Origin of the sequence: Pseudomonas sp. YNh, from assembly GCF_037993085.1 — a bacterium.
Lineage (GTDB): Bacteria > Pseudomonadota > Gammaproteobacteria > Pseudomonadales > Pseudomonadaceae > Aquipseudomonas > Aquipseudomonas putida.
In genome coordinates, this window is the sequence record NZ_JBBMRJ010000004.1 from 1 (window position 1) to 115,343 (window position 115,343).

General features: G+C 63.4%; 94 protein-coding genes, 1 tRNA gene, 1 pseudogene and 1 riboswitch (1 of these 97 running past the window's edge). Of the genes and pseudogenes, 47 read left to right on the forward strand and 49 right to left on the reverse strand.

What is annotated here, in order from left to right; genetic code table 11:
* The 14 genes from WF331_RS04795 to WF331_RS04860 all read left to right on the forward strand — a co-directional run.
* Positions 1–14,587 (forward strand): BapA/Bap/LapF family large adhesin (locus WF331_RS04795; protein ID WP_340622690.1); only part of this gene is annotated, 14,587 nt, incomplete at its 5' end.
* Between the two features lie 63 nt (positions 14,588–14,650).
* On the forward strand, positions 14,651–16,087 hold the full coding sequence (locus WF331_RS04800; protein ID WP_016501435.1) for a TolC family outer membrane protein: 1,437 nt from the start codon (positions 14,651–14,653) through the stop codon (positions 16,085–16,087).
* Complete coding sequence (locus WF331_RS04805; protein ID WP_016501436.1) at positions 16,084–18,252, forward strand: type I secretion system permease/ATPase; 2,169 nt, start codon at positions 16,084–16,086, stop codon at positions 18,250–18,252. Before WF331_RS04800 ends, WF331_RS04805 begins: the two co-directional genes overlap by 4 nt.
* On the forward strand, positions 18,249–19,433 hold the full coding sequence (locus WF331_RS04810; protein ID WP_016501437.1) for an HlyD family type I secretion periplasmic adaptor subunit: 1,185 nt from the start codon (positions 18,249–18,251) through the stop codon (positions 19,431–19,433). The genes WF331_RS04805 and WF331_RS04810 overlap by 4 nt, the downstream gene beginning before the upstream one ends.
* Before the next feature lie 204 nt (positions 19,434–19,637).
* Positions 19,638–20,537 carry a chemotaxis protein gene (locus WF331_RS04815; protein ID WP_016501438.1) on the forward strand — a complete coding sequence of 300 codons (900 nt, stop codon included), beginning with the start codon at positions 19,638–19,640 and terminating at the stop codon, positions 20,535–20,537.
* Positions 20,538–20,625: 88 nt separating this feature from the next.
* Positions 20,626–20,937: a hypothetical protein gene (locus tag WF331_RS04820; protein WP_016501439.1), complete on the forward strand. Its 312-nt coding sequence runs from the start codon at positions 20,626–20,628 to the stop codon at positions 20,935–20,937.
* The gene (locus WF331_RS04825) at positions 20,934–21,668 is read left to right on the forward strand and encodes a YkgJ family cysteine cluster protein (protein ID WP_284395727.1); all 735 of its coding nucleotides are present in this window, start codon (positions 20,934–20,936) and stop codon (positions 21,666–21,668) included. Before WF331_RS04820 ends, WF331_RS04825 begins: the two co-directional genes overlap by 4 nt.
* 255 nt (positions 21,669–21,923) lie before the next feature.
* A complete protein-coding gene (locus WF331_RS04830; RefSeq protein ID WP_284395729.1) occupies positions 21,924–23,087 on the forward strand; it encodes an efflux RND transporter periplasmic adaptor subunit in 1,164 nt (387 codons plus the stop codon).
* The gene (locus WF331_RS04835) at positions 23,084–26,176 is read left to right on the forward strand and encodes a multidrug efflux RND transporter permease subunit (protein WP_049277260.1); all 3,093 of its coding nucleotides are present in this window, start codon (positions 23,084–23,086) and stop codon (positions 26,174–26,176) included. Before WF331_RS04830 ends, WF331_RS04835 begins: the two co-directional genes overlap by 4 nt.
* A 9-nt stretch (positions 26,177–26,185) precedes the next feature.
* Positions 26,186–26,860 carry a heavy metal response regulator transcription factor gene (locus WF331_RS04840; RefSeq protein WP_012270545.1) on the forward strand — a complete coding sequence of 225 codons (675 nt, stop codon included), beginning with the start codon at positions 26,186–26,188 and terminating at the stop codon, positions 26,858–26,860.
* Positions 26,835–28,238: a heavy metal sensor histidine kinase gene (locus tag WF331_RS04845; protein ID WP_284395732.1), complete on the forward strand. Its 1,404-nt coding sequence runs from the start codon at positions 26,835–26,837 to the stop codon at positions 28,236–28,238. The genes WF331_RS04840 and WF331_RS04845 overlap by 26 nt, the downstream gene beginning before the upstream one ends.
* Before the next feature lie 287 nt (positions 28,239–28,525).
* A complete protein-coding gene (locus WF331_RS04850; RefSeq protein ID WP_016501444.1) occupies positions 28,526–28,750 on the forward strand; it encodes a hypothetical protein in 225 nt (74 codons plus the stop codon).
* A 205-nt stretch (positions 28,751–28,955) separates the two neighbouring features.
* On the forward strand, positions 28,956–30,290 hold the full coding sequence (locus WF331_RS04855; RefSeq protein ID WP_016501445.1) for an OprD family porin: 1,335 nt from the start codon (positions 28,956–28,958) through the stop codon (positions 30,288–30,290).
* Positions 30,291–30,513: 223 nt separating this feature from the next.
* The gene (locus tag WF331_RS04860; protein WP_016501446.1) at positions 30,514–32,004 is read left to right on the forward strand and encodes a sensor domain-containing diguanylate cyclase; all 1,491 of its coding nucleotides are present in this window, start codon (positions 30,514–30,516) and stop codon (positions 32,002–32,004) included.
* Here WF331_RS04860 and WF331_RS04865 read toward each other — a convergent pair.
* A complete protein-coding gene (locus tag WF331_RS04865) occupies positions 32,001–32,477 on the reverse strand; it encodes a ferritin-like domain-containing protein (RefSeq protein ID WP_016501447.1) in 477 nt (158 codons plus the stop codon). The two genes, WF331_RS04860 and WF331_RS04865, sit on opposite strands and share 4 nt — an antisense overlap.
* Before the next feature lie 200 nt (positions 32,478–32,677).
* Here WF331_RS04865 and WF331_RS04870 point away from each other — a divergent pair, with 200 nt between their 5' ends.
* The gene (locus tag WF331_RS04870) at positions 32,678–32,899 is read left to right on the forward strand and encodes a DUF3820 family protein (RefSeq protein ID WP_174370526.1); all 222 of its coding nucleotides are present in this window, start codon (positions 32,678–32,680) and stop codon (positions 32,897–32,899) included.
* 121 nt (positions 32,900–33,020) lie between these two features.
* On the opposite strand, the gene WF331_RS04875 is transcribed toward WF331_RS04870, so the two are convergent.
* From WF331_RS04875 to ptsP, 3 genes are read right to left on the reverse strand one after another with little or no spacing between them, the layout of a single operon-like run.
* Positions 33,021–34,760, reverse strand: coding sequence for a PTS fructose-like transporter subunit IIB (locus WF331_RS04875; protein WP_016501449.1), 1,740 nt, complete (start codon positions 34,758–34,760; stop codon positions 33,021–33,023).
* Complete coding sequence (gene pfkB, locus WF331_RS04880) at positions 34,757–35,704, reverse strand: 1-phosphofructokinase (protein ID WP_284395735.1); 948 nt, start codon at positions 35,702–35,704, stop codon at positions 34,757–34,759. The genes WF331_RS04875 and pfkB overlap by 4 nt, the downstream gene beginning before the upstream one ends.
* Positions 35,705–38,557 carry a phosphoenolpyruvate--protein phosphotransferase gene (gene ptsP, locus WF331_RS04885; RefSeq protein ID WP_284395738.1) on the reverse strand — a complete coding sequence of 951 codons (2,853 nt, stop codon included), beginning with the start codon at positions 38,555–38,557 and terminating at the stop codon, positions 35,705–35,707.
* A gap of 284 nt (positions 38,558–38,841) precedes the next feature.
* Between ptsP and cra the strand changes: the two genes are divergently transcribed.
* Positions 38,842–39,837 carry a catabolite repressor/activator gene (gene cra, locus WF331_RS04890; RefSeq protein ID WP_016501452.1) on the forward strand — a complete coding sequence of 332 codons (996 nt, stop codon included), beginning with the start codon at positions 38,842–38,844 and terminating at the stop codon, positions 39,835–39,837.
* A 2-nt stretch (positions 39,838–39,839) separates the two neighbouring features.
* Entirely contained in the window at positions 39,840–40,616 is a 777-nt protein-coding gene (locus tag WF331_RS04895; protein WP_340622691.1) for a TatD family hydrolase, read from the forward strand.
* Between the two features lie 107 nt (positions 40,617–40,723).
* Here the strand turns inward: WF331_RS04895 and ampE are convergent, their stop codons facing one another.
* The 3 genes from ampE to WF331_RS04910 all read right to left on the reverse strand — a co-directional run bounded on the left by ampE (position 40,724) and on the right by WF331_RS04910 (position 44,368).
* Positions 40,724–41,554 (reverse strand): regulatory signaling modulator protein AmpE, encoded by an 831-nt coding sequence (ampE, locus tag WF331_RS04900; RefSeq protein WP_016501454.1) that lies wholly within the window; start codon positions 41,552–41,554, stop codon positions 40,724–40,726.
* Positions 41,551–42,123: a 1,6-anhydro-N-acetylmuramyl-L-alanine amidase AmpD gene (gene ampD / locus WF331_RS04905; RefSeq protein ID WP_016501455.1), complete on the reverse strand. Its 573-nt coding sequence runs from the start codon at positions 42,121–42,123 to the stop codon at positions 41,551–41,553. Before ampD ends, ampE begins: the two co-directional genes overlap by 4 nt.
* A gap of 88 nt (positions 42,124–42,211) precedes the next feature.
* A complete protein-coding gene (locus tag WF331_RS04910) occupies positions 42,212–44,368 on the reverse strand; it encodes a DUF1631 domain-containing protein (protein ID WP_016501456.1) in 2,157 nt (718 codons plus the stop codon).
* A 242-nt stretch (positions 44,369–44,610) separates the two neighbouring features.
* On the opposite strand from WF331_RS04910, the gene nadC reads away from it, so the two are divergent.
* The gene (nadC, locus tag WF331_RS04915) at positions 44,611–45,459 is read left to right on the forward strand and encodes a carboxylating nicotinate-nucleotide diphosphorylase (protein WP_197863890.1); all 849 of its coding nucleotides are present in this window, start codon (positions 44,611–44,613) and stop codon (positions 45,457–45,459) included.
* A gap of 244 nt (positions 45,460–45,703) precedes the next feature.
* Here nadC and trxB read toward each other — a convergent pair whose 3' ends face one another.
* Entirely contained in the window at positions 45,704–46,666 is a 963-nt protein-coding gene (gene trxB / locus WF331_RS04920; protein WP_003247318.1) for a thioredoxin-disulfide reductase, read from the reverse strand.
* 330 nt (positions 46,667–46,996) lie between these two features.
* Here trxB and cysZ point away from each other — a divergent pair, with 330 nt between their 5' ends.
* Entirely contained in the window at positions 46,997–47,725 is a 729-nt protein-coding gene (gene cysZ, locus WF331_RS04925) for a sulfate transporter CysZ (RefSeq protein ID WP_284395749.1), read from the forward strand.
* 178 nt (positions 47,726–47,903) lie between these two features.
* Here cysZ and WF331_RS29235 read toward each other — a convergent pair whose 3' ends face one another.
* Both WF331_RS29235 and WF331_RS29240 read right to left on the reverse strand, forming a co-directional pair.
* Entirely contained in the window at positions 47,904–48,335 is a 432-nt protein-coding gene (locus WF331_RS29235; RefSeq protein ID WP_371321157.1) for a methyl-accepting chemotaxis protein, read from the reverse strand.
* Between the two features lie 156 nt (positions 48,336–48,491).
* A pseudogene (locus WF331_RS29240) lies at positions 48,492–49,241 on the reverse strand (PAS domain-containing protein); the annotation flags it as partial.
* Between the two features lie 157 nt (positions 49,242–49,398).
* On the opposite strand from WF331_RS29240, the gene WF331_RS04935 reads away from it, so the two are divergent.
* Entirely contained in the window at positions 49,399–50,571 is a 1,173-nt protein-coding gene (locus WF331_RS04935) for a glycosyltransferase family 4 protein (protein ID WP_340622692.1), read from the forward strand.
* On the opposite strand, the gene WF331_RS04940 is transcribed toward WF331_RS04935, so the two are convergent.
* From WF331_RS04940 to WF331_RS04950, 3 genes are all read right to left on the reverse strand, one after another.
* Positions 50,568–51,377, reverse strand: a complete 810-nt coding sequence (locus WF331_RS04940) for an RHS repeat-associated core domain-containing protein (RefSeq protein ID WP_284364522.1) — start codon at positions 51,375–51,377, stop codon at positions 50,568–50,570. The genes WF331_RS04935 and WF331_RS04940 overlap by 4 nt on opposite strands.
* 127 nt (positions 51,378–51,504) lie before the next feature.
* The gene (locus WF331_RS04945; protein ID WP_016501462.1) at positions 51,505–51,987 is read right to left on the reverse strand and encodes a glutathione peroxidase; all 483 of its coding nucleotides are present in this window, start codon (positions 51,985–51,987) and stop codon (positions 51,505–51,507) included.
* Between the two features lie 145 nt (positions 51,988–52,132).
* Positions 52,133–52,618 (reverse strand): FKBP-type peptidyl-prolyl cis-trans isomerase, encoded by a 486-nt coding sequence (locus WF331_RS04950; protein WP_016501463.1) that lies wholly within the window; start codon positions 52,616–52,618, stop codon positions 52,133–52,135.
* Here WF331_RS04950 and WF331_RS04955 point away from each other — a divergent pair.
* Together WF331_RS04955 and pta are read left to right on the forward strand one after the other, a co-directional pair.
* Positions 52,617–52,919: a DUF3565 domain-containing protein gene (locus WF331_RS04955; RefSeq protein ID WP_049277234.1), complete on the forward strand. Its 303-nt coding sequence runs from the start codon at positions 52,617–52,619 to the stop codon at positions 52,917–52,919. The two genes, WF331_RS04950 and WF331_RS04955, sit on opposite strands and share 2 nt — an antisense overlap.
* A gap of 32 nt (positions 52,920–52,951) precedes the next feature.
* Positions 52,952–55,039, forward strand: coding sequence for a phosphate acetyltransferase (pta, locus tag WF331_RS04960; RefSeq protein ID WP_016501465.1), 2,088 nt, complete (start codon positions 52,952–52,954; stop codon positions 55,037–55,039).
* A 117-nt stretch (positions 55,040–55,156) separates the two neighbouring features.
* On the opposite strand, the gene WF331_RS04965 is transcribed toward pta, so the two are convergent.
* The 10 genes from WF331_RS04965 to WF331_RS05010 all read right to left on the reverse strand — a co-directional run bounded on the left by WF331_RS04965 (position 55,157) and on the right by WF331_RS05010 (position 68,328).
* On the reverse strand, positions 55,157–55,879 hold the full coding sequence (locus WF331_RS04965; protein WP_016501466.1) for an OmpA family protein: 723 nt from the start codon (positions 55,877–55,879) through the stop codon (positions 55,157–55,159).
* 109 nt (positions 55,880–55,988) lie between these two features.
* A complete protein-coding gene (locus WF331_RS04970; protein ID WP_340622693.1) occupies positions 55,989–56,633 on the reverse strand; it encodes an MBL fold metallo-hydrolase in 645 nt (214 codons plus the stop codon).
* Positions 56,634–56,651: 18 nt separating this feature from the next.
* Positions 56,652–56,999, reverse strand: a complete 348-nt coding sequence (locus tag WF331_RS04975; RefSeq protein ID WP_019472461.1) for a type II toxin-antitoxin system ChpB family toxin — start codon at positions 56,997–56,999, stop codon at positions 56,652–56,654.
* On the reverse strand, positions 56,996–57,274 hold the full coding sequence (locus tag WF331_RS04980) for an AbrB/MazE/SpoVT family DNA-binding domain-containing protein (RefSeq protein ID WP_019472462.1): 279 nt from the start codon (positions 57,272–57,274) through the stop codon (positions 56,996–56,998). The genes WF331_RS04975 and WF331_RS04980 overlap by 4 nt, the downstream gene beginning before the upstream one ends.
* 169 nt (positions 57,275–57,443) lie before the next feature.
* Entirely contained in the window at positions 57,444–58,136 is a 693-nt protein-coding gene (locus WF331_RS04985; protein WP_016501468.1) for a sensor histidine kinase, read from the reverse strand.
* Positions 58,133–59,740: a tetratricopeptide repeat-containing response regulator gene (locus WF331_RS04990; RefSeq protein ID WP_016501469.1), complete on the reverse strand. Its 1,608-nt coding sequence runs from the start codon at positions 59,738–59,740 to the stop codon at positions 58,133–58,135. The genes WF331_RS04985 and WF331_RS04990 overlap by 4 nt, the downstream gene beginning before the upstream one ends.
* Positions 59,741–59,899: 159 nt before the next feature.
* Positions 59,900–62,617: a LuxR C-terminal-related transcriptional regulator gene (locus tag WF331_RS04995; protein ID WP_016501470.1), complete on the reverse strand. Its 2,718-nt coding sequence runs from the start codon at positions 62,615–62,617 to the stop codon at positions 59,900–59,902.
* Positions 62,618–63,036: 419 nt separating this feature from the next.
* Positions 63,037–64,401, reverse strand: coding sequence for a DUF1329 domain-containing protein (locus WF331_RS05000; RefSeq protein ID WP_016501472.1), 1,365 nt, complete (start codon positions 64,399–64,401; stop codon positions 63,037–63,039).
* 25 nt (positions 64,402–64,426) lie between these two features.
* Positions 64,427–66,313 carry a DUF1302 domain-containing protein gene (locus WF331_RS05005; protein ID WP_016501473.1) on the reverse strand — a complete coding sequence of 629 codons (1,887 nt, stop codon included), beginning with the start codon at positions 66,311–66,313 and terminating at the stop codon, positions 64,427–64,429.
* A 332-nt stretch (positions 66,314–66,645) separates the two neighbouring features.
* Positions 66,646–68,328, reverse strand: coding sequence for a fatty acid--CoA ligase (locus tag WF331_RS05010; RefSeq protein WP_340622694.1), 1,683 nt, complete (start codon positions 68,326–68,328; stop codon positions 66,646–66,648).
* Positions 68,329–68,489: 161 nt separating this feature from the next.
* On the opposite strand from WF331_RS05010, the gene WF331_RS05015 reads away from it, so the two are divergent.
* The 3 genes from WF331_RS05015 to WF331_RS05025 all read left to right on the forward strand — a co-directional run bounded on the left by WF331_RS05015 (position 68,490) and on the right by WF331_RS05025 (position 71,360).
* Entirely contained in the window at positions 68,490–69,455 is a 966-nt protein-coding gene (locus tag WF331_RS05015; protein WP_340622695.1) for a 2-hydroxyacid dehydrogenase, read from the forward strand.
* A 54-nt stretch (positions 69,456–69,509) separates the two neighbouring features.
* The gene (locus tag WF331_RS05020) at positions 69,510–70,508 is read left to right on the forward strand and encodes a class I SAM-dependent methyltransferase (RefSeq protein ID WP_340622696.1); all 999 of its coding nucleotides are present in this window, start codon (positions 69,510–69,512) and stop codon (positions 70,506–70,508) included.
* 39 nt (positions 70,509–70,547) lie between these two features.
* Positions 70,548–70,688: riboswitch (yybP-ykoY riboswitch) on the forward strand.
* Positions 70,689–70,778: 90 nt separating this feature from the next.
* Positions 70,779–71,360: a TMEM165/GDT1 family protein gene (locus WF331_RS05025; RefSeq protein ID WP_241800055.1), complete on the forward strand. Its 582-nt coding sequence runs from the start codon at positions 70,779–70,781 to the stop codon at positions 71,358–71,360.
* 137 nt (positions 71,361–71,497) lie between these two features.
* On the opposite strand, the gene WF331_RS05030 is transcribed toward WF331_RS05025, so the two are convergent.
* The 4 genes from WF331_RS05030 to WF331_RS05045 form a co-directional block, all read right to left on the reverse strand.
* The gene (locus tag WF331_RS05030; RefSeq protein ID WP_016501478.1) at positions 71,498–72,313 is read right to left on the reverse strand and encodes a M48 family metallopeptidase; all 816 of its coding nucleotides are present in this window, start codon (positions 72,311–72,313) and stop codon (positions 71,498–71,500) included.
* A gap of 198 nt (positions 72,314–72,511) precedes the next feature.
* On the reverse strand, positions 72,512–73,132 hold the full coding sequence (locus tag WF331_RS05035; RefSeq protein WP_016501479.1) for an SOS response-associated peptidase: 621 nt from the start codon (positions 73,130–73,132) through the stop codon (positions 72,512–72,514).
* A gap of 15 nt (positions 73,133–73,147) precedes the next feature.
* Positions 73,148–73,408 (reverse strand): putative signal transducing protein, encoded by a 261-nt coding sequence (locus WF331_RS05040; protein ID WP_016501480.1) that lies wholly within the window; start codon positions 73,406–73,408, stop codon positions 73,148–73,150.
* A complete protein-coding gene (locus WF331_RS05045) occupies positions 73,408–73,590 on the reverse strand; it encodes a CPXCG motif-containing cysteine-rich protein (RefSeq protein ID WP_016501481.1) in 183 nt (60 codons plus the stop codon). The genes WF331_RS05040 and WF331_RS05045 overlap by 1 nt, the downstream gene beginning before the upstream one ends.
* Positions 73,591–73,715: 125 nt before the next feature.
* Here WF331_RS05045 and WF331_RS05050 point away from each other — a divergent pair, with 125 nt between their 5' ends.
* Positions 73,716–74,882 carry a 1-acyl-sn-glycerol-3-phosphate acyltransferase gene (locus tag WF331_RS05050; RefSeq protein ID WP_016501482.1) on the forward strand — a complete coding sequence of 389 codons (1,167 nt, stop codon included), beginning with the start codon at positions 73,716–73,718 and terminating at the stop codon, positions 74,880–74,882.
* A gap of 121 nt (positions 74,883–75,003) precedes the next feature.
* On the opposite strand, the gene WF331_RS05055 is transcribed toward WF331_RS05050, so the two are convergent.
* The gene (locus WF331_RS05055) at positions 75,004–75,264 is read right to left on the reverse strand and encodes a hypothetical protein (RefSeq protein WP_016484887.1); all 261 of its coding nucleotides are present in this window, start codon (positions 75,262–75,264) and stop codon (positions 75,004–75,006) included.
* A gap of 159 nt (positions 75,265–75,423) precedes the next feature.
* Here WF331_RS05055 and WF331_RS05060 point away from each other — a divergent pair, with 159 nt between their 5' ends.
* On the forward strand, positions 75,424–75,630 hold the full coding sequence (locus WF331_RS05060) for a hypothetical protein (RefSeq protein WP_340622697.1): 207 nt from the start codon (positions 75,424–75,426) through the stop codon (positions 75,628–75,630).
* A gap of 167 nt (positions 75,631–75,797) precedes the next feature.
* Here WF331_RS05060 and WF331_RS05065 read toward each other — a convergent pair whose 3' ends face one another.
* On the reverse strand, positions 75,798–76,382 hold the full coding sequence (locus WF331_RS05065; protein WP_016484885.1) for a YajG family lipoprotein: 585 nt from the start codon (positions 76,380–76,382) through the stop codon (positions 75,798–75,800).
* Between the two features lie 145 nt (positions 76,383–76,527).
* Between WF331_RS05065 and WF331_RS05070 the strand changes: the two genes are divergently transcribed.
* Positions 76,528–76,761 (forward strand): hypothetical protein, encoded by a 234-nt coding sequence (locus tag WF331_RS05070; protein WP_016501485.1) that lies wholly within the window; start codon positions 76,528–76,530, stop codon positions 76,759–76,761.
* Between the two features lie 600 nt (positions 76,762–77,361).
* Positions 77,362–78,870 (forward strand): malate dehydrogenase (quinone), encoded by a 1,509-nt coding sequence (gene mqo / locus WF331_RS05075; protein ID WP_016501486.1) that lies wholly within the window; start codon positions 77,362–77,364, stop codon positions 78,868–78,870.
* 177 nt (positions 78,871–79,047) lie between these two features.
* Here mqo and WF331_RS05080 read toward each other — a convergent pair whose 3' ends face one another.
* From WF331_RS05080 to WF331_RS05095, 4 genes are all read right to left on the reverse strand, one after another.
* Positions 79,048–79,338, reverse strand: coding sequence for a PA4642 family protein (locus WF331_RS05080; protein WP_016501487.1), 291 nt, complete (start codon positions 79,336–79,338; stop codon positions 79,048–79,050).
* Positions 79,339–79,406: 68 nt separating this feature from the next.
* Entirely contained in the window at positions 79,407–79,877 is a 471-nt protein-coding gene (locus tag WF331_RS05085) for a hypothetical protein (RefSeq protein WP_016501488.1), read from the reverse strand.
* Positions 79,878–79,928: 51 nt separating this feature from the next.
* Positions 79,929–80,402, reverse strand: a complete 474-nt coding sequence (locus WF331_RS05090; protein ID WP_016501489.1) for a WbuC family cupin fold metalloprotein — start codon at positions 80,400–80,402, stop codon at positions 79,929–79,931.
* 2 nt (positions 80,403–80,404) lie between these two features.
* Complete coding sequence (locus WF331_RS05095) at positions 80,405–80,962, reverse strand: hypoxanthine-guanine phosphoribosyltransferase (protein ID WP_016501490.1); 558 nt, start codon at positions 80,960–80,962, stop codon at positions 80,405–80,407.
* A gap of 161 nt (positions 80,963–81,123) precedes the next feature.
* Between WF331_RS05095 and upp the strand changes: the two genes are divergently transcribed.
* Both upp and WF331_RS05105 read left to right on the forward strand, forming a co-directional pair.
* The gene (gene upp / locus WF331_RS05100) at positions 81,124–81,762 is read left to right on the forward strand and encodes a uracil phosphoribosyltransferase (protein ID WP_016501492.1); all 639 of its coding nucleotides are present in this window, start codon (positions 81,124–81,126) and stop codon (positions 81,760–81,762) included.
* A 2-nt stretch (positions 81,763–81,764) separates the two neighbouring features.
* Positions 81,765–83,039 (forward strand): uracil-xanthine permease family protein, encoded by a 1,275-nt coding sequence (locus tag WF331_RS05105; RefSeq protein ID WP_016501493.1) that lies wholly within the window; start codon positions 81,765–81,767, stop codon positions 83,037–83,039.
* Between the two features lie 132 nt (positions 83,040–83,171).
* Here the strand turns inward: WF331_RS05105 and hemH are convergent, their stop codons facing one another.
* Both hemH and WF331_RS05115 read right to left on the reverse strand, forming a co-directional pair.
* Entirely contained in the window at positions 83,172–84,188 is a 1,017-nt protein-coding gene (gene hemH, locus WF331_RS05110) for a ferrochelatase (RefSeq protein WP_049277214.1), read from the reverse strand.
* 13 nt (positions 84,189–84,201) lie between these two features.
* The gene (locus WF331_RS05115; RefSeq protein WP_016501495.1) at positions 84,202–85,107 is read right to left on the reverse strand and encodes a TIGR01777 family oxidoreductase; all 906 of its coding nucleotides are present in this window, start codon (positions 85,105–85,107) and stop codon (positions 84,202–84,204) included.
* Positions 85,108–85,294: 187 nt separating this feature from the next.
* Between WF331_RS05115 and WF331_RS05120 the strand changes: the two genes are divergently transcribed.
* From WF331_RS05120 to WF331_RS05140, 5 genes are all read left to right on the forward strand, one after another.
* Complete coding sequence (locus WF331_RS05120; RefSeq protein WP_016501496.1) at positions 85,295–86,281, forward strand: NAD(P)/FAD-dependent oxidoreductase; 987 nt, start codon at positions 85,295–85,297, stop codon at positions 86,279–86,281.
* 100 nt (positions 86,282–86,381) lie between these two features.
* Positions 86,382–87,350: a YbgA family protein gene (locus WF331_RS05125; RefSeq protein ID WP_016501497.1), complete on the forward strand. Its 969-nt coding sequence runs from the start codon at positions 86,382–86,384 to the stop codon at positions 87,348–87,350.
* Positions 87,340–88,239 (forward strand): MerR family transcriptional regulator, encoded by a 900-nt coding sequence (locus WF331_RS05130; protein ID WP_016501498.1) that lies wholly within the window; start codon positions 87,340–87,342, stop codon positions 88,237–88,239. The genes WF331_RS05125 and WF331_RS05130 overlap by 11 nt, the downstream gene beginning before the upstream one ends.
* A complete protein-coding gene (gene phrB / locus WF331_RS05135; RefSeq protein WP_016501499.1) occupies positions 88,230–89,672 on the forward strand; it encodes a deoxyribodipyrimidine photo-lyase in 1,443 nt (480 codons plus the stop codon). Before WF331_RS05130 ends, phrB begins: the two co-directional genes overlap by 10 nt.
* A gap of 14 nt (positions 89,673–89,686) precedes the next feature.
* Positions 89,687–90,367: an SDR family NAD(P)-dependent oxidoreductase gene (locus WF331_RS05140; RefSeq protein ID WP_445324373.1), complete on the forward strand. Its 681-nt coding sequence runs from the start codon at positions 89,687–89,689 to the stop codon at positions 90,365–90,367.
* Positions 90,368–90,505: 138 nt separating this feature from the next.
* Here WF331_RS05140 and WF331_RS05145 read toward each other — a convergent pair whose 3' ends face one another.
* The 6 genes from WF331_RS05145 to hemA all read right to left on the reverse strand — a co-directional run bounded on the left by WF331_RS05145 (position 90,506) and on the right by hemA (position 95,856).
* Positions 90,506–91,024 (reverse strand): acyloxyacyl hydrolase, encoded by a 519-nt coding sequence (locus tag WF331_RS05145; protein ID WP_016501501.1) that lies wholly within the window; start codon positions 91,022–91,024, stop codon positions 90,506–90,508.
* A 106-nt stretch (positions 91,025–91,130) separates the two neighbouring features.
* The gene (murI, locus tag WF331_RS05150; RefSeq protein ID WP_340622699.1) at positions 91,131–91,928 is read right to left on the reverse strand and encodes a glutamate racemase; all 798 of its coding nucleotides are present in this window, start codon (positions 91,926–91,928) and stop codon (positions 91,131–91,133) included.
* Positions 91,921–92,676: a molybdopterin-synthase adenylyltransferase MoeB gene (locus WF331_RS05155; protein WP_049277203.1), complete on the reverse strand. Its 756-nt coding sequence runs from the start codon at positions 92,674–92,676 to the stop codon at positions 91,921–91,923. Before WF331_RS05155 ends, murI begins: the two co-directional genes overlap by 8 nt.
* On the reverse strand, positions 92,670–93,500 hold the full coding sequence (prmC, locus tag WF331_RS05160) for a peptide chain release factor N(5)-glutamine methyltransferase (RefSeq protein ID WP_016501504.1): 831 nt from the start codon (positions 93,498–93,500) through the stop codon (positions 92,670–92,672). Before prmC ends, WF331_RS05155 begins: the two co-directional genes overlap by 7 nt.
* Positions 93,500–94,582, reverse strand: coding sequence for a peptide chain release factor 1 (gene prfA, locus WF331_RS05165; RefSeq protein WP_016501505.1), 1,083 nt, complete (start codon positions 94,580–94,582; stop codon positions 93,500–93,502). The genes prmC and prfA overlap by 1 nt, the downstream gene beginning before the upstream one ends.
* Positions 94,579–95,856, reverse strand: coding sequence for a glutamyl-tRNA reductase (hemA, locus tag WF331_RS05170; RefSeq protein WP_016501506.1), 1,278 nt, complete (start codon positions 95,854–95,856; stop codon positions 94,579–94,581). The genes prfA and hemA overlap by 4 nt, the downstream gene beginning before the upstream one ends.
* Positions 95,857–96,831: 975 nt before the next feature.
* Between hemA and WF331_RS05175 the strand changes: the two genes are divergently transcribed.
* The 10 genes from WF331_RS05175 (at position 96,832) to WF331_RS05220 (ending at position 105,902) form a co-directional block, all read left to right on the forward strand.
* Positions 96,832–98,553, forward strand: coding sequence for a tetratricopeptide repeat protein (locus tag WF331_RS05175; protein WP_063423721.1), 1,722 nt, complete (start codon positions 96,832–96,834; stop codon positions 98,551–98,553).
* Positions 98,554–98,557: 4 nt separating this feature from the next.
* Positions 98,558–99,175 (forward strand): lipoprotein insertase outer membrane protein LolB, encoded by a 618-nt coding sequence (gene lolB / locus WF331_RS05180; RefSeq protein ID WP_016501508.1) that lies wholly within the window; start codon positions 98,558–98,560, stop codon positions 99,173–99,175.
* 4 nt (positions 99,176–99,179) lie between these two features.
* Entirely contained in the window at positions 99,180–100,040 is an 861-nt protein-coding gene (gene ispE / locus WF331_RS05185) for a 4-(cytidine 5'-diphospho)-2-C-methyl-D-erythritol kinase (protein WP_016501509.1), read from the forward strand.
* A 20-nt stretch (positions 100,041–100,060) separates the two neighbouring features.
* Positions 100,061–100,135 (forward strand) — tRNA-Gln (locus WF331_RS05190).
* 48 nt (positions 100,136–100,183) lie between these two features.
* Positions 100,184–101,125, forward strand: a complete 942-nt coding sequence (locus WF331_RS05195) for a ribose-phosphate pyrophosphokinase (RefSeq protein WP_003247410.1) — start codon at positions 100,184–100,186, stop codon at positions 101,123–101,125.
* A 118-nt stretch (positions 101,126–101,243) separates the two neighbouring features.
* Positions 101,244–101,837: a 50S ribosomal protein L25/general stress protein Ctc gene (locus tag WF331_RS05200; protein ID WP_041167868.1), complete on the forward strand. Its 594-nt coding sequence runs from the start codon at positions 101,244–101,246 to the stop codon at positions 101,835–101,837.
* A 79-nt stretch (positions 101,838–101,916) separates the two neighbouring features.
* Positions 101,917–102,501, forward strand: coding sequence for an aminoacyl-tRNA hydrolase (gene pth / locus WF331_RS05205; protein WP_016501511.1), 585 nt, complete (start codon positions 101,917–101,919; stop codon positions 102,499–102,501).
* Positions 102,502–102,525: 24 nt separating this feature from the next.
* Entirely contained in the window at positions 102,526–103,626 is a 1,101-nt protein-coding gene (ychF, locus tag WF331_RS05210) for a redox-regulated ATPase YchF (RefSeq protein WP_043204081.1), read from the forward strand.
* Between the two features lie 115 nt (positions 103,627–103,741).
* Positions 103,742–105,349, forward strand: a complete 1,608-nt coding sequence (locus tag WF331_RS05215) for an anti-phage dCTP deaminase (RefSeq protein ID WP_340622700.1) — start codon at positions 103,742–103,744, stop codon at positions 105,347–105,349.
* Position 105,350: 1 nt separating this feature from the next.
* On the forward strand, positions 105,351–105,902 hold the full coding sequence (locus WF331_RS05220; protein WP_340622701.1) for a hypothetical protein: 552 nt from the start codon (positions 105,351–105,353) through the stop codon (positions 105,900–105,902).
* Between the two features lie 98 nt (positions 105,903–106,000).
* On the opposite strand, the gene WF331_RS05225 is transcribed toward WF331_RS05220, so the two are convergent.
* Positions 106,001–106,276, reverse strand: a complete 276-nt coding sequence (locus WF331_RS05225; RefSeq protein WP_340622702.1) for a hypothetical protein — start codon at positions 106,274–106,276, stop codon at positions 106,001–106,003.
* A gap of 367 nt (positions 106,277–106,643) precedes the next feature.
* Between WF331_RS05225 and WF331_RS05230 the strand changes: the two genes are divergently transcribed.
* Positions 106,644–108,356, forward strand: a complete 1,713-nt coding sequence (locus WF331_RS05230; protein WP_340622703.1) for a SulP family inorganic anion transporter — start codon at positions 106,644–106,646, stop codon at positions 108,354–108,356.
* Between the two features lie 27 nt (positions 108,357–108,383).
* Here the strand turns inward: WF331_RS05230 and WF331_RS05235 are convergent, their stop codons facing one another.
* The 7 genes from WF331_RS05235 to ycaC all read right to left on the reverse strand — a co-directional run.
* Positions 108,384–109,406: a DUF2955 domain-containing protein gene (locus WF331_RS05235; protein WP_016501514.1), complete on the reverse strand. Its 1,023-nt coding sequence runs from the start codon at positions 109,404–109,406 to the stop codon at positions 108,384–108,386.
* Positions 109,396–110,484: an HlyD family secretion protein gene (locus tag WF331_RS05240; protein WP_059396036.1), complete on the reverse strand. Its 1,089-nt coding sequence runs from the start codon at positions 110,482–110,484 to the stop codon at positions 109,396–109,398. Before WF331_RS05240 ends, WF331_RS05235 begins: the two co-directional genes overlap by 11 nt.
* On the reverse strand, positions 110,481–111,995 hold the full coding sequence (locus WF331_RS05245) for an efflux transporter outer membrane subunit (protein WP_284363263.1): 1,515 nt from the start codon (positions 111,993–111,995) through the stop codon (positions 110,481–110,483). Before WF331_RS05245 ends, WF331_RS05240 begins: the two co-directional genes overlap by 4 nt.
* Positions 111,996–111,998: 3 nt before the next feature.
* A complete protein-coding gene (locus WF331_RS05250) occupies positions 111,999–113,096 on the reverse strand; it encodes an AI-2E family transporter (protein ID WP_016501517.1) in 1,098 nt (365 codons plus the stop codon).
* Positions 113,097–113,135: 39 nt separating this feature from the next.
* A complete protein-coding gene (locus WF331_RS05255; RefSeq protein ID WP_340622704.1) occupies positions 113,136–114,332 on the reverse strand; it encodes a monovalent cation:proton antiporter-2 (CPA2) family protein in 1,197 nt (398 codons plus the stop codon).
* Between the two features lie 36 nt (positions 114,333–114,368).
* Positions 114,369–115,187, reverse strand: coding sequence for a polyphosphate kinase 2 (gene ppk2, locus WF331_RS05260; protein WP_284363246.1), 819 nt, complete (start codon positions 115,185–115,187; stop codon positions 114,369–114,371).
* A gap of 105 nt (positions 115,188–115,292) precedes the next feature.
* Positions 115,293–115,343, reverse strand: the final stretch of a protein-coding gene (gene ycaC / locus WF331_RS05265; protein WP_340622705.1) for an isochorismate family cysteine hydrolase YcaC. The gene runs 570 nt beyond the window's last position; only the last 51 of its 621 coding nucleotides appear in the window; the start codon falls outside the window, past its right edge; the stop codon is at positions 115,293–115,295.

The following is a 115,343-nucleotide window of genomic DNA, read 5'->3' on the forward strand; positions in this document are numbered from 1 at the left end:
GACCGAACTGGCCGTCAGCGCTGACGGCAGCGTCCTGACTGGCCGCGCCGAACCGGGCAGCACCGTGCGTATTCTGGCCGCCGACGGCACCGAACTGGGCACGGCCGTGGTCAGCCCGACCGGCGTGTTCAGCATCAACCTTGCTCCGCCACAGGTAGACGGTGAAGTCTTGCAGGCCACTGCGACGGATGCCGCTGGCAACACATCACCCACCAGCGCGGTGACCGCGCCGGACATTGACGGCGTCGACACCACGCCACCGGCAGCCCCGACCAACCTGGTAATCGGCCTGGCCGGCAGCCAACTGAGCGGGCGCGGCGAACCCGGCACCACCGTACAGGTACGCGATGCAGCAGGTACTGTGCTGGCCACCGGCACTGTCGCTGCCGATGGCAGCTTCGCAATTACCCTTACCCCTGCGGTTACCGACGGCAGCGCGCTGCAAGTCACCCTGACCGACGCCGCTGGCAACGTCTCGCAACCCGGCTCGGTCACCTCGCCGGACCTGCAGGCCCCTGCCCAGCCCACCGAGCTGACCCTGGCTGACGGCGTGACCTTCACCGGTCGCGGCGAACCCGGTGCCACCGTGCAAGTCCGTAATGCCGCCGGCACCGTCGTCGGCACCGGCATCGTCGGTGCCGATGGCCTGTTCAGCATTACCCTTGCGCCCGCCCAGGCCAATGGCGAAGCCCTGGATGTACGCCTGGTGGATACCGCCGGCAACAGCTCTGCCCCGCTGCAGTTCGATGCACCGGACATCACCCCGCCGGCTGCGGTCAGCAACATCGTGGTCGGCAACGACGGCCTGGCCCTGAGTGGTCGCGGCGAAGCCGGCGCCACCGTCGAAGTGCGTGATGCCAACGGCGCCGTGATCGGCACCGGTGTGGTCGCCGCTAACGGCACCTTCCTTATCAACCTCGACCCAGCGGTGCAGCCAGGTGAGCAACTGAGCCTGGTGCAGACCGACCCGAGCGGCAACGCTTCCACAGCGCTGCAGTTCGAAGTGCCGCTGACCACCGCCCCGGCAAGCCCCAGCGACCTGGTGTTCGCCGAAGACGGCAGCAGCATCAGCGGCACGGCACCTGCCGGCACTCGCGTGGAAGTACATGATGCCAACGGCACGCTGATTGGCAGCATCGTGGCTGGCCCTGACGGCAGCTTCACCGTGGTCCTCGACCCGGCCCAGGCCAATGGCGAACTGCTGGACGTGGTGGCCATCGACGATGCTGGCGTGTCCTCCCTGCCAACACAGATCACCGCACCGGACATCACCGCACCTGCCGCCCCGAGCGAACTGGCCGTCAACGCTGACGGTACGGTAGTCACCGGCCGTGCCGAACCGGGCAGCACAGTGCGTGTGCTGGCCGCCGATGGCACCACCGTGCTGGGTAGCGTGGTGGTGGGCGCCACGGGCAGCTTCAGCATCACCCTGGACCCGGCACAGGTCGACGGCGAAGTGCTGCAAGTCACCGCCACCGATGCGGCAGGCAACACCTCGACCGCTGGCTCGGTTACCGCGCCAGACATCGACGGGGGCGATACCACGCCACCTGACGCACCGACCAACTTGGTGATCGGCCTCGCCGGCAGCCAGTTGAGCGGGCGTGGCGAGGCCGGGACCACCGTGCAGGTGCGCGATGCCGCAGGCACTGTACTGGCAACCGGGACCGTCGGCCCGGATGGAACCTTCGCGGTAACCTTGTCCCCTGCCGTGAACGACGGCAGCACATTGCAAGTCACCCTCACCGATACCGCTGGCAACGTCTCGCAACCGGGCTCGGTCGCCTCGCCAGACCTGCAAGCCCCGACACAGCCGACCGAACTGGCCTTGGCCGATGGCGTCACCTTCACTGGCCGCGGCGAACCTGGCGCCACGGTGCAAGTGCGCAATAGCGCCGGTAACGTGATTGGTACCGGCCTGGTCAACGCAGACGGCACCTTCAGCGTCACCCTGTTCCCGGCCCAGGCCAATGGCGAGGCGCTGGACGTGCGGTTGGTGGATACCGCTGGCAACAGCTCTGCACCGCTGCAGTTCGATGCACCGGACATCACCCCGCCTGCTGCTGTCAGCAATGTCGTGGTCGGTACCGGTGGCCTGGCGCTCAGCGGTCGCGGCGAAGCCGGTGCCACCGTCGAAGTGCGTGATGCCCTCGGCACTGTCATCGGCACCGCCACGGTCGGCGCCAACGGCACCTTCGTGGTCAATCTCGACCCGGCGGCCCAACCGGGCGCCGCACTGAGCCTGGTACAGACTGACCCGAGCGGCAATGCGTCCGAAGCCTTGCAGTTCGAGGTGCCCCTGACCCCTGCCCCGGCCAGTCCAAGCGACCTGGTAGTGGCCGCGAATGGCACCAGCATCACGGGTGCTGCACCGGCCGGCAGCCGCGTGGAAGTACGCGATGCCAACGGCAACCTGGTCGGCAGCGTGGTGGTGGGCGCCGAAGGCACCTTCACCGTCATCCTCAACCCGGCCCAGGCCAACGGCGAGCTGCTGGATGTGGTCGCCATCGACGGCACCGGGGCATCGTCCCTGCCGGTGCAGATCAGTGCGCCGGATATCACCGCCCCGACCGCCCCGAGCGAACTCGCGATCAATGCCAACGGGACCGTCGTCACCGGCCGTGCCGAAGCGGGCAGCACCGTGCGTGTGCTGGCCGCCGATGGCACTACCGTGCTGGGCACGGCGGTAGTGGGCGCCACGGGCAGCTTCAGCATCACCCTCAGCCCCGCACAGGTGGACGGTGAAGTGCTGCAAGTCACCGCCACCGACGCCGCCGGCAATGCTTCCAGCGCCGGTAGTGTCACGGCCCCAGACATCGACGGTGTCGATACCACCCCACCCCAGGCCCCGACCAACCTGGTTGTCGGCCTCGCCGGTGGCCAGTTGAGCGGCCGTGGCGAAGCGGGCGCCAGCGTGCAAGTACGCGATGCCCAGGGCAACGTGCTGGCCAACGGTACGGTCAACCCGGATGGCACCTTCCAGATCACCCTGGCCCCGCCGGTGAACGATGGCAGTACCCTGCAAGTGGTGCTGACCGATGCCGCCGGCAATGCCTCCACCCCTGGCACGGTGGCCACCCCAGACCTGCAGGCCCCCGCCCAGCCGACCGGCCTGGACCTGGCCGGCGGCGTTACCTTGACCGGTAGCGGTGAAGCTGGCGCTACCGTGCAGGTGCGCGACGCCTCGGGCAACGTGATCGGCACTGGCGTGGTCAACCCGAACGGCAGCTTCAGCGTGACCCTGTCCCCTGCCCAGGCCAATGGCGAAGTCCTCGACATCCGCCTGGTGGACGCCGCGGGTAATATCTCGACCCCATTGCAGTTCGATGCGCCTGATACCACGCCGCCCGCCGCAGTCAGCAACATCGTGGTCGGTGCAGACGGCCTGACCCTGAGCGGTCGCGGCGAAGCCGGGGCCACCGTCGAAGTACGCGACGTCAATGGCACCGTGATCGGCACTGGCACGGTGACCGCCAACGGCACCTTCCTGCTCGACCTGGACCCGGCCGCGTTGCCGGGCGAGCGCCTGAGCCTGGTGCAGACCGACGCCAGCGGCAATGCCTCCGGGGCCTTGACCTTCGACGTACCGCTGGTGGCCACACCGGCCAGCCCGAGCGACCTGGTAGTCGCTGCGGATGGCACCAGCGTCAGCGGGTCCGCGCCGGTCGGCAGCCGCGTGGAAGTGCATGATGCCAACGGCGCCGTGGTCGGCAGCATCGTGGTGGGTGCCGAGGGCACCTTCACCGTGGTGCTCAACCCGGCCCAGGCCAACGGCCAGTTGCTGGACGTGGTCGCCATCGACAACAACGGGGCTTCGTCACTGCCGGTACAAGTGACCGCGCCGGATATCACCGCACCTGCCGCACCAAGCGAACTCGCTGTCAGCGCCAATGGCAGCGTGGTGACCGGGCGTGCAGAAGCCGGCAGCACCGTGCGCGTGCTGGCAGCCGACGGCACTACCGTGCTGGGCAGCGTCGTGGTGGGTGCCGGCGGTACGTTCAGCATCGGCCTCACCCCGCCACAAGTGGCGGGCGAGCAGTTGCAGGTGACCGCCACCGATACCACAGGCAACGCCTCCACAGCCGGCACCGTCACTGCACCGATCATTGATAACGGCGGTGATACCACGCCACCGGCGCCAGCCTCCCAACTGGCCATCAGCGATGATGGCCGCACGGTCTCCGGCCGTGGTGAAGCAGGCACCACCGTGGAAGTGCGCAACGATCAGGGCCAGGTGCTGGTAAGCGGCACCGTGCAACCGGATGGCACCTTCAATGTGCAACTGCCAACCCCGGTGGTGGATGGCTCGTCGCTGCAAGTGACCCTGACCGATGCTGCCGGCAACGTCTCTACACCTAGCCCACTGACGGCGCCGGATCAGGTAGCACCGCTGCAACCAGCCGACCTGGTGCTGAGCAATGGCGACAGCCTGGTCGGCACTGCAGAAGGGGGCGCCCGGGTGGAGGTGAAAGATGCCTCGGGCAACCTGATCGGCAGCGCCATTGTAGGGCCAGATGGCAGCTTCAGCCTGACCCTCGACCCGCCACAGGCCAATGGCGAAACCCTGTCCATCACTGTGACCGATGCGGCAGGCAACACCTCGGTGCCGCTGAGCTATGTGGCGCCGGACATCACCGCACCGGCGATCGTCACCGACGTGGTGGCAGGCGATGGCAGCCTGGCCGTGTCTGGCCGCGGTGAGCCCGGTGCCACGGTGGAAGTGCGCGATACCCAAGGTGTCGTGCTTGGTTCTGGCATCGTGGCGCCCAATGGCACCTTCGTGGTTGACCTGGAAGCACCGCTGACCGCAGGTGAGAACATCGTGCTGGTGCAGACCGATGCCGCCGGCAATACCTCGGCAGGGGTCAGTGTGACCGTTGCCGATACCCCGCTGCCCGAAAGCCCGAGCGGCGTGGTGGTTGCCGGCGACGGTTCCAGCGTTTCCGGTACGGCACCGGCCGGTACGCAGGTGCAAGTGCGTGACGCACAGGGCAATGTCCTGGGCAGCGTTGAAGCCGGCCAGGACGGCAGCTTCACCATCGGCCTGAGCCCGGCCCAGGCCAATGGCGAGACCCTGGATGTGGTGGCGGTTGATGGCGCTGGCAACAGCTCGCTGCCGACCCAGATCACCGCCCCCGATATCACCCCGCCCAATGAAGCCAGCGAACTGCAACTGAGTGCCGATGGTGGCCTGCTCACCGGCCGCGGCGAACCGGGCACCACCGTGCAGGTCATCAGCGCCGACGGCACTGTGCTGGGCAACGCCCAGGTCGGTAACGACGGTGTGATCAGCGTGGTCCTGAACCCACCGCAGACCGACGGTCAGGAACTGGACGTGGTGCTGCGCGACGCAGCCGGCAATACTTCGAGCGCCACTATCATGGCGCCCGACACAGACGGCCCACTGCAACCCTCGGGGCTGGCCATCGATACCGCTGGCATTCACCTCACCGGCCAAGGCCAGAACGGTTCCATCGTCACCGTGCGCGACGCCGATGGCAACGTGCTGGGCATCGCCACCGTAGGCGCCGACGGCCGCTTCGATGTCACCCTCAACGCACCGCAGCGCAATGGTGAAAGCCTCACAGTCGAAGCCACTGACAACCTGGGCAACAGCGCAGGGCCCGTAGACTTCACTGCACCCGACTCCACCCCTCCGCAAGTGGTCACCACCCCGGCCATCGATGGCACCGGCACCACGGTCACCGGCAACGGCGAACCGGGCGCCACCGTTACCGTGCGCGGACCGGACGGCAGCGTGCTGGGCAGCACCGTGGTCGGCACTGGCGGCGCATTCGAAATCACCCTCGATACGCCGCAGACCAACGGCCAGGCACTGACCGTGGAGCAACGCGACCCGGCTGGCAACCTGTCAGCGGCGGTCGACTTGCCAGCACCGGATACCCAGGCACCCGATATACCCACCGGCCTGATTCTGGCTGGCGACGGCAGCAGCCTGAGCGGCAGCGGCGAGCCTGGTGCGCAGGTGACCGTGACCGGCACGGGTGGCGCAGTACTGGGTACCGCAACGGTCCAGCCTGACGGTACCTTCCAGGTGACAATCGACCCGCCACAGCTCAATGGCCAGACGCTGTCTGTCACCCAGGCCGACAATACTGGCAACGACTCGCTCGCTGGCACCGTCACTGCACCTGACCTCGAGGCACCGCTGCCGGCACAAGGCCTGGGCCTTGACCCTACCGGCACAGTGCTCAGCGGGCAGGGTGAGGCTGGCAGCACCGTAGAGGTACGCAACGCTGCAGGCGACCTGCTGGGCACCATACCGGTGAATCCGGACGGCACGTTCGAAGTGACACTTGCCCCCGCCCAGACCAACGGTGAAGTGTTGTCGGTGGTGCTGATCGATGGCGGCGGCAATGCCTCGCCGTCGGCCACCTTCACCGCTGATGACAGCACTGCGCCCACTGCGCCTGCGGGCCTTTCCATTACCCCGGGCGGCAGCGCCATCCAGGGTACCGGTGAGGCAGGTTCCACGGTAGAAGTGCGGCTTGCCGACGGCACGTTGATAGGCACCATCGTCGTATCGGCAGGTGGCAACTTCACAGTGCCACTGTCGCCCGCCCAACTGGACGGCCAGGCCCTCGATGTGACGCTGATCGACGCCGCCGGCAATACCTCGGAACCCGGCCAGATCTTCGCTCCGGACATCACGCCACCGGCACTGCCCACCGACGTGGTCGTCAATGGCGATGGCACTGCTGTGACTGGTAACGCACCTGGCGCCAGTTCGGTGACCGTGAGCGATGGGGCCGGCAATGTGATCACTGTGCCGGTCAACCCGGACGGCAGTTTCAGCGTGCCGCTGGATACCCCGCAGAACAACGGCCAGACCGTGACCGTGGTGGTGACCGACGCCGCCGGTAACGACTCGGCGCCGGTCTCTGTCACCGCCCCGGACACCACCGACCCACTGCCGGCCACCGGCATTAGCGTGAGCCCGGACGGCGGCACTGTCGGCGGCACTGCCGAACCTGGCAGCACTGTAGAAATCCGCAACCCCGATGACACCGTGCGCGGCACAGTGACCGTAGGGCCGGACGGTACCTTCGTGGTGCCGGTCGACCCGCCGCTCACAACTGGCGAGACCGTGGCTGTGGTGGTGATCGACCCTGCCGGCAATGAGTCACCCGAGGTGCCAGTAGCTGGCCCTACAGGCACGGAAGTGGCCACACCGTCGGCCCTTGCCATCAGCGCCGACGGCTTCCTGCTGACCGGCCAAGGTACGGTCGGCTCGCTGATTACCGTGACTTCCGGGGGCACCACCCTGGGTACCGCCACAGTTGGCAGCGACGGCACCTTCCGTGTGTTCTTCCAGAATGCCCAGCTCAACGCCCAGACCTTGCAGGTCAGTGCCAAGGCTACCGTCGATGGCGAGCCTTCGGTGCCGGCCATCGTCGTGGCCAATGACACCACGGCACCGAACGCGCCGGCCCAGGTCACCCTCAACGCCACCGGCAGCACGCTGACCGGCCAGGGCGAAGTGGGCGCAACCGTGCGCGTGACAGACGCCCAAGGCACGTTGCTGGGGACTGCCACCGTCGGCAGCAATGGCCTGTTCAGCGTCAGCTTCACCCCGGCCGTGGCCAATGGGCAGAACCTGATCGTGACCCAGGCAGACGCTGCCGGTAACGTTTCGCTCGCGGCCACCCTGCAGGCGCCCGACCTGCAAGCACCGCTGGCGGCCAGCAACCTCAGCCTGAACAGCGCGGCTACCGTGCTCAGCGGCCAGGGCGAAGCCGGCGCCACAGTGACCATTCGCGATGCCAGTGGCGCCATCCTGGCCACCGGCACCGTCAACCAGAGCGGCCAGTTCCAGGTCACCCTGCCCAACGCGCAAGTCACCGGCAGCCCGCTGCAGGTCACTCTCAGCGATGCTGCCGGCAACGTCTCCGGGCCGGCCAACCTCGCCACGCCAGACCGCACGCCACCCGCCGCCATCACCAACCCGGCCTTGAGCCAGGACGGCCGGCAGCTGTCCGGCAGCGGTGAAGTGGGCGCTACGGTGCAAGTGCGCAACGCCGCCGGCAGCGTGCTAGGCACCGCCACGGTGGGCGCCGACGGTCGTTTCACGGTGACCTTCGACACCCCGCAAGCCAACGGCCAGGCTATCGGCGTCACGCAAGTGGATGCCGCCGGCAACACGTCGCCAGCAGTCAATGTGACGACCCCGGACCTGACCCCACCCGCGCCGCTGACCAACGTGGCGTTGAACAACAACGGCCTGACCCTGACCGGCCTGGGCGAAGCCGGCGCCACAGTCACCGTACGCGGCCCGGATGGCACCATCATCGGCACCGGCCTGGTGGCGGCCAATGGCAGCTTTACCCTCACACTCAACAGTGCCCAGCTCAACGCCCAGCACCTGAGCGTTACGCAAACCGACGCGGGCAACAACACCTCCCCCGCCGTGGCAGTTACCGCGCCGGACTTCACCCCGCCTGCGGTACCCACCGCACTCGCCCTGTCCGGTACCGGGCTGCAACTGACTGGTAACGCCGAAGCCGGCAGCACCGTGACCGTACGCGATGCCAGCGGCAACGTGCTGGGCACGGCGGTAGCCGGCAGCAACGGCACCTTCCAGGTCGCCCTGAACAGTGCCCAGACCAATGGCCAGCCCCTGCAGGTGACCGCCACCGATGCAGCCGGCAACGTGTCGCCGACCGCGCCTTACACCGCAGCCGACACCACGCCGCCAGCCGCCGTGACCAACCTGGCGGTTTCCGCCAGTGGCGCCACCCTGACAGGTAATGGCGAAGCAGGCGCAACCGTGACCGTGCGGGCACCTGACGGTACCGTGCTGGGCACCGCCACAGTGGCAGCCGACGGCCACTTCAGCGTGCCCCTGTCGCCGGCGGCGATCACGGGTGAAAGCCTGAACGTGGTCCAGGCCGATGCCGCACAGAACGTCTCCCCTGGGCAAAGCGTCACTGCGCCGGGTGTTCTGGCACCGGCTACACCGGACAACCTGGTACTGGCCGCCGACGGCCTATCGGTGACCGGCACGGCCGACGCGGGCAGCACAGTCAAGGTGTATGGCCCCAACGGCGTATTGCTGGGCAGCAGCCCGGTCGCCAACGACGGTACCTTCACTGTCAACCTGGGCAGTGCACAGGCCAATGGTGAAGTGCTGCAGGTCAGCGCAACGGGCACCGATGGCACCATATCGCTGCCTGCCACCTTGCAGGCACCGGACACCACGGCACCGCAACCACTGACCAACCTGGTGCTGTCCAACGACGGCCTTGTCCTCAGTGGCCGCGGCGAGGCAGGTGCCACCGTTACCGTGCTTGGCGAAGGCGGTATCGAGCTGGGTACTGCCGTGGTCGATGCCAGCGGCAACTTCAGCGTCAACCTGGGCGCCGCACAGATCAACGGCGAACAGCTCAGCGCCAGCCAGTCCGATGTGGCCGGCAACGAGTCCAACAGCGTCAGCCTGATCGCCCCTGACCGCGTCGCCCCGGATGCTGCCGGCAACCTGGCCTTCACCGGGGGTGGCAGCCTGCTCGACGGTACCGGCGAAGCAGGTGCCGCCGTGCGGGTGCTCGCCGCCGATGGTTCGGTGCTGGGCAGTGCAACGGTGCGCGCCGACGGCACCTTCCAGGTCAACCTCGCATCGCCTCAGGCCAACGGCCAGCAAGTGCAAGTGGTACTGACCGACGCGGCTGGCAACCAGTCTGCCGCCAGCGCCATCACCGCACCCGACACCACGCCGCCAACGGCACCTGCCGAACTGGCCGTTTCCGGGGATGGCGTCACCCTCACCGGCCGTGGCGAAGCAGGCGCGCTGGTGACCGTGACCAACCCGGCCGGCGACGAAATCGGCAGCGCCATCGTCGATGCCAGCGGCCACTTCACCATCACCCTGAACCCGGCACTGGGCAACGCCGAGCTGCTCAGCTTCACCCAGGCCGATGCGGCCGGCAACGTGTCGGCAGTGGCAACCCTGCAAACCCCGGACTTCACCCCGCCAGCACCGCTCACCCAGGTGGTGATCAACGCCGACGGCAGTGTGGTCAGCGGCCAAGGCGAAGCCGGCGCGACGGTAATCGTGAGCAACGGCGCCGGTACCGTACTGGGCACAGGTACCGTGCTTGCCGACGGTAGCTTCCGCGTCGAACTGTCACCCGCGCAAATCAACAACCAGTTGCTGTCGGTGCTGCAGGCCGACCCACCCGGCAACGTCAGCCTGCCGGTCAGCGTACTGGCGCCGGACCACACGCCACCTGCGGCGGCAACCGAGCTGCGGCTCAATGCGGCTGGCGACGAGCTGGGCGGGGTCGGCGAAGTGGGCGCCACCGTGCGCGTCTTCGTCGGTACCACGCAGATCGGTACCGGCACAGTGGGCGCCGACGGCACCTTCATCGTCGAGCTTGATGGCGCGCAGCTCAACGGCCAGGTGCTGCAGGTAACCCTGACCGATGCAGCCGGCAACATCTCGCCAATCAGTTCGGTCACGGCGGTTGACACCACGCCACCGGCCACCGTGATCGCCACCATCAACGACAGCGGTACCCAGGTGATCGGTACTGCCGAAGCCGGCACGCGTGTCACCGTGGTCAACAACAACGGCGACCTGCTGGGCCAGGTGACGGTCGACCCGGACGGCACTTTTGTCCTCAACCTGAACAACCCGCAGATCAACGGCGAAGTCCTCACCGTCATCGCCCAGGACACCACCGGCAACCCGTCGGCGCCCCTGCAGGTGAACGCGCCAGACCTCACGGCGCCAGTGCAACCCGATAACCTGTTGCTCAACCCGGCAGGCACGTCGATGACCGGTACGGCAGAAGCCGGCACCACCATCACGGTGCGTGACCCGAACAACAACGTCGTAGGCACCGTGGAAGTGGGTGCAAACGGCCAGTTCACCGTGCCGATCAACCCGCCGCAGAACAACGGCCAGTTACTCACGGTGGTGTCCACGGACGATGCGGGCAACGCCTCGGTGGTTGTGCCCTATCAGACCAACGACACTTCACCGCCTGGGCTGGTCACCGACATGGCCATCAACAACACGTTCGATGTGCTGACCGGCAAGGGCGAGCCTAATGCCACCGTCACCATCAGCCGCGGCGGATCGGTGATCGGCACTGGCACGGTAGATGCCGCGGGTAACTTCCAGATAACGCTGGTGCCGGCGGCGGGCTCGCTCGCAACCTTGGCAGTGACGCAATCCGACGGCATCAATACCTCTGCGGTCGCCACGTACATCACACCACTGATCGCGCCGCCAGTGCCCCCCACCAACGTGACGCTGGGCAGCGACGGGCTGACCTTGGCCGGTAATGCGCCTAGCGGCGTGGGCATCCGCGTCTACGATGCCGCAGGCAACCTGATCGGCACAGGCGGCGCTACCCTGAACGGCACCTTTACCCTGACGCTGAACACAGCGCAGCTCAACGGCCAGCATATTTCGGTGACTGCTGTAGCACTGGTGGGCGGCGAATCGCAGCCGACCTTCCTGCAAGCCGCCGACATCACGCCACCGGCCAACCCACTGGTGACCGGGCTGTCTCTGAACGGCCTGGTGCTGACCGGCACCGGTGAAGCAGGGGCGACGGTGACCGTGCGCGACGCCAGCAACAACGTGCTCGGCACGGCGGTGGTAAATGGCGGTGGCGTGTTCACCGTCAACCTGAACGCCGCACAGCTCAACGGCCAGGTACTGGGCGTGAGCCAGGCCGATGCTGCGGGCAATGTGTCGGGCAGTACCAGCTACACCGCCACAGACGTGCAACCGCCTGCAACACCGACCAACGTCACCATCAACGGCGCGGGCACGGTGCTCACCGGTAACGGTGAAGCGGGCGCCACCGTTACGGTCCAAGGCCCCAACGGCCAGGTCGGTACCGGTGTGGTGCAAGCCAATGGCACCTTCACCATCACACTGACCTCGCCACAGAACGACGGGCAACTGCTGGTGGTGCGCCAGGCCGATGCTGCGGGCAACTTGTCCGGTAGCACCAGCGTGACCGCACCGGATACCACCCCGCCAGCCGCCCCGCTGGCCACCATCAACGCCAACGGCACCTCGGTCAGCGGTTCTGGCCAGATCGGCAGCACGGTCACCGTGCGCAACAGCGCCGGCACCGTGCTGGGGACTGCAACGGTGGGCAGCAACGGCCTGTTCGTGGTCAGCCTGACTGCGGCGCAGATCGACAACCAGGCGCTCAGCGTCACCCTCACCGACAGCGCCGGCAACATCTCCACCGGCACTGGGCTGACCGCACCAGACCTGACCCCGCCTGCGGCTGCCGGCAACCTGCTGATAAGTGCCGACGGCGGTACCCTGACCGGTACTGGCGAAGTGGGTGCCACCGTAACCGTACGCAGCGCCAGCGGTACCGTACTGCAAACCACGACGGTGCAGCCGAACGGCACCTTTACCGTGACCCTGAGCCCGCCTCAGGACAACGGCCAGATCCTCTCGGTGACCCTCAGTGACCCGCGCGGCAACGTGTCGGGCAACGTCAACGTCACCGCGCCGGATGTGGATGCCAACGCGCCAGTCATCGCCAGCGACAACCTGGCCACGGCCACGGTCAACCTGGCAGCGGTCAGTGCCACCAAGACCTACACCGACAGCTTCACCACGCTGCTATCGGGCTTCTCCAAGACCTACACCTGGACGGTGGCGGCAGGCACCACGGCCGACCCGACCCTCACACTGACCACCAACAGCGTGCTGGCGCTGCTCAACAACACCAGCTTCACCCTGCAGGTAAAAGACGCCAGCGGCGCCTGGGTGACCATCGCCACCGGCAACACGCAGGGCCTACTGGACCTGATCGTGCTGCCGATCGGCTTGCAGGTGGACATTGGCGTGCTGCAAGCCGGTGACTACCGGCTGACCGTGGGCAGTGGCGGCATCGGCCTGGTGACCAACGTGAGCACCTCGCTGGACATCACCTCCACCAGCCTGACCCAGTTCACCGGCACCGGCACGGCCACCTCGGGCAACGTCATCACCGACGTGGGCACCGATGGCGCGGTGGATGCCCGTGGCCCGGACAGCGCCGCCGTGCTGCAAGTGCTGAAAAACGGCAGCTATGTCTCGGCCGGTACTTCGACCACGGTCCAGGGCCAGTACGGCACCCTGGTGATCAGTGCCGATGGCAGTTACACCTACACGCCTAACGGCAGCCCGAACAGTGTCGGCAAGGTGGACGTGTTCAGCTACCAGCTGGTGCACCCGAACGGCTTGTCCGATACCGCCAACCTGTACGTGCGCATCGACAGCCCGCAAGCCACGGAGGTCTGGAGCAACACCAACTACGCTGCACCGGCCACGGTGGTCGACGCAGTCAACGATGTCGGTACCAGCCACGTCACCCTGGCCAACCGCGTGGACACCAGCAGCAGCACCCTGGGCTCGCTGAGCCTGCCGGTGATCGGTACCCGCCAGGCCACCTACACCACCACGGTTGCCGCCGATACCACGGCCAACCTGCAGGTGGTGGTCAACTCCACCAACCTGTTGAGCCTGCTCAACGGCACCACCATCGAGCTGCTCAAGCTCAACCCGGCCACCGGCCAGTATGTGCTGGTGCAGTCGGTCCCGGGGGGTTCGCTGATCAGCCTGCTGGGTGGCGGCGCGGGGTATACCTTCCAGAACCAGGGGGCTGGCACCTACCACGTGCGTGTCACCGCCGGCGGCATCGGCCTGCTCAGTTCCATCACCACCAGCCTCAACGCCACCACCACGCACCTGACCGAGTTCGTGGTCAGCGGCGCGACGGCAGCCACCGGCAACCTGCTGAGTGACGACAACGTCGGTTCGGCACTGACCGTGCTGAGCGTGCTGACAGCGGCCAACACCTACACCATCCCGGGCTACAACGGGGTGAGCGTGGCCGGCACCTACGGCACGCTGCTGGTGCATGCCGACGGCAGCTACACCTACACCCTCAACCCGGGGCTTACCTCGGCGGTGGTCGGCCAGCACGACACCTTCACCTACGAGCTGACCCACCCGAACGGCACCACCGACACGGCAACGCTGACCGTCAACCTGGACAATGCTGCCGGCCTCACCACCTTCACTTCGCTGCAGGCCGACACCGGTGACGAGGCAGTAGCGCTGGCCAGCCTGGCAGCCGCCACCGATGTGATCGCCGGTACCGACGGCAACGACCACCTCGATGGCAGCCAGGGTGGCCACATCACCCTGCAGGGTGGTGCAGGTAACGACACGCTGGTGGTGGTCGACCAGAACTTCGCCAGCGTCGAGGGCGGCACCGGTACCGACACCCTGCTGTGGGGCGGCGGCGATGCCAGCATCGACCTGGGCAACCTGGCCGGGCGCGTGCACGACATCGAAGTCATCGACCTCAACGACACCAGTTCGGTGGCGCTGACGCTCAACCTGGCGGACGTGGTGGCAATCACCGAAACCGGCACCGACACACTCATCATCAAAGGGGACGACAAAGACTCGGTTCACATGACGGACAACTGGACGCTGGTCGGGAACCAAACTGCCGACGGTATCGACTATAACCAATACACGGCCCAGGAGGATCCAAGCCATCACCTGTGGGTGCAGAACGGTATCCATGTGGTCTGAGGCCGCTGCAAACCCGCCGGGCAAATGCCCGGCGGCAAGGACGACCAGCAGTAAGGGAACTATGTGAAGCGAAGCAGTCCGCTGTCACCGCTGTTGCTGGGAGCCTTCGGGCTCCTGGCTCTGAACTTCCACCCGGTTGCCCAGGCAGCCGATGACATAGACCCCCAACTGCGCCAGATCGGGCCATCGCTGTTACGCGATGCGCCCGAAGCGGTGCCCGCACGCCCCGCCACCGGCATGGCCCCGGTCGCCAGTGGCGAGCGGCTGGGGCTGACCGACGCGGTGCTGCAGGCCGCTCAATGGCACCCCAGCATTGCCGAGGCCATCGGCAACCTCTATAAGCAGGGCGAAGGCATCAACGTCGCCCGCGCCGGGTATTACCCGCAGATTTCCGGCGGTATCCGCACCGGTTATGACACCGGTTATGGCGGCGACCGCAACAGCCAGGCGCTGAACCTGTCGCTCAAGCAGATGCTCTACGACTTCGGCAAGGTCGACAGCGCCGTCAGCGCGGCCCAGGCTGCCGCCGCGCGCGCCCAGGCCAATATCCTGCTGGTGGTCGACGACCTGGCCCGCGACACCGCTTATGCCTGGATCGAAACCCGCCGATATGAACAACTGATGACCATTGCCCGCGACCAGATTCGCGGGGTCGGTGACATTGCCGGCATGGCCCGCCAGCGCAGCGACATGGGCGCCAGCACGCGCTCCGACGTGGTGCAGGCCGAGTCCCGTGTGGAGAGCGCCCGCGCCACGCTGGAGGAATACCAGTCGCAGTACGAGCGCTGGCGTTCGACCCTGGCGGCACTGATGGGGCGCATCACCCCACCGGCGCTGGCCGAGGATTCGCCAGCAGCGCTGAACCAGGCCTGCAAGCGGCCCTCGCAAGGCGATGACCGCCTGCCTGCCGTGCTCATGGCCCTGGCCCAGCGCGCCCAGGGCCAGGCCGAGCTGGCCCAGGCCAAGGCCGAGGCCTACCCGACCTTGTCGTTGCAACCGCAGGTCAACCACTACCTGGACAACGACTACAACCGCGACAACTCACGCATGGACCGCACCCAGGCAGGCATCTACCTGAACGTCGAGGTGCCTATCTATCAAGGGGGTGCCATCAGCGCCCGCAGCCGCGCAGCCGGCCACGCCCTGACCGCCGCCGACTCCGCCGAAGACGCGGCCCGCCTGCAAGCCCGTCGCGGCCTGGCCGAGGCCATGGCACAAACCTCCGGGCTAGGCCGCCGGCTGACTTCGCTGGAAGCGCGCCAGGTCAGCATCCAGGAAGCGCGCATGCTCTACGGCCGCCAGTACCTGGACCTGGGCACGCGGCCCCTGCTCGACCTGCTCAACGCCGAGCAGGAGATCTACCAGTCACGCTTCGAACTCGCCGGCACCCGCTCCGACCTGCTGCGCCTGGATGTCGACTGCCTGTACAACACCGGCGCCCTGCGCACGGCCTTTGGCCTTGAGGGGCGCAACCTGCAAGGGGTGGAGATCCAGCCATGACCGATTCGATCAATGTGACCCTGCCTGAACAGCCCACGGCCCCCGCGGCCGAAGCGCCTCATCGACCGGACCTTGGGCCGTGGCTGGAAGTGATGCTGCAGGTGGCGCACCACTACCGCCTGGACGTGTCGCCCCAGCGTATTCGCCTGGCCGCCGTCGAGGATGCCCGGCCGCTGGATGAAATCCTTCGCCACATGGCGCGCCAGGCCGGCCTGGCCCTGCGCTTCGTGCGCTTCGACGCCAAGGGCTTGAGACAGTGGCGTACACCGCTGGTACTGGAACTGGACGATGGCCAGCTGGCGGTGGTGGAATCGGTCACCGAAGAGGACGACCTGGCGGTGGTGTTTGCCGGTGACCAGGGCCTGACCTCTCGCCTGCCCCGCGACAGCCTCAAGGGCCGCATCAACCGCGTTGCGCTGCTGCGCCCGGCGCGGCCGCTGCGCGATGTGCGCACCGATGACTACACCGCACCCTACGACCGCCACTGGTTTGCCCGCATCGTGCTGCGCGACCTGCGCCCCTATGGGCAGGTGATGGTCGCCTCGCTGGTAGCCAACGTATTGGCCCTCGCGGGGGTGCTGTTCTCGATGCAGGTGTACGACCGGGTGATCCCGGCCGAGTCGCTGCCAACCCTGTACGTGCTGTTCGGGGGTGTAGTGCTGGCGCTGGTGTTCGACTTCAGCATGCGCCTGCTGCGGCTGAAGGTGACCGACCTGCTCGGCAAACGCGCCGACCTGCGGGTGAGCGACCTGGTCTACGGGCATGCCTTGCGCCTGCGCAACTCGGTGCGGCCGAAGTCCACCGGTTCGTTCATCTCGCAACTGCGCGAGCTGGAATCGATCCGCGACCTGATCACTTCCAGCACCGCCACGGCGCTGGCCGACCTGCCGTTCTTCCTGTTGTTCCTGTTCGTGTTCTGGCTGATCGGCGGCGTGCTGGTGTTCATCCCGCTAGCCGCGCTGCTGGCCATGGTGGTGCCTGGGGTACTGGCCCAACGGCGCCTGGCGCGGCTGGCCAATGCCTCCATGCGCGAGTCGGCGCTGCGCAACGCCATGCTGGTAGAAAGCATCCAGGGCCTGGACGAGATCAAGGCACTGCAGGCCGAAGCACGCTTCGAACGGCAGTGGAACCAGTACAACGCCGCCTGCGCCCACACCAACCTACGCCTGCGCACCCTCACCAACGGCCTGGTGACCTGGACCCAGAACGTGCAGGGCGCGGTTTTTGCCGTGGTCATCGTGGTCGGCGCGCCGATGGTCATCGCCGGCGACCTTACTACCGGTAGCCTGGTGGCGGCGTCGATGCTGTCGTCACGGATGATGGCGCCACTGGCGCAACTGACCCATGTACTGACCCGCTGGCAGCAGGCCAAGGTGGCCCTGCAAGGGCTGGACAAGCTGATGCAGTCACCGGTCGACCACCCCGAAGGCGAAGCCCGCGTACACCTGCCGGCGATTCGTGGCGAGTACCGCCTGCGCCAGGCCAACTTCCGCTACAGCGAGGAGTCCCCGCCAGTGCTGAACATCGGCCAGCTGGATATCCAGCCGGGCGAGCGCATTGCCGTTCTCGGGCGCAACGGCGCCGGCAAGTCGACCCTGCTGCAAGCCCTGGGAGGGGCCATGGACCTGGTGCAAGGCGAGGTCAGCCTGGACGGCATCGCCATGGGCCACCTCGACCCGGCCGACCTGCGCCGTGACGTGGGCCTGCTGCCACAGTACGCGCGCTTGTTCCACGGCACCCTGCGGGAAAACCTCACCCTCGGCGCCGGCCAGGCCAGTGACCAGGAGCTGGTGGCCGCGCTGGCTGCCACGGGCGCGCTGGACTTCGTCCGCCGCCTGCCCAAGGGCATGGACCACCTGATCCTGGAAGGCGGCCTGGGCTTGTCCGGCGGCCAGCGCCAGGCCCTGGTGCTGTCGCGCCTGCTGGTGCGCCAGCCGCAAGTGTTGCTGCTGGACGAGCCGACTGCGTCGCTGGACGACATGACCGAGCGCAAACTGCTGGATAACCTCGAACGCTTCTGCCAGGGCCGCACCCTGGTGATCGCCACCCACCGCCTGAGCGTGCTGCAACGGGTCGACCGCATCCTGGTGCTGGACGGCGGGCGCATCGTCATCGATGACACCCGCGATGCCGCGCTGGCCAAACTGCAAGGAGCCCAGGCATGAGCAACCATGAACTCCCGGCCTCCTACCTGGATGGGCAGGACGACCAGGCGGTGTTCCGCGCCGGCCGCATCATCACCATCTGTGCCTTGATGCTGGCCGCATTCCTGGGCTGGGCCGCCTGGTTCGAGGTGACCGAAGTGTCCACCGGCACCGGCAAGGTGATCCCCAGTTCGCGGGAGCAGGTGATCCAGTCGTTCGAGGGCGGCATCGTCGCGCAGATGAGCGTTGCCGAAGGCGACCTGGTCGAGCGCGGCCAGGTGCTGGCCCAGCTCGACCCGACCAAGACCGCCTCCAGTGTCGGCGAGAGCGAAGCCAAGTACCGCGCTGCCAAGGCCAGCCAGGCACGCCTGCAGGCAGAGGTCACGGGCAAGCCGCTGACCTTCCCGGAAAGCCTGCGCGACTCGCCCGACCTGATCGACGCGGAAACCGCGCTGTACCAGACCCGCCGCCGCGGGCTGGAGCAGACCCTGGCTGGCATCCAGGACTCGCTGCAACTGGTGCGCAGCGAGCTGAAGATTACCGAGAACCTTGCAAAGATGGGCGCCTCCAGCCGGGTCGAAGTGATTCGCCTGAACCGCCAGCGTTCGGAGCTGGAGCTCAAGGCCAACGAAGCCCGCTCCGACTACCTTGTGCGTGCCCGGGAAGAGCTGGCCAAAGCCAGCGCCGAGGCCGACAGCCTGTCGGAAGTGGTCCGCGGGCGCAGTGACTCGCTTACCCGCCTGACCTTGCGCTCACCGGTGCGCGGCATCGTCAAGGACATCGAGGTCAATACCCTGGGCGGCGTGGTGCAGCCCGGTGGCCAGGTGATGAAGATCGTGCCGATGGACGAACGCCTGCTGATCGAAACCCGCATCGCCCCACGCGATATCGCCTTCATCCACCCGGATCAGGCGGCCAAGGTCAAGATCAGTGCCTATGACTATTCGGTGTATGGCGGGCTGGATGGCAAGGTGGTAGGGATCTCGCCGGACACCCTGCAGGATGAGGTGAAACCGGAAATCTACTACTACCGGGTGTTCATCCGCACCGAGCAGGACAGCTTGCAGAACAAGGCCGGCAAGCATTTTGCGATCGTGCCGGGGATGATTGCCACGGTGGATATCCGCACCGGCGAGAAGACCATCCTCGATTACCTGATCAAGCCGCTGAACCGGGCCAAGGAGGCCCTGCGCGAACGCTGATCCAGGCGTTTACACACATCACCTGTGGGAGCGGGCATGCCCGCGAACACCGGCGAAGCCGGTGCCATGTACCGCGTCGCACGCTTCGCGGGCATGCCCGCTCCCACAGGGTCCCAAGCATCCCCGGGTTCTGTGCAAAATGCCTAAAGCCCGACCAAAACAGGCCGATAACCGGTTATCCCCTGTTCCCCACCGAAGGTCACCATGGCCACGCAAAATGCCCGCGCGGACTCGTTGTCCCTGCTGCTGTTCACCCTGCGCAGCGGCAAGTTGATGGCAATCAACCTGCTCAAGGTCAGCGAAATCATCCCCTGCCCGCCGCTGACCAAGCTGCCGGAATCGCACCCCAACGTGAAAGGTGTGGCGACCCTGCGTGGCCATTCGCTGTCGGTCATCGACCTGTCACGCGCCATCGGCGAGCGGCCCCTGGAAGACCCGCAAGGCGGCTGCCTGATCGTCACTGAAATCAGCCGCTCGCGCCAAGGCCTGCATGTGCAGGCGGTCAGCCGCATCGTGCATTGCCTGAGCACCGACATCAAACCGCCGCCCTTTGCTTCGGGCAACCGCTCGTACATCACCGGCGTGACGCGGGTCGACAACACCCTGGTGCAGGTGCTGGACATCGAAAAAGTCATCCACTCCATCGCCCCACCGCAGGCCGAACCAGCTCACGGCACCCTGAGCGAAGAAGACGCCAGCCTGCTGGCCGCCGCCAACATCCTGGTGGTGGACGACAGCCAGGTGGCCCTGCAGCAGTCGGTGCACACCCTGCGCAACCTGGGCATCGAATGCCACACCGCACGCAGCGCCAAAGATGCCATCAACGTGTTGCTGGAGCTGCAAGGCACCGCCCAAGAGATCAACATCATCGTCTCCGACATCGAAATGAGCGAGATGGATGGCTACGCCTTCACCCGCACCCTGCGCGAAACCCCTGACTTCCAGCACCTGTACGTGCTGCTGCACACCTCGCTGGACAGTGCCATGAGCAGCGAGAAGGCAACCCAGGCCGGGGCCAACGCCATCCTCACCAAGTTCTCCTCGCCAGAGCTGACCGATTGTCTGGTGGTGGCCGCGCGTACCGTGGTGTTTGCCGAGCACTGATATATTAAGCGACAAACTCCCCGGCTTGCCGCCGGGGGTGAGTCGGGCATAATTCGCGCCCCTCGCAAGCAAATTGCCGGAATCACGTATGAAGTTTTTCAGCTCTATCCTGATCACCTGCGCCCTCTTCAGCGGTATCGCCCAGGCCTCCAGCAGCCAGGCCTGGAACGAGCAGCGCCAACAGATGCTCAAGGCCTGCCTGGCCGCCAGCCAGTTCAAGGATGCCCACGCCCGCGGCAAGCCCGCCGAGTTCGATGACCAGGTCGGCATGAGCGCCCTGCTGGTCGAAGGCGTCTACCCGCAGAAGCACATGCAGCAACGCACCGGCACCGAGCTGTGCCTGTACGACCGCCAGCACCAGCGTGCCTTCATCAGCGAGTGGAGCCCGGAAGCCAAGTGACCGACAGCTTGCGATTCGGTTGTACCGGCTGCGGCAAGTGCTGCACCGGGCACCACGTGCCCCTGACGCTGGCCGAGGCCCGCCGCTGGGCAGATGATGCCGGCCAGGTGATAGTGCTTATCGAGGCCTTCGTGACTGATGGCCCCGGTATGCCGCCTGAGCAGCGCGAACATGCGCTGCGCCGCTCGTACCCAGTGGCTTGCGGCCACGGCGAGGCACGCGTGTCGGTGACCTTCGCCGCGTTCAACCCTGGCCGATGCCGCAACCTCGACGACAACGACCTGTGCACCATCTACGACCAGCGCCCGTTGGTCTGTCGCATCTACCCGGTGGAAATCAACCCGCACATTCCGCTGCGCCCGGCCAGCAAGGACTGCCCGCCCGAGGCCTGGCAGCAGGGGCCGGAACTGATACACGGCACCCAACTGGTGGATGCGGAACTGGAAGCGCTGGTGCAAGCCTCGCGGCAGGCCGACCGCGATGACATTGCCGCCAAGGTGGCGGTGTGCCAGGCGCTGGGCATGACCACCAGTGCGCTCAAGGGCAATGGCTTTACCGCCTACCTGCCGGACATGGGCGCGTTTGCCACGGCGCTGGCGCGCGAGCAGTGGGATGACGATGGGCATTGGACCTTGCATGTGCAGGATGAGGCGCTGGTCGCGAGCTTGCAGGGGCTTGGTTTGCGCACTACCAGTGAAACCCCGGTGTACTACGCCTTCATCGGCTTCTAGCCGGAGCGACTTCAGAAAGCCCTCCACGGTAACTGTGGGAGCGGGCGTGCCCGCGAACACCGGCGCAGCCGGTGCCATCCACCGCGTTGTATTCTTCGCGGGCACGCCCGCTCCCACAGTCGTCCCCAGTCGCATGCCAGCAGGTGAAACTGACACGGCTGTCAGCCAGCCGTCACGCTGCCGACCCGGTTCGGGGGCTATAAGATTGAGTACAGACAACCGTTTCCCTCCCTTCTGGCCAAGGTGCCCGCACCGATGCGACGTCCGTCCCGCTCTGCCTTCCTCGCCGCCCTGGCGCTCCTGGCCCTGGTGGTAGCAGGCATCTGGTTCAGCCAGCGCCAACCCGCACCGGCTACTCGCGCGCAAACCGCCGTGCCGGTACGCGTGGTCAGCGTTGCCCAGCAGGACGTGCCGCGCTATGCCAGCGCCATCGGCTCGGTGCTGTCGCTGCACAGCGTCGAGGTCCGGCCACAAGTAGAGGGGATACTCACCCAAGTGCTGGTCAAGGAAGGCCAATGGGTCAAGCAAGGCGACCTGCTCGCCACCCTCGACGATCGCAGCATCCGCGCCAGCCTCGACCAGGCCCGTGCACAACTCGGCCAGAGCCAGGCACAGATCCAGGTGGCCGGCGTCGACCTCAAGCGCTACCGCCTGCTCAGCAGCGATGATGGCGTGTCCAAGCAAACCCTCGACCAGCAACAGGCGTTGGTCAACCAGCTGCAAGCCACGGTCAAGGGCAACCAGGCGGCCATCGCCAATGCCGAGGTGCAACTCTCCTACACCCAGATACGCTCGCCGGTAACCGGGCGCGTCGGCATCCGCAATATCGACCCCGGCAACCTGGTGCGCACCAGCGACACCCAGGGGCTGTTCAGCGTGACCCAGATCGACCCGATCGCTGTGGAGTTCTCGCTGCCGCAACAGATGCTGTCGACCCTCCAAGGCCTGCTCAAGGCGCAAACGCCTGCGCTGGTCGAGGCCTACATGGATGCCGATGGCGAGCGCAACCTGCTGGGCGCAGGCCACCTTGCGCTGATCGACAACCAGATTTCGGCCAACACCGGCACGGTGCGGGTCAAAGCCGAGTTCGACAACAAGGACGGCCTGCTGTGGCCGGGGCAACTGGTCACCGTACGGTTGCGCACGGCGATGGACGAAGACGCCCTGGTGGTGCCGCCGCCCGTGGTGCAACGCAGCATCGATGGCCACTTCGTCTACCGCGTCGACGGCGACAAGGTCACCAGCGTGCCGGTCAAGGTGCTGTACCAGGACAGCACACTGAACATCGTCGCCGGGGTAAAGGCCGGTGACCAGCTGGTGCTCGATGGCCAGTCGCGCCTCAAACCCGGCTCCAGGGTCGAGATCACCCCTGATGCCCCGGCGCCTGCCGAGATGGCCGACCGCAGGAGCCAGCCATGAACACCCGCAATGGCGTCTCGGCCTGGTGCATCGATCACCCTATCGCAACCCTGCTGCTGACCTTCGCCCTGGTGCTGCTGGGCGCCATCGCCTTCCCGCGGTTGCCCGTGGCGCCGCTGCCCGAGGCCGATTTCCCGACCATCCAGGTCACTGCCCAGCTGCCCGGTGCCAGCCCGGAAACCATGGCCTCGTCGGTGGCCACGCCGCTGGAGGTGCAGTTCAGCGCCATCCCCGGCATGACCCAGATGACCAGCAGCAGCGCGCTGGGCTCGACTACGCTGATCCTGCAGTTCACCCTCGACAAGAACATCGACACCGCCGCCCAGGAAGTGCAGGCGGCGATCAACACCGCCACCGCCCGCCTGCCCCAGGACCTGCCCAGCCCGCCCACCTGGCGCAAGGTCAACCCGGCCGACAGCCCGGTGGTAATCCTCACCGTCAGCTCTGCACAGATGCCCGGCAACGAGCTCAGCGACTACGCCGAAACCCTCCTGGCCCGCCAGCTCAGCCAGATCGACGGGGTCGGCCTGATCAACATCACCGGCCAGCTGCGCCCAGCCATACGGGTGCAGGCACAACCCGAGAAACTGGCAGCCATCGGCCTGACCCTGGCCGACGTGCGCCTGGCCATCCAGCAGACCAGCCTGAACCTGGCCAAAGGCGCGCTGTACGGCGAGCACAGCGTGTCGACCATTGCCGCCAACGACCAGCTGTTTCACCCCGAAGACTATGCCCAGCTGATCGTCAGCTACCGCAACGGCGCCCCGGTGCACCTGAAGGATGTGGCCAAGGTGATCAACGGTGCCGAGAACGCGTATGTAAGGGCCTGGTCGGGCAATCAGCCGGGGCTTAACCTGGTGATCTTCCGCCAGCCCGGCGCCAATATCGTCGACACCGTGGACCGGGTGCTCGACGCCTTGCCGCGCTTGCAGGAAATGCTGCCGGCCTCGGTTGAAGTGTCGGTGCTGCAGGACCGCACCCAGACCATCCGCAGCTCGCTGCACGAAGTCGAGCTGACCCTGATGATCGCGGTGGCGCTGGTGATCGGGGTAATGGCGCTGTTCCTGCGTCAGTGGTCGGCCACCTTCATTGTCTCCAGCGTGCTCGGCGTCTCGCTGATCGCCACGTGCGCACTGATGTACGTGTTCGGTTTCAGCCTCAACAACCTGACCCTGGTGGCCATCGTCATTGCCGTCGGCTTCGTGGTCGATGACGCGATCGTCGTGGTGGAAAACATCCATCGCCACCTGGAAGCCGGCGACGATAGCCGCACCGCAGCGCTCAAAGGCGCCGGCGAGATCGGTTTCACCGTGGTGTCGATCAGTTTCTCGCTGATCGCCGCCTTCATTCCACTGCTGTTCATGGGCGGTGTGGTGGGCCGGCTGTTCAAGGAGTTCGCCCTGACCGCCACGGCGACCATCCTGATTTCGGTGGTGGTCTCGCTGACCCTGGCTCCCACCCTTTCGGCGCTGTTCATGCGCCGCCCACCTGGCGACCACCAAGGCGGTTTCGGCCAGCGCCTGCTGGGTTGGTACGAAAAAGGCCTGGACCGCGCACTGGCCCACCGGCGGATCACGCTGGGGGTGTTCGGCATTACCCTGGCGCTGGCCGTGGCCGGCTACGTGGGCATCCCCAAAGGCTTCTTCCCGCTGCAGGACACCGGCTTCATCCTTGGCACAACCGAGGCAGCGGCGGATGTGTCCTACCCGTCGATGATCGAGAAGCACCTGGCGCTGGCGAAGATCATCGGTGACGACCCGGCAGTGCGCGCCTATTCGCACTCGGTCGGGGTGACCGGCAGCAACCAGACCATCGCCAACGGCCGTTTCTGGATCTCGCTAAAGCCCCGCGGCGAGCGCGACGTCTCGGCCAGCGAATGGATCGACCGGATCCGCCCGAAGCTGGCCCAGGTGCCGGGCATCGTCCTGTACATGCGCGCCGGCCAGGACATCAACCTCAGCTCCGGCCCGTCACGCACCCAGTACCAGTACGTGCTCAAGAGCAACGACGGGGTCGCGCTCAACCTGTGGACCCAGCGCCTGACCGACCGCCTGCGGGAAAACCCGGCGCTGCGCGACCTGTCCAACGACCTGCAACTGGGCGCCAGCGTCACCCGCATCGATATCGACCGCCAGGCCGCAGCGCGTTTCGGCCTGACCACCACCGACGTCGACCAGGCCTTGTACGATGCCTTCGGCCAGCGCCAGATCAGCGAATTCCAGACCGAGACCAACCAGTACAAGGTCATCCTCGAACTGGACGCGCAACAGCGTGGCAAGGCTGAAAGCCTCAATTTCTTCTACCTGCGCTCGCCACTGACCAACGAGATGGTGCCGCTGTCGGCCCTGGCGCATGTCGCCGCGCCAAGCACCGGGCCGCTGTCGATCAGCCACGACGGCCTGTTCCCGGCCGCCAACCTGTCGTTCAACCTGGCCCCCGGTGTGGCCTTGGGTGATGCGGTGCAGATCCTGGAACGTGCGCAGCGCGAGCTGGGTATGCCCGACTCGATCACCGGCAACTTCCAGGGCGCCGCCCAGGCGTTCCAGAGCTCGCTGTCGAGCCAGCCCTACCTGATCCTTGCCGCGCTGGTGGCGGTGTACATCATCCTCGGCGTGCTCTACGAGAGCTTCGTCCACCCGCTGACCATCATCTCCACCCTGCCCTCCGCCGGCCTGGGCGCGATCATCCTGCTGTGGGCCAGCGGGCAGGACTTCAGCATCATGGGGCTGATCGGCGTGGTCCTGCTGATCGGCATCGTCAAGAAGAACGGCATCCTGCTCATCGACTTCGCGCTCGAAGCCCAGCGCCATCACGGCATGACGCCCGAGCAGGCGATACGCCAGGCCTGCCTGGTGCGCTTCCGCCCGATCATCATGACTACCCTGGCCGCGCTGCTGGGCGCAGTGCCGCTGATGTTCGGCTTTGGCACCGGCGCCGAGCTGCGCCAGCCACTGGGCATTGCGGTGGTGGGTGGCCTGCTGGTGAGCCAGGCCCTGACGCTGTTCACCACCCCGGTCATATACTTGGCCCTGGAGCGCCTGTTCCACCGCCGCCAGGCTGCCCCTGCGGCAGCGCCAAGTGCCAGCTAGGACAAGACCATGCGTGTGCTGATCATCGAAGACGAAGAAAAAACCGCCGACTACCTGCATCGCGGCCTGAGCGAACAGGGCTTTACCGTGGACCTGGCACGGGACGGCATCGATGGCCTGCACCTGGCCCTGGAGGGCGACTACGCGGTAATCGTGCTGGATGTGATGCTGCCTGGCCTGGACGGCTATGGTGTGCTGCGCGCCTTGCGCGCGCGCAAGCAGACGCCGGTGATCATGCTGACCGCCCGTGAGCGGGTCGAAGACCGCATTCATGGCCTGCGTGAAGGCGCCGACGACTACCTGGGCAAGCCGTTCTCGTTCCTCGAACTGGTCGCCCGCCTGCAAGCCCTGACCCGCCGCAGCAGCAGCCATGAACCGTTGCAGGTGCAAGTGGCAGACTTGTGGATCGACCTGATGGCACGCAAGGCCACACGCGCCGGCCAGCGTCTGGACCTGACTGCCAAGGAGTTCTCGCTGCTCAGCGTGCTGGCCCGGCGGCAGGGTGAAATCCTGTCGAAGACGGCGATTGCCGAGCTGGTCTGGGACATCAACTTCGACAGCGACGCCAACGTCGTGGAAGTGGCGATCAAACGCCTGCGCGCCAAGCTCGACGGGCCCTTCGACAACAAGCTGCTGCACACCATCCGAGGCATGGGCTATGTCCTGGAAAACCGTGCGGGGTAATTCCATCGCCCTGCGCCTGTCGGCGCTGTTCATTCTGGTGGCGCTGGGTGTATTCCTGCTGATCGGCTGGGCGCTGTATCGCCAGGTCGACCGCAGCCTCGACCTGTTGCCGCAAGCGGAGCTGGACGCGCGCTTCAGCGTGCTCGAATCCACCCTCAACCGCTTCGGCACGCCAGATCACTGGACCAAGATCAACAACAAGCTCAACCTGCTCAGCGAAGAGGACAAGCGCATCCGCTTCTGGGTGGTCAGCAGCAACCCGGCCTACGACTACGGTCACCCCAGCGAGCTGGTACGTGCCTTCGCCGAGGGGCCACAGGGCATGCGCGACCTGCACCTGCCTGACCGGCCCTACCCGTACAAGGTGCTGGTCAGTGAACTGCCGGCGCTGGGCGAACGGCCGGCGTTGCGCTTTCTGATCGGCATCGACACCGAAACCTTCTGGCAGGCCCAGCACAGCTTGCTGGTGGCGATTGTCGGGCTGGCAGTACTCGGCGTGCTGCTGGCTTCAGTACTGGGTTACTGGGTGGCGCGCATTGGCTTGCGCCCGCTGCTGGCGTTGTCCAACGAGGCCCAGGCCCTGGCCCCGCCACGCCTGGACGGCCGTTTGCAAACCCATGCCCTGGCGCCGGAGCTGGCACAGTTCGCGGGCGCCTTCAACGCCGCGCTTGACCGTGTCAGCCAGGCCTACTCACGGCTGGAAGCCTTCAACGCCGACGTCGCCCATGAGCTGCGCTCGCCGCTGACCAACCTGATCGGCCAGACCCAGGTCGCGCTCACCCGCGGCCGCAGTGCCGAGCATTACTTCGAAGTGCTGCAATCGAACCTGGAAGAGCTAGAGCGCCTGCGCAGCATCATCAACGACATGCTGTTCCTGGCCAGTGCCGACCAAGGCAGCAAGGCCACCGCCCTGACCCAGGCCTCCCTGGCCGAGGAAGTGGCAACCACACTCGACTACCTGGACTACATCCTCGAAGACGCCCAGGTCAGCGTGAGCGTGATCGGCGATGCCCAGGCGCCCATCGAAAAGGCCCATTTCCGCCGGGCGCTGATCAATCTGCTGAACAACGCCGTGCAGCACACTGCGCCGCATCAGGTGATCCAGGTGCAGATCGATGCCGGGCCCGAGCAGGTCAGCATAGCTGTGAGCAACCCGGGGCCGGCGATTGACAATGAACACCTGCCGTTGCTGTTCGAGCGCTTTTACCGCGTGGATGCGGCGCGCAGCAACAGCGGTGGGGGCAACCATGGGTTGGGGTTGGCGATCGTCAAGGCGATTGCACTGATGCATGGGGGGGAGGTGTTTGTGCGCAGTCGGGCCGGGCTCAATACCTTCGGTATCCAGTTGCCGACCTTGAGGCCTGCGCGCTCTGTGTAGGAGCGGCCTTGTGCCGCGAAAGGGTCGCGAAGCGGCCCCAGACTCTTTGGCAGGGCCAAGATTGCCGGGGCTGCTGCGCAGCCCATTCGCGGCGCAAGGCCGCTCCTACAAAGACCGCGTAGGCTCTCTAGTGCGGGGTTTTGCGGCGAAAGTACTATTGCTTTTCTTGCGATCGTTACCTTTTGCGCAACAGTGCTTATCGCACTTCGCTCTGTTTCAAGTGCACTGAAAGGACTAACTTTACCCCTGTCCTCATTAGCACTTGCCCCGCAAGAAGGTAGTTTCAAATGTCCAACAGTATGGGTATTGCCAGCGTCTTCGTCCTGTCTTCCCTGTTGTTGTCGCCCCTGGCCATGGCCGAAGAATCCAGCGCTTTCGTCACCCGTAATGCAGAGCTCGCCGCCGTCCATCAAGACGCCCGCGAGGCGGTAGCTACAAACAAGGCTGACGCCGCCAAAGACGCTAAGCAGACAGCTTCCAAAGTTTCTGTCGATGCCAACGCCGACAGCTGATCAAGCGCTGTCACTGCTCCCGATTTCCCTTGGCTACGCATTGGGCACCACCGGTGCCGATATGTTAGCCTTTTAAAGCCGCTGCCGATCAGCGGCTTTTTTTATGTGCTTTAACTCTCAGCCACGCTGTAACGTCTACCTATAAAAAAGACGCACATTCAAAAATAAAAACTGCCCCACCGTCAGACCAAAGGAGCTAGTACCGGTGCCTTCCGCGTTCCGTTTTACCCCGCTGTTCATTGCGTTGACTGCAACGATCCCTTTCGCCGCCCAGGCAGATGAAGACAAGGCTGATGGCTTCATCGAAGGCTCGTCCTTCAACCTGCATTTCCGTAATGCCTACTTCAACCGCGACAACCACAACGCTGGCGTGCGTGACACCCGCGAGTGGGGCCAGGGCGCGGTTGCGCGCTTCGAGTCGGGCTATACCCCAGGCGTGATCGGCTTTGGCCTGGATGCACATGCCATGCTGGGCCTCAAGCTGGACGGCGGTGGCGGCCATGCCGGCACCAGCATCCTGCCCGAGCACATCAAGGACGACGGTGAGCTGGGCGCTGCCCCGCATTCGTTCTCCACTGCCGGTGCTGCGATCAAGCTCAAGGCGTTCGACACCGAGCTGAAAGCCGGTGACCTGTTCCTCACCAACCCGGTGATCGCTGGCGGCGAAACCCGCATGCTGCCGCAGACCTTCCGTGGTGTGAGCCTGACCAACACCAGCATCGACGGCCTGCTGCTCGAAGGCGGCCAGGTGAGCTTCACCCACCCGTACAACCAGAGCGGCCACCGCCGCATCGATACCTACTATGGGTCGCTGGACGAGCACGACAAGAGCAAGCACCTTAACTGGGCCGGCGCGTCGTGGAGCGGTACCGAGAACATCACCACCAACCTGTACGCCGCCGAGCTGAAGGACATCTGGAACCAGTACTACGCTGACTTCGACTACACCTACGTGGTCAACGACCTGGTGAGCCTGAACCCGGGCGTGCACTTCTACCACACCCAGGACACCGGCCAGGCCCTGCTGGGCAAGATCGACAACAACACCTACAGCGTGCACTTCACCGTCAACGCAGGCTTCCATAGCGTCACCGCCGCCTACCAGCGGGTCAATGGCAACACGCCATTCGACTACATCAACCTGGGCGACAGCGTGTACCTGGACAACTCGCGCATGTACTCGGACTTCAACGCGCCGAACGAGCGCTCGTGGAAGCTGCAGTACGACTATGACTTCGCCGGTGTCGGCGTGCCTGGCCTGACCACCTCGCTGTCGTACTCGCGCGGTGAAGCCGACCTGACCAAAGCCACGCAGGACACCAGCCACTACGACTACTACCGTGAAGATGGCAAGAACGCCATGCACTGGGAACGTGATCTGGACGTGAAGTACGTGTTCCAGGAGGGTGACCTGAAGGACCTGTCGGTACTGGTGCGCTACGCCACCCACCGTGGCAGCCAGGGTTATGCGTCGATCGACAGCAACAGCGACAACGACGAAGTGCGGGTGATCGTCGACTACCCGCTGAACGTGTTCTGATCCAGTACCGCTAGCGAGGGCTCCGCCCTCGATCGCCGGCAAGCCAGCTCCCACAGGTAGTGCATAACCGCTAAGCCTGATGCTGTACCTGTGGGAGCTGGCTTGCCGGCGAAGGGCTGCGCAGCAGCCTCAGACGTGATTCCGTCGGACAAATCTTGTCCGACAATCACTGCTTCCCTAGAATGTCGCCGCCGCGAATGGCCCTGCCCACGCAGTAGCGAGCATGCCCACCCGATTACCGCGCTTCGCATTTCACAGGTCGCACCCCGAGCTGACCCTCAACCTGGGCAGTTGCCTTGCCGTGCTCGCCATCGTGGCCATCGTCAGCTTCCTGCTGGCACGTGAACGGGACAGCGTCGAGCTGTCGGCCATTCGCTCGTCCAACAACATCGTCCAGCTGATCGAAAGCGACATCCTGCGCAACGCCGAACTCTACGACCAGTCACTGCAGGGCCTGATCTGGGCCGTGGGGCGCAAGGAGTTGCCAGAAATACCCGGCCCGCTGCGCCAGCGCCTGCTGTTCAATGAAGCCTTCGTCGACCGCAAACGCGGTGACGTGCTATGGCTGGACAAGCAAGGCAATGTGGTGGGCGACTCCACCAGCAGTGTGCCGCGCAAGGCCAACTTTGGCGAAACCGGTGTGTTCAAGGCACACCAGGCCAACGCCAATCTGGGCTTGCTGGTAGGCCCGCCATTCAAGGCCAAGCTCGGCGACCTGGACTGGTGTATCAGCTTCAGCCGGCGCATCCCCGGCCCCGATGGCGAGTTTGCCGGGCTGGCAGCAGGCGCATTGCGCCTGTCGTACTTCAGTGAGCTGTTCCAGCGCCTGGACATCGGTGACGACAGCAGCATCAACCTGTTCAATACCGACGGGCAGCTCCTCGCCCGCCAGCCCTCACGCCCGCAAGACCCGCTGATCGGCACCAACTATGCCGAGCGGCCCAACTTCAAGCGCATCCTCAGCGAACAGAGCGGTAACTTCACAGCCCGGTCTGGCAGCGACGGCAACCCGCGCATGTACACCTTCGCCCGGGTCGCGCAGTTGCCGCTGATCGTGCTGGTGGTGCACTCGGCCGACGAGGTGTTCCAGTCCTGGCGCCGCACCGCGATTCTGGTGAGCGTCGCCACAGGTGTGCTGTGCGTGGGCATTCTCTGGTTGACCCTGCTGCTGGGCCGCGAACTGCGCCGCCGCCAGGAGGCCGAGCAGGGCCTGGCGACGTTAGCCGCCACCGACAGCCTGACCGGCCTGGCCAACCGCCGTCGTCTGGACCAGGTGCTGCGCCAGGAATGGGCGCGTGCGCAGCGCAATCGCAAGCCATTGGCCGTGCTGATGGTGGATGTGGACCACTTCAAGGCATTCAACCAACGACACGGCCATGCCGGTGGTGACCACGCGCTGCGTGAGGTGGCCAAAACCATCGAGGCGAGCATCCGCCGTCCTGCAGATCTGGCCGCTCGTTATGGGGGGGAGGAGTTTCAGGTAGTACTGCCGGAAACCGACCTTGCCGGCGCGCGGCTGCTGGCCGAGCGCATTCGGACCAGTGTGGAAGCGCTGGCACCTTTTGCCGATGACGCCCACTCGGTGACGGTGAGCATCGGCATAGGCCTGTCCGGCCCCCAGCACGACCTGAGCAGTGTGCTGGGGGCTGCGGACGAAGCGCTCTACCGGGCCAAGGCCAAGGGCCGCAACCGGGTAGAGGGGCCCGACGCTTAGGAGCGGGCGCGGGCGGCGTTGCGCAGTGCCTTGACCTGGTCATGGTTGCGCTGCACGCCTTGCAGCTGTTTTTCCACCAGGCCATAGGTCATGTCACTAGCGCTGCGGCCCAGTTTTACCAGCTTCTCACGGGCTTCCTTGTAGGCCTTGAGGGCGTGGTCCTCGCCGCGCTCGACTTCATTGAGCACCGCTTCTTCATCCTTGCCGGTAACCATCGACTTCAGGTTGACCCACCCACGATGCAAGTCGCCGCTGATGCTGGTGGAGGTTTCCGGGTCGCCGCCCAGACGACGCACTTCGCTTTGCAGTTCGCCAGCGGCGTTGGCGCATTCACCCGCACGCTGAACGAAGAACGCTTTCAGCTCTGGATTCTTCACGTCATCGGCCGAGGCTTTGAATCCTTTCTCGCCATCCTTGCTGTATTCGATCAGATCGTTGAGTACGTCAATCACGTCTTTGTTGGGGTTGCTCATGGTCGAACTCCTTGGCAGGTGATAGTCATCTACAGAGTTGCAGCGTTCGTGCCATGCTCTCTAAAAAAATAAATTCTTTATTTTTCAATTAGTTATTGAAATAAAAAGAACGGATGATACCGGCGTTCTGCATGATCGCCGCTTGGGCCTTCGTGCAGATTGCAGTATGGTCGGCGCTTTCCACTCAAGGTGCGCCGAAGATGAAGCCGGAAATGCTCGAATTGCTGGTGACCCGCAGCATGCCGTTCGGCAAATACCAGGGGCGCATCATCGCCGACCTGCCGGGGGACTACCTGGCGTGGTTTGCGCGCAAGGGCTTCCCTGCGGGGGAACTGGGCGGATTGCTGGCGTTGATGCATGAAATCGACCACAACGGGCTGGGGGATCTGCTGGTACCGTTGCGCAAGAAGCATGGGCGCTGACCTGCTCCTGCCCTATCGCCGGCAAGCCAGCTCCCACAGGGTTAGTGTAGATCCTGAGCTCAGCGCCGTCCTGTGGGAGCTGGCTTGCCGGCGATAGGGCCGGCAGGGCCAACCAATGGTTCTAGCCTTTCACTGACGCTACGGCCAGCTCTACCTGCTCGCTCTTCTTGATCACCGCATACACCACCGCCGTCAGCAGGCTACCCGCGACAATAGCCAGCAAATACAGCAAGGCATGGTTGATCGCATTGGGGATAAGCAGCACGAACAAGCCGCCATGCGGCGCCATCAGCTTGCAACCGAAGTACATCGACAATGCCCCTGTCAGCGCACCACCGGCGATACTGGCCGGGATCACCCGCAGCGGGTCCTTGGCAGCGAACGGGATCGCCCCTTCGGAAATGAAGCACAGCCCCAGCGCCAACGCGGCCTTGCCCGCCTCGCGCTCGCTCTGGGCGAACTTGCGCCGGGCCAGGAATGTGGCGATGCCCAGGCCGATCGGCGGCACCATGCCGGCGGCCATGGTCGCCGCCATCGGTGCGTAGCTCGACGACGCCAGCAACCCCACCGAGAAGGCATAAGCGGCCTTGTTGATCGGCCCACCCAGGTCGACACACATCATGCCGCCCAGCAACAGCCCCAGCAGAATGGCATTGGTGGTGCCCATGCTGTCGAGGAAGTGCGTGAGGCCTTCGAGCATGGCCGCCACCGGTTGGCCGACCACGTAGATCATCACCAGACCGGTGACCAGGCTGGCCAGCAGCGGAATGATCAAGATCGGTTTGAGCGCCTCCAGGCTACTGGGCAAGCGGGCCCAGCGGGCAATGGCCTTGGCGCTGTAACCGGCAATGAAGCCGGCGACGATGCCACCGATGAAGCCGGCACCCAAGGTGCTGGCCAGCAGGCCACCGATCATGCCCGGTGCAAGCCCCGGGCGGTCGGCGATGGACCAGGCGATATAGCCCGCCAGCAGCGGCACCATCAGCTTGAACGCGGCCTCACCGCCGATTTGCATCAACGCAGCCGGCAAGGTGCCCGGCTGTTTGTAGGCCTCGATGCCGAACACGAACGACAGCGCAATCAACAGGCCGCCCGCCACCACCATGGGCAGCATGAACGACACGCCGGTGAGCAGGTGCTTGTACACACCCGTCTTCTCACCCTTCGCCGTCGTGGCAGCCGCTGCGGCATCGGCGCTGGTTTCCACTTTGGCTTCGGCCAGCGCCTTGTCCAGGGTGGCGCGTGCCTGCTTGAGCGCAATGCCGGTGCCGCACCGGTAGATACGCTTGCCGGCAAACCGCGCGGTAGGCACTTCGATGTCAGCAGCCAGCAGTACGACATCCGCTCCAGCGATGGCCTCGGCAGACAAGGGGTTACGCGCACCGACCGAACCCTGGGTTTCGACTGTGAGCTGATAGCCCATTTGTTGCGCGGCTTGCTGCAAGGCCTCCGCCGCCATGAACGTGTGCGCGACGCCCGTCGGGCAGGCCGTGACTGCGACGATGCGTGTGCCAGCGCTGGCAACCTCGGCCGGCGCGTCTGCTGCAGCTAGCAGTAGTTGGGCGTTGGCCGCCGCTTCATCGAGAAAGCCCTCGCGGTCGGCCAGGGCCCGGGATGGCGTGCTCTGGTACACACGCTTGCCGACGAAGCGGGCCAGGTCCACCGGGCCGGTGCTGATCACCAGCACCCAGTCGGCCTCGGCAATCTGCACGGTGCTCAGTTGCCGCTCGGGGTGCCCGGCATCCTGCACTTCCACACTGGTGCTCCAGCCGCGCCGCTGGGCAGCGGCAGACAGCAAGCGCGCGCTCAGCACACTCGACACCTGGCCGTTGGGGCAGGCGGTGACAATGGCAATGTTCATCGGCAACCCTCTTGTTGTTCTGTCAGTTGCACTGCGGCTTCCAGTCGCGCCAGCTGCTCACGGTCACGGATGCCGAAGCCAACCTGGGTGACGGCCTGGGCGGCAATCGCCGTGGCGCGGGCCAGCGTCTGCGCAGGGGCCTCGCCCTGCAGCAGGCCATGGACCATGCCGGCCACCAGCGAATCCCCCGCCCCTACCGTGCTGGCAACCCTTACCTTGGGCGGGCAGGCATGCAGGGCCAGGTCGCGGGCGAACCAGCTGACGCCCTGTTCGCCGGCAGACACCACCACATGTTCAACGCCGCGGCTCAGCAACTGCTCGGCGGCAGCACGTTGCAGCGCTGGGTTATCCACAGCCTGGCCAAGCACTTCGCCGAGCTCTTCAGTATTGGGTTTGACCAACCAGGGCGCGCTTTGCAGGCCGGCGCGCAAGGCTTCGCCGCTGCTGTCCAGCGCCACCTTGAGGCCAAGGGCCTTCAACCGGTCCAGTAACTGGCAGAACCAGTCGGCGCTGATCCCTCGCGGCAGGCTGCCCGCCACCACCACGGCATCGTGCCCCGGGGCGACCTGCTGCAGGCGGTGCAGCAAGGCACTGCATGCCGCCTCGTCGACCTCCGGGCCTTGGCCATTGATGTCCGTGACGCGGCCATCGGCCTCAACCAGCTTGATGTTGCTGCGGGTTTCGCCCGGCACGCGAACAAAGCAATCGGTAAAGCCGCGCCAGTCGATCAGCGCCTCGAACGGCTGCAGGTTATCGCGCCCGAGGAAACCGCCAACGGTCACGCTGTGCCCCAGGTCGGCCAGTACCTGGGCAACGTTCAGCCCTTTACCCGCCGCGTGGCTCTGTTGGGCCTGGCTTCGGTTGACCTGCCCCGGGCGCAGGGTATCGAGGCCGATGGTGATATCCAGCGCCGGGTTCAGGGTGAGGGTGAGGATCTTGGCCATTCAGTAACGCTCCACCAGCGCGCGAACCGCTGCGGCGCTGTCTTGTTGCAGGGCCTCGCGCGCCAAGGCGCGGGCCGTCTGATGATCAGCCTGGCGAACCAGGGCCTTGACTTCGGCGATGCTGCGCGCGGACACGCTGAGTTCGTCCACGTCCAGCCCCAGCAGCACAGGCACCGCCTGGGGGTCGGCCGCCAGCTCGCCGCACACGCCCACCCATTTGCCGTGGGCATGGGCGGCGCGCACGGTCATGTCGATCAGGCTCAATACCGCCGGGTGCAGGCCGTCGGCCTGGGCCGAAAGGCTGGGGTGACCACGGTCGATGGCCAGGGTGTACTGGGTCAGGTCGTTGGTGCCGATACTGAAGAAGTCCACTTCGCGCGCCAGTTGCGCGGCCAGCAGGGCCGCCGAAGGCACCTCCACCATGATGCCCAGTTGCAGGTCGGCCACCGGGATTTCTGCACGCAGGCGCTCGACCATGGCCCGCGCCTCGCGCCACTCATGCACCTGGCCCACCATCGGGAACATGATGCGCAGCGGGCGCTGGTCGGCGGCCCGCAGCAAGGCGCGCAGCTGGTCTTCCATCACGTGCGGGCGTTGCAAGGTCAGGCGTATGCCGCGCACGCCGAGGAAGGGGTTTTCCTCGGCGGTGATCGGCCAGTACGGCAGCGGCTTGTCGCCGCCGACATCAAGGGTACGCACCACCAGCGGCCGGCCGTCCAGGCCATCGAGCACACGACGGTACTCGGCCTCCTGGGTGGCAACGTCGGGGGCCTGGGTGTGGGCCATGAAAATCAGTTCGGTGCGCAGCAAGCCCACACCTTCGGCGCCCTGCTCCACCACCTTGGCGATGCCGCTGCCCTCACCGATGTTGGCGAACACTTCCACGGCGTGGCCATCGCGGGTGACAGCGGGTTCAAAACGGTTGGCCCAAGCGGCCTGCAAACGCTGTTCGCGTGCATCACGCTCGGCCAGCGCGCGTTGCAATTCATCCTCCGGCGGTGCCACGCTGACCACGCCGCGCTGGCCATCCAGCAGCAATGGTGTGCCAGCTTCCAGCAACAGGATCGCCGCACCCGCGCCGACCACAGCCGGGATGCCCAAGGCACGGGCGACAATGGCACTGTGGGCGGTGGCACCACCCTGTGCAGTGACAATACCGGCGACCCGGTTTGGGTCCAGCCGGGCGACGTCGGAAGGGCCAACTTCGGTCATCACCAGTACGTACGGTTGCTCGGGCTCAGCCTGGGCGTGCACACCGCACAATTGCGCCAGCACGCGGCGGCCGATGTCGCGTAAATCGGCGGCGCGCTCGGCCAGCAGGGCATCGTGCAACGCCTCCTGCTGGCGGGCCGCGGCATCGATCACTGCCATCCACGCCGCCGCAGCGCTTTCTCCCTGGGCAAGGCGCTGCTCGGCATCGTCGGTCAAGGCCGGGTCGGCGAGCATTTCCTGGTGAGTGACGAAAATCTCGCCAATGGCCTTGTCGCTGCGCTGGACCAAGGTCTGCAGCTCACTGTGCACCGTTGCCAGGGCCTGGCGCAGCTTTTGCCGTTCCTCGGCACAGGACTCGCCGCGCAGGGGGTAGTCGAACTCACGCTCGACACACACATGGGCAGGGCCACTGGCAATGCCAGGGGCAGCGCCCACGCCCTGAACCCGGCTACCGGCCGCGGGGGCTTGCAGCACCTGGGCGGCAACACTGGCAACGGGCTCCGCACTTTGCGGCAGCGGCTCCACCTCTTCACCCAGGCCTTGTTCGATAGCAGCCAGCAGCACCGGCAAGGCATCGGCGGCGATACCCGGCTCGGCCACCAGTTCCAGGGCCTGGCCACGACGGGCACCGAGGCTGAGCAGCTTGCTCAGGCTCTTCACCGACACCGCCGGCTGCGCGCTGTCGACCAGACGTACACGGATTTCCCCTTCAAAACCTTTCGCCAGTTGCGCCAGCACCTTGGCCGGGCGGGCATGCAAGCCATGCGGGTTGGCCAGCACAATGCGCGCGCTGGGCCAGTCTGCTGGCGCCTCGCCGCCCAGCACTTCCAGCACTGCACGGCTGCTGGTGGCCTGATAGAGCATCTGCCCGCGGCCTTCTATCAGCACTTCACACAAGCGTTCAAGCAGGGCCTGATGAGCCGCGCCAAGGCTGGCCAGGCAGAACAGGCCATTGAGCGGCTGGTCGCGGTAACGCAGTGGCTGCTGTGGGGTAATAAAAGCCAGGCCCGGCTGGCGCACCTGGCGCTCGCTGTGCAGCCACCACAGGCCCTCGCCCAGTGGCAGCGGCTCGGCCTGCTGCAGCACAGCGGCAAAACCGCTGTCGACGCAGTCGGCGCGCTGCAACAGGCGGGCACCGCGCCAGGCCAGTTCGTCGAAGTCTTCAGCCGGCAGGTTCAGGCCGACCAGTTGCGCATCCAGCGCCAGCTCTTGTGGCGCGCCTTGCAGCAGCTTGAGCAGTGCTTCGGCGGAACTGGCCCGGCGCAGCGCCTCGGCCAGGTCGGTCTCGCCCAGGGCGCGGGTCAGCAGTTGCAGCAAGCGCAGGTGTTCGTCGGAACGGGCGGCGATACCGATGGCCAGATAGACCATTTGCCCATCGCCCCAGTCCACGCCATCGGGAAACTGCAACAGACGCACGCCGGTGGCATACACCAGATCACGGGTTTGCGGGGTGCCATGGGGGATGGCGATGCCCTGGCCAAGGAAGGTGGAGCCTTGCGCCTCGCGGTCCTGCAACCCCTGCAGGTACCCCTGCGCGACAAGGCCGTCGGCAACCAGCCGGTCCGCCAGTAGGCGCAACGCCGCGGCCTTGTCGGCGGCCGTCTGGCCCATGGCTATCTGCTCCTTGGCGAGTTCGAGCATGACCTTCTCCTTTTGCAGTTCCCGGTCGGGTACTGGAGTATTGTTGTGAAATTCACATGAAGGGCCAGTTCAACAGCCTTGCACAGATGGCAGCCGAGGCAGAAAATTCGGCAGCTGAAACGTTTAATCTGACCAGACGGCCACGTTACTCGATAATCTGCCCGGTAAAAAGCCCCATCCTGTCGGACAATTGCGACAATGGTCGTCTGCGCATGGCGCCAGCGCCGGGTCAAAATACCCGGTCCGGCCTCAGAGCCAGCCCCGGAAATAACAAGGAAAATTCGGTGAAACTCAGCGATATCGCCCGTCTGGCCGGTGTGTCCGTGACCACGGCCAGCTACGTCATCAACGGCAAGGCTGAACAGCAGCGCATCAGCAACGCCACTGTCGAACGGGTGCGCGCGGTGGTCGAAGCCCACGGCTTCACACCCAACCCGCAGGCCGCCGGCCTGCGCAGCCGACACACCCGCACCCTGGGCTTCATTCTCCCGGATCTGGAGAACCCCAGCTACGCCCGCATCGCCAAGCAGCTGGAGCAAGGCGCCCGCGCCCGTGGCTACCAGTTGCTGATCGCCAGCAGCGACGACCAGCCCGACAGCGAGCGCCAGTTGCAGCAACTGTTCCGCGCGCGCCGTTGCGATGCCCTGTTCGTCGCCAGCTGCCTGCCGCCGGAAGACGACAGCTACCGCGAAATGCAGGACAAAGGCCTGCCGGTGATCGCCATCGACCGCCGGCTGGACCCTGCGCACTTCTGCTCGGTCATCAGCGATGACCGCGATGCCAGCCGGCAATTGGCTACCAGCCTGCTCAGCGCCGCCCCACGCAGCATTGCCCTGATAGGCGCACGCCCCGAGCTGTCGGTCAGCCAGGCGCGTGCCGGCGGGTTCGACGAAGCCCTGCAAGGCTATACCGGTGATATCCGTCGCTACCAGGGCGAGGCGTTCAGCCGTGAGTGCGGCCAGCGCCTTATGCAACAGCTTATCCATGACCTGGGCGGCCTGCCGGATGCCCTGGTGACCACCTCGTACGTGTTGCTGCAAGGGGTGTTCGACACCCTGCAGGCGCGCCCTGCCGACTCGCGCCAGTTGCAGCTGGGCACCTTTGGTGACAACCAGCTGCTCGACTTCCTGCCACTGCCGGTCAATGCCATGGCCCAGCAGCATGGCCTGATTGCCGCCACCGCGCTGGAACTGGCACTGGCCGCAATCGAGGAAAAACGCTACGAACCTGGCGTGCACGCCGTGGGCCGCACCTTCAAGCAGCGCATCACGGTGGCCTGAACATGCGCCTGATCGACACCCACACCCACCTGGACTTCCCCGACTTCGACGCCGACCGCCCGCGCCTGCTGGCCAACGCGGCGGCACGCGGGGTGGAACGGATGGTGGTACTGGGGGTGTACCAGGCGAATTTCCAGCGTGTGTGGGACCTCGCCTGCACCGATCAGCGCCTGTTCGCAGCACTCGGCCTGCACCCGGTGTACCTCGACCAGCATCGCCCGGAGCACCTGACGCAACTGCGCGAATGGCTGGAACGTCTGCATGGCGACCCTCGGCTGTGCGCCGTGGGTGAGTTTGGCCTGGACTACTACCTCGAAGACCTGGACAAAACACGCCAACAGGAGCTGTTCGAAGCGCAACTGCAAATGGCCTGCGACTTCGAACTGCCCGCGCTGTTGCACGTACGCCGCAGCCATGCCCAGGTAATCGCCACGCTCAAGCGCTACAAGCCGGCGCGAGCGGGCGTGATTCATGCGTTTGCCGGCAGTTACGAAGAGGCGCGCGAATACATCAAGCTGGGCTTTCGGCTTGGGCTTGGCGGTGCCGGCACCTGGCCACAGGCGCTGCGGCTGCGCAAGACGCTGGCGCGCCTGCCACTGGAGAGTGTGGTGCTGGAGACCGATGCGCCGGATATGGCGCCGGTGTTGTACCCGGGGCAACGCAACAGCCCGGAGCATCTACCCGACATTGCCGGGGCGCTGGCCCAGGTAATGGGAGTGGATGTAGAGGCGCTGGCGCAAGCCAGTAGCCGCAATGCTTGCGAGTTGTTTGGCTGGTGAAACTCAGGTGAACGCGTTTCTTGTGGGAGCGGCCTTGCGTCGCGAAAGGGTCGCAGAGCGGCCCCAGCAATTTAAGCGGCGAAGCTGAAGCTCCCACAAGCTTCAGATCAAACCAGCACGGTCCACAACGCGAACCCGGCATACCACAACACCGCACAGCGCAGCAGCAGCTCCCACAGGCTGTCCAGCCGCCCCAGCCCACGCTGGCTGTCTTCTTCATCGGGAATATCATCGGCAATGCGCCCCACCCGCGCCACCAGGTGCGCAGCACTGATGTGCCAGTTGAGCACCTCGTGCAGCATCACCCGGGTCACTGCGAGGAAGTTGCCCACCAGCGCAAAGCTCAACGCCATCAAGCGAACCGGCAGCCAGTCCATGATGTGCCGCAGTTGTTCGGCCCGCGCCTTCAACGCAGGCTGCTTGCTGTGCTCGCCACACAGCGCCAGCAGGCGATATGCCAGCGCCGCACCAGGGCCCAGCACGAAATACCAGAAGATCACCGCGAAAAAGCCTTGGTACACCTGCCACAGCAGGTTGCCCTGCACACGCACCAACAGGCTATGCGGCTCGTCCGCCACCACGCCCAGGTCGCGCTCTGCAACATGCAGCGCCGCTTGATCATCACCGCGTCGCCAGGCATCACGGAACGGTCCCAGCGACGCCTTGGCATCGCCACGGCCCAGGCTGTAGACCAACACCAGCAGATGCACCGGCAACGCCAACAGCCCATAGGCCACCGGCTCCAGCACATGCAGCAGCAACACCAGCAGCGCTACCGGTGCCAACACCAGGATGGCCAGCGTCCACCAGGGGTGCACCTTGCCGCTGCGCTCCAGGCGTACCAGTTCGCCAAGAAAGAACCCATCACGCTGCACTTGATGGCGCAGGGCCGAAAACTTCTCGACCCACAGCGCCAGCAGCAACACCAGAAAACTCATGCCTTGTCCTCGTTGTGCAGCAACGCTTCACGGTAGCGCGGCCAATCGAACGACGGGCCGGGGTCGGTCTTGCGTTGCGGGGCAATGTCGCTGTGGCCCTGAATACGGCCCAGGTCGATGGCCGGCCAGGCGCTGCGAATGTGCCGGGTTAGCTGCTCCAGCACGCCGTACTGGGCATCGGTATAGGGCAGGTCGTCGGTGCCTTCCAGCTCGATGCCGATGGAAAAATCGTTGCAGCCTTCGCGCCCGTCGAAGCACGACACACCCGCGTGCCAGGCGCGCTCCAGCAATGACACGAACTGCGTCACCGCCCCGTCACGCTCGACGAACAGGTGCGCCGACACGGTCAGCTGGCTGATGCTGGCGAAATAAGGGTGCTCGTCGGGGTCCAGGCGATTCTGGAAGAACTGCTGCACCTTGCCGGTACCAAAGCAGGCCGGCGGCAGGCTGATGTTGTGGATCACCAGCAGGGAAACCACTTCGCCTTCGGGGCGGGCATTGAAGTTCGGCGAGGGGCAGTGGGTGATTCCGATTCCGTGGAACCAGCCAGTGGCACGGTCCAATTGCATGGGGCAAATCCTGAAAGCGCCTTGAACAGAACCACAGTATGCCCTGCCGCCAACGCCGTTGGCATGTGAATGATTGTAATGTTGCCGGCTACCGCACCTGCGGTTGCCGCAGCCCGTCGAGCACCGCTTCCAGCGCCCGCTCGAACAACAACCCGTCATCCAGCACCCGCACGTCCCCCCGGTGTAGCGCCTGCGCCAGGCCCGCGCCGCTCCACTCTCGCACCTTCATGCCGGTGCGGTTGGCAAACACCAGCCTGTCGCTGCTGTCGATATGTGCCACCAGCTTGCAGCGCAGCGGTTCGTCCTCATCAAGTACTTCAACCCAGGTCCCGATGCGCAAGCGCTGCACCTGCCGCAACGCTGCAGCCTGGCCATCGGCAATGTGCAAGGGCGCGCAGGACGGTTCTTCGGCAATCGCCAGCACGATATCTTCGTCCACCAGCACTTCGGCCAAGGGTTGGCCATGGCCAACCGCTAGCTCGGCGCCTGCGCAGGCACGCAGGTGCAATTGCTCCAGTTGCAGGAAGAATTCACGGGTTGCCGCCGAATTCAGGGCCACGCTGGCCAAGCCATCGCGCAGCGCCTTGAGCAGGCCCGGCACCTGCTGCAACAGGGTTTGCGGCTCATGCCCGAGGGTGATAGTGGCCAATAGCGTGTCCACCGTCTGCAAGCTATCCCGCCAGGCCTGGGAGGCTTCACCCTGCTTGAGCCAGGCCAGCAGCAGCACCTGGCTCCAGGCCTGTACCAGCATTTGCACGACCACCAAGGGCAAGACCCGGCCACGCAGGCGCTGGTTGAGCACCCGCTGTACCTGCTGCCGGGCCTGCAGGGCACGGGCACGCCCTTCTTCGGCGTCGCGCGTGCGTTGCTCAAGCAATTCGTTGCGCCGCCGTTCCTCCTGGTTGAACGCAAGGAACTCGTCGAGCAGTTCGGCAAACAGGCCGGTATCTTCGGCGAAATCATTGATCAAGCGCTGGACTATGCGCTCTACCCGCAAGTGCAGGCTGTCGCGCAGGCCTTCGCCACCGCACTCCCAGCCAATGGCTGCGCCCGCGATTTCGTTGAGCAGCCGGCGTGCAGGGTGACTGGCCCGGCTGAACAACCCCTTGTCCAGCAGGGCGACCTTGAGCAGCGGGATATGCAGGCGCGCGATCAGCGCACGCAGGTTGGCCGGCAGGTTGTCGTCGCCTTGAATACAGGCGAACAGCAGGCCGACCAGGTTGATCATGTCCTCGTCGGCTACGGCGATGCGCCGGCGCGTGCCACTGCGCACGCTGACCCGCAGCAGCAGTTGTTCGAGTTGTTGGCCGAGTTCGAAATCATCAGGCTCGCCGGTAGCCGGCACGTAGTGCTGCAAATGCGAAAGCAGGCGGACCAGGTCAGCGGTGCTGATCGACTGGGCCGCAGCCACCGCCTGCAATCGCGGTGCGAACTGCCCGCGCGCCGGGGCCAGCAAGGTTTGCAACGAGGCAAAGAAGGCCTGGCCTGCCGCATCCGCCCCAACTTCCTGACCTTGGCTTGCCGGCCCTCGTCCTGCCCTCATGCGCCGGTCTTCGGCACGCCGGCGCGGGGCCGGTTGCAACTCGGGCAGCACACCGGCGACGGCCAGCAACTGGTTGGCTTCGGCATAGATGACGTCGACATCGCGCAAGACATAACGCTCGAAAAGCTTGAGCAGGACCAGTTTGACCCGTAAGCCCACCCCCAGATTACGGCCAGCTTCAAGGAAGTACCCGCACAATGCAGCAGGGCCGAGCGGGTTGCGCTGCTCATGCACGGGGCGGTCGAGCAAGGCCTGCAAACGCAGGCCCAGTTGCTGCAGGGCAATACCATCGCGCGACAGCACCCGCGCGACCATACCTTCGATGGCCGCAGCCCGTTCCAGTTGCACCTTGCTACGCAGGTTGCCTGGTTCTGCCAGTTGCGCCAGCAGGTCGACCTGGCCGATGCGGGCGTAGGCGTCATAGAAGGTATCAAGGAAGCCGCGTTCGATACTTTTGCGCTTCAGGCGCAGATCGCGCATGGCCTCGAAGTACAGGTTCTGGTCGCAGCGATCAACGGCCTTGTCGGCCATCTCGAACAGGGTGTCGTCAGCATTGTCGAACAGCGCCTGCAAGCCCTGGCGCAGTTGCAGGGCAGCCTTGTCGCGCACTTGCAGGAGCAATACCGGAAGGCAAGGCAGAGGCGTACGCCCCCCTCGGTCGATGGCTGCCGCCAGGGGCACCACCTTGCCTTCTTTTTGCATCCTGGACTCCTTGCAGGGTGTCTTGCCCGAAGGGGCTGTAAATCGTCAAAGCTATGACGCCAAATACTGGTCGCCATTATCAGTAAAAAATCGCACAGCTGCCAGCGCCGATTCATGGACGGGTTAATGACCCTCGTTTGCAGGCATTGCTCACGAAGACCGACCAAAGGTCATGGCCGGGGCGGCTGTACACATCGGCCCCCTGCCCTATAATCGCCGGCATCTAGCTTGTGGAGCCGACCATGCCGAACCTACGCCTTGCCGACCTGACCGCTGAAATCGAAGCCAACGTGCGCCGCGCACTGTTGGAGGACATCGGCAGTGGCGACATCACCGCGCAGCTGATCCCGGCCGAGCGCCTGGCCAAGGCCACCATCATCACCCGCGAAGACTGCGTGATTGCCGGCACTGCCTGGGTCGACGCCGTGTTTCGCCAGCTCGACCCGCGTGTGGCTGTGCACTGGCAGGTGGCCGACGGTGATCGCGCCACGGCCAACCAGCCGCTGTTCCACCTGGAAGGCCCGGCCCGCTCGCTGCTGAGCGGCGAGCGCAGCGCGCTGAACTTCCTGCAGATGCTGTCGGGGGTCGCCACCCGTGCGCGTTTCCTGGCCAACCTGGTGGAAGGCACCCAGGTGCGCCTGCTGGACACCCGCAAAACCCTGCCCGGCCTGCGCCTGGCACAGAAGTACGCGGTTACCTGCGGCGGCTGCGACAACCACCGCATCGGCCTGTACGACGCCTTCCTGATCAAGGAAAACCACATCGCCGCCAGCGGTGGTGTTGCCGAGGCCGTAACGGCGGCGCACCGAATTGCGCCGGGCAAGCCGGTAGAGATCGAAGTGGAAAGCCTGGATGAACTGCGCGAGGCGCTGGCAGCGGGCGCGGACATCATCATGCTCGACGAGCTGAACCTGGACGAAATGCGCGAAGCGGTGCGTATTAACGCGGGCAAGGCCAAGCTGGAGGCCAGCGGCGGGGTGAACGAGACGACCTTGCGGGTAATTGCCGAGACTGGCGTGGACTACATCTCGATTGGTGCCATGACCAAGGATGTGAAAGCAGTGGACCTGTCCATGCGGTTGAGCCTGTGAGCTGACCGCAGGCAATAAAAAACCGGCCAATGAGCCTGATGCCAGTCAGTTAAAGTTGTTACAGCATTATTGGGGCTGCTTTGCAGCCCTTCGCGGGCTTGCCCGCTCCCACAGAGATAGCGTATTTGCGCACCGGGCGCGCAACTTGTGGGAGCGGGCGAGCCCGCGAAGGGCCGCAACGCGGCCCCAAATTGCTTAACTGACCGGCATTAGCCATTGAGCCGGTTTTTGTGGTGTTGCTGGATCAGAACGAGGCGTTGGCCAGGCCGTCCAGGTAACGCTCCACGTCCAGGGCGGCCATGCAGCCAGCGCCGGCCGAGGTAATGGCCTGACGGTAAACGTGGTCAGCCACGTCACCTGCAGCGAACACACCTTCAACGTTGGTGGCGGTAGCGTTGCCTTCACGGCCGCCGTTGACCACCAGGTAGCCGTCCTTGAGGGTCAGCTGGCCTTCGAACAGCGAGGTGTTCGGGGTGTGGCCAATGGCGATGAATACGCCGTCGACCTTGATTTCGTCGCTGCTGCCGTCGTTGTTCTTCAGGCGCGCACCGGTTACGCCCATGTTGTCACCCAACACTTCGTCCAGGGTGGCGTTGAGCTTGAGCTCGATCTTGCCTTCGGCCACACGGGCGTTGAGCTTGTCGACCAGGATCTTCTCGGCGCGGAAGGTCTCGCGACGGTGCACCAAGGTAACCTTGCTGGCGATGTTGGCCAGGTAAAGCGCTTCTTCCACGGCAGTGTTGCCGCCGCCAACCACGGCGACCGGCTTGTTGCGGTAGAAGAAACCGTCGCAGGTGGCGCAGGCCGAAACGCCCTTGCCCATGAAGGTTTCTTCCGACGGCAGGCCCAGGTAGCGGGCGCTGGCACCGGTGGCGATGATCAGTGCGTCGCAGGTGTATTTGCCGCTGTCACCCTGCAGGGTGAACGGCTTGTTGGCCAGGTCGACAGCATTGATGTGGTCGAAGACGATTTCGGTTTCGAAACGCTCGGCGTGTTCCTGCATGCGCTGCATCAGGGCCGGGCCGGTCAGGCCGTGGGGGTCGCCCGGCCAGTTGTCAACTTCGGTGGTGGTGGTCAGCTGGCCGCCCGCCTGCATGCCGGTAATCAGCAGCGGCTTGAGGTTGGCGCGGGCAGCGTAGACTGCAGCACTGTAACCGGCAGGGCCGGAACCGAGAATGATGACGCGCGAATGACGTACTTCAGACATGTCGAACTCCTGTCGAGCCGGCGGCACGGGCCGGCATCGGTGTACCGGCTGCGCCAGCTGGAAAATTAAAACGGACCCACGCAGCACTTGGGGAAGGCTACAACGCGCAGGCCCGAAAAGCGGAAAGTTGAGCGCACTGTAGCGAGGTCGCAAAGATTAAGGAAATATCCTTAGACAATCCACCTCATAGGCACGGTCTATTCACTGATTTCATCCGTAGCCCAACCCTGGCGCTTTTGTTACAGCCCGTGTCCCGCTTGCCAGCAACCTTTCGTCGGCGCGGCAAACTCGGTAAGGTCAGCGCGTTTTCCTTCTCTGCGGAGTCTCCCGATGCAAGCCCCTGTCCTCTCCGGCCCCCAATACCTGCGCGAAGGCCTGAAACTGGTGCTGAGCCCCAACCTGCGGTTGTTCGTGCTACTGCCGCTGGCGGTCAACCTGCTGCTGTTCGGTGGCATGGTCTACTTCGCCGGCCACCAGTTCGGCCTGTGGCTCGATGCCCTGATGCCAACGCTGCCAGACTGGCTGAGCTTTCTCAGCTACATACTCTGGCCGCTGTTCGTTGCCCTGCTGGTGCTGATGGTGTTCTTCACCTTCACCCTGGTGGCCAACATCATTGCCGCGCCGTTCAATGGCTTCCTGGCGGAAAAGGTCGAAGTGGTGGTGCGTGGCGAAGACACCTTCCCGGCGTTCAGCTGGGGCGAGCTGGTGGCCATGGTGCCACGCACCTTCAGCCGCGAAATGCGCAAGTTGGGCTACTTCCTGCCACGGGCCATCGGCCTGTTCATCCTGTCGCTCATCCCCGTGATCAACGTAATCGCCGCGCCACTGTGGCTGATGTTCGGGGTATGGATGATGGCCATTCAGTACATCGACTACCCCGCGGACAACAACAAGATGAGCTGGCAGGACATGCTCGCCTGGCTGCGCAGCAAGCGCTGGCAGTCGCTGGGCTTTGGCGGCATCACCTACCTGGCGCTGATGATCCCAGGGGTGAACGTGCTGATGATGCCGGCGGCGGTGGCCGGGGCCACGTTGTTCTGGGTGCGGGAGCGTAACTGACTGCCCAGGTGTACGCGCCCCTGTAGGAGCAGCCTTGTGCTGCGAAGAGGCCGGTAAGGCTAAACGGCTGCAATGGCCTCTTCGCAGCACAAGGCTGCTCCACAAGGTGAGGCGGCAGCCTGAGTGATGGTGAAAGCCATTGGGTCCACCAAAAGGCAGACCAGATCTGCTCGGGGCTCTACTGCCCCAACCGGCTGGAAAACTGCCCCACCACATCCACCACCCGCTTCGCCCCGTCCTGGATCTCGACAATCACGTTGCCCGTCTCGTCAGCCAGCGCCAGCCCCTGCTCGGCCTGGCGCTTGCTGGTGTCGATGATCTCCACCGCCGCCTGCGCCAGCTGCTCGTTCTGCTTCACTACCCGGGCAATTTCCTCGGTTGCGGTGCTGGTGCGCGAGGCGAGCTGGCGCACTTCGTCGGCAACCACCGCAAAGCCACGCCCTTGCTCGCCCGCGCGGGCCGCCTCAATGGCGGCGTTGAGCGCCAGCAGGTTGGTCTGCCCGGCAATGTCGCTGATAGTCTTGATGATCGAGCCAATCACCCGCGACTGTGTATCCAGCGCCTGGATGCCCTCGGCCGCCTCCTGCATCGAAGCTTCCAGGCCCCGCATCACGCTGACGGTCTGGGTGACCACATCGGTGGCCTTCTGGGCGCTGACATCAGTACCCAGCGAGGTGTTGTAGGCAACATCTGCTGCCTCGGCCACCGCCTGCTCCTGATTGACCTGGTCGGTAATCACGGTGGCAAACTTGACCACTTTGTAGAGTACGTCGTGGGCATCGAACAGCGGGTTGTACGAGGCCTCCAGCCAGACCACCCGGCCATGGGCATCGATGCGTTTGAAACGCTCGGCCACGTACTCGCCACGGCGCAGCTTGTCCCAGAAGGCCTGGTAACCAGCCGAGTTGGCCTCCTCCGGCTCGCAGAACATGCGGTGATGCTTGCCGCGGATCTGCTCCAGGCGGTAACCAACGCTGGCCAGGAAGCGTTCGTTGGCGGTGAGGATGGTGCCGTCGAGGGCAAATTCGATAACCGCGGTAGAGCGCATCAGCGCCTTGATCAGGCTTTCGTGCTCGCGAGACGTCTCAATGGTGCGGGTCAGGTCGCTGGAGTGCAGCGTGAAGTACTTGATGCGCCCCTCGCTGTTCTTCACCGGCTGCAGGATCGACCGCAGCCAGGCTTCCTGGCCGTTGCCACGCAGCAGACGGAAGGCGCCGTTCAAATGCTCGCCACGGCTGATCGCGCTCTTCATGCGTTGGTAGAAATCCAGCGACTTCACATGGGCTGGGACGATGTCCTCGATGTTGCGTCCAAGCAGTTGATCGGAACGGTAGAGCATTTCGCTCTCGAAGTTGCCGTTGACCATCTCGATCCGTCCCTGTGGGTCGAGTTGAAGTACCAGCATCTCGCTGTCGAGACTACTCTTGACCTGTTCCACGGACATCAGGTCTTCGCGCAGCTGCCGGATTTCTTGCTTGAGCTTGCTGTTGAACATCACCGCACTCCTGGAGCGCATCACCTAGTCGAATGCATCTTCATCGGCTGCCGGTTGCACCTTCTTGAGCACCGCGCAACGAAATATTCATAAAGGCAAAAGCGTCAGCAGTCAGGCGTCATCTGTACGTCACATTGCAGTCACATTGGCGCAACCCGGCAAGCGGAAACTTTTTGCCATGAATACACCCGCCCTACGCATTACCCTGGTCAGCGAAACCTTCCCACCCGAAATCAACGGCGTGGCCAACACCCTTGGCCGCCTTGGCGAAGGGCTGCGTCAGCGCGGCCATGAGGTGGAGGTGGTGCGCCCGCGCCAAGCCGGCGAAGCCCCCGTGCACAACGACCCGTACCTGATGCTCTGCCGTGGCTGGGCGCTGCCTGGTTACCCCGGTTTGCAGTGGGGTGAGGTGTCGATGCACAAGTTGCTGCGCCGCTGGCGGCGGCAGCGCCCGGATGTGCTGTACATCGCCACCGAGGGGCCGCTGGGGCTCAGCGCACTGCGCGCGGCCAGGCGCCTGGGAATCGCAGTCGTCAGCGGCTTCCACACCAACTTCCCGCAGTACTCCGGCCAGTACGGCCTGGGTTTGCTGGCACGCCTGCTCACCCACTACCTGCGCTGGTTCCATCGACGCACGGCAATCACCCTGGTGCCCAGTGTCAGCCAGCGCCTGGAGCTTGAGCGACGCGGTTTCGAGCGCCTGGAACTGCTCGCTCGGGGTGTCGATGCATGCCTGTTCAACCCGGCCCGGCGCAGCCAGGCGTTGCGCGAAAGCTGGGGGCTCGGCCCGGACGATATCGCGGTGTTGCATGTCGGGCGGCTGGCTGCAGAAAAAAACCTGGGACTGCTCCGTCCCAGCCTGGACGCGTTGCAGAAAGCGTATCCACAGAAGTGCATACGCCTGATCCTGGTGGGCGACGGCCCACAGCGTTCAGCCCTCCAACAGCAAGTACCGGATGCAGTGTTCTGTGGTGCCCAGCGTGGTGAGGTGCTGGCCGAGCACTATGCCAGCGGCGACCTGTTCCTGTTCCCGAGCCTGACCGAGACCTTCGGCAACGTGGTGCTCGAAGCCATGGCCTCGGGATTGGCGGTGGTTGCATATGACGAGGCAGCCGCAGCGCACCACATACGCCACGGCCACAGCGGCGCACTGGCCATGCCTGGGGACCAGGCGGCGTTCATGGATGCAGCCTGCTGGCTGATGGAAGAAGAGGAAACGTTGCGGCGGGTACGCCTGAATGCTCGCCAACATGCCAGTCGCCAAGGTTGGCCGGCGATTGTCGAGCAGTTTGAAGGCTATCTGGACCGCGCGAACGCAAGGCAGTCGATTCTTCTATACCCCCGCAACTAGCGAGGTTCGCGGATTTCCACCGCTATATCGCCGTTCTTACCTACCGTAAAGGTATATCGGGTCGAAGGCTCTACAATAAATTGTTTCTGGACTGTCAGATCCCTGCGAACCGCGTCGTTGAGCAGCGCCTGATTTATTACAATTCGTTTTTTTGCGAAATCCCTTTGGGCCGCATTTTGTGGCACATCAGGAAGTGTGTTGAGCGTGCGCCGGTGATCTATCAGGTTGTTCTGAGCGCTGACAACGTGACGATCCAGCTCTTGTCTTAGGTTAATCTCACTAGGGGGAATAAGATGCTTACCCTCTCTGAGAAATATTTTTTCAGCATTCCCAGCAGCAACGGCATCATGATACTTGATCATTTTCCAGAATAGGCGCAGACGGTTGAACATATGTCCTGTAGGGTCAGTGCCATTGACTGGATCTCCAGCACCATAGCCATAGGCATTTATCCCTCCCTTGCCGAAAGGGCTCCAGCTGTCGGCTGAGTAGAATCGCATGAGCTTCGGGCTATACAACCGATAACCATTACCCAGCAAATATCCCTCGGTTATCACGTCTTGCACCTGCCCGGTAAATCCTGGCCCCCAGGGCTCGATAGTGTGAAGTCCATAAGGCGTGTAGCACCGTAGTGCTATCGAATGCCGTTGTTCCAACAGCACCGATGTGTAGACATCCGTTGCCAGTAAAGATGCCTGAATTCCTTCCTGTACCACAGCCAACGGATGGGTACTTGCCTCGACAATACGCCGCTGTACCGCCCCAGCGTTAATAAGCGTTAGTCGCGAGCCTTGATAGAAGAACATACACAGCCCCTGCGCCAATCAATTCAACTGCCATCAAAGGGCAGCGTCTTGAATGGGATTAAGCAATGCAGAGGAGGTTACCGCAACTGACAAAATTATCAGGGCCGCTTTCACGCGGCCCCCTGAATCAGGCCAACGCCTTCTCGATCGCCTGCACCACCGCGGGGTCATCCGGCGCCGTGCGCGGCGAGAAGCGCGCCAGCACCCGCCCGTCCTTGCCCACCAGAAACTTCTCGAAGTTCCAGCTGATGTCACCAGGAAACTCAGCCCCCTCGCCCGCCAGCAGGCGGTACAACGAATGGCGCTGTGGCCCGTTGACTTCCAGCTTGCCCCCCAGCGGGAAGCTCACGCCATAGTTGAGGCTGCAGAATTCCTGGATTTCCTTTTCGCTGCCCGGCTCTTGGCCGGCAAACTGGTTGCACGGCAGGCCAAGCACGTTGAAGCCCTTGTCCTTGTAAACCTGGTAGAGGTTTTCCAGAGCCTTGTATTGCGGCGTGAGACCACATTTGGAGGCAACGTTGACCACCAGCACCACTTGGCCCTTGAACGGTGCGAGGGGCAGCTCCCCGCCGTTCAGCGCGTCCAGTTTCAGGTCGTGAAATGCACTCATGATGACATCCCCTCTCAGGTTCCCGGTTGCCGCGCAGGCGAATTCCGCCCACTAAAAAGGCGCCCGTCCAAACCGTCCACCTCCCGTAGGAAGGCAAATCGGCTTGCCCGAGCGCCTGGCGACTTTCTGAGCTTAGCGCAGAAAATCAGTGGTGATGGCCACCTTCACCGTGGATGTGGCGGTGAGCGATTTCTTCTTCGCTGGCGTCACGCACGTCAACAACCTTGACCTGGAAGGTCAGGCGCTGGCCGGCCAGCGGGTGGTTGCCGTCAACGGTGACGTCGTCGCCGTCCAGGTCACGGATGGTGACGATCTGCATCTGGCCGTCCGGTGCCGAAGCGTGGAACTGCATGCCCACTTCCAGCTCGTCGACGCCTTCGAACAGGCTGCGGTTCAGGGTGCTGACCAGCTCGGCCAGGTATTCGCCGTAGGCGTCTTCCGGCTCGATGGAAACGTTCAGCTCGTCACCGGCCTGTTTGCCTTCCAGGGCTTTTTCCAGGCCCGGGATGATGTTGCCGGCACCGTGCAGGTAGACCAGCGGCGCGCCACCGGCGGAGCTGTCGATGGTCTCCCCGGCGTCGTTGGTCAGGGTATAGTCGATGGAGACAGCCTTGTTGGCGGCGATCAGCATGGGGCAAGACCTTTTGCAAAAGTATGTAGAGCGGACAAGTGTAACCAAGCCATCGTCCGATTGCGAACGCACTGCGGACAAGCAACGGCCCATCAGTCGGATCACCGGCTTTCACCAGGACGAAGAAGGCCATTGGGTGGCCGAACTCTCCTGCGGTCATACCCAGCACCTGCGCCACCAACCGCCGTGGCAATCACGCCCTTGGGTGCTGGACCCGGCACAACGCGCGCAGCGCATCGGCCAGCCATTTGCTTGCGGCTGGTGCGCACAAGGGGGCGATGGCGCTACCCTTGGCCGCTAATTTCTTGCACCGCTTTATTTCGAGAAGCACGCATGCAGACATTTTTCATTGCGCCGACCGACTTTGGTGTCGGCCTGACCTCCATCAGCCTGGGCCTGGTGCGCACCCTCGAGCGCGCCGGCCTGAAGGTCGGTTTCTTCAAGCCTATCGCCCAGCCCCACCCGGGTGACACCGGCCCCGAGCGCTCTACCGAACTGGTGGCCCGCACCCACGGCATCACTCCCCCGCTGCCACTGAGCCTGGCACAGGTCGAGCGCATGCTGGGCGACGGCCAGCTGGACGAGTTGCTCGAAGAAATCATCCGCCTCTACCAGCAAGCCTGCGTCGGCAATGACGTGGTGGTGGTCGAGGGCATGGTGCCCACGCGCCACGCAAGCTATGCAGCGCGGGTCAACCTGCACCTGGCCAAGAGCCTGGATGCCGAGGTGATCCTGGTGTCGGCCCCGGAAAACGAAGTGCTCAGCGAGTTGTCTGGCCGGGTCGAACTGCAGGCCCAGCTGTTCGGCGGCCCACGTGACCCGAAGGTGCTCGGGGTAATCCTCAACAAGGTGCGCACCGACGAAAGCATGGCGGCCTTCGCCACCCGCCTGCGCGAGCACTCGCCCCTGCTGCGCGGCAACGATTTCCGCCTGCTCGGCTGCATCCCCTACCAGCCTGAGCTGAACGCCCCGCGCACCCGCGACGTGGCCGACCTGCTCGGTGCCCAGGTACTCAACGCTGGCGACTACGAGCAGCGGCGCATGAGCAAGATCATCATCTGCGCCCGCACCGTGGCCAACACGGTACCGCTGCTGACCTCGGGCACCCTGGTGGTCACCCCGGGCGATCGCGACGACATCATCCTTGCCGTCAGCCTGGCGGCCATCAATGGCGTACCGCTGGCCGGGCTGCTGCTGACCAGTGACAGCAAGCCCGACGCGCGCATCCTCGGCCTGTGCCGCGGCGCGCTGCAGGCCGGCCTGCCGATCCTGTCGGTCAGCACCGGCTCGTACGACACCGCCAATCAGCTCAATTCGCTGAACCGCGAAATCCCGGTCGACGACCGCGAGCGCGCCGAGTTCATCACCGACTTCGTCGCCAGCCACCTCGACGCGGCCTGGCTGCATCAACGCTGCGGTACCCCGCGCGAGATGCGCCTTTCGCCAGCGGTGTTCCGCTACCAGCTGATCCAGCGGGCGCAGCAGGCCAACAAGCGCATCGTCCTGCCAGAAGGCGCCGAGCCGCTGCTGGTGCAGGCCGCAGCCATCTGCCAGGCGCGCGGCATCGCCCGCTGCGTGCTGCTGGCCAAACCCGAAGATGTCGAGGCCGTGGCCCGCGCCCAAGGCATTACCCTGCCGCCTGGCCTGGAAATCCTCGACCCCGAGCTGATTCGCGGGCGCTACGTGGAGCCGATGGTTGCGCTGCGCAAGAGCAAGAACCTCAACGCACCGATGGCCGAGCAGCAACTGGAAGACCCGGTGGTGATCGGTACCATGATGCTGGCTCTGGACGAAGTGGACGGCCTGGTATCGGGCCTGGTGCACTCTACCGCCAACACCATCCGCCCGGCCCTGCAGTTGATCAAGACCGCGCCGGGCTCCAGCCTGGTGTCGTCAGTGTTCTTCATGCTGTTCCCCGAGCAAGTGCTGGTGTACGGCGACTGCGTGATGAACCCCCACCCGAGCGCTACCGAGCTGGCCGAGATTGCCAGGCAGAGCGCAGAATCGGCGCAGGCCTTCGGCATCGCGCCGCGGGTGGCGATGATCAGCTATTCAAGCGATTCGGTCAGTGATGAAGAAGTCGGCAAAGTGCGCGAAGCGACACGCCTGGCACAGGGTGCAGCGCAGGCGCTGGTGATCGATGGGCCACTGCAGTATGACGCGGCGGCCAATCCGGCAATTGCACGGGAACTGGCGCCGGATAGCCCGGTGGCCGGGCGTGCCACGGTGTTCGTTTTCCCTGACCTGAATACCGGCAACACCACGCACAAAGCGGTGCAACGCAGTACCGACGGGGTCAGCCTGGGGCCGATGCTGCAGGGATTGCGCAAACCGGTGAACGACTTGCCGCGCGGGGCGCAGGTTGACGATATCGTGCATACCATTGCCCTGACGGCGATTCAGGCCAGCGTGGTGCGATAAAAGCCGGGCCGCTTTGCAGCCCATTCGCGGCACAAGGCCGCTCCTACAGGGATCGCGTAATACCTGTGGGAGCGGCCTTGTGCCGCGATAGGGCCGCAAGGCGGCCCCGGGCATCAATCATGGATATTGCTGAACCTGGCCTTGTTGCTGGTCATACTGCTGGCCCGGAATCGGCTTCAGGTTCACTTCCACCCGGCGGTTCTGCGCACGGCCATTGGCGTCGGCGTTGCTGGCGATCGGCTGATCCGGGCCCATGCCACGCACCGAAATACGCGAAGCATCCACACCCTGCGAAGTCAGGTAGGTGCTGACCGCCTGCGCGCGGCGCTGGGACAGGTCCATATTGTGCTGGCGGCTGCCGGTGCTGTCGGTGAACCCGACCACTTCAATGGTGTTCTGGTTGAACTGCTTGAACGAGCCTGCGAGGTTGTTCAGCGGCGAGTAGAAGCTTGGGGCGATGTTGGCCGAGTCGGTGGCAAAGGTGATGTTGCCCGGCATGATCAGTTTGATCTGGTCGCCCTGACGCTGTACTTCCACCCCGGTGTTGGCCATCTGGGCGCGCAGTTCGGCCTCTTGCTTGTCGGCGTAGTAGCCATAACCCGCTGCTGCAGCACCTACGGCGGCGGCGCCGATCAGCGCACCTTTGCCACGGTTGTTGTGGTCGATGGCCGCACCGGCGATGGCGCCAGCCAGCGCGCCCAGGCCGCCGTACTTGGCAGTCTTGCTCATCCCCGTGGAGCCCTGCGCCTGACCCTGGTTGTCATAAGGGTTCTGGCCGGCACAGCCAGTCATCAGGGCAGCGGCAGTTGCGACGATAATCAGACGACGCATGGTGAACATGGACAAGCTCCTACTGAAATTCATAAATGCGGCAGATCACGAAGGGATCTATGCCAGCCTTGGATTGCATCGGCAATGAAAAATTCAATGAAAGTGCCTTCATGTGCACTCAGGCACGCACGAAAGGGTTTTCTCGCATCTCGTCACCCAGGCGGGTATCGGGCCCGTGGCCAGTCACCACAATGGCCTCTTCATCCAGCCGGTACAGCCGCTCCTTGATGGAACGCACGATAGCCCGCTGGTCACCCCCCCACAAATCGGTGCGGCCAATGCCACGGCGGAACAAGGTGTCGCCGGCGATCAGCAGTTTGGCATCGGCGAACCAGAAGCTCATCGAACCCGGGGTGTGGCCAGGCGTATGCAATGCCACGCCACAGCCACAGCCCAATTCTTCGTCATCGCCCAGCCAGCGATCAGGTGCCGGTACCGGCGTATAGGGCACGCCGAACATCTGGCACTGCATCTCCAGGTTGTCCCACAGTACCTGGTCGTCCTTGTGCAGGTGCAGGGTGGCGCCGGTCAGCGCCTTGAGCTTGCCCGAGGCAAGAAAATGATCGAAGTGCGCGTGTGTATGGATGATGCTCACCAGCGTCAGGCCGTGGGCCTGCAGGCGCGCCAGGATCTTCTCCGGGTCACCGCCTGGGTCGACGACGATGGCTTTCTTGGTCAGCGGGTCGCCAATCAGCGTGCAGTTGCACTGCAAAGGGCCTACGGGGAAGGTTTCGCGGATGAGTGCTGACGATGGATTCTGCATGGTGGGTACGGGAACCGGTTAATCGAATAGGGTTTGCACACGGGCCAGTGCATCTAGGATGACAACTTCGGGCACCGACTCTACGCGCTTGGCAAAGCGTGCTTCAAGGTCGACTGTGCGGACCTGGTTGCAGAGCATCACCCCCTGAGTCTGCGTGCCCGCACCGCTGAGCGTCACTGCGAAACCCGCATGCCTTGCAAAATCACCACCTTGGGTGATCGGGACGATCACTGCCAGGCCTGACGCATTGAACGCCGCCGGGGTGAGTACCAGTGCGGGTCGCCCCTCACCCTGTTGTTCTCGTCCCACTGTGGGGTCGAGGTTGACGCGAACGATATCGCCCCTGGCGAACTTCACCCGCTTCACACTTCACGTCCTACTGGGCGCATCGCACTCCAGTCGGCCATGTCCTCTGGCTCCGGCGCGCTCAGGTCGCACTGGGCCATCAATTCCTCAAGGGTGTATTTGGGTTTCGATCGGACGGGCTTGAGCACCATCGTCTCTCCCGCTGTGTCCAGGCTCAGGGTGGAGCCGACACCGAGGCGCATCTGTTTGAGCACTGCGGCCGGCAAGCGGATGGCGGCGCTGTTGCCCCACTGCTGAATCTTGATCTGCATGAGTATCTCCCAAGGTAGATACATAGTAGAAACCCTCCAAGCGATTGCAAGCGAAATGTAGAGACGTCGTATCTACATTGTCATCTGTCCGGACCGGACAAAAGCCCTGCAACCTCAAGAAGGAAATCCCCTACATCACCTTGGGAAGCCACCTTCCAACTGCAAAAACACGAAGCGCAAACTCAGCCATCTATCAAGGCAGGAACAACCTGAACAACCCGCCCCCAAGCGCCCCGCCATTGGAGATCTCGATCCGTCCGCGCACCCCGCCGCTTTCATGCAGTGCCGCGATCCGCGCCGCAAAGTACAGGCCAAGGCCGGTGCTGCCGCTGGTCGAGTCGATGCCCTGGATGTATTGCTCCTGGCGCTCGAGCATGTGCTTTGGATAACCCGGGCCGTCATCGTTCACGCAGATGGCCAGCTGGTTGTCGGCCTCCTCGATGGTGATCAACAACGCGTGCCCGGCAAAGCGGGTGGCGTTGGTGATGACGTTGGCGATCACCGAGGCCACCAGTTCACGGTCGAAAAAGCCCAGCGGGTTGTCGGTGTCGACACGCCAGGTGGCGAGGATGTCGTTGTGCTTGAGCACTTCCTGATGCGCCGCCAACTGGGCTTCGATGAAATCGTCCAGTTCGTGGTAGTCCGGGCACACCGGCAACTGGTTGATACCCAGTTTGTACAGGCCCAGCAACTGCACCAGCATGCCGTTGAGGTGGCGAAACTCGTGCTCCATGATTCCCTGCTCGGCACCACCACGCAGCTCTTCGGGCAAGCGCTCCATCCACTGGCTGTGGGACTGGATCAGCGCTGACAAAGAGCTTTTGAGGTCGTGCACGGTGGAGGCGATCACCGTGGAAAAATCCAGCCCCTGATTGTCTTGATTCATGCGCCGAACACTCGGATGTGCAGTTTGCGGTAACGGTCATAGCGATTGTCGCTGGCAGGGATACCGGCCACGCTGGTCAAGGCGTCCTGGCATTCCTGCATGATCGCGGGCTGAGGGTTTTCACCGCCAATGCGCAGCAGCGCCTGGGCGGTGTTAAGGGCGATGCTGATGTTTTTCGGCTGCATACCCAGCGCCTTGCGGAACATCTGCAACGCCTCGCCAAGCTGCCCTCCCTGGTAACTGCGCACACCCTGGCGATTGAGGGTGACCGCTTCGGTAATGGCGTTGAGCACGCTGGGGTCGTCCGTCAGCTTGCCCACTTTCTCCATGACCTTGGGGTCATCGCCATAACTTTCCACACAGCTCTTCAGCACGCCGAGGGCGGCGGCTTCCTGCCCCATTGCCTGCAACTGTGCGGCAACGGTCAGGGCCGCATCGACCGAGAAGAACTGGTTCATCTTGTCCAGGCGCTGGATCGCCTGTTCGGTCAGCTTGCCGGCCGTTTCCGGGTCGCCCGCCTGTTGCAGGCTGGCGGCCTTCATCATCCGCGCACGTACCTGCAAGCCCTGGTCCTCGGGGTTTTCCTTGGCCACCTCGCTGAGCGTGGTGTTGATTTCGACCCGGGTACGGGCGTCCAGGCCGAAGCCTGCGTTCTTGCTCATCAGCGCCTGCACCAGGCCAAGGTTGTTTTCAGCATCCTTGTAGCGCGAGCTCTGCCCCTGGTTCACCGCATGGCGGAACGCCTTAGACGCGCTCTCGAAGTCTTCGTTTTCCAGCGCCAGCTTGCCCAGCGTCGACTGCCGACGCACCGACAGTGGCGACAGCCGCACGGCTTCTTCAAGCAGGTTTTGCGCACGCCGGGTATCGCCTTGGGCCACCAGCACCTCGGCCATGCCGTCGTACAGGCCGGGCATGATCGGGAACGCCTTGAGCGCCTGCTCGTACACACCCTGGGCCTGGGCATTCTGGCCACGCTTGTGCATCAGGGCGCCCAGCGCGGCGTACACCCAAGGCTGCGGGCGGCTGGCCAGGATGGCCTTGAGAAACTTTTCCAGTTCCTCGAAGCGGTTGAGGTTACGCAGGGCATCGGCCCGATAACGCAGGCACAGCGGTGCCAGGCGCGGGTCTTTCTTGCACAGCTCGGCACAGGCGGCCAGCACTTCGGCCGGGCGATTGCGGTCCAGCGCCTGCAAAATCGGCTTGAGCAGCGTCTTGCGCTGGAACAGTTTTTCGACGCGCTGGGCCAGGCCAACGCGGTTGAACGGTTTGGTCAGGTAGGCATCAGGCTCGTGCTCGATGGCGCTGAGGACAATGGCCTGGCTGCTTTCGGCCGTGACCATGATGAACACGCACTCATGGCTGATGTGCTTGTCGATGATCAGGTCTTCGAGCACCTGCTGGCCGTTCTTCTTGCCGTCGCCCAGGTGGAAGTCCTGCAGGATGAAGTCATAGCGCTTCTGCGCGCACATGCGCAGCGCCTGCTCGCCGCTGTCGGCGGTGTCCACGTCGCGCACGCCCAGCTCGCGCAGCATGGAACGGGTCGACGTGCGAAAGTCGGTAAAGTCGTCGACGATCAGAAAGCTTTTTTGCCCGTACTGCAGCATCAACACGACCTGCCTTGGAATGATTGAAAAATCGCGCGAGGCGATGCCACCGATCGCTGTATCGGCAGCTGGTCGGGAAAGATGAGGTTAGAGCATCACCGGCCACAATCCATGGCCTCAGGCCATCACTTTAGCGGGCAATGACCTGCAGGGCCAGTATCACGCCAGTACCCCCAGGGATTTGGCCTTGGCAACCGCCTGGGTACGTCGCTCAACCCCCAGCTTGCTGTTGATGTGGCTGGCGTGGGTCTTTACGGTGTGCAGGGAAATGAACAGCCGCTCGCTGATCTGCTGGTTGGAACAACCTTGGGCAATCAGTTCGAGCACGGCCAGTTCGCGGCCGCTCAAGGCTTCGCCGGTGCCGGTGGTGGAGCTTCGCTGCTGCGGCAGGCGCTTGAGCAGTTCTGCCTGAACCGGGCAGGACGAACCTGCCTGCAATTGCTCAGAAAGCCAGTGCGGGTGCTTTTCCAGCAGCGGCTGGAACGGTTGCAGCACGCCGCCATGAGCGGATGCCAGCAGGCTTGGCAGCAATTGCGCGGCCTGGCCCTCCCGGCCTTCGTCCAGCAGCAGGGAGAGCCATTGGCACAGGGCGCTGACGGTGAGCAGCATGCCGCCACTGGCCTGGCCACGCTCGACCAGACTTGCCAGGCGTTGTACGGCGTCGTCACCGCGTAACTGGATGCGCTCCAGCAGCGCCTGCTGCAACGCAATGTGCAACGGCAGCAGCGGGTGGAACTCCGGTGCGGCTGCCGGCTGCTCGCCGCCGTAGGTCTGGCCCAGGCGCAGCAGCCAGGACTCGGCCAGGTCGGTACGCCCTTGGGCCAGCCACAGTTCGCATTTGATCAGGGTAATCATCGCCAGGTAGTAGACCGGGGGCACGTCCCAGATATGCATCAGGCGCTCGGCCTCGGCCAATTCGGCAAAAGCCTCTGAAAAGTGCCCTTCCCTGCCATCGAGCGTAGCAATCACGCAATGGCCGATAAGCACACTGATATCTCGGCAGGCCCGCGCCTCGCCCAGCCCCGCGCGCAAACGCGCACGGCCCTGGGCCGGCTGCAGGCGCGAGACCAGCAGGTAACCTTCGTAAAGCGTCAGGCGCGCACGCACGGCATACAGCCGCTGCGCCGAAAGCCCTTGCAGGCGCTGAAGCCCTTGGCGCACTTCGTCCAGGGCGCGCAACACCTCGCCACGGGCATGTAGCACCCGCGCCCGGTCGTAATGGGCCAGCGCCTCGAACAACGGGTTGCCAACCCGCTGGGCCAGCTCCAGGGCTTCGCGGTTCCAGCCTCGGGCCCGCCAGAAGTCGCCATCGGCAATGGCCAGGTTGGACAGCGTCGACAAACACACCAGGCGTTGGCCATAACGCTTGCTCGGCAGGCTCTGCAGCGCTTCGCCGCAATAGGCCAAGGTGCGTTCGCGGTCGCCACGGCCGCGGGCAATGACCCCACTCAGCGCCAGCCACTGGGCCAGCATCGACTTTTGCGCGGTGGCCGAAGGCGCGGGCAGAAAGCGGCTGAGGTAGCCGGCCAGTTCCTCGGCGGCGTCCAGCTGGCACGCCAGGCCCAACGCCCAGCTGTACAGCACGATCAAGCGCGGAGTGCTGATCAGCAGGCTGTCGGGCAGGTCCATCTTCCAGCGCAGCAGCATGCCGACGTTCTGTTCAGCCAGCAGTTGCTCCTCGGACAGGCTCTGCACCAGGTCGGCAGCGACATCGAGGTGGCCGGCACGCAGCGCCTGCTCTACTGCCTCGTCCAGCAGGCCCTGCTTTTCAAACCAGCGACAGGCACGCAGTTGCAAACCGGCAAGTGGTTCGCTGGCCTGCCGGCTGCGCAGCAGGTCGGAGAACAGGTGATGGTAGCGGAACCAGTGGCCATGCTCGTCCAGCGGCACCAAAAACACTTGGTGCGCCTGCAGGAAACGCAACACAGCTGCGCTGTCCTGGCGGCCACGCAGGGCGTCGCACAACGGGGCGCAGAAGCGCTCCTGGCAGGCCGTGTCGTACAGGAACGCCTGTACGTCAGCGGGCAGCATGTCGATGACTTCTTCAAGCAGATAGTCGCGGATCAGGCCTTCGCCGCCATGTAAGGCCTGGGGCAAGGCTTGCTCGTCCGCCGACTCGCTGGCTGCCAGTTGCCAGAAACGCAAACCGGCCACCCAACCGTCGCTGCGCTGGATCAGGTTGTCCAGTGCCTGGCCGCGCAGGGCCGTTGGCTGCCGGCCAATCACCGCCAGCGACTCTTCGTCGGTGAGGCGCAAATCCTGTTCGTTCAGTTCGACAAGCTGGCGCGACAGCCGCAAGCGCGCCAGGTGCCAGTCCGGGCGCTGGCGGCTGGTAACCAGCAACACCAGGCCGGCGGGCAGGTGGTTGAGGAAGAATTGCAGGCAACGGTCGAGTACCGGCCCCTGGGCCAGGTGATAGTCGTCCAGTACCAGCAGCAAAGGGGTATCGGTTTGCAGGTACAGCGCCAGCTCGTCGAGCAGGCCGTCGATCCACTCTTCGAAGGCAAACGGCTGGTGGCGCTGGCGCATTTTCAGCAAGCCCATGGCCTGCCCGCCCAGTGCCGGGCAGTACTGCTGCAGGCCTTCGAGCAGGCGTTCAAGAAAGCGGCCTGGGTCGGCATCACGCTGGCTCAGGCCCAGCCACAGGCTACGCCAATGCTCGGGCAGCGCTTCGCAAAATTCGATGGCCAGGGAGCTTTTGCCGAAACCCGCCGGGGCATTGACCAGCAACAGCCGGCCACCCAGCCCGGCGTGCAGACGCTGACACAGGCGCAAGCGCGGCACATGGCCGTCCGGCAGCGGCGGCCGGAAGAAACGCCCGTCCAGCAGGCCAAGGGCCTGGCTGGCAAATCCATGTGTACGGGACAAATCTGTCATGGCCGGCTCGTTCTGGGTGGAGGACTTCGGCGATATGGATGCTTGCGAGACTAGCCGGTAACGCAGCGCATTTGAAGATGATGGGCGCAATTGCCCCGGAAAAGACTGCGACAAAAAGCAACATGGCTGATGGACAGGGGGCTGGGGCGGGGGTTTGGGTGGGTATTCAGCAGATTTATCGCCCGCTCACACAGGGATTGCACAGCTTCAAGGCCAGTGCAGTAGCGGTAGGAGCAGCCTTGTGCTGCGAAGGGGCCGGTAAGGCTAAAGACTCTCTTCGGCTGCAATGGCCTCTTCGCAGCACAAGGCTGCTCCTACAGGGCCTGTGTTTGACTGGAAATTATCGCCGGAGCAGAAACAGGAACGCCCCGGGCAGGCCGGGGCGTTCTGGGGATCACACGGAGTGAAGGGTTTTCAGATCAACGAATACCCGACTGGCGCAACGCCGCAGGCTGGAAGTCGGCCTTGCTGGCACTGAAGCCGAAGTCGTAGGCGCGCTTCTCTTCGTTTTTCATGCCCAGGGCCAGGTAACGACCCGACTGCAGGTCGTAGATGGTTTCCAGGGTGTACCAAGGCACCTCTTTGTTGTAATACGGCTGGGAATGGGCCTCGGACACGCGCCACAGCTGGCCACGGCCGTCGTACTGGTCGATCACTGCGGCCTGCCAGGTGTCCTCATCGATGTAGAAGTCCCGCTTGGCGTAGATGTGCCGCTGGCCCGGCTTCAGGGTTGCGACCACGTGCCAGACGCGGCGCAGCTCGTAACGGGACAGGTCCTGGTTGATGTGCCCGGCCTTGATGATGTCGGCGTACTTCAGCTTGGGGTCATCCAGCTTGAAGGCGTTGGAGGCGATGTACAGCTCCTTCTTGCCTTCGAGCTTCCAGTCGTAGCGGTCTGGCGCACCGTTGAACATGTCCAGGTTGTCCGAGGTACGCAGGCCGTCGGCGGCGGTACCCGGGCCGTCGTACGACACTTGCGGCGCCTGGCGCACGCGACGCTGGCCGGCGTTGTAGATCCACGCCTTGCGCGGCTCCTTCACCTGGTCGAGGGTTTCGTGCACCAGCAGCACAGTCCCGGCCAGGCGCGCTGGCGCGGTTACTTCCTGCTTGAAGTAGAACAGGATGTTGCCTGGGTTGTTCGGGTCGTAATCCTTCATCCTGTCGCGGAAGACGAACTGGTCGGAGAAGTAAACCGGGCTGAAAGAGCCGTTCTGCTGCGGCGTGGCCTGGATCACCAGGCGGCTGACACTGCCCCCCCGGTAACGGGTGATGTGGTTCCAGATCACTTCCAGGCCGGTTTTCGGGATCGGGAACGGCACCGCCGTGTTGAAGTTGTTCAAACCGTTGCCGCCTTCCGTCAGCGTGGTCTGGGTGGCGTTTTTCTTGATGGCGGCGAACACGTCCGCAGGTACCGTGGAGCCGCGATGGGTTTTGAATACTGGGATCTTGAAGGTGTCCGGGTAGCGTTTGAGCATGGCCATCTGGCCCGGCGAAAGCTTGTCCTTGTACTGCTCGGCGTTTTGCGCAGTGATGGTGAACAGCGGCTTCTCACTGCCATACGGGTCTGCCAGGAAACCCTTGCCGTCGACGCTGCCCGCACTCTTCGACAGCGGCTCCCAAGGGCCGATCGAGCCATCGGCGTTGCCGGCCTTTTCAGCCCCCATCGGGGTCAGGGTACTGCCCAACTTGGCCGCCTCGTCGGCGGATACCGCAGCCATGACGCTGGTCGCCAGCAGGGACAGGCCCAGTACACCGGCTTGCAGCAGACTTCTGGTCTTGTTCATGTCGTGTCGTCCTGGATCTGTATGCTTAGAAGTTCACGCCGAAGCTGAGCGCGACGAAGTCACGGTCATCCACGGTGCTGTACTTGCCATCGAAGAAGTTGGTGTACGACAGGCTCGCCGTGTAGGTGTTCTGGTACTCGGCGTCCAGGCCCAGGCTGACTGCCTTGCGGCCTTCCTCGAAGTTGGCACCAGGGCCGGGCGAGTAGCCAGAAACGTCATGCGACCAGGCCACGCTGGGCTTGAGGTTTACGCCGGCAAAGACATCGTTGTAGTCCCAGATGACCCGCGCGCGGTAACCCCAGGAGGTGCTGGTGGTGTAGCCGTCGTTTTCGCATTTGCGATTCAGGTTGGTGGTGGATGCCCCGGCACCTGCGCCGGCGATGGTGCTGGCATTGAGTGCCTGGCAGGTGTCCGCACCGCCAGTGGCAGGCAGCGGGCCAGGCCCGAAGACCGGGTCACGGCCATAGCGGGTCTCGCGGGCGTTTTCCAGGCCGCCAACGTGGGTTACCCCAACTTCGCCCACCACGGTCATGCGGCTGGCGCCCATTACCTGGTCGAAGAAGTGCGTCAGGGTGGTCTGGAACTGTGTGATTTCCTTGCGACGGTAGCCGTGCAGGTCTTGGCCGGGTGTACCCGAGAGCAGCGAAGCGTTGGTGAGCGCGCCACCAATCGGACGCACGCCCGCGAACAGGATATCGGTCGTATTCAGCTGCACGGGGGCATTGGGGCGATAGCTGACTTCACCGCTCCAGGCCGTACCCGTGGGCAGCGTAGTGGAGAAACTCAGGCCGTACAGGCGAATGTCCTCCGGGTATTCGACGAAGTACTCGGAGTTACCCGCCACAATCAGCGGTGCCAGCGCCCGCAACTGGGCAGGCAGCGCGCTCAGGCCGGCGAACACCGATGGTGGGGCGCCGGTGGCGCTGAAAATCGGTGCGCGGCTGTGGTAGTTCATGAAGTAGGCGCCGAACTCGGTGTCCAGCGGGTCGAACATATAGCGCAGTGCCACGCCGAACTGGCCGCTGTCGCGGGCATCACGGTCGGCGCCGCGGCGCACCATCACCCCTTCCTCATTGATGTTCACGCCCCGGGAGGCGAGGAACTGCTGGGCCGCGCCGGGCACCGTGCGGCTGCTGTTGAGCACGCGCAGGTTGTCGGTACAGCCGTCGGCAATGATGTCCGGCTGCGAGAAGAACGTACCGCAGTTATCAACAACCGTCTGGTCCCACTCGATCTGGTAGAAGGCTTCGGCCGACAGGTTGTCGGTGAGGCTTTGCGAGATATAGAACATGTTGACCGGGATCAGGCCTTCCTTGATCTCGGCCCCTGGGCGGCGGAACGCCGACACGTCGATGGGGTTGATCGAGTTGATGCCGCCGCCGATGAAGGTACTCTCACCCCAGCTCACCACCTGCTTGCCCAGGCGTACCGAGCCTGGCTGATCGCCGATGGAATAGTTGTGGTAGACAAAGGCGTCGAGCAACTGCGCGCCGGACGACTTGGCGCCCTCCTTGCGGCCGGAGTCGCTGATGTCCTTGAACTCGCGGCCTTCGTCCTTCAGCTCGAAGTCGTACCAGTACTTGCCGCGCACAAACACGCCGGTATCGCCGTATTTGAGTTCCAGGTCATGGATGCCCTTGAAGATCTTGGAGAACGTTTCGCCCTTCTTGAAGTTCAGGTGGCCGTCGTCGGATGTCTGCGACAGGCCCTTGCCGCCGTTGTTCACCCCGATCAGGTTCTTGTTGGGGTTGGCTGTCGACCAGCTGGCGCCGATGGAGAGCGACGAGTCGAACTGCCCTTCGATTTCACCAATGTTGAAACTGACAGCGAAAGCAGGACTTGCGAGCGTGGAAGCAAGGCTGACGGCCAGGGGCAACTTGGCCCGGCGCCAGAACAGGTTTGCAGATTTCATCGACGCTACTCCATGTACTTTATTGTTATGGCAGTGAGTCCTTTCAAGAACGGCCCGAGCGACCGGTTTGCAGGTTTGCACCTGCGGCGATACGGCTTGCGCGTATCGCCCTCCCCCATTCCTGAAAATCCCCTGGCCCCGACTATAGCCAGCAAGGCACAGGCGCTTGATCCCTCTAAAGTGTGATTTGCGCTCCATGCCGCCAACTCGCTGCAGTGTTGTCCCGGTTGCGGGCTGGCAGAGCTCAAGGATGGCGCATTTCTGCCATTTGGCAAGGCGCCGGGGCCTCTAGCGTGCGGGTCGCGTTCTGACGTTGGCGACCCGCACGGCGGTCACAGCGTGGAAAGGAACGCGCTGTTGCTGGCCTGCCACTGGACGATGTCCTGGCGGATGCGTTTCTTGTCGAGCTTGCCGACACTGGTCTTGGGAATTTCAGTAACAACGGCGATCTGGCTAGGAATCGCCCACTTGTTGATGTGCCCTTGCTCGACAAATGGCTTGAGATGGTCCTTGAGCGCCTTGGCATCGATGGCCTGGCCTTCGCGCACCACCAGCAGGGCAAACGGGCGCTCGCCCCATTGCGGGTCGGCTACCCCCACCACCGCCACTTCGCGCACGGCCGGGTGACGGCTGATCAGGTCTTCCAGGTCGAGCGAAGACACCCACTCGCCACCGGTCTTGATCACATCCTTGATGCGGTCACGGATGTCGATGTAGCCCATGCCGTCGAGGGTTGCAACATCGCCGGTGTGCAACCAGCCCCCCTGCCACAGTTCCTCGCTCTTTTCCGGTTCCTTGAAGTAGCCCATGGTCAGCCACGGCGCACGCAGCACCAGCTCGCCCTGGGTTTCACCGTCGGCCGGCAGGAAGTTGCCGTCGCCATCGACAATGGCCGCCTCGACCAGTGGCACCGGGACGCCGGCCTTGATGCGGTAGGTGACGCGCTCATCCTCGCTGCCGGCCTGCAGCTCGTCGTTCAGGTGCGCAGCGGAGATCAGCGGGCAGGTTTCGGACATGCCATACGCGGCGGTCAGCTGGATGCCACGTGCCAGGGCAGCCTGGTACAGCGAACGGTTGAGCGAGCTGCCGCCGATGATGATCTTCCAGCCGCCGAAGTCCTGCCCTTGCGCGTTCGGGCAGTTGAGCAGCATCTGCAGGATGGTCGGCACGCAATGGGAGAACGTGACCTTTTCTTCGCGCCACAGCTTGACCAGCATGTCCGGCTCGTAGCGCCCCGGGTACACCTGCTTCATGCCCAGCATGGTGGCGGCGTAGGGAATGCCCCAGGCATGCACATGGAACATCGGGGTGATGGGCATGTACACGTCGTTGCTGCCCAGCAGGCGCACGCTGTCGATGCTGCCGGTGACCGAAGCTTCGGCCAAGGTGTGCAGTACCAGTTGCCGATGGGTGAAGTACACGCCCTTGGGGTTGCCGGTGGTGCCGGTGGTGTAGAAGGTGGTGGCCACCGAGTTTTCGTCGAAGTCCGGGAAGTCGTAGCGTGGGCTGGCGGCTGCCAGCAGCTGCTCGTACTCGCCCACCAGGCCAGGCAGCTCGGCCGTTTTGTCCGGGCCATCGGTCAGCAGCAGGGTCTTGTCAACGGTGGTCAGCTGCCCGGCAATGGCCTGGTAGAGGCCGACGAAATCGCTGTTGACCAGCACCACGCGGTCTTCGGCGTGGTTCATGGTGTAGAGGATCTGATCGGGCGACAGGCGCACGTTGATGGTGTGCACAACGGCGCCGATCATCGGGATGGCGAACATGCACTCCAGGTAGCGGTGGCTGTCCCAGTCCATGACCGCCACCGTGTCACCGGCCTTTACCCCGGCCTCGGTCAGCACGTTGGCCAGGCGCGCGATGCGCTCGTTGAGCTGTGGGTACGTCAGGCGCAACTGGTCGCGGTAGACGATTTCCCGGGTCTTTTCATAGCGGCTGCCGGACATCAGAAGGCGTTTGATCAGCAGCGGGTAGTCGTAGGCGCCCTCGGCGGGCTTGATGATGCGGGTCTGCAGCATGGTTATCCCTTTTCTGAAAAGCGGGCCGGACAAATCTGGTAACCACTGTAGTTCGCGAATGTGACGGCTAAATCAGCCGAAGGAATGATTTGGCTGCGCGAGGTATGAGTGGCATTGTCCGGGTGATGGATCATCCCTGCCCTGCCAACGGAGCCTTACTGATGCCCAGCCCGCGTCGCGCCGTGTTTCTCGATCACCAGTCCCTGGACCTCGGTGACCTCGACCTTTCCCCGCTACGAAGCCAGTTCGATGAGTTCGAGCTGTTCGCCGCTACCCGTCCGGACCAGGTCGCAGAGCGACTGCAGGGCGCCGTGGCGGTGGTCAGCAACAAGGTCATGCTCGACGCCGCGACCCTGGCCGCCAACCCACAGCTCAAGCTGATCCTGGTGGCCGCCACCGGCACCAACAATGTCGACCTGGCAGCAGCGCGCGCGCAGGGCATCACGGTCTGCAACTGCCAGGGCTACGGCACGCCGTCCGTCGCGCAGCACACCCTCGCCCTGCTGTTGGCCCTGGCCACCCGCCTGTGCGACTACAACCAGGCGGTGGCGGACGGCCAGTGGGCCAAGGCCAGCCAGTTCTGCCTGCTGGACTTTCCCATCGTCGAGCTCGAAGGCAAAACCCTCGGCCTGCTCGGCCACGGCGAACTGGGCGGCGCGGTGGCGCGGCTGGCCGAAGCCTTCGGCATGCGCGTACTGAGCGGGCAGATTCCCGGCCGCCCGGAACGCGCCGACCGCCTGCCGCTGGACGAGCTGCTGCCACAAGTCGACGCCCTGACTTTGCACTGCCCGCTGAACGAGTACACCCGGCACATGCTCGGTGCCCGCGAACTGGCCCTGCTCAAGCCCGGTGCGCTGGTGGTCAACACCGCCCGTGGCGGCCTGATCGACGAGCAGGCGCTGGCCGATGCCCTGCGCAATGGTCACCTGGGCGGCGCGGCCACCGACGTGCTCAGCGTGGAGCCGCCGGTCAACGGCAACCCGTTGCTCGAACCCGGCATCCCACGCCTGATCATCACCCCGCACAGCGCCTGGGGGGCAGTGGAATCACGCCAACGCATCGTCGGCCAGCTCAGCGAGAACGCCCAGGCCTTCTTCGCCGGCCAACCGCGCCGCGTGGTCAGCTGAGCGGGGCGCCCGCCTCTGCTACACTGCGCCACTTTTTTCCAGGAGGCGTCGTCCATGGACCCGCGCAGTGAAGTATTGCTCCGCCAGGCAGAGCTGTTCCAGGGGCCGCTGCTGATTGCCGGCGCCCCCGCCGATGGCCTGCTCGGCCAATTGCCACAGGCCCAGGCCTGGACATGGCACGCAGGCGATCAGGCCCTGCTCGACAGCCGTTTTGCCGGCCGCAGTCACCATGGTGTCGAACCGCCTGAAGTGCCCTTCGACAGCGCCGTGCTGTTCCTGCCCAAGTCCCGCGAACTGGCCGCCTACCTGCTCAATGCCCTGGCGTCGCGCCTGGCCGGCCGTGAGCTGTACCTGGTCGGCGAAAAGCGCGGCGGCATCGAAGGCGCGGCCAAACAGCTGCAGGCCTTTGGCAAACCGCGCAAGCTGGACAGCGCCCGGCACTGCCAGCTGTGGCAAGTGACCATCGAGCAGGCGCCCGAGGCCAAGCCGCTGGAAAGCCTGGCCGAACGCTTCGAACTGGCCCTGGAAGACGGCCCGTTGCAAGTGGTCAGCCTGCCTGGCGTATTCAGCCACGGGCGCCTCGACCGCGGTACCGCCCTGCTGCTCAAGCACCTCGACGGCCTGCCCAGCGGGCATGTGCTGGACTTCGGCTGTGGCGCGGGGGTACTGGGCGCAACGGTCAAGCGCCGCTATCCGCAAAGCCGGGTAACCCTGCTTGATGTGGATGCCTTCGCCGTGGCGGCCAGCCGCCTGACGCTGGCGGCCAACGGCCTGGAAGGCGAGGTGATCAGCGGGGATGGTATCGACGCGGCACCGACCGATCTCAGCCTGATCCTGAGTAACCCTCCATTCCACACCGGGGTACACACCAACTACCAGGCTTCGGAAAACCTGCTGAAAAAATCGGCCGTTCATCTGCGAAAAGGCGGCGAAATGCGCCTTGTTGCCAATAGCTTCCTACGCTACCAGCCGCTGATCGAAGGGGCCCTGGGCAAATGCCAGGTGCGCGCCGACGCTGACGGTTTCCGGATCTATCAGGCAACACGCGGATAAAAACAGCGCTTGCCGAAAGCGTTTTGCCTAGGCAGAATCCGCACCGTCCTAGGGGAGTAGTCTCCCGCGAGCACCCTGCTCGCCCGGTACGCGTCAACATACTTGGTCAACAGACCATGGCGCGTGCGACCCACCATGCCAGCCTGCATGGAGAGATCCGCAGAGACGGATCCAGGGTTTGACAAGACCTATGACACGCACACCTTACCCGGGGCGGGGAGGATGTACGTGTCATAGCCGTGTCGACCCGCCCCCGTAGGAAACCTGATGCTGGAATCTCTGTTGGTCCCCACCGCCATCGTTGCCCTCGCCGAAATCGGCGACAAGACGCAACTGCTCGCGCTCATTCTCGCTGCCCGCTTCCGCAAGCCGTGGCCGATCATTGCCGGCATCATCGCAGCCACCTTGGCCAACCATGCCGCCGCTGGCGCCGTGGGTGCCTGGTTCGGCAGCTTCTTCAGCAACTCGGCATTGCACTGGATCCTCGCCGCGAGCTTCACCGCCACTGCGCTGTGGACCCTGGTGCCCGACAAGATGGATGACGACGAGAACCCGGCGCGCCGTTTCGGGCCGTTCCTGACTACGCTGATCGCGTTCTTCCTGGCAGAAATCGGTGACAAGACCCAAGTCGCCACCGTCATGCTGGCGGCGCAGTATCCGCACCTGATCATGGTGATCATCGGTACCACCCTGGGCATGCTGATCGCCAACGTGCCGGTGGTTCTGGCGGGTAACTTCGCGGCAGACAAGCTGCCATTGACCCTGATCCGTCGCCTGGCGGCCACGGCGTTCTTCGTGCTGGCCATCGTGGCGGTCTATACGGCGATGAAAGCCAGTGGTTGGGTAGGCTGATTGCAGAAGGGGCCGCTCTGCGCCCCAATCGCCGGCAAGCCAGCTCCCACGCCGACCGCACCGGCCTCAAGCCATGCGCAGTATATGTGGGAGCTGGCTTGCCGGCGATTGGGCTGCAAAGCAGCCCCCTTGCGGTCTTACTGCTTTGCAGCCTGATACAGCGGCATCACCTTCGGAATCGCCGCCTGCAGCGAAGCAATGCGGCTTTCGGACGCCGGGTGAGTGCTCATGAACTCAGGCGGTGCACCTTCGGAAGCCTTGCTCATCTTGTTCCACAAGGTGATCGCGGCATTCGGGTCGTAACCGGCACGCGCCGACAGCTCCAGGCCAATCAGGTCGGCCTCGTTCTCGTTGGCCCGGCTGTTGGGCAGGGTCATGGCGTAGTTCACCACGGTGTCGGCCATGGCCATGCTGCCTTGGCCGAGGCCGAAGATGGCGCCGGCCCCCTGACGGGCCATTTCCACGCCGTACGCCTTGGACATGGCCTCGCGGCTGTGCTCACGCAGGGCGTGGGCAATCTCGTGCCCCACCACCGCGGCGATTTCCGCATCGGTGAGCTTGAGCTGATCGATCAGCCCGGTGTAGACAATGATCTTGCCGCCCGGGCCGCAGTTGGCGTTCAGTTCGTCGCTCTTGATCACGTTGACTTCCCAGTTCCACTGCGCGGCATCCGGGCGGAACTTGGGCGCCTGGGCGATCAGGCGGTTGGCGATGACCTGTACGCGCTTGGCATCGGCACTGGATTTGTCGAGCACACCTTTGCTCGATGCCTCACCCAGGGTCTGCTGGTACGACTGGGCGTACATCTGGTTGACCTCATCGGTCGAGAGCATGCTGAACATGTACTGCTGGCGCTGCACGCCGACAGCGCCGCCGCTGGTGGTGTTCACCGCCTGGCAACCAGCCAGCAGGATGCCAGCACTCAACAGGCTGACGACAAAAGACTTACGCATGAAAACACTCCCTTTTTACATGCGCCGTATCCTAGGCCGAGTCGCCAGTGCCCGCTATAGCCGTAGGGAAGATTTTATTTGCCTGCACCGGCCTCTTCGCGGGCATGCCCGCTCCCACAGGTATTTCATTTTCCCCAGGCGTACCGAACACCCTGTGGGAGCGGGCGTGCCCGCGAAAGGGCCCGTGCCGCCAGAGCATCAGGCCGGCGTGAGGCACTCCGGCGCATCCAGCTTCGGGTCATTGACGAAATTGGCCAAGGCCCGCTCTCGCAATGTTGCAGGCGGGCTGGCCAGCAACTCGTGCAGGCGGGTGATCGGCGTATCCGGGTCAAGCCACGCCGCCTGCCCCGCCTCGTCGAGTATCAGCGGCCGACGCTGGCTCATGGCTGCCTGCGTCACCACCGCGCAGCTCAGCCACACCTGGTCCTGCACCGGGTAGGCCTCCCACACTGCTGCAAAATACAGCGACGAGCCCTCCCCCGGGGTCAACCAGTACGGGCGTTTACGCACGTTGCCACGCCACTCGTAAAAGCCATTGGCCGGCATCAGGCAGCGACGCTGGCGAAATGCATCGCGAAACATTGGCTGCTCGACCAGGGTTTCGGCGCGGGCATGCGCGGGGGTGCGGGAGAGGTCTGTGAGCCAGGCCGGAGTAAGCCCCCAGCGCGCCTTGGCCAGCTGCTGCTGGCCGTCGAGCTGGCGCTGGATCAACACCGAAGCCCCCGGCGAAATGTTCCATTGGGCCGGCTGGCCTTCAGGGAAACCAGGCAGGCTTGCAAGCGCCTGGGGCCAGCGAAACAGGGCGTAACGTCCACACATGGGCGAATTCAGAACCTAGCAGATCAAGGTACCGGGGAAGCTCTCCGGTTCGTCGCCAACCAGTGGCTGGGCATCATTGTACGCATCGATCAGCTGCCGTGCGTACTCGGCCTGCTCATCCGCCACCGCAAGCCCGAGCAGGCCTTGCAGGGGCAGCTCCCCCACACCCCCCATCAAGTCACGGCCCACCAGCTGCACGTTGATGCCTTCACTGGCCAGCATACCGACCAGCATTTCGGCTTCGAGCAGGTTTTCAGGTTCGTAGATACGCCGCATCAGTCGTTCTCACCGAAGACGTCCAGCATCCACTCCTCGCCATGAACCTGCAGCACGAAGCGGACAGGCTTGCAGCACACCTGGCAGTCCTCGATGTACTCCTGATCGCCACCGGACAGGTCGACCGTGGTTTCGACTTCTTCGCCACAATAAGGGCATTCGTAGTTCGCAGTTTCCAGCATCGCGGCCTCCGGGGTGACTTATGCGTATAATTGCCGGTCTGTTTACAGGGCCTGTGTGTGTCCGAGCCGTTTTTCGGAGCCCGCCCTTACCTTATTACCCTAGCCGTTTCCAACAAGAGAGCATGATGGGCGAATTCGATGCCATCCGACCGTACGACGACGCTGAGGTCCCTGCCGTTCTGGCACGCCTGCTCAGCGACCCGGCATTCCTCGATATCCTCACCCACTTCCGCTTCCCGCGTGCGGCCGGTGCTCTCGGCTGGTTGCTCAAGCCGCTGATTGCCCGTCGCCTGCGCAAGGAATTCGCTGGCGTCACCTGCGTTTCGACCCTGCAGGACAAAGTCGAATACTACGTCGACCAGACCATCGACCGCGCCACCGACGGCGTTACCTATTCCGGCGTGGAACAGCTCAAGGCTGGCACCGCCTACCTGTTCCTGGCCAACCACCGTGACATCGTCATGGACCCGGCCTTCGTCAACTACGCGGTGTACCACGCAGGCTTGCCCACCCCTCGCATTGCCATTGGTGACAACCTGCTGCAAAAGCCATTTGTCAGCGACATGATGCGCCTGAACAAAAGCTTCATCGTGCACCGTTCGATCAGCGGGCGCCGCGAGAAGCTGGCAGCCTATCAGTTGCTCTCGGCCTACATCAGCCACTCGATCCGCAACGACGCCACGTCGATCTGGATCGCCCAGGCCGAAGGCCGCGCCAAGGACGGTGACGACCGCACCGATTCGGCGATCCTCAAAATGTTCCACATGAGCCGCAAGGACGAGCCGTTCGGTGCGGTGATCCAGAGCCTGAACCTGACGCCGGTGTCGATCAGCTACGAATACGACCCGTGCGACCAGGCCAAAGCCCGCGAGCTATACATCCGCGCCACCACCGGTACCTACAAGAAGGCACCCGGCGAGGATGACAACAGCATCGCCAAGGGCATTACCGGCTACAAGGGCCGGGTGCACATCACGTTCACCCCGCCGGTGACCGCGTACTACGAGGACACCAAGCAGCTGGCAGCCGAAATCGACCGGCAGATCCTTGGCAGCTACCGCCTGTTCCCGGTGCATTACCTGGCGTATGCGATGTGGGACAGCAAGGATGAGGCGCTGCAGGTGCCGAGTGCCGAAAAGGTGTTCCCGGCGGACGAGCTGGCCAAGGCCAAGGAAGAATGGCAGCGCCGGCTGGATGCCTGCCCTGAAGAGCAGCGACCTTATCTGGTGCTGCAGTATGCGACGCCAGTGCGTAACCAGTATCAGGTCAGGCAGCAGGCACCTGTAGCCTGATCGGTCCCGGGGGCTGCACTGCAGCCCAATCGCGACACAAGGCCGCTACCACAAGGAGTACGCAATTCCCTGCGGGAGCGGCCTTGTGTCGCGATGGGCCGCAACGCGGCCCCAATGGTTCTCAGACCCAGGTACTGAACCAGGACAACAGCAACGCCATCGCCAGGCACGAAAAACCAAGAATGTAGAAGTAGCGTGGCACCCGCAGGTCGAACGCGTCCACCACCCCCTCCTCCACCGCCATGTATTCGCGGGTCTCGGCCTCGCGCCGCCGTGCGCTGTGCAGCAGCAACCCGCCCGGGCAGGTCAGCAGCAGCGCCAGCAGGTTGATCAACTTGGTGGGATGGGCGGCCAGGAACCCCCAGAGCACTTGCAAGGACATCACGCAACCTCGGTGTGAGCAGCGGCAAAGGCACGCATTCTACCCAAGTGGCTGTTCGGCGCCCGGCATGGGCGACAAAGTGTCATTAAATTTCATCTGTCATTCACTCGTCATCTGAACAGGCCACCCTGTCGGCCTCTCATCATCCGGAGCTTGTTCATGCTGCACGCCGAAAACCAGGACCGCCTCTACCTCGTGGCCCAGAGCGATGAACAACAGGCGTTGATCGATGGTTTTGCCATCAATGTGCAGGACCGCCAGTGGCTGGTCTACTGTACGCTGGGCGGGCATGTACATGAAGATTTGCCAGAGGTGGATGCCGGGACGGGCTTCAGCTTGCTGGATTTCTACGTGGAAGCAGCGTGAGCCTGAACCGGCCTCTTCGCGGGTGAACCCGCTCCCACAGGGACCGCACCGAATCCGAGGCCTGCGCTGTACCTGTGGGAGCGGGTTTACCCGCGAAGAGGCCAGCACAGGCAACAAAAAACCCGCTACCTGGCACAGGGAGCGGGTTTTTTCATCCAGCCAAACGCTTACTGGCCCAGCACCTGCCCGATGGTCGGGTCTTTGAACAGGCGGGTCAGGGCATCGCTCAGGACATCACCCACCAGCTGGGTATTGGTGTCCTGGTTCGGCGCCATGCCGAAACGCTGGTCCAGCGAAGCGCCGTAGCGGCCGCTGTAGCTGCGCCCGCCATTGCGCACGTCGGCGCGGAAGGTGGCGCCGATGGTAGCCTCGGTCACGTACAGGTTGTCTTTGGGCGACTGATATTTCAGCTCGGCCAGGGTCACGGTCAGCTGGGGGGCGCCAGAGGCATTCGGCGTCGGGGTGAAGCCGAGCAGGCGCACGGCAGCTTCGGCCTGGGCCTGCAGCTTGGGTACCACGTCGTTACCGCTGACGCTGATGGTGCTGGTCTCAGGGTACATGCCACCACGGGTGCCCAAGGATTGCGAAGGCCGGCCGTCAACCACCCGCACCACGACCGGCTGGCCGTGACCCACAGGGGCGAGCTGGGCCTTGAGCGTGGGTTGCGGGTTGAGTTGTTGCGGGCTGTGGGCACAACCGACCAGGCTGAGGCTGGCCACGGCAATCAAACCGAACAACAGACGTTGCAACATGCGCGTTTCTCCAGAAAATGCGGCAAAGGCCCACAGTATACCTAGCCAGGCACAGACCAGTCATCGGCCCGACCCGCTTGTCACAATCGTTTCATGGCCCCGCCCTTATCCTTGCGCCAAGCCCTCACGCAAAGGACTCGCCGCCATGGCCTCGCTCTGGACTCTGCTTTTCCAACGCCCGCGCCACAACACCTACGCCCGCCTCGATGGCCAAGGCAAATGCCTGGCTTTCAAGCAATGCAGCCAGGTGCCAAGCGGCAGCGGCTGGGTCCAGGTCGGTGAAATCCAGCTGGCCTGGCTGGGCCGCGAGCTGCCCGCCGACGCCCGGGTTTGCGCCCGCGCAAGCCGCCGCTGGCACCAGCGCATCCTCGCGGCCTGACAAACGCTGCAATAAAAACCACGAATGGCGACATTTCTGCCCGCGACATCGCTATAATCTCCCCCCGATTATAAGGACGTCTCCTGATCGGGCCCCGCACTCGCCGATTGACCCCGGCAACTTCACCGCTTCGCCCACAGAGAGCCTTCCACTCAGGTCTTGCATCGGCTGTCGTGCCTGCTTTTCCGGCCCTTCACACTGCATGAACCTGCGGGTTGCCATCGCGCAGTCCCCTTTTGAGGTTCACGTCTCCAAAAGAGCGTGAAAAAACGGTTTTCACAACTTCACAAGAGTGTGGCGAGCAAATGAACAGTCTGGCATGTGCAAAAGCGGCAGATGTGTCCCGAACAGCCCTGAACAGGCGGCAAATGCGCTCATCCCGTATGAGTGTCTGAACCGTTCCATAACGCACGCACGACACCTTGACCATAAGTCGAATTGCCGCACCCGTGGCAAACGGCGTTCAATAGCTGAACCCGAAGACTGATTGGCGGTGTCCGCGGAAGTTGCAAGAACTGCGAAAAGTCGGACATGGCGACCCTGGCTACCCCAGGTCCTATGCTGTCAATTAGGTAGCTGTAGATTGTGGAGACGCGTTAAATGGCGCAGAACGAATCGGTTGATGTAGTACTGGTAGGCGCGGGCATCATGAGTGCCACCCTGGCCGTACTGCTGAAGGAGCTTGACCCGACCCTGAAGCTTGAGGTCGTCGAGGCGATGGACTCCGGAGCCGCGGAAAGCTCCAACCCCTGGAACAACGCAGGTACCGGCCACGCTGGTCTGTGCGAGCTTAACTACACGCCCCAGGCCGCCGATGGCAGCATCGACATCAAGAAGGCCGTGCACATCAACGCCCAGTTCGAGGTGTCGCGCCAGTTCTGGGCCTACCTGAGCAAGAAGGGCAACTTCGGCTCGGCGCGTGCGTTCATCAACCCTGTCCCGCACCTGAGCTACGTCGAGGGTGACAAGGGTGTTTCCTTCCTCAAGAAGCGCTTCGAGCTGCTCAAGCAGCACCATGCCTTCGCTGACATGGAATACACCGAAGACAAGGCGGTGATGAGCGACTGGATGCCGTTGATGATGCCAGGCCGCCCGGCCGACCAGCACATTGCAGCTACCCGTGTAGCCAAAGGCACCGACGTCAACTTCGGCGCCCTGACCAACAAGCTGCTCAAGCTGCTGGGCGACTCGCCGGACGCGCAGGTGAAATACAGCAAGAAGGTCGTCGGCCTGCGCCGTAACGGCAACGGCTGGACCGTGAGCATCAAGGACGTCAACAGCGGCGGCAGCCGCGAGGTCGACGCCCGCTTTGTCTTCCTCGGCGCCGGCGGCGCGGCCCTGCCGCTGCTGCAAGCGTCCGGCATCCCGGAAAGCAAAGGCTTTGGCGGCTTCCCGGTCAGCGGCCAGTGGCTGCGTTGCGACAACCCGGAAATCGTCAAGCAGCACCAGGCCAAGGTCTACAGCCAGGCCGCCGTGGGCGCCCCGCCGATGTCGGTACCGCACCTGGATACCCGCGTTGTGGACGGCAAGACTTCGCTGCTGTTCGGCCCGTACGCCGGCTTCACCACCAAGTTCCTCAAGCACGGTTCGCTGATGGACCTGCCGCTGTCGGTGCGCATGGGCAACATCGGCCCGATGCTGGCCGTGGCCCGTGACAACATGGACCTGACCAAGTACCTGGTCAGCGAAGTGATGCAGTCCATGGAGCAGCGTCTGGAAGCCCTGCGTCGCTTCTATCCGCAGGCCAAGGCCGAAGACTGGCGCCTGGAAGTGGCTGGTCAGCGCGTGCAGATCATCAAGAAAGACCCGAAAAAAGGCGGTGTGCTGCAGTTTGGTACCGAGCTGGTCTCGGCCCAGGACGGCAGCCTGGCCGCACTGCTCGGCGCTTCGCCAGGCGCTTCGGTGACCGTGTCGATCATGCTGGAACTGATCGAACGCTGCTTCCCCGAGCAGGCCAAAGGTGCCTGGGCTGCCAAGCTCAAGGAAATCTTCCCGGCGCGCGAGAAGACACTGGCAACCGATGCTGCCCTGTACCAGAAGATCAGTGCCGACAACGATGTGGCGCTGGACCTGGTGGAAAGCAGCCCGGCGGCCAAGCACTACGCCTGAACCGCCCGATAACGAAAAAACGCCCCTCGGGGCGTTTTTTTGTGCCTGAGGCTTTATCTGCCTGTACCGGCCTCTTCGCGGCTGAAGCCGCTCCCACAGGATTACCGCAGGGCTGAAAACTGTGGAGTACCTGTGGGAGCGGCTTCAGCCGCGAAGAGGCCGGTACAGGCTTACAAATCAGCCGCGGGCGTTGTCGATGATCTCGATGTACTCAGGCGCATTGCGCTGGTCGGCAATTTGCTCGACGAAGGTCTTGCCGTGCTCGTCCTTGCCATCCAGGTCCAGGCCAGCTTCGACAAAGAAGCCGACAAAGCGCTCGAAATCGTCGACACGCAGCCCGCGGTACGCCTTGACCAGCTTGTGGTGCGAAGGAGAGGTCACGCCATCGGCCGGTTCGAACTGAAGGAACGACTTGATGTAGTCGTCGCTGATTTCGTCGCCGATTACCTGTTTCTTGTCTTTACGCATTGCCGACTCCAACTGGACCATCACGGGATTTCGAAGGCCGGCAGTTTACCCCTCGCAGGCTGCGTGGCTCAACGCGTACGTACGGTACCAGTGTGCAGGTCGGCCCAGATGTGGCCGTTGCCATAGGTGAGAAACTGCACGTACAGGGTCTCGTTACGCAGCAGGTCCATGATTACCCGGTAGTCACTGACCGGGTAATTCAGGCTCAAGGTGCGGCTTTTTTCGTCATACACGGGCTTCTTCAGGCTCTTGGCCGCTTCGCCGTCGAAGGTCAGCAGCACCTGGGCGATGGTCGCGCCCTTGCTCAACGGCTTGCCCTTCAGGCGCACCTGCAACGACGAGGTGATCGGGATCGGCTGCTGGTCGGACTGGCGCTGGGCCCCCACCACCACCGAGTAGTCGGTCACTTGCAGCAGTTGCTGACCGGTCGGCGCTTCCTGGCGCAAGGACTGATCATCGGGCGGCAGGAACTGGCTGTGCAGGGGGGCGGCGGCGAGTGGCATGCTGACGGCCAGCAGGAGGGGAAGAATCGCACGCATGTGAGGCTCCTTGTATGAAGGAGCACTCTAGCATGCCGGGTGCAGGCAACCTCAATCGAACTGCGCGAGCATCCAGGCCTGGTACTCGGCCACGCCGGCGTCTCCCTCGCGCGGCGCCCATTGTGCATGTTCGCCCTCGCCCACCGGCCGGTAAGGCCCGGCCTTGCATTCGAACAGGATGCTGTCCGGCTCCAGCACCACCAGCCCATGGTAGGTACCGGGTGCCAGGTCCACACCCAGGCAATCACCGCCTGCCTGCAGCACGCGCTTGTCGGTCACTGCGCCCTGCTCATCGAAGATCAGCAAGCCCAGGCGGCCCTTGAGCACGATCAGGGCTTCGGCCTTGTCGTCGCTCAGGTGGCGGTGCGGCGGGATGTAGGTACTCGGCTGCAGCCCGACCGCCATGCGGTGGCAGGGCTCTTCCATCTCATGGAAGCTATGGTGCTGCCGCCCGCGCGGGTTGGCGGCAGCCTTTTCGGCCAGCCCGGCGAACAGCGATTGGTCGATGAACGCAGGCTGGCGCATGATCACAGCCCCTTGACGGCGAAAATGCCGTTGGCATTGCGCCAGTAGCCTTTGTAGTCCATGCCGTAACCGAAGATGTAGCGGTCGACACACGGCAGGCCTACGTAGTTGGCCTTGAGGTCCGGGCTGGCCTTGCGGTCGTGGTCCTTGTCGATCAGGACTGCGGTATGTACCGAGCGCGCACCGGCATGCTTGCAGAACTCGATGATGGCGCTGAGGGTGTGGCCTTCGTCGAGGATGTCGTCGACGATCAGCACGTCACGGTCGATGAACGACACTTCCGGCTTGGCCTTCCAGAACAGCTCGCCGCCGCTGGTCTGGTTGCGGTAGCGGGTGGCGTGCAGGTACGAAGCTTCCAGTGGGAACTGCAGGTGGGTCAGCAGTTTGCCGGAGAAGATAAGGCCACCGTTCATCACGCAGAACACCACCGGGTTCTTGTCGTGCAGGTCCTTGCAGATCTGCTCGCCGACTTTGGCGATGGCCGCTTCGACTTCGGCTTCGGTGTACAGGCAGTCAGCTTCACGCATGACTTGACGGATGTGCTCGAGATCGGCGGACATGGCGCTCTCCGGGGGTGCATTTTGGAAAAGCGGGCAAAGGTACGCATCCGCTCGTCCCAGATCAAGCATTTATGGACTAACGTCCAGAATGACCAGACGACAGCACAGGCTGAATAGATTAATCTAGCGCGGTTTTTTTGCCCGCCTTTCGGAGCCCCCCTATGCCCACTCGTGAGATCCGCCACCCGCTGATCCGCCACAAGCTCGGCCTGATGCGCCGTGCCGATATCAGCACCAAGAATTTTCGCGAACTCGCCCAGGAAGTCGGCGCGCTACTGACCTACGAAGCCACCCAGGACCTGCCACTCGAAACCTACGAGATCGATGGCTGGTGTGGCAAGGTGCAAGTCGAAAAAATTGCCGGCAAGAAGATCACCGTGGTACCGATCCTGCGCGCGGGTATCGGCATGCTTGATGGCGTGCTCAGCCTGATCCCGGGTGCCAAGGTCAGTGCCGTGGGTGTCGCCCGCAACGAGGAAACCCTCGAAGCCCACACCTACCTGGAAAAGCTCGCGCCGGACATCAACCAGCGCCTGGCCCTGATCATCGACCCGATGCTGGCCACCGGCGCTTCGATGGTCGCTACCATCGACCTGCTGAAAAAGGCCGGCTGCAAGGAGATCCGCGCCATGGTGCTGGTCGCCGCGCCAGAAGGCATCGAAGTGGTGGAAAAAGCCCACCCGGACGTGAAGATCTACACCGCTTCGATCGACCAGCGCCTGAACGAGCACGGCTACATCGTGCCGGGCCTGGGCGATGCCGGTGACAAGATCTTCGGCACCAAGCAAAAGGACGCCTGACCATGCAGGACGGCTTCAACGACCCGCTCTGGCGCCAGGTCGTTTCGGGCGCGCAGATGCTCTTCGTGGCATTTGGCGCGTTGGTGCTGATGCCACTGATCACCGGCCTCGACCCGAACGTCGCGTTGTTCACTGCCGGCATCGGCACGCTGCTGTTCCAGCTGGTTACCGGCCGCCAGGTACCGGTGTTCCTGGCCTCCAGCTTTGCCTTCATCACCCCGATCATCCTCGCCAAGGGCCAGTTCGGCCTGGCCGAGACCATGGGCGGCGTGATGGCTGCAGGTTTCGTGTACACCTTCATGGGCCTGATGGTAAAAATCAAAGGCACCGGTTTCATCGACCGCATGCTGCCGCCTGTGGTTATCGGCCCGGTAATCATCTCCATCGGCCTGGCCATGGCACCGATCGCTGCCAACATGGCGATGGGCAAAGGTGGGGACGGCGCAGCACTGATGCCGTACAAGACCGCCATGCTGATCTCCATGCCAGCCCTGCTGACCACCTTGATCGTCGCCGTGTTCGGCAAGGGCATTTTCCGCCTGGTACCGATCATCTCCGGCGTGCTGGTGGGCTTTGCCCTGGCCTTCGCTTTTGGCGTGGTCGACACGGCGAAGATCGCCGCTGCACCGTGGCTGGAAATCCCTAACTTCACTGCACCAGCATTCAACTGGCAGGCCATCCTGTTCATCGTCCCGGTTGCCCTGGCACCGGCGATCGAGCACATTGGCGGGGTGATTGCGGTCGGTAGCGTGACCGGCCGTGACTACCTGAAAAAGCCTGGCCTGCACCGCACCTTGCTGGGTGACGGCCTGGCCACCACGGCAGCCGGCCTGTTCGGCGGCCCGCCCAACACCACCTACGCCGAAGTGACTGGCGCGGTGATGCTGACCAAGAACTACAACCCGAAAATCATGACCTGGGCGGCGGTCTTCGCCATTACCCTGGCGTTCATCGGCAAGTTCGGCGCGCTGCTGCAAAGCATCCCGGTACCCGTGATGGGCGGCATTCTGTGCCTGCTGTTCGGTTCGATCGCGGCGGTGGGCATGAACACCATGATCCGCCACAAGATCGACCTGGCCGAAGCGCGCAACCTGGTGATCGTGTCGGTAACCTTGGTGTTTGGTATCGGCGGCGTGCTGATCGGCAGCGGTGACGGCCCGGATGACTGGGGCCTGAAGGGCATCGCCCTGTGCGCCATCGTGGCAATTGCCCTGAACCTGATCCTGCCGGGCAATGATGGCTGGAAGCACAAGAAACTGGACGACCAGTTGCCTTGATCCGGCTTTAACCTGAACCGGCCCTATCGCCGGCAAGCCAGCTCCCACAGGTACACCACAAGTTTCAGATACTGTGATGCCCTTGTGGGAGCTGGCTTGCCGGCGATAGGGCCGGTATAGGCAGCCGCAATGTCAGGCCTTTTCGCACATATCCGCCAGCACCCTCACCCACTCCGGGTGATCATTCAGGCACGGCACCAGCACCAGCTCCCGCCCGCCGGCCTCGACAAACTGTTCGCTGCCGCGCATGCCGATCTCTTCGAGCGTCTCGATGCAATCGGCCACAAACGCCGGGCACATCACCAGCAGCTTCTTCACGCCGGCCTTGGCCAGCTCATCCAGCCGCGTCTCGGTGTAGGGCTCGATCCACTTGTCCCGCCCCAGCCGAGACTGGAACGATACAGACCATTTGCCATCCGGTATGCCCATTCTCTGCGCAAAGGCTTTGGCCGTGGCCAGGCATTGCCCGCGGTAACACACCGCACGCACCTCGGCGGATGCACCGTGGCAGCAATCGGCGGTGCGCAGGTCGTGCTTGCTGCCCTTCGGAAACAGCTTCTTCAAGTGCCGCTCCGGCAAGCCATGGAAACTCAGCAACAGGTGGTCGTAATCCTGTTCCAGGTAAGGCCGGGCGCTGGCAGCCAGCGCTTCGATGTATTCAGGGTGCTCGTAAAACGGCTGCAGCACGCGCATCTGCAGGGGCAGCTGGCGCTCGCTGATCACCTGTTTTGCCAACTCGACCACAGTGGTCACGGTACTGTCGGCGAACTGTGGATAAAGCGGCGCCAAGGTCACCTTGCGCACGCCTTGGCCTGCCAGGCGTTCCAGCACTTCGGGCAAGGCTGGCTGGCCATAGCGCATGGCAATTTCCACGGGGCCATGGGGCCAGTGCTCGACCATTGCTGACTGCAGGCGACGGGTCAGCACCACCAGCGGCGAGCCCTCCTCCCACCAGATCGAGCCATAGGCATGCGCCGACTGTTCCGGGCGCTTGATCAGGATCAACGACACCAGCAGGCGCCGCACCGGCCAGGGCAGGTCGACCACGTACGGGTCCATGAGGAACTGGTTGAGGTAGCGGCGCACATCGGCCACCGAGGTGGAGGCCGGGGAACCCAGGTTGACCAGCAGCAGGGCGTGATCGGTCATGCAGCGTCCTATGTCAGAGGCGGCTGGACAAGTTGTCCAGGGCCGATTGCAGATCGTTGAAGCGGAAGGTGAAGCCAGCCGCCAGCAAGCGTACCGGGCGCGCCCGCTGACCGCCCAGCAACAAGGTCGACATCTCGCCCAGGCCAGCCCGGAGCAGCAATGCCGGCACCGGCAGCAGCGCCGGCCGATGCAGGGCCCGGCCCAGGCGCCTGGCGAACTCGCGGTTACGCACCGGCTCCGGGGCGCAGGCATTATAAGGACCGCTGGCATCCTTGTGCTGCAAGAGAAAATCTATCAGGGCGACCTGGTCGTCTATATGGACCCATGGCATCCACTGCCGCCCATCGCCCAATGGCCCGCCCAGCCCCAGTTTGAAGGGCAAGCGCAGGCGCGACAAAAAGCCGCCATCGCTGGCCAGCACCAGCCCGGTGCGCACCAGCACCACGCGGATACCCTGTGCCTGTGAGCGCTGGGCCGTCTCTTCCCAGGCAATGCACAACTGGCTGGCGAAATCTTCGCGCACAGGTGGCGAGGCCTCGGTCAGTTCGCGTTCACCACCGTCACCGTACCAGCCCACCGCAGAGCCGGAAATCAGCACCTGCGGGCGTTGCTCACGGGTGCCCAGCCAGGTCAGCAATTGCTCGGTCAGGGTGACCCGGCTGGCCCACAGCAGGTTTCGCCGGGCGGCCGTCCAGGGCCGATCGGCAATCGGCGCACCGGCCAGGTTGACCACTGCATCAAGGTGATCGTCCGCCTCCATTTCCTCCAGGCGGGCGATGCCACGCACGCCACTGCCACATATTTTGGGCACCTGCTCGGGTCGCCGGCTCCATACCGTGAGCCGATGCCCCTGGCCAAGCCAGTACTGGCACAGATGCTTGCCAATCAAACCGGTGCCACCTGTCAGCAATATATGCATGGCTGTGTCCTCGCAGAATGCGGCGGTGGTCTATTTTTAACATCAAGGCACTTTTTTGACCCGACGCTCTCGGATAAACATAGGCCAACCTGCCCGTGAAAGCGGAATAACCTTATACAGAATTTCTGGATTGTACAGGTTTGCCTGACAGCGTAGTCTGCTCATAGCAAGGTTTGAAGAGGCCATCATGACAGTACCTATTGCCATCATCGGGGCCGGTATCGCCGGCTTGTCAGTCGCCCAGGCGTTGCAAAAGGCCGGGCAGTCCGTGCATCTGTTCGACAAAGGCCACGGCAGTGGCGGGCGCATGGCCAGCAAGCGCAGCGAGGCCGGCGCGCTGGACCTCGGCGCCCAGTACTTCACTGCCCGTGACCGGCGCTTTGTCGAGCAGGTGCAACATTGGGTTGCCGCCGGCTGGGCCGAGCAGTGGAAGCCGCAGCTGTACAACTACCGTGATGGCGAGCTCACCCCCTCCCCCGACGAACAGACGCGATGGGTGGGCGTGCCACGCATGAGCGCCATCACCCGTGGGCTGCTAAAGGATGTGACAGTGAACTTCGGCTGCCGTATCGCCGAGGTGTTCCGCGGCAAGCAGTACTGGCACCTGCAAGATACCGAAGGCTGCAGCCATGGCCCTTACAGCCGCGTGGTGATTGCTGTACCGGCACCGCAGGCCACGCCACTTCTGGCCTCCACCCCGAAACTGGCCGCCGTGGCTGCGGGCGTGCAGATGGAGCCTGTCTGGGCTGTCGCGCTCGCCTTCCAGACACCGTTGGACACCCCGATGCAAGGCTGCTTCGTGCAGGACAAACCGCTCGACTGGCTGGCCCGCAACCGCAGCAAGCCCGGCCGCGACGAGCAGCTCGATACCTGGGTGCTGCACGCCACCTCTGACTGGAGCCGGCAGCACATCGACCTGACCAAGGAGCAAGTGATCGAACAGCTGTGGGGCGAGTTCGCCGAGCTGGTCGGCTGCGTGGTGCCAGCGCCCACCTTCGCCCTGGCCCACCGCTGGCTCTATGCGCGCCCCAGCAGCAATCATGAGTGGGGCGCACTGGCCGATGCTGATCAAGGCTTGTACGCCTGCGGCGACTGGTGCCTGTCCGGGCGGGTAGAAGGCGCCTGGCTCAGCGGCCAGGAAGCGGCGCGACGGCTGCTCGAACACATGGAATGATGTACGGCCATCCACAAATTCCTGTTTGCATAACTTCCCGGCTGTGCTGGAATAAACTTGTACAAGATTCTAGACTCGTACAAGTTTACCGGAGGCAGCCATGCACGACCCTTCAGCCCACAGCAAGCCGCGTATCGCCATCAGCGCCTGCCTGACCGGGCACAGCGTGCGTTACAACGGCGGCCACAAGGCCTCGGACCTGTGCCGTACGCAACTGGATGCTCATTTTGACTGGCTGCCGGTGTGCCCGGAAGTCGCCATCGGCCTGGGCGTACCGCGCGACCCGATCCGCCTGGTCGGCAACCCCGAACGACCGGAAGTGGTCGGCACCCGCAACCCTGGCATGGACTTGACCGACCCGCTGCGCAGCTATGGCAAGCAGATGGCCGCCGAGCTCGACGATATCTGCGGCTATATCTTCATGCAGAAGTCGCCTTCCTGTGGCCTGGAGCGGGTCAAGGTGTATCAGGACAACGGCCATCCGGCCCTCCACGGTGGGCGCGGCGTTTACGCCCAGGCCTTCTGCGCTCAACGCCCGGACCTGCCGGTAGAAGAAGAAGGCCGCCTGCATGACCCCGTGCTGCGCGAGAACTTCATCAGCCGCGTGTATGCCTACGCCGACTGGCAGCGCCTGCTTGCCGAGGGCCTTAGCCGTGGCAGCCTGGTCCGCTTTCATTCGCGTTACAAATACCTGGTGATGGCCAACAACCCGCAGGCCTACAGAACCTTGGGCCGCCTGCTCGGCAGCATGAGCAAGGATGACGACCCACACAGCATCGGCCCACGCTACTTCAGCGAGCTGATGCAGGCCCTGCGCCGCTGTGCCAGCCGCGGCACCCACTGCAATGTGTTGCAGCACCTCAGCGGCTATTTCAAGGACAGCCTGACGCAACAGGACAAGGCCGAGTTGCAGACACTCATCAGCCAGTACCAGCAAGGCGTGGTGCCACTTGTGGTGCCGCTGACCCTGCTCAAGCACCATTTGCGCAAGCACCCCGACGCCTATCTGCAGCAGCAAGCCTACCTGCAGCCGCACCCCGAGAGCCTGGGCTTGCGCAATGCAGTCTGAGGACTTGCTGCCCATCGGCGAACTGGCCCGCCGCACCGGCGTCAACCCGGTCACCCTGCGCGCCTGGGAACGTCGGTATGGCCTGCTCAAGCCCCAGCGCACCGCGAAGGGGCATCGCCTGTACCCGCTGGAACAGGTCGAGCGGGTCGAGGCAATCCTTGGCTGGTTGCAGCGTGGGGCATCGGTCGGCCAAGTGCGCGAGCTGCTCGACAAGCCGTCCAGCACGCCGCCCAAGGGTGACTGGCAGGCCCGGCAGTTCCAGCTGATCGAGGCCATTGCCAACCTGTCACAACGCGCCCTTGACCAACAGCTTAACCAGGCCATGGCCCTGTACCCGGCCGTTACCCTGTGCGAACAACTGCTGCTGCCACTGCTCGACCTCCTCGACCTGCGGTGGCGCAATTACTTCAATGCGCAGCTGGAACAGGCGTTTTTCCACAGCTGGCTTCGCAGCAAGCTTGGTGCCCGCGTCTACCATGACAACCAGTTATTGCAGGGCCCTGCGGTGTTGCTGGTGGAAGACAGTGAACGTGCCTTCAGCGCCGGTTTATGGCTATGCGCCTGGCTGTTCACCAGCAACGGGTTCCCAGTCGAGGTACTGGAAAACCCCGTTGCAGGTCCGCACCTGCAACGTGCGGTCAGCACACTCAACCCCCGCGCCGTGCTCCTGCACCTGGGGCCCCGCATCGATGGCAAGGCACTGCAACGCACCCTGCACAACCTGCCCATGACAATCCTGGCCGGCGGCCCGACGCTGTTGCTGCATGAAGCGCAGTTGCGTGCCCTCGAGCTGCCCAACCTGGCCCTGTTCGACACCCCGCAGGTGGCTTTGCGCTTGCTTCAAGCCCATGACCGCCAGCCTGTAGAGATGAATGCCCCATGCACCTGACCTGGCTGCGCAGCGACCTGCGCATCGATGACAACACCGCTCTCAGCGCCGCCACCGAGCGCGGGCCGACCATTGCCCTTTGGCTGGTCAGCCCCGGGCAATGGCAAGCCCATGATGATGCCGCCTGCAAAGTCGACTTCTGGCTGCGCAACCTGCGCGACCTGCGCCAGTCGCTGGAAGGCCTGAATATTCCCCTGCTGATCCGCAAGATCGACACCTGGGACCAGGCGCCACAAGCCGTGCTTGAGGTATGCCGCCAACATCAGGTGGCAAGCGCCCACTGGAACGAAGAGTACGGCATCAACGAGCAGCGCCGTGACGATGCCACCCGTGCCCTGCTGGAAAAGTCGGGCATTCAGGCCCACAGCCACCTCGACCAGCTGTTTTTCCGCCCGGGCACCATCCTGACCCGCAGTGGTGACTACTTCCAGGTTTTCAGCCAGTTCAAGAAAACCTGCCTGGAGCACCTGCACCGCAGCCTGCCTGCCCTGGCCCACCGGGTTAAGCGCCAGGCACCGCTGCACATCCCTGCCGACCCGGTTCCGCAACACGTGGACGGTTTTGAAACACCCACGCGCGCCTTGCGCGAATATTGGCCAGCGGGTGAAGCCGAGGCTCAGGGGCGGCTATCCCGCTTCCTTGACGAAGCCATCGACGACTACCAGCTACAGCGTGACCTGCCTGCCAAGCCTGGTACCAGCCAGCTTTCGACTTACCTGGCCGCCGGCGTGATCTCGCCCCGACAGTGCCTGCACGGCGCACTGGCCAGCAACCGAGGCGAGTTCGACAGTGGCAGTACCGGCGTACAAACCTGGATCAACGAACTGCTGTGGCGCGAATTCTACAAGCACATCCTGAGCGGTTATCCACAGGTCTCACGCCACCGCGCCTTCCGCGCCCAGACCGAAGCCTTGCCCTGGCGTGACGCCCCGGCAGACCTGGAGGCCTGGGAACAAGGCCGCACCGGCTTCCCGATCATCGACGCCGCCATGCGCCAACTGCTGGATACCGGGTGGATGCACAACCGCCTGCGCATGGTCGTGGCCATGTTCCTCAGCAAGAACCTGCTGATCGACTGGCGCAAGGGCGAGCGGCACTTCATGCGCCACCTGATAGACGGTGACCTGGCTGCCAACAATGGCGGCTGGCAGTGGAGTGCGTCCACCGGTACCGACGCAGTGCCCTATTTCCGTATCTTCAACCCGATTTCACAGTCTCAACGTTTCGACCCTCAGGGGCACTTCATCCGGCACTGGCTGCCGGAATTGCGGGGGCTGGATGAAAAAGCCATCCATCTACCCGTGAAGTCGGCTGATCTTTTTGCTAATAATTCCTACCACAGTCCAATTGTCGATCTCGGCAGCAGTCGCCAGCGCGCGCTGGAGGCTTTCAAGAGCCTCCCGCGTCGGCAGGATCAGAGGGCAATAACTTGAAGAGCGCACGCAGTATCTGGGTGACGGGTGCCGGTAACGGACTAGGCCTCGCATTAGTGGAGGCGCTGCTCGGGCAAGGACACCGGGTAGCAGCAAGCGGTAAGGACAGCGATGCACTGGAGGCCCTGAGTGCGTGTTATGGCAGTCAGCTGTTGCGGTTGCCTTGGCAACTGCATGAAGAACAACAGGTGGCGAATGCCTGCCAGCAGATATGCCATGCCTGGTGCTCGCTGGATGGCTTGATCATAAATGCCGGCACCAGTGATTACCTGCCGGCCGATGTAGCAGACAGCGAACTGTTCGAGGCGATAGGCAGTACCAACCAGCTGGCAGGTGAGCTGTGCCTGAGCAAAGCGCTGCCTTTGCTGGCAAAGGGCGATTCGCAGCAGGTGATGGGTTTGTTCAACCGGTATTCAGCGTTGCAGCTGTATGCCCCGACACAGGTCATTGCGGGCTGGAACAACCTGCCGCAATGGATGCGTGAGCAACGCAAGCCTCTGAAGGAGCTGGGCATCGGGCTGACTGTAGTGGCGCCACAGTCGCTGAAGGTGCCGGTGACGTCGGTGCAGGCGATCCCGGAGGAGTGGACGCCGCAGGGTGTCGCTGAAGCGTTGTTGCGTCGGTGGCCGCAGGGAGAACCGGAACTGATCCTGGAAACCCTGGACATCAGTAGCCTGTGGCCGTTGACGCGCTAATACCTGAAAACAGGGTTGGCTTCTTCGCGGGCGCGCCCGCTCCCACAGGAATTCGCAGATCTTGAATGCTGCGGTATCCCTGAGGGAGCAGGTTTATCGAAGCGTAGAACCCCCGCGAAGACGCCGGCGCAGGTGAACTCAGAGCGCCATGCGGTAATGGAGGCTGTAGCTTTCCACCCCATCGTTGGGCTCTTTGATACCCGCATTGGAGTAATGGATCGCCCGCACTCCGATCTCATGCCCGCCGGCAAAGCGCAAACCAAAGCCGATGCGGTCCTCGAACTGGAACGACGAGCCTAGCTCGTTGCTTTCCAGTTCGGTGCTGGAAAACGCCGCCACACCAATCCCTGCCTCGATGTAGGGCTTCACCGACTCCCCGGCAAACTCATAGACGAAGACTGGCGCAAACGACAGGCTGTGGTTGCTCGCCGTCTCGTCACCATCCCAATAGGTGTAGGCCCCATCCCAGTAGCCAGTCAGTCGACCAACGCTGGTCTGCCACCAGCTCGCATCCCAGTTCGATTGCAGCCCTAATCGGTAGACCATGGTCGAGTCACCGGTCTGCCCTACCGAAAACGAAACGTCGGCAGCCTGTGCCGACATCGCTTGCCCCAAGGTAAAGGCAGCAGCCGCCGCCAAGCCAAGCAGTTTCCTCATAAGAAACATCCTTCTTCCTGATGCTGTTATTAGTGTCCGCCTCATCTCAGGCAAAGCGGTAGAAAGCAGAAGTGGAACGATAGTTCAGCTGTCTTTCACGTTTTTTTCACAACGCAAAGCTTTGCACACCGTCGGACTTACGCCACAGCACAGGTAGGATTTTTCTGAGATTTTCTGGATCAGCGCTGGTCCAGAAGCGGGCATCACCGGCCGGGCCTTCGGCCAACAGATCGTTGCCACTTAGCAGCCGCTGCAGTTGGCGCGCCACAGCGGCGCCGGTGTCGATGATAGCCACGTCCGCCGGCACCAGGTCGGCCAGCAACGGGCGCAGGAAGGGGTAATGGGTGCAACCGAGGATCAGCGTATCGCAGCCGGCGGCCAGCAGCGGCTGCACATAGCCAAACAGCATCTGTCGCAGTGCCAGGCTGGTCAGGTCGCCGGTTTCAATCAGCTCGACCAGCCCCGGGCAAGGCTGGGTGATGACCTGCACGTCGTTGGCAAAGCGGTCGAGCAAAGCGGCGAATTTGGCGCTCTGCAGGGTGCCGGTAGTGGCCAGCACACCGACCACGCCCGAGCGGGTAGCCGCCGCCGCAGGCTTCACGGCGGGTTCCATGCCCACCAGCGGCCAGGTCGGGTACAACTCGCGCAAGTCAGCCACCGCCGCTACCGTGGCGGTGTTGCACGCCAGTACCATGGCCTTGGCGCCTTGTGCCTGGAAGAACGTGGCAATACGCCGGCAGCGCTCACGGATGTAGTCTGGCGACTTCTCGCCATAAGGCACATGGCCACAGTCGGCCACGTACAACAGCGTCTCGTTGGGCAGCAAGCGCTGGATCTCGGCGAGCACCGACAAACCGCCGACCCCCGAGTCCATCACGCCGACCGGCGCCGAGCGCTCAGCCATCGCGCTTGCCGCAAACAGTACAGGCCGGGTCACGCTTGACCCGCAACTCGCGAATGCGGGTGCCGAGGGCATCGATCAGCAGCAGGCGGCCAACCAGAGGCTCGCCGAACCCGGCCAGCAGCTTCATCGCCTCCAGCGCCTGCAGGCTGCCCACCAGGCCCACCAGCGGCCCGATAACGCCCGCTTCGCTGCAGGTCAGCTCATCTTCACTGCCATGCCCATACAGACAGTGGTAGCAGGGGCTGTAGTCGCGCCGAGGGTCGAACACCGACAGCTGCCCTTCCAGGCGGATCGCCGCGCCGCTTACCAGCGGTTTGCAAGCAGCCACACAGGCAGCGTTGACCGCTTCACGGGTAGCGAAATTGTCGGAGCAATCCAGCACCAGGTCGACCGCCGCCACAGCAGCAGCGAGCGAGTCTTCATCCAGGGCCTGGCGATGGGCGACCAGGCCGATCTCCGGGTTGATCGCCTGCAAGCGCTGCAAGGCCGAATCGACCTTGCTCATGCCGACGCTGGCACTGTCGTGAATCACCTGGCGTTGCAGGTTGGTCAGGTCGACGGTGTCGAAGTCGGCCAGGTGCAGCTCACCGACCCCGGCGGCAGCCAGGTACAGCGCAACCGGCGAGCCCAGGCCGCCGAGCCCGACGATCAGGGCCTTGCTCTGCTTGAGCCGCAACTGGCCGTCGATGTCGATCTGGGCCAGCAATACCTGCCGGCTGTAACGCAACAGTTCCTCATCACTCAGCATGGCAGGCGCCCCAGGGTAATGCGTTCATGGCCGCCCAGGTCCGTGCGGCTGGCAACCTCGATAAAACCTTGCTCAGCCAGCAAGGCGCGTACTGAAGCTGCCTGGTCGTAACCATGCTCGAGCAGCAACCAGCCACCCGGCAACAGGTGCGCGGGGGCCTGGGCCGCAATCACGCGCAGGTCGTCCAGGCCATCGGCGCCGGCCACCAGCGCACTGCTGGGCTCGAAGCGCACGTCACCGGCCACCAGGTGCGGATCGGCGGCGGCGATGTAGGGCGGGTTGCTGACAATCAAGTCGAAACGCTCGCCGGCCAGGCTGTCGAACCAGTGGCTTACCCGCACCTGGGCGTTGCCCAGGCCCAGGCGCTGACGGTTGCGCTCGGCCAGGGCAGCGGCCTCCTCCACCCGGTCAACCGCAGTTACCTGCCAGGCCGGGCGATCGCTGGCCAGGGCCAAGGCAATTGCACCGGTACCGGTGCCCAGGTCGAGGACCTTGGCTGGCGAGGCAGGTTGCAGTTCGAGGGCCGTCTCGACCAACAGTTCGGTATCCGGCCGCGGGATCAGGGTATGCGGCGCCACTTCCAGGTCGATCTTCCAGAAGCCCTGCTGCCCGAGGATGTAGGCGACCGGCTCGCCGCCGCGGCGGCGCTGCAGGTAATCGGCGTATCTCTGGGCATCTTCGCTGCTGACAATTCGCTCGGGCCAAGTGTGCAGGTAGCTGCGCGATTTGCCGATGGCAGCAGCCAACAGCAATTCGGCATCCAGCCGCTCGGTGGGCGATTCGGGCAGCTGCGCGTTGCGCAGCAAGCTGGCGATGATGGTCATCAGTCCCCCAGGGCAGCCAGTTGATCGGCCTGGTATTCGGCCAGCAGCGGTTCGATCACTGCGTCCACGCCACCGCTGAGGATGTCGTCCAGCGAGTACAAGGTCAGGTTGATACGGTGATCGGTCACCCGGCCCTGTGGATAATTGTAGGTGCGGATGCGCTCGGAACGGTCACCGGAGCCCACCAGCAGCTTGCGCTCGCTGGCAATGGCATTCTGTGCTGCGCTGGTCTGCATGTCGTTGAGCTTGGCCGACAGCCAGGACATGGCACGGGCGCGGTTCTTGTGCTGCGAACGCTCTTCCTGGCATTCGACCACGATGCCGGTGGGCAAGTGGGTGATACGGATCGCCGAGTCGGTCTTGTTCACGTGCTGGCCACCCGCGCCAGATGCACGGTAGGTGTCCACGCGCAGGTCGGCCGGGTTGATTTCGATGGCTGCTTGTTCGTCCGGCTCGGGCAGCACCGCCACCGTGCACGCGGAGGTGTGCACGCGGCCTTGGGATTCGGTTTCGGGCACGCGCTGGACGCGGTGCGCGCCAGACTCGAACTTCAGCTTGCCGTAGACGTTCTCACCCTCGACACGGGCGATGATTTCCTTGTAGCCGCCGTGCTCGCCTTCGTTCTCGGACAGGATCTCCAGGCGCCAGCCGCGTTTTTCGGCGTAGCGTGAATACATGCGGAACAGGTCGCCGGAGAAGATCGCCGCCTCGTCGCCACCGGTGCCAGCGCGGATTTCGAGGAACACGTTGCGGCCGTCGTTGGGGTCTTTGGGCAGCAGCATGCGTTGCAGCTTCGCCTCCAGCGTCAGCAGCTGCTCCTTGGCTTCACGCACTTCTTCCACGGCCATTTCGCGCAGGTCCGGGTCGCTGTCCTTGAGCAGCGCCTGGGCACCTTCAAGGTCGCCCTGGACTTTGCACCACTCTTTATATGCAGCGTAGACCGGCTCGACCTCGGCGTATTCACGGGAATACGCGCGAAAGCGCGTCTGGTCGGAAATGACCTCGGCATCACCGAGCAGTGCGGTGAGCTCTTCGAAGCGGTCCTGGAGGATATCCAGTTTGTTCAGCAGCGACGCTTTCATTGCGGGGATTTGTCCGTGGAGCCCTCGTTGAGGGCAAAGAGTTCCTGGGCCATGGCCAGCGCATCAAGGCGGCCCTCGGCCGAGAGCTTTTTCAACTGCACGCTGGGCGCATGCAGAAGTTTGTTGGTCAGCCCCCGGGCCAGTTGGGCCAGTACGTCCTCGGGGTTGCCGCCGTTGGCCAGCAGGCGCTGGGCCTTTTGCAGTTCTTCGTCGCGCAGGCGCTCGCTTTGCTGGCGATAGGCCTTGAGCACATCCACCGCAGCCAGTTCGCGCAAGCGCACCATGAAATCTTCGGCGCCCACCGACACCAGCTCTTCGGCAGCCTGGGCGGCGCCCTGGCGGCTCTTGAGGTTTTCCGCCACCACGTCGTGCAAGTCATCGACAGTGTACAGGTAGACGTCGTCCAGCTCGCCGACTTCAGGTTCGATGTCACGCGGTACGGCAATGTCGACCATGAAGATCGGCTTGTGCCGGCGCTGTTTCAGCGCACTCTCGACCGCGCCCTTGCCCAGGATTGGCAGTTGGCTGGCGGTGGAGCTGATGACGATGTCGCTGTTGGCCAGTTCCTGGGGGATGTCGGCCAGCAATACGGCGTGCGCGCCGAACTGCTCGGCCAGGATACTGGCCCGCTCCAGGGTGCGGTTGGCCACGACGATACGCCGCACGCCTTGCTCATGCAGGTGGCGGGCGACCAGGGTGATGGTTTCGCCGGCACCGATCAACAAGGCCTGGCTACGGCCCAGGTCGCTGAAGATCTGCTTGGCCAGGCTGACCGCGGCAAACGCCACCGATACCGGGTTTTCACCGATGGCGGTGTCGGTACGCACCTGCTTGGCAGCGCTGAAGGTGGCCTGGAACAGGCGCCCGAGCAGCGGGCCGACGGTGCCGGCCTCGCGCGCCACGGCGTAGGCGGACTTCATCTGGCCGAGGATCTGCGGCTCGCCGAGCACCAATGAGTCCAGGCCGGAAGCCACGCGCATCATGTGCTTCACCGCATCGTGCTCTTCATGCACGTAGGCGCTGGCGCGCAGCTCGTCCAGGCTGAGGCGGTGATAATCGGCCAGCCATTGCAGCACGGCGTCGGCGGACAGGTGGTCCTGCTCTATATAGAGCTCGCTGCGGTTGCAGGTCGACAGGATCGCCGCCTCGCGGCTGGAAGTCAGTCGGCAGAGCTGCTGCAGGGCGTCTACCAGCTGCTCTGGGGTAAACGCCACGCGCTCGCGTACGTCTACCGAGGCAGTCTTATGGTTGATACCAAGTGCAAGAAAGGCCATGCAAGGTCGCTGGTTGTGACGGGAAGCCGATAATTGTCCTCTTTCGCAGGTTTTAGAACAACCACCGTTCGCTATTGCGCTGATAGCGCTGCGGCTATCGCCGCTCGCGGGCCAGCATGAGCGTTGATTTCAGCTTTCACTCCCGCTTCTGATCTGGCGTTTGATCTGCTTTTGATCTTCGCGACTTCAGGAGGCCGAACGCAGGCCTTGCGAAGGGAGGTGACGGGCATGGATGCCCGTCAAGCGCTGGGCCCCAGGATGGGGCCTGCAGCGCGGTCCTCCCGGGAGCAAGGCCGGAGTGAGGGAACCCCGGAGCGTAGCGCAGGGGCCGGATGATCGGAGCGCAGCGTTTTTTTTGGTTACTTTTTGCCGCGTTTGGCAAAAAGTGACTCGCCGTAAGGGCGAAAAGGTGAGTCAGCGTCGCCATCGCAAACGGACTGTTCGCTGAACCAAAACAGACAGATACGCTTTTCGCTTCGTGCGATGTGGGCCTTAACACAATGTAGACATTCGTTCGCGCAGGTGGCGCTGAGTCACCTTTCCGCCCTTCCGGCGGGTTACTTTGGTCTTGGCCAAAGTAACCAAAACCGTCCGCTCCCATCATCCGGCCCCTGCGCTGCGCTCCGGGGTCCCCTCGCTCCGGGCTTGCTCCCGGGAGGACCGCGCTGCAGGCCCCATCCTGGGGCCCAGCGCTTGACGGGCATCCATGCCCGTCACCTCCCTTCGCAAGCCCTGCGCTCGGCCTCCTGAAGTCGCAATCTGCGTCGCCTGAGCTATCGCGCGCTTAGAAGCAAGAGCAAGAGCCGGAGCCGGAGCCGGAGCCCTGGGCATTGTGGCAAGCCTGGGGCGAACCCTGCGCGCGCTGCGCGGTCTGCATGTGCTAAGCATATGCTTCATACCTTCGCAGGTGGGTTTTGCCCCCGCGCTTGTGTCATCATGCTCCGACCGCCGGTGAGTCCTCCTATAAGCCTTTCTATGAACAAACCATACGCATTGCTGCTTGCCTTCGCCCTGCTCCAGGGCTGCCAGAGCCTGGCCCCGCAAAAGGCCGAGCCTCCCGTCGCCGAAACCGGCAAGGGCGAGGCGGAAAAGCCCGTGGTGTATGGCTCGTTCAAGCAGGACACGCTGTATAGCCTGCTGGTCGCGGAGCTGGCCGGCCAGCGCAACCGCTTCGACATTGCCCTGGCCAACTACACCGACCAGGCAGCAAAAACCCAGGACCCCGCGGTTTCCGAGCGCGCCTACCGCATCGCCGAATACCTCGGCGCCGACGAGCCGTCACTGGATAACGCACTGGTCTGGGCCCGCAACGACCCGCAGAACCTCGACGCCCAGCGCGCCGCCGCCATCCAGCTGGCCCGCGCCGGCCGCTATGACGACTCCATGGCCTACATGGAAAAGGTACTGCAGGGCCAGGGCGACACCCACTTCGACTTCCTCGCCCTGTCCGCCGCCGAAACCGACCAGAGCACCCGCGACGGCCTGCTGCAAAGCTTCGAGCGCCTGCTGGTGAAATACCCGGACAACGGCCAGCTGGTGTTCGGCAAGGCCCTGCTGCTGAACCAGGACGGCAAGGCCGAAGAGGCGCTGGAGCTGCTCGAATCGCACCCCGCGCACAACGGCGAAATTGCCCCGATCCTGCTGCGCGCCCGCCTGTTGCAAGCCCTGGACCGCGGCTCCGAGGCACTGCCCCTGCTGCGCGGTGCAATTCGCGACAACCCGGATGACAAGCGCCTGCGCCTGACCTACGCCCGCACCCTGGTCGAGCAGGACCGCATCGCTGATGCCAAGGGCGAGTTCCTCAGCCTGGTCCAGCAATACCCGGACGATGACGAACTGCGCTATTCCCTGGCCCTGGTGTGCCTGGAGAACAAAGACTGGGATGAAGCCGAAGGCTACCTGCAGGAACTGGTCGAGCGTGACAGCAACGTCGACGCCGCGCACCTGAACCTGGGCCGCATCCGCGAGGAACGCCACGACCCCGCTGGCGCCCTGCGCGAATATGCCCTGGTCGGCCCTGGCCCCGACTACCTGCCGGCGCAGCTGCGCCAGGCCGACATCCTGATTGCCAACGGCCGCGGCACCGAGGCCTCGCGCCTGCTCGCCGAGGCCCGCGAAGCCCAGCCGGACTATGCCATCCAGCTGTTCCTGATCGAATCGGAAAGCTACAGCAACAACAACAAGGACGCCCAGGCCAGCCAGGTATTGCAACAAGCCATCCAGCGCTACCCCGACGACCTCAACCTGCTGTACACCCGCGCCATGCTGGCCGAAAAACGCGACGACATGGTGCAGCTGGAAAAAGACCTGCGCGCCATCATCGCCCGTGAACCGGAAAACGCCATGGCGTTGAACGCCCTGGGCTACACACTGGCCGACCGCACCACGCGCTACGCCGAAGCCAAGGCGCTGATCGACAAGGCCCACCAGTTGACCCCGGACGACCCGGCGGTGCTCGACAGCCTGGGCTGGGTCAACTACCGCCTGGGCAACCTCGACGAGGCTGAAACCTACCTGCGCCAAGCCTTTGCCAACTTCCCCGACCACGAAGTGGCCGCCCACCTGGGCGAAGTGCTGTGGGCCAACGGCAAGCGCCGCGAAGCCCGCCAGGTATGGGCCAAGGGCTTCGAAGCCCAGGCCGACAGCCCCATCCTGCGCAAGACCCTCCTGCGCCTGACCGGATCCGAGACCCTTTAACGCCATGTTTTTGCGCCATTGCATCACCTTCACCCTGATCGCCCTGCTGGCCGGCTGTGCCGGCTTTGGTAGCCGCGAGGCCCTGCAAGGTCACGGCGACCCACAACAGTGGCGAGCCCATAAAGAGCAGCTGAGCAGCCTTGATGGCTGGCAGATCAACGGCAAGGTCGGGATCCGCGCCCCGCGCGACTCCGGCAGCGGCACGCTGTTCTGGCTGCAGCGCCAGGACTATTACGACATTCGCCTGGCTGGCCCGCTCGGCCGTGGTGCCGCACGCCTGACCGGCCGCCCCGGCGGCGTGGTGCTGGAAGTGGCCAACCAAGGCCGCTTCGAGGCCTCCAGCCCGGAAGCCCTGCTGGAAGAGCAGCTTGGCTGGCAGTTGCCCGTGTCGCACCTGGTCTGGTGGGTCCGCGGCCTGCCCGCTCCCGACAGCAAGAGCAAGCTGACCCTGGACGGCGACAGCCGCCTGGCCAGCCTCGAGCAGGATGGCTGGCAGGTACAGTACCTGAGCTACACCGAGCAGAATGGCTACTGGTTGCCCGAGCGCCTGAAACTGCACGGCAAGGACCTGGACGTGACCCTGGTGGTCAAGGACTGGCAGCCACGCCAGCTGGGGCACTGATCACATGCAGAAAATCACCCTGCCCGCCCCGGCCAAGCTCAACCTGTGGCTGCATATCATCGGCCGTCGCGCGGATGGTTATCACGAGCTGGAAACCGTGTTCCAGTTTCTCGACCATGGCGACGAACTGAGTTTCGCCGTTCGGGACGATGGCGTGATCCGCCTGCACACCGAGATCGAGGCCGTACCGCACGACAGCAACCTGATCGTGCGCGCCGCACGCAAGTTGCAGGAACAGTCCGGCAGCCCGCTGGGCGCCGACATCTGGCTGACCAAGGTGCTGCCCATGGGTGGCGGCATCGGCGGCGGCAGCTCGGATGCCGCTACCACCCTGCTGGCCCTGGCCCACCTGTGGCAACTGGACTGGGACGAAGACCGCCTGGCCGCACTGGGCCTGAGCCTGGGCGCCGATGTACCGGTATTCGTGCGCGGCCATGCGGCGTTCGCCCAGGGCGTGGGCGAGCAACTGACCCCGGTCGACCCGCACGAGCCTTGGTATGTCGTGCTGGTGCCGCAAGTGTCTGTCAGTACAGTAGAAATTTTTTCACATCCGCAGTTGACACGTGATTCCCTCCCCCTTAATATGCGCCCCGTTCCCGAGGGAAACAGTCGAAATGACTGCCAACCGGTGGTAGAGCAGAGTTATCCAGAAGTTCGCAATGCGTTGAATTCACTGGGTAAATTCACTGAGGCTCGACTAACCGGCACTGGAAGTTGTGTGTTTGGGGCCTTCCCAAACAAAGCCGAAGCTGATAAAGTTCTGGCCCTTCTTTCAGCGACCCAAACAGGGTTTGTGGCGAAAGGAAGCAATATTTCGATGTTGCATCGCAAGCTACAAAGTCTGGTCAAGAAGTCGAGCGCATAAGCGTTCGCAGCAACAGATACAGGGGCGTCGCCAAGCGGTAAGGCAGCAGGTTTTGATCCTGCCATGCGTTGGTTCGAATCCAGCCGCCCCTGCCATTTTCCTTATACTCATCCAGGTATACCCTCAGCCTTCAGGTACTGCGCGTGTCCAAGATGATGGTCTTTACGGGGAACGCTAACCCCGATCTGGCTCGGCGTGTCGTACGTCAGCTGCATATCCCTCTCGGTGACGTCTCTGTCGGTAAATTCTCCGACGGCGAGATCAGCACTGAGATCAATGAAAATGTTCGCGGTAAAGACGTTTTCATTATTCAGCCGACTTGTGCCCCGACCAACGATAACCTGATGGAACTGGTAGTGATGGCCGACGCCTTCCGCCGCTCCTCAGCATCCCGAATCACCGCCGTGATTCCTTACTTCGGATATGCCCGCCAGGACCGCCGTCCGCGTTCGGCACGTGTAGCCATCAGCGCCAAAGTTGTCGCTGACATGCTCACTGTCGTAGGTATCGACCGTGTACTCACCGTCGACCTGCACGCTGACCAGATCCAAGGCTTCTTCGATATCCCCGTCGACAACATCTACGGCTCGCCCGTACTTGTCGATGACATCGAAGACCAGCGTTTCGAGAACCTGATGATCGTCTCCCCGGACATTGGTGGTGTCGTGCGCGCACGTGCCGTTGCCAAGTCCCTGGGCGTCGACCTGGGTATCATCGACAAACGCCGCGAGAAGGCTAACCACTCCGAGGTTATGCACATCATCGGCGACGTCGAAGGGCGCACCTGCATCCTGGTAGACGACATGGTCGACACCGCCGGCACCCTGTGCCACGCGGCCAAAGCCCTGAAAGAGCACGGCGCTGCCAAGGTTTACGCCTACTGCACGCACCCTGTCCTGTCGGGCCGCGCGATCGAGAACATCGAGAAGTCGGTACTGGACGAGCTGGTGGTGACCAACACCGTTCCACTGTCCGCCGCTGCTCAAGCCTGTGACCGTATCCGCCAGCTGGATATCGCACCGGTTGTGGCTGAAGCGGTCCGCCGCATCAGCAATGAAGAATCGATCAGCGCGATGTTCCGCTAAGCGGAACGCGTGTTGATGTGAAGCGCCCCGCCCCAACATGTGTTGGGGCGGGGCTTTTTTGCCATCCCCGTTGGCGCTGGTCGCAAACGCCTTCGGGGGGCTATTTTGGAGAAACAAAATGACTGATTTTATTCTGAACGCCCAAGCGCGTACTGACCTGGGGAAAGGTGCGAGCCGCCGCCTGCGTCATGCGCTGAGCATCCCGGCCGTTGTCTACGGTGGTGATAAAGAAGCTCAATCCCTGACCATCGTGGCCAAGGAAATCACCAAGCTGTTCGAAAACGAAGCTGCTTTCAGCCACGTTATCGAGCTGAATGTTGACGGCGTCAAGCAGAACGTCATCATCAAGGCCATGCAGCGCCACCCAGCCAAGCAGTTCATCATGCACGCCGACTTCGTTCGCGTTGTTGCTGGCCAGAAACTGACCGCTGTTGTTCCAGTGCACTTCATCAACGAAGAAGCACCGGTCAAGAAAGGCGGCGAGATCTCCCACGTTGTTGCCGAGATCGAAGTTTCCTGCGAAGCCAAAGACCTGCCTGAGTTCATCGAAGTTGACCTGGCCAACGCCGAAGTCGGCACCATCATCCACCTGTCGGACCTGAAAGCTCCGAAAGGCGTAGAGTTCGTAGCTCTGGCCCACGGTGATGACAAAGCTGTTGCCAACGTTCACGCTCCACGCGTTGCTCCAGAAGCAGAAGGCGCTGCCGAGTAATCCACTCGCACGCCGGCGTTGATCGGGTTACAGTGCCGCGCGCACTGTAACCCACCAACTCCAAGGAAGAGCCCCTGACGTGACCGCCATCCAGTTGATCGTCGGCCTGGGTAACCCCGGCCCCGAATACGAACAGACCCGGCATAACGCAGGGGCTCTTTTCGTTGAACGCATTGCCAGCGCCCAGCGTATTTCGCTTACCGCTGACAAAAAGTATTTCGGCCTGACGGCTAAATTCAGCCATCAGGGCAACGACGTTCGTTTGTTGATCCCCACCACCTACATGAACCGCAGCGGCCAGTCCGTAGCGGCCTTGGCCAATTTCTTCCGCATCAAGCCGGAAGCAATCCTGGTGGCACACGACGAACTCGACCTGCCTCCGGGCGTTGCCAAGCTCAAGCGCGGCGGCGGCCATGGTGGGCACAACGGCCTGCGCGACATCATCGCGCAGCTCGGCAACCAGAACGACTTCCACCGCCTGCGGCTTGGCATTGGCCACCCGGGCGACGCCAAACTGGTCTCCAACTTCGTCCTGGGCCGCGCGCCGCGCGCCGAGCAGGAGAAGCTCGACGCCAGCATCGATTTTGCCCTCGGCGTGCTGCCGGACGTGCTTGCCGGCGACTTTGCCAAGGCGATGCGCGAACTGCACAGCCAGAAGGCCTGAATTCCTTTAGAGAGGGGAATACCCATGGGTTTCAATTGCGGCATCGTCGGCCTGCCCAACGTCGGCAAGTCCACCCTGTTCAACGCCCTGACCAAGTCTGGCATCGCGGCGGAGAACTTCCCTTTCTGCACCATCGAGCCAAACAGCGGCATCGTGCCGATGCCTGACGCTCGTCTGGCTGCGCTGGCTGAGATCGTCAAGCCAAACCGCATCCTGCCGACCACCATGGAATTCGTCGACATCGCCGGCCTGGTTGCCGGGGCCTCGAAAGGCGAAGGCCTGGGTAACAAGTTCCTGGCCAACATCCGCGAGACCGACGCCATTGCCCACGTGGTGCGCTGCTTCGAAGACGAGAACGTGATTCACGTTTCCAACAGCGTCGACCCCAAGCGTGACATCGAGATCATCGACCTCGAACTGATCTTCGCCGACCTCGATAGCTGCGAGAAGCAACTGCAGAAGGTTACCCGCAACGCCAAAGGCGGCGACAAGGAAGCCTTGGCGCAGAAAGCCATTCTGGAAAAGCTGATCCCGCACTTCACCGAAGGCAAGCCTGCGCGCAGCCTGATGAAGAACATGGCTGACGACGAAAAAGCCGTCATCCGTGGCTTCCACCTGCTGACCAGCAAGCCGGTGATGTACATCGCCAACGTCGCCGAAGACGGCTTCGACAACAACCCGCACCTGGACGTGGTCAAGGCCATTGCCGAGGAAGAAGGCGCTGTGGTTGTACCGGTGTGCAACAAGATCGAAGCAGAAATCGCCGAGCTGGACGACGGTGAAGAGAAGGACATGTTCCTCGAGGCCCTGGGCCTGGAAGAGCCTGGCCTGAACCGCGTGATCCGCGCCGGTTACGAGCTGCTGAACCTGCAGACCTACTTCACTGCCGGCGTGCAGGAAGTGCGTGCCTGGACCGTTCGCATCGGTGCCACCGCACCGCAAGCGGCCGGGGTTATCCACACCGACTTCGAAAAAGGCTTCATCCGCGCTGAAGTGGTGGCCTATGACGACTTCATCCAGTTCAAGGGTGAAAGCGGTGCCAAGGAAGCCGGTAAATGGCGCCTGGAAGGCAAGGACTACATCGTCAAGGACGGCGACGTGATGCACTTCCGCTTCAACGTCTGATTACACATAATCGGTATCCTGAGCTACGCTCTTGCCTTACCATTCAGGGATGGAGTAATAGTTACTCCATCCCTTTTTATTATCTTAATAACAGTCTTTCATACGGATTTGGAATATGGCAGTTGTTCAACCCCAATACGCAAACGCCTCAAATGATGGTAGCAAAAAATCGAATACTCTCTTAAATGATCTAGTGTCCAGAGAGTTGATTTTTGCGGTAGTTGGACCTGTTGGGTCTGGCACAAGCTGGGTTGCAACTGCTTTAAAAGAAAGACTAAACAACGCGATCCCGAATTCAGAAGTAGTAATTCTAAAAGCAAGCCAAGCGATAAAGAGCTGGGCAGAAGTGACAAACTTCCCTATTGATGACTCGTCTAAACTGTCACGTGCAGAATCTCTACAGAATGCGGGCGACACAATACGGGCCAAAGATACAGCTGGCGTCGCCGTAAGTCTCATTGCAGAAATCATAAAACAAAGAGAAAAAAACTCAGGAGATGAGCAAACCCACAAAGAGCAGCCATTTCGTGTCTATATTTTAGATTCATTAAAGAATCCTGCTGAAGTTTCTCTTCTCCGAAGCGTATATCAAGAAGCATTCTGCCTAATTGGCGTCGTCTGTGAAACCGAAAAAAGCCTCAACAGATTAAGAAACAGCAAGTGCCGTGCTTCGTCCGGGGAGAAAATTGATCTTTTTATAAAACGAGATCAAGACTCTGGGCTTAGTAGCGGCCAAAAAGTAAGCGACACCTTTCACCTATCAGATTACTTTGTAGATAATACACAAGATCGATTCCTAGACACAGAAAACTTAAAGGAAAATCCTGCCTGGGATGTTAACGACCAACTTGGTCGACTTATTGATATTTTGACATTTAAAAAGGTCATGCGTCCAAACGCAAGTGAAACAGGCATGTTCCATGCGTACGGGGCGCAAATGACTAGCGCTTGCTTGTCCCGACAAGTTGGTGCAGCCCTATTGGATAAAAATGGAAATCTGCTAGCGACCGGCAAAAATGAAGTCCCTGCCGCAGGCGGTGGTGTTTATGGTGGCGGCTTCAACAATGATCCTCAAAATGATCATCGCTGTGCTCACTCCACGGAATATTGTAGCAGCAACAAATATCAAGACAAGATAATCAACGAACTTAAATCTGCGCTCCCTCAGCTAGAAGGCATCGAGTTCAGTAGACTAAAAAGCGCCCTTAAAGATACAGGTATCGGTCGGCTACTTGAATTCAGTCGTGCGGTGCATGCGGAGATGGATGCTCTACTTACAGCTGCTAGACAGGGAATATCCCCAGTCGGTAGTCGCCTCTTTGTTACCACATTCCCGTGTCACTATTGTGCACGTCATATCGTAACCGCGGGAGTAGATGAAGTTCAATTTATTGAGCCGTACCCTAAGAGCCTTGCATTCACACTACATGGTGATGCTATTGAACGCACCAAGGCAAAATGGGTATCTCCAAGCGACTCACAAATCGTGCACAACAGCTTGATTATAAAATCCGGCGACCCAGAGAACACTCCTAAAGTTTTATTCCGCCCCTTCACTGGCGTAGCTCCACGCTTATACCGCCAAGCATTCTTGAAAGACCGAAAGCTGAAGGATGGTCAAGGGCAAATGAACTTCGGCGAGCCTGAATGGTCCTCTGGACTGCTAAGTGAAAACTATCAATCCATTGAAAAAACTTTAGTCGCCAACATGCTAGGAGGATGAAATGCATAAAACATACGAAACCTCCACTAAATTATATGAGTTCAAGACAAGGAAAGCTTGTTCAAACCACGAACCTTTGAAGCTAAAAGCTAAATTCGCCGCACATGAGGGAATTACAGTAATACTTATGCGGGAGCTTGAAACAAGCAAGAAAAACTCGTTTGTGGATTTTTCAAAAAAATACAACCCAGGCTGCATACTAGATTTAAGAATAGCACCCAGGCTAGATGTTTTTCATGGTTCACGAAAGCTTAGCTTCGAACTATTCGACAGGTTAGATATTGAGTACTTTGATTTTTTTGGCAGAATAGGTGTCAACTCAAAAGATCAAGCATCTGAGATAGAATTAAATTTTGCAGAAGCATTTATCTATTTAGTTTCAGCTGACCGCTATAAGTCACGCCCGATAGTACTGTTTTTTGATAATGAAGAAATCCTTCATCAATGCTCCAAACACATGGAAAACTTATTCCACCTACATCTACTACCCACAAAACACCTCAACATGGGCGAATTGAAGTCTGGCTTGTTGAACATTTCCAGCTTGGCCTAGAGTATGCCCCTGACCATCCCAGGGGCATATAACGATTTACCTTAACCCCGATTAACAAATAATATAGCTTCACTTCTGAACTGATACCGAGCTCATGATTAATTGTTACACATCACTGGCGCCCCTTCTTCTCTTCCCAATATCAGCTCAGCCAACGCCCTCCCCATCTGCACATTGTGCACACTGTTGACCAGCATGCCGATGCCTGGCTCGCCAGCATTGCCGCAGATATATTCGTCGAGTGTGTCTTCAATTCCGCGTAGTAACTGAATGACATAGATTAAAGCCTCGGGTGAGGGCACGTCTTTGTTGATGGTGTAGAACGGTGGGGAATTAACTTTATCGTGTGGATCGGGAACAAGCTTCTTGATCATGTTTTCTCCGAGTTCAATGTGCGGAGCTATCACCCACTTCCTCTCACAGAATCAGGGTGGCAGCCGAGCGCGGGGTGAGAGACCGGCGAACATCGGAATTCCGGCCAGGCTTAAGCCTGCCCACGAACGGCTGCCATGACACTGGCACGATGCACTGCCGGGCTCTCACACCCAGTCGTCAAACCTCGACGACCCGGGGAAATTAGCCCTGATGCTCTACATCTTCAACAGAGAAACGGCAGCGGCGTGCGTAGGATAATTCCCAAGCTATGTTGAACTGAAGCATTTGGTTTTAAGTTCGGAATTCTCTTACGCCTGAGGGATTGCAGGAAGCTGCTATGAAGCCCTCCTCCCAGGAGCCTCGACCATGCCACCACCTTCCCGCTTCGACTGGCAACGCTGGCTCCCCGGCCTGGTCACCCTGCTCCACTACAAGGCAGCCTGGCTACCCAAGGACATCGCCGCCGGCCTAGTGCTCACCACCATGCTGGTGCCGGTCGGCATCGCCTACGCCGAAGCGTCCGGCGTACCCGGTATCTACGGCCTGTACGCCACCATCATCCCGTTGCTGGCCTACGCCTTGTTCGGCCCTAGCCGCATCCTTGTGCTGGGCCCGGACTCGGCACTGGCCGCGCCGATCCTGGCGGTGGTGGTGCAGTACGCTGCCAGCGACCCGCAGCGGGCAATCGCCATCGCCAGCATGATGGCGCTGGTCGCCGGGGCGTTCTGTGTGATTGCCGGGCTGCTGCGCCTGGGCTTCATCACCGAGCTGCTGTCCAAGCCGATCCGCTATGGCTACATGAACGGCATCGCCCTGACGGTGTTGATCAGCCAGCTGCCCAAACTGTTCGGTTTGTCCGTGGACAGCCAAGGCCCACTGCGGGATATCTGGAACCTGATTCAGGCCTTGCTCGCCGGCCAGGGGCATTGGCCAAGCTTCATGGTCGGTGGCGCCAGTTTGGCGCTGATCCTGCTGCTCAAGCCATTCAATCGCCTGCCAGGCATCCTCATTGCCGTGGTACTGGCCACGCTGGCGGTGAGCCTGCTGGGGCTAGACCAGCAAGGCGTGGAAGTGCTCGGCAAGTTGCCGCAAGGGCTGCCCAGCTTTGCCTTGCCCTGGGTCACCGATATCGACCTGGTGGAGGTGCTGCTTGGCGGCATCGCGGTGGCGCTGGTGTCGTTCGCCGATACCAGTGTGCTGTCACGTTCCTATGCCGCACGGCTGAAAATGCCGGTCAACCCGAACCAGGAAATGTTTGGCCTGGGCGTAGCCAACCTCGCCTCGGGGCTGTTTCAGGGCATCCCCATCAGCAGCAGCGCGTCGCGCACACCGGTGGCCGAAGCTGCCGGTTCGCAAACCCAGCTCACCGGCATTATCGGTGCACTGGCGGTCACCCTGTTGCTGCTGGTGGCGCCCAACCTGATGCAGCACCTGCCCAACAGCGCCCTGGCGGCTGTGGTGATTGCCGCAGCAGTGGGGCTGTTCGAGTTCGCCGACCTCAAACGTATATTTCGCATGCAGCAGTGGGAGTTCTGGCTGTCGTTCACCTGCTTCGTCGGCGTGGCGGTGTTTGGCGCCATTCCCGGTATCTGCATTGCGGTGGCAATAGCGGTGATCGAGTTTCTGTGGGACGGCTGGCGGCCACATCATGCAGTGCTGGGCCGGGTGGATGGCACCCGGGGGTACCACGATGTGCAGCGTTATCCACAGGCACGACGCATTCCGGGGCTGGTGTTGCTGCGTTGGGACGCGCCGCTGTTCTTTGCCAATGCCGAGCAGTTCCAGAGCACAGTGATGGCGGCTGTAGACGAGTCGCCGACGCCGGTGCAGCGGCTGCTAATAGCTGCGGAACCGGTGACCAGTATCGACATCACCTCGGCAGACATGCTGGCCGAGCTGGACCGGGCACTGGAGGCACGAGGGGTGGAATTGCAGTTTGCCGAGATGAAAGACCCGGTGAAGGACAAGATGCGGCGGTTCGGGTTGTTTCAGCATATGGGGGAAAAGGCCTTTCACCCCACGGTGGGTGCCGCTGTGGATGCCTATCTGGAAGAAAGTGGGGTTGATTGGCAGCCCTAGGTTCTCTGTGCTGGCTGCTTCGCGGACTCACCCGCGAAGCAGCGCACGCCGAGCACGAAGCCGGTCAATCCAGATCAACATGGCACTGGCATACACCGAGACCGCCAGAAACAAGGCCATGCGCACCGCAAAGGCCTTGTACACATCCTGCCCACCCGCACTGTCCTGCACCGACTGCCCCAGCAAGATCAGCAGGGTCGTCAGGCAACTGACCCAGTACGCCGGGCTCTGCCGGTTGGGCACGGCCTGATACAGCCGCCGCGCCAGCCACAGGACGAACAGCAGCACCCAGAGGAAGAACATCCACAAGTGCACGAACAGGCCCAACGCGCCCCACATCAGTATCGCCAACAGGCCGGCAAGCAAGGTCGAACCAATCAGTTCTCGGCTGGCATGCCGTGCGCGGGTTTCCTCGGCCTGCTGCCCCAGGCTTACCGCCTTCATGATCAGCGGCATGTACTGGTCCGGGGCAATCAGCGCCAGCAGAAACGCAGGCATCACGATCAGCGTGGCGCGCAATGCCACCCAGCTGACATGCTCGCTGCCCGGCAGCGGTGGTACCGGTTGCGCCGGTGCTCCCGCAGGTTCGGGAAACAGCACATGCGCCAGCGCCGTGCCCAGCACTGCCAGCAGCATGCCTTTGGCCAGCGCTTCGACCACCGACAGCGCCAAGGTGAAGTCGCTGGTGCCGGCGGCGGCGATCATGGTCAGGCCGACCACCAGCAAGTTGGCCAGCAGGCCGTTGCCGCCCTCAAGGGCGTAGCGCAAGGTGAGAAAAACGCCTACGCCCACCAGCAACACCCCGCTCAGCGGTGCGTGGCGCAACAGCGGAATCAGCAACAGCCCGCTGCCACAGGCGAGCAGTACCAGCACCGCCAGGGCCGGCGCCGCTCGCAGGGGCAGTGGCTGGCTGCGCATGGCCAGCAACAGCACGGCGAACACCGGTGCCAGGATCGGCACCGGCAAGCCAATGCCAAAACTTACCGCCAGGCACAGCGCCACACCCCAGGCCAGGCGCAGGGCGCGCAGGCGGCGCAATTCAATAGGCATAGGACAACCAGCTCATCAGCCACATGAACAGCCGGCCCAGAAGGTTCAGCGGGTTACCTTCGCTGGGCAGCGCCATGACCTCTGCCTGCCCGCCTACCCGCAGCCCGCGCTTGTCCGGCAACTGATCACGCTCCAGCTCGACAATCACCGGAAAGCGCTGGGCCGAACGCAGCCACTCGCGGCTGTTCTGCACTGTGGGCAATGTGCCCGGCGGAGTGCTCTGGCCCACGCTCACGCCGTAGCCGATGCTGCGAATACGCCCCTTCAACACGGTACCGGGCAATGCATCAAGCACTACCAGCACCGGGGTGTCGGGGCGCAGGCGGCCTAGGTTGTTCTCGGTCATGTCGGCACTTATCCACACGTCATGGATTGTGATCAGCGTCATCATCGGGCTGCCAGCCCCGACATAGTGGCCAACGTCGGTACGCAAATCGGTGATCAGCCCGTTGGCGTCGGCGCGCACCACAGTACGGGCAAGGTCCAGGCGAGCCTTTTCCACGTTGGCTGCGGCACTGCGCAACTGGGCGTTATCATCTTGCGCCCCGCCCTGCTGCTCACGGGCGCGCTCCACTTCGGCACGGGCCGCCGCCACCTGGCTGATGGCTTGGTCGCGGGTAGCCTGGGCGCCTTCCAGCCGGCGCACCGATACCGTGCCTGGGTCCTCATCGATCAGGCGCTTGAGCCGCTCGGCATCCTGCCGCGCCTTGCGCTCGTTGGCCTGGGCTGCCACCAGCGCCGCCTGGGCCGAATCGATGCCGGCGGTACTGGCGCCGATCTGCCGGCGCACCGTATCGAGGTCTGCTTCGGCGCGGGCCAAGGCAATGCGGTACTGCTCCTGGTCGAGTTCGAACAGCACATCGCCCTGGCGCACGTCCTGGTTATTGCCTACTGCCACCCGCTTGATCTGCCCTGCCACCTCGGCGGCCACCGGCACCACGTAGGCCTGCAGGCGCGCCTGCTGGGTGTAAGGCGTGAAGCGGTCGGCCAGCAGGTACCAGAGCAGGCTCACGGCGATCAGCAGCAGTACCCAGCGCATGCCGCGATCAGGGGCTGGCGGGGGTGTGGCGTCGCTCATTGGCTTTCACCTTTTGCATGTGCGGTGGGGGCTGGCGGGTGGAGCAGGTCGCCCCAGTCGGTACGTTGTTGCATCTGCTGACGCGTGGCTGGGTCGATCGGTGCGCGGCTGGTGTCCCAGCCACCGCCCAAGGCCTTGTACAAGGTCACCAGGCTGCTGACGGCATTACCGCGGCTGACCAGGTAGCCGTCCTGTTGCTGCAATAGCAGTTGCTGGGCGTCGAGCACGCGTTGGAAGTCGGCGAAGCCTTCGCGGTACTGCGAGCTGGCCAGGTTCAGCGAGCGTTGCGCAGCCTGGGAGGCCTGGTCGCGAATGGCTGCACTCTGCAGCGAGCGCACCAGCCCACTGGCAGCATCGTCGGCCTCGCGGGCGGCTTCGCGCACGCCCTGGTGGTACAGCTCGATCAGTTGCTGCAAGCGGGCATCCTCTACCCGCACCGCGTTCTTGCGCCGGCCGTAGTCGAACGGGTTCCAGATCAGGCTGGGCCCGGCGGCGATGTCGAAGGTATTGGGCAGGTGGCTGGCCGATAAAAAGGTCCAGCCGATGCTGCCCAGCAAGCTCAGCTGTGGATAAAGATCAGCCTCGGCCACACCGACCAACGCCGACTGCGCCGCCACCGCCTGCTCGGCCGCGCGGATGTCCGGGCGGCGCTGCAACAGGCTGGCAGGTACGCCCTGCAGCACTGCGCGGTCTGGTAAAGGCAGCTGGCCATGGCCGGCCTCCAGCTGCGCCAGCGGCCCGGGTGGGCGGCCCAGCAATGAACACAGCACGTTGCGCAGCGCGTTGAGCTGGTTCTCGAATTCGGGGATGGTGGCCAGGGTCGCCAGGTATTGAGTGCGCGCTTGCTGCCAGTCGAGTTCGTCATTCTCGCCATGGCGGAACAGCCGTTCGGTAATCTCCAGGCTACGCGCCTGGCGCTTGCCGTTCTCTTGCGCGATCGCCAGCCGCGCCTCGGCGGTTCGCAGGGCAAAGTAGGTGTCGGCCACTTGTGCACGCAACAGCAGCATGGCGTCGGCATAGTTGGCCTGTGAGGCGAAGTAAACGGCATCGGCGCTTTCGATGGCGCGACTGAAGCGGCCCCAGAAGTCGATTTCCCAGCCGATGTCGAAGCCGACGCTGGATTGCCAGAACACCGAATCGCGCGCAGTGGCCGTGCCGGACTGGTTTTGCTTCAGGTACAGGCTCTGCGCACCCAGCTGCTGCAGCTGTGGATAACGCCCGGTCTGCACGATGGCCAACTGGGCGCGGGCTTCAGCAATGCGCAGGCCAGCCACACGCAGGTTGGTGTTATTGGCGTCAGCCTCGGCAATCAGCGCGTCCAGCATCGGGTCGGCAAACACCGCCCACCACTGGCGCAGGTCGGGTGTTGCGGCGCTACGCCCTGCCTGCTCCAGCAATGGCGTGCTCCAGCCGTCCAGCCACGGCACCTGGGGCTTTTCGAAATCCGGGCCGACCTGGGTGCAGCCGGCCAGCACCATCAGCAGGCCCAGGCCACAGCGGCGGTTGGGCATGGCTCAGGCAGCAGGTGGTGCCGGTTGCTCCGGCACCTGCAGCGCAACCCATTGCCAGAACAACACGTAGGTTACGCCAAGGATCACCGGGCCGATGAACAAGCCGATGATGCCTTTGACCACCATGCCGCCCAGTGCCCCGATCAGCACCACCGGCATCGGTACGTCCACACCGCGCCCCAGCAGCAGCGGCTTGAGCACGTTGTCGGCCAGCCCGGCGACAAAGGTGTAGATGGCGAAGATGATGGTCGCCACCGTGAAGCCTTCGACGTTGAACACGTAGATGATCACCGGCACCGTGACCAGGGTAGCGGGCGCCTGGGCAATCCCCAGCATGAGGATGACGATGGCCAGCATGCCGGCCCCGGGCACCCCTTTGACCACAAAGCCAACGCCGATCAGCAGCATCTGGATGAAGGCGATGCCGATCACGCCCTGCGCCACCGCGCGAATGGTGGCGGTACACAACTTGGCCAAGGGTTTGCCGCGCTCTTCGCCCGATACCCGCATGGCAATACGCTGCGCGGCGACTTCGCCGCGGTCACCGAAGGCCATGATGACTCCGGAAATGATGATGGCACCGATGAACAGAAAAAAGGCCGCACCGGCGCTGGCCGCAGCGCCTAATACCGTAAGCCCGGCACCCTTGATTTGCGGCATCCACTGATTCAGTACGCTGGCCATGTTTTCGGAGGCCGCCAACCATAGCGCATACACCTTCGGCCCGATCAGTGGCCAGGCGGCCACAGACTCAGGTGGCGTCGGCACGCTCCAGGCCCCGCTCTTGAGCAACGTCACCAGGCTGTCCACCGACTCGCCGATGGACATTACCACCAGATAGATCGGCACCAGCAGCACCACCAATACCAATAACACCACCAGCGTCGCGGCATAGCCATGCTTGAGCCCGGTACGGCGCTGAAGGCGGCAATGCAACGGGTACAAGGTAACCGCCAGGATCACCGCCCACAGCATCAGCTCGAGGAACGGCTGGAACACCTGGAAGGCGAATATCACCAGGCCGGCCACCAGACCCGCCTTGATCAACACATCGAGCAGGCCCCGCGACAGCGCACTGTCAAGCTTGATACCCGGTTGCATGCTGCACCTCCGAACGTTCTGTTCGCCGTGTCTCTCGATTCAGTGCTCCGTTTCCGGGGCTGCCTGCGCAGGTGGTACGTCTTGCAGCCGTCGCGCCAGGGCCATCATCACCAACGGCACCACGGCCATCGACAGGGTGATGGCCAGTACCAGCAAGTCATGCACTTGTGGTGACAACACCTGATGGTCCCGCGCCAGCTTGAACACCACGAAGGCAAACTCGCCCCCAGAGGCCAGCACCACGCCCAGGCACAGCGCCTGGGACGGGTTGAGGCCTCCGGCCATGCGCCCCAGGCCATACAGCAACGGCAGCTTGATACCCACCAGCAGCAGCGTCAGCCCCAACACCGCCAGCGGCATGCCCAACAGCAGGTGCAGGTCGGCGCTCATCCCCACGCCCACGAAGAACAGCCCCAGCAGCAAGCCTTTGATGGGTTCGATCTGGGTTTCCAGTTCGTGGCGAAACGGCGACTCGGCCATCAGCACGCCGGCCAGAAATGCCCCTAGCGCCATCGATACGCCCACGTGCTCCATCAACCAAGCAGTGCCCAGCACCACCAGCAAGGCCGTGGCGGTCGACAGCTCGGGCAAGCCCGAACCCACCGTCCACTTGAAAACCGGGGTCAACAGATAGCGACCAAAGATAATCAGAACCCCAATGCCCACAGCCACAGCCAGCAACGGCCAGGCCCCTTCGTCGGCGGTGCTGACATTGCCACCGAGCAGCGGCACCACGGCAATCAAAGGAATGGCTGCGATGTCCTGGAACAACAGGATGGCCACAGCCAGGCGGCCGTGCGGTCTGCCCAGGTCCTTGCGCTCGGCCAGTACCTGCAGGCCAAACGCGGTGGAAGACAGCGCCAGGCCCACGCCCAGCACGATGGCGGCCGGACGCGACTGGTCGAACAGCCAATAGGCCAGTAGCCCAAGCACCACGGCGCTCAGCCCCACTTGCAGCGTACCCACACCGAACAGCGCCCGGCGCATGGTCCACAAGCGCCGGGGCGATAGCTCCAGGCCAATGACGAACAGCAGCATCACCACGCCCATCTCTGACAGACGCGCCACGTTATCGGGGTTGTTCAGCAGGCCGAGCACCGAGGGGCCGATGAGCATGCCGGCCAGCAGATACCCAGGCACAGCGCCCATCCGCAAACGCTGCGCCAGTGGCACCAGAAGCACCACGGCCAGCAGGAACACCACCGTCGCCTGCAACAGGCTGCCGTCATGTGGCATGAGCTCTTACCCTCGCAGCTCCCCGCAGGGAGGGGTTCAGAAGCGTTCTTCGACGACCTTGAACGGGTAGGCCACAGCCTTGTACTTGCCGATCTTGCCGCGTTTGGGCAGCTTCACCACCTGGTCACGGGTGATGTCCTTGTACGGAATCCGGCTGAGCAGATGGCTGATGATGTTCAGGCGGGCGCGGCGTTTATCGTTGGAGTGGGCCATGAACCACGGCGCCCAGGCGGTATCCGACGCGGTGAACATGTCGTCACGCGCCTGGGTGTAGTCATCCCAGCGGGTATACGACTTGAGGTCCATGGGCGAAAGCTTCCACAGCTTGCGGCCATCGTTGATGCGATCCTGCAGGCGCAGGGTCTGCTCCTCGGCGCTGACCTCGAGCCAGTACTTGATGAGGATGATCCCCGACTCGACCATGACCTTTTCGAACACGGGCACACCGGTGAGGAACTTGTCGACGAGTTCGTCGGAGCAAAAGCCCATTACCCGCTCGACGCCCGCACGGTTGTACCAGCTGCGATCGAAGATCACCACCTCGCCCGCTGCGGGCAAATGCCCCAGGTAGCGCTGCAGGTACATCTGGGTTTTTTCCCGCTCGGTCGGTGCCGGCAGCGCCACCACGCGAAACACTCGCGGGCTGACGCGCTCGGTAATGGCCTTGATAGTGCCGCCCTTGCCGGCGCCATCGCGGCCTTCGAAGACGATGCATACCTTCAGCCCCTTGGCCACCACCCACTCCTGCAACTTCACCAGCTCCACATGCAGGTGCTTGAGCGCTTTCTCGTACGCCTTGCCGCCCAGTTTTTCTGGCTGTTCCTGGGTGGATTTCTTCCTGGACGGCTTCGACATGACACTCTCCTGAAGGCGAATGAAGAGTCAGTATGGTCGATCCATGACGGTTTGCCGCTTCGCTTGCAGATTGGTGAAGGGCTGCCTTGCAGCCCCCACGAGGCGCTATTTGGCCAGCTTGTTGTAACTGGTCATCAGGTTGCGATAGTCCGGGAT

What these genes read in the sequence shown, in the direction of transcription:
- WF331_RS04805 (WP_016501436.1), top strand. Translation starts at nt 16,084, where the DNA reads ATGACCGATTCGATCAATGTGACCCTGCCTGAACAGCCCACGGCCCCC.
- WF331_RS04810 (WP_016501437.1), top strand. Translation starts at nt 18,249, where the DNA reads ATGAGCAACCATGAACTCCCGGCCTCCTACCTGGATGGGCAGGACGAC.
- WF331_RS04815 (WP_016501438.1), top strand. Translation starts at nt 19,638, where the DNA reads ATGGCCACGCAAAATGCCCGCGCGGACTCGTTGTCCCTGCTGCTGTTC.
- WF331_RS04820 (WP_016501439.1), top strand. Translation starts at nt 20,626, where the DNA reads ATGAAGTTTTTCAGCTCTATCCTGATCACCTGCGCCCTCTTCAGCGGT.
- WF331_RS04830 (WP_284395729.1), top strand. Translation starts at nt 21,924, where the DNA reads ATGCGACGTCCGTCCCGCTCTGCCTTCCTCGCCGCCCTGGCGCTCCTG.
- WF331_RS04835 (WP_049277260.1), top strand. Translation starts at nt 23,084, where the DNA reads ATGAACACCCGCAATGGCGTCTCGGCCTGGTGCATCGATCACCCTATC.
- WF331_RS04840 (WP_012270545.1), top strand. Translation starts at nt 26,186, where the DNA reads ATGCGTGTGCTGATCATCGAAGACGAAGAAAAAACCGCCGACTACCTG.
- WF331_RS04845 (WP_284395732.1), top strand. Translation starts at nt 26,835, where the DNA reads ATGTCCTGGAAAACCGTGCGGGGTAATTCCATCGCCCTGCGCCTGTCG.
- WF331_RS04850 (WP_016501444.1), top strand. Translation starts at nt 28,526, where the DNA reads ATGTCCAACAGTATGGGTATTGCCAGCGTCTTCGTCCTGTCTTCCCTG.
- WF331_RS04860 (WP_016501446.1), top strand. Translation starts at nt 30,514, where the DNA reads ATGCCCACCCGATTACCGCGCTTCGCATTTCACAGGTCGCACCCCGAG.
- WF331_RS04865 (WP_016501447.1), bottom strand. Translation starts at nt 32,477, where the DNA reads ATGAGCAACCCCAACAAAGACGTGATTGACGTACTCAACGATCTGATC.
- WF331_RS04870 (WP_174370526.1), top strand. Translation starts at nt 32,678, where the DNA reads ATGAAGCCGGAAATGCTCGAATTGCTGGTGACCCGCAGCATGCCGTTC.
- WF331_RS04875 (WP_016501449.1), bottom strand. Translation starts at nt 34,760, where the DNA reads ATGAACATTGCCATTGTCACCGCCTGCCCCAACGGCCAGGTGTCGAGT.
- pfkB (WP_284395735.1), bottom strand. Translation starts at nt 35,704, where the DNA reads ATGGCCAAGATCCTCACCCTCACCCTGAACCCGGCGCTGGATATCACC.
- ptsP (WP_284395738.1), bottom strand. Translation starts at nt 38,557, where the DNA reads ATGCTCGAACTCGCCAAGGAGCAGATAGCCATGGGCCAGACGGCCGCC.
- WF331_RS04895 (WP_340622691.1), top strand. Translation starts at nt 39,840, where the DNA reads ATGCGCCTGATCGACACCCACACCCACCTGGACTTCCCCGACTTCGAC.
- ampE (WP_016501454.1), bottom strand. Translation starts at nt 41,554, where the DNA reads ATGAGTTTTCTGGTGTTGCTGCTGGCGCTGTGGGTCGAGAAGTTTTCG.
- ampD (WP_016501455.1), bottom strand. Translation starts at nt 42,123, where the DNA reads ATGCAATTGGACCGTGCCACTGGCTGGTTCCACGGAATCGGAATCACC.
- WF331_RS04910 (WP_016501456.1), bottom strand. Translation starts at nt 44,368, where the DNA reads ATGCAAAAAGAAGGCAAGGTGGTGCCCCTGGCGGCAGCCATCGACCGA.
- nadC (WP_197863890.1), top strand. Translation starts at nt 44,611, where the DNA reads ATGCCGAACCTACGCCTTGCCGACCTGACCGCTGAAATCGAAGCCAAC.
- trxB (WP_003247318.1), bottom strand. Translation starts at nt 46,666, where the DNA reads ATGTCTGAAGTACGTCATTCGCGCGTCATCATTCTCGGTTCCGGCCCT.
- cysZ (WP_284395749.1), top strand. Translation starts at nt 46,997, where the DNA reads ATGCAAGCCCCTGTCCTCTCCGGCCCCCAATACCTGCGCGAAGGCCTG.
- WF331_RS29235 (WP_371321157.1), bottom strand. Translation starts at nt 48,335, where the DNA reads ATGCGGGGCCTGGAAGCTTCGATGCAGGAGGCGGCCGAGGGCATCCAG.
- WF331_RS04935 (WP_340622692.1), top strand. Translation starts at nt 49,399, where the DNA reads ATGAATACACCCGCCCTACGCATTACCCTGGTCAGCGAAACCTTCCCA.
- WF331_RS04940 (WP_284364522.1), bottom strand. Translation starts at nt 51,377, where the DNA reads ATGTTCTTCTATCAAGGCTCGCGACTAACGCTTATTAACGCTGGGGCG.
- WF331_RS04945 (WP_016501462.1), bottom strand. Translation starts at nt 51,987, where the DNA reads ATGAGTGCATTTCACGACCTGAAACTGGACGCGCTGAACGGCGGGGAG.
- WF331_RS04955 (WP_049277234.1), top strand. Translation starts at nt 52,617, where the DNA reads ATGGGGCAAGACCTTTTGCAAAAGTATGTAGAGCGGACAAGTGTAACC.
- WF331_RS04950 (WP_016501463.1), bottom strand. Translation starts at nt 52,618, where the DNA reads ATGCTGATCGCCGCCAACAAGGCTGTCTCCATCGACTATACCCTGACC.
- pta (WP_016501465.1), top strand. Translation starts at nt 52,952, where the DNA reads ATGCAGACATTTTTCATTGCGCCGACCGACTTTGGTGTCGGCCTGACC.
- WF331_RS04965 (WP_016501466.1), bottom strand. Translation starts at nt 55,879, where the DNA reads ATGTTCACCATGCGTCGTCTGATTATCGTCGCAACTGCCGCTGCCCTG.
- WF331_RS04970 (WP_340622693.1), bottom strand. Translation starts at nt 56,633, where the DNA reads ATGCAGAATCCATCGTCAGCACTCATCCGCGAAACCTTCCCCGTAGGC.
- WF331_RS04980 (WP_019472462.1), bottom strand. Translation starts at nt 57,274, where the DNA reads ATGTATCTACCTTGGGAGATACTCATGCAGATCAAGATTCAGCAGTGG.
- WF331_RS04985 (WP_016501468.1), bottom strand. Translation starts at nt 58,136, where the DNA reads ATGAATCAAGACAATCAGGGGCTGGATTTTTCCACGGTGATCGCCTCC.
- WF331_RS04990 (WP_016501469.1), bottom strand. Translation starts at nt 59,740, where the DNA reads ATGCTGCAGTACGGGCAAAAAAGCTTTCTGATCGTCGACGACTTTACC.
- WF331_RS04995 (WP_016501470.1), bottom strand. Translation starts at nt 62,617, where the DNA reads ATGACAGATTTGTCCCGTACACATGGATTTGCCAGCCAGGCCCTTGGC.
- WF331_RS05000 (WP_016501472.1), bottom strand. Translation starts at nt 64,401, where the DNA reads ATGAACAAGACCAGAAGTCTGCTGCAAGCCGGTGTACTGGGCCTGTCC.
- WF331_RS05005 (WP_016501473.1), bottom strand. Translation starts at nt 66,313, where the DNA reads ATGAAATCTGCAAACCTGTTCTGGCGCCGGGCCAAGTTGCCCCTGGCC.
- WF331_RS05010 (WP_340622694.1), bottom strand. Translation starts at nt 68,328, where the DNA reads ATGCTGCAGACCCGCATCATCAAGCCCGCCGAGGGCGCCTACGACTAC.
- WF331_RS05015 (WP_340622695.1), top strand. Translation starts at nt 68,490, where the DNA reads ATGCCCAGCCCGCGTCGCGCCGTGTTTCTCGATCACCAGTCCCTGGAC.
- WF331_RS05020 (WP_340622696.1), top strand. Translation starts at nt 69,510, where the DNA reads ATGGACCCGCGCAGTGAAGTATTGCTCCGCCAGGCAGAGCTGTTCCAG.
- WF331_RS05030 (WP_016501478.1), bottom strand. Translation starts at nt 72,313, where the DNA reads ATGCGTAAGTCTTTTGTCGTCAGCCTGTTGAGTGCTGGCATCCTGCTG.
- WF331_RS05035 (WP_016501479.1), bottom strand. Translation starts at nt 73,132, where the DNA reads ATGTGTGGACGTTACGCCCTGTTTCGCTGGCCCCAGGCGCTTGCAAGC.
- WF331_RS05040 (WP_016501480.1), bottom strand. Translation starts at nt 73,408, where the DNA reads ATGCGGCGTATCTACGAACCTGAAAACCTGCTCGAAGCCGAAATGCTG.
- WF331_RS05045 (WP_016501481.1), bottom strand. Translation starts at nt 73,590, where the DNA reads ATGCTGGAAACTGCGAACTACGAATGCCCTTATTGTGGCGAAGAAGTC.
- WF331_RS05050 (WP_016501482.1), top strand. Translation starts at nt 73,716, where the DNA reads ATGGGCGAATTCGATGCCATCCGACCGTACGACGACGCTGAGGTCCCT.
- WF331_RS05055 (WP_016484887.1), bottom strand. Translation starts at nt 75,264, where the DNA reads ATGTCCTTGCAAGTGCTCTGGGGGTTCCTGGCCGCCCATCCCACCAAG.
- WF331_RS05060 (WP_340622697.1), top strand. Translation starts at nt 75,424, where the DNA reads ATGCTGCACGCCGAAAACCAGGACCGCCTCTACCTCGTGGCCCAGAGC.
- WF331_RS05065 (WP_016484885.1), bottom strand. Translation starts at nt 76,382, where the DNA reads ATGTTGCAACGTCTGTTGTTCGGTTTGATTGCCGTGGCCAGCCTCAGC.
- WF331_RS05070 (WP_016501485.1), top strand. Translation starts at nt 76,528, where the DNA reads ATGGCCTCGCTCTGGACTCTGCTTTTCCAACGCCCGCGCCACAACACC.
- mqo (WP_016501486.1), top strand. Translation starts at nt 77,362, where the DNA reads ATGGCGCAGAACGAATCGGTTGATGTAGTACTGGTAGGCGCGGGCATC.
- WF331_RS05080 (WP_016501487.1), bottom strand. Translation starts at nt 79,338, where the DNA reads ATGCGTAAAGACAAGAAACAGGTAATCGGCGACGAAATCAGCGACGAC.
- WF331_RS05085 (WP_016501488.1), bottom strand. Translation starts at nt 79,877, where the DNA reads ATGCGTGCGATTCTTCCCCTCCTGCTGGCCGTCAGCATGCCACTCGCC.
- WF331_RS05090 (WP_016501489.1), bottom strand. Translation starts at nt 80,402, where the DNA reads ATGCGCCAGCCTGCGTTCATCGACCAATCGCTGTTCGCCGGGCTGGCC.
- WF331_RS05095 (WP_016501490.1), bottom strand. Translation starts at nt 80,962, where the DNA reads ATGTCCGCCGATCTCGAGCACATCCGTCAAGTCATGCGTGAAGCTGAC.
- upp (WP_016501492.1), top strand. Translation starts at nt 81,124, where the DNA reads ATGCCCACTCGTGAGATCCGCCACCCGCTGATCCGCCACAAGCTCGGC.
- WF331_RS05105 (WP_016501493.1), top strand. Translation starts at nt 81,765, where the DNA reads ATGCAGGACGGCTTCAACGACCCGCTCTGGCGCCAGGTCGTTTCGGGC.
- hemH (WP_049277214.1), bottom strand. Translation starts at nt 84,188, where the DNA reads ATGACCGATCACGCCCTGCTGCTGGTCAACCTGGGTTCCCCGGCCTCC.
- WF331_RS05115 (WP_016501495.1), bottom strand. Translation starts at nt 85,107, where the DNA reads ATGCATATATTGCTGACAGGTGGCACCGGTTTGATTGGCAAGCATCTG.
- WF331_RS05120 (WP_016501496.1), top strand. Translation starts at nt 85,295, where the DNA reads ATGACAGTACCTATTGCCATCATCGGGGCCGGTATCGCCGGCTTGTCA.
- WF331_RS05125 (WP_016501497.1), top strand. Translation starts at nt 86,382, where the DNA reads ATGCACGACCCTTCAGCCCACAGCAAGCCGCGTATCGCCATCAGCGCC.
- WF331_RS05130 (WP_016501498.1), top strand. Translation starts at nt 87,340, where the DNA reads ATGCAGTCTGAGGACTTGCTGCCCATCGGCGAACTGGCCCGCCGCACC.
- phrB (WP_016501499.1), top strand. Translation starts at nt 88,230, where the DNA reads ATGCACCTGACCTGGCTGCGCAGCGACCTGCGCATCGATGACAACACC.
- WF331_RS05145 (WP_016501501.1), bottom strand. Translation starts at nt 91,024, where the DNA reads ATGAGGAAACTGCTTGGCTTGGCGGCGGCTGCTGCCTTTACCTTGGGG.
- murI (WP_340622699.1), bottom strand. Translation starts at nt 91,928, where the DNA reads ATGGCTGAGCGCTCGGCGCCGGTCGGCGTGATGGACTCGGGGGTCGGC.
- WF331_RS05155 (WP_049277203.1), bottom strand. Translation starts at nt 92,676, where the DNA reads ATGCTGAGTGATGAGGAACTGTTGCGTTACAGCCGGCAGGTATTGCTG.
- prmC (WP_016501504.1), bottom strand. Translation starts at nt 93,500, where the DNA reads ATGACCATCATCGCCAGCTTGCTGCGCAACGCGCAGCTGCCCGAATCG.
- prfA (WP_016501505.1), bottom strand. Translation starts at nt 94,582, where the DNA reads ATGAAAGCGTCGCTGCTGAACAAACTGGATATCCTCCAGGACCGCTTC.
- hemA (WP_016501506.1), bottom strand. Translation starts at nt 95,856, where the DNA reads ATGGCCTTTCTTGCACTTGGTATCAACCATAAGACTGCCTCGGTAGAC.
- WF331_RS05175 (WP_063423721.1), top strand. Translation starts at nt 96,832, where the DNA reads ATGAACAAACCATACGCATTGCTGCTTGCCTTCGCCCTGCTCCAGGGC.
- lolB (WP_016501508.1), top strand. Translation starts at nt 98,558, where the DNA reads ATGTTTTTGCGCCATTGCATCACCTTCACCCTGATCGCCCTGCTGGCC.
- ispE (WP_016501509.1), top strand. Translation starts at nt 99,180, where the DNA reads ATGCAGAAAATCACCCTGCCCGCCCCGGCCAAGCTCAACCTGTGGCTG.
- WF331_RS05200 (WP_041167868.1), top strand. Translation starts at nt 101,244, where the DNA reads ATGACTGATTTTATTCTGAACGCCCAAGCGCGTACTGACCTGGGGAAA.
- ychF (WP_043204081.1), top strand. Translation starts at nt 102,526, where the DNA reads ATGGGTTTCAATTGCGGCATCGTCGGCCTGCCCAACGTCGGCAAGTCC.
- WF331_RS05215 (WP_340622700.1), top strand. Translation starts at nt 103,742, where the DNA reads ATGGCAGTTGTTCAACCCCAATACGCAAACGCCTCAAATGATGGTAGC.
- WF331_RS05220 (WP_340622701.1), top strand. Translation starts at nt 105,351, where the DNA reads ATGCATAAAACATACGAAACCTCCACTAAATTATATGAGTTCAAGACA.
- WF331_RS05225 (WP_340622702.1), bottom strand. Translation starts at nt 106,276, where the DNA reads ATGATCAAGAAGCTTGTTCCCGATCCACACGATAAAGTTAATTCCCCA.
- WF331_RS05230 (WP_340622703.1), top strand. Translation starts at nt 106,644, where the DNA reads ATGCCACCACCTTCCCGCTTCGACTGGCAACGCTGGCTCCCCGGCCTG.
- WF331_RS05235 (WP_016501514.1), bottom strand. Translation starts at nt 109,406, where the DNA reads ATGCCTATTGAATTGCGCCGCCTGCGCGCCCTGCGCCTGGCCTGGGGT.
- WF331_RS05240 (WP_059396036.1), bottom strand. Translation starts at nt 110,484, where the DNA reads ATGAGCGACGCCACACCCCCGCCAGCCCCTGATCGCGGCATGCGCTGG.
- WF331_RS05245 (WP_284363263.1), bottom strand. Translation starts at nt 111,995, where the DNA reads ATGCCCAACCGCCGCTGTGGCCTGGGCCTGCTGATGGTGCTGGCCGGC.
- WF331_RS05250 (WP_016501517.1), bottom strand. Translation starts at nt 113,096, where the DNA reads ATGCAACCGGGTATCAAGCTTGACAGTGCGCTGTCGCGGGGCCTGCTC.
- WF331_RS05255 (WP_340622704.1), bottom strand. Translation starts at nt 114,332, where the DNA reads ATGCCACATGACGGCAGCCTGTTGCAGGCGACGGTGGTGTTCCTGCTG.
- ppk2 (WP_284363246.1), bottom strand. Translation starts at nt 115,187, where the DNA reads ATGTCGAAGCCGTCCAGGAAGAAATCCACCCAGGAACAGCCAGAAAAA.